Source organism: Hymenobacter aquaticus (assembly GCF_004765605.1).
Taxonomy (GTDB): Bacteria; Bacteroidota; Bacteroidia; order Cytophagales; family Hymenobacteraceae; genus Hymenobacter; species Hymenobacter aquaticus.
In genome coordinates this window covers 456890-572232 of the sequence record NZ_SRLC01000003.1, presented here as the reverse complement: position 1 = coordinate 572232, position 115343 = coordinate 456890, and the positions used below count along the sequence as shown (strand labels likewise).

Here is a 115343-nt window from a genome sequence, read left to right as displayed (position 1 = left end):
AAAAGCTGGGCTGCTTCCATTGGCCTGCACCCGCTAACCTCGGTCGATTACGAATCGAACACCGCGGCGCCGATTGTCAATGACCCCAACAGCACCCAGATCGTGCAGCAGAAAGGGGAGGGGGAAATTTCGGAGGCCTACATGACCCACGCCTTCCGTCTAAGCAAGGGCTTGTCTGTGGGGGTGTCGGCTGCCTACGTGTTTGGCACTACCGACGAATCGGTGGGCTCTACGGTGGTGCCCGCCGGCGTTACCAGCACCGCCGACATCACCAAGTCGACCCTCAACGACCAGGTGCACTACTCCGACTTCTCGTTCCGGGGCGGCGTGCACTACCGCGGCAAGGCCAGCGACAAACTGAACTACAACATCGGCGGCGTCTACAGCTTCAAAACCAGCCTGAGCGGCACCCGCACCACCACGCTGAACCGCTCGGACGTGAACGGGCTGGTGCTGGAGCAGATAACGCTGGCCAAAGACCAGAAAGGCGCCGCCAACCTGCCGGCCCTGGCCCAGATCGGCGTCAGCTTCGATAACAACAAGAACTGGAGCGCCAGCCTCGACGTGGCCCAGCAGCAGTGGTCGAAATACAAAGGCTTTAGCGGCATCGGCGCCACCATTCCGCTCGACAACACCCTGCGCCTGGGCCTGGGCGGCGAGTACACGCCCGACGCTACGTCGGTGGACAACTACTTCAAACGCATCAGTTACCGGGCGGGCCTGAGCGTGGCCCAGATGCCCTACCGCCCCGATGGCAAGGCCCTCTACGACCGGGCCGTCAGCTGGGGTTTTGCTTTCCCCATGCCCTCGGCCACCCCGCTCGATGCTACCGTGGTCAGCCTGGCCTTCACCTACGGGCAGCGCGGCAACACCGACGCCAGCACGCTGGTGGAAGGCGGCACCTCCCGCCAGATCAGCAACGTGAAGGAAAGCTACCTGCGCGCCCAGCTGGGCGTGACGCTGAACAACCGTTGGTTTATCAAACGCCGGATTGAGTAAGGCCCATTTCGCTATGCCTGCACAACGCGTGAGTTGGTTGCTTTGGGGCACCCTGCTAATAGCCGGCAGCAGTTGGAGCTGCCAGGAAAAGGAGGCGGAGGTGACCAAGAAGAAGGTGGTCTACACCGGCCCGGCCGCCGAAACCACCAACGTCCTGACCCTGCTCAGCGACTCGGCCAAGCTCCAGATCCGGCTGACGGCCCCCGTGGAGCAAACCTTCGAAACCGGGGACCAGATTTACCCCAAAGGCGTGAAGGTGAGCTTCTACGGCGAAGGTGGCCGCACGGTCATCAACACCCTGCAGGGCAACTACGCCAAGTACGACAAGGCCAAGAACCTGTATGTGGTGCGCGGCGACGTGCGCGTGGCCAACCAGATTAAGCAGCAGAAGATGAACACCGAAGAGCTGTTTTACGACCGGCTCAAGGCCATCATCTACACCAAGCCGGCCACCTTCGTGCGGGTCGAAACTCAGACTGAAATCCTGACCGGCAACGGCCTGACGGCCAACCAGGACTTTTCGCGCTACAGCATCCTGAAGCCCACCGGCGTGTTTACCATCAACCCGGAAACTCCGGCCCAATAACCCAACCTGCTATGCGCATCGACCAGTCTATGGGGCGCACGATTCTCTTTTCGCTGGGTGTCGTCACGTTTGTTATCGGCGTGTACCAGACCCTGGTGGAAAACAACCCCAAGGTGCCGGCCGAAAGCCTGCAGCGCAACTACTGGCTGTTCATGCTTTCGCTGGGCTGCATCATGTATTACCGCTACCTCAAGCAGCGGGAAAAGGAAGCCCGCTTCCTGGCCGACCCCAAAAACGCGCCCCGGCCCCTGCCCAAAACGCCGGCCAAACTTGGCAAACCCCAGCCGCGCAAGAAGCCCCGAAAGTAGCTTTAACCCTGAAACTTGTCCGCCCGAAGTACCCTTCGGGCGGTCTTGCTTTCGGTTAGCTTTGAATGTCCGGCGGATTCTGGTTATTTTGCGACTCTTTCTACTCTTTTACCGCGCTTTTTTTCAAGTAAATGGCATTAATTAACACGATCCGAGAAAAATCGAGCTGGGCTGTTGGCATCGTTGCCATCGGTTTGCTGCTCTTTATCGTCGGGGGAGACCTGATAGGCGGTAAAAACCGTCTGTTTAACCGTAATGAGAATTCGGTAGGCGAAATAGCCGGCGAAAAAGTAGACTACGAGCAATTCCAGGCCGCCCTGGAGCAGGCCAAGCAAAACTTTATTCAGCAGCAGGGCCGCCAGCCCGACGAAGCCACGATGGGCTACCTGCGCGACCAGGCCTGGAACCAGACGATTTACCGCATTGCCTTCTCGAAGGAGTTCGAAAAGCTCGGCCTCACCGTTTCGGATGACGAGCTGACTGACATGGTGCAGGGCAAAAACATTCACCCCAGCATCCGCCAGGCTTTCACCGACCAGCAGACCGGCCAGTTCGACCGCGCCAAGGTGATTGAGTACCTGCGCAACCTCGACAAGCTGCCCCCCCAGGCCCAGGACGCCTGGCGCAACTTCGAAGCCAACCTGCCCGCTGAGCGCATGGGCAACAAGTACAACAACCTGCTCAAGCTTTCGACCTACGTCACGACGGCCGAAGCCAAGCAGTACAACGAAACCCAGAACACCCGCGCCAGCATCCGCTACCTGTTCGTGCCCTACTTCTCGATTTCGGATTCGGCCGTGAAAGTGACCGACGACCAGCTGCAAGCCTACCTCGACAAGAACAAGGCCCGCTACAAAGTAGAAGACGGCCGCAGCATCGAGTACGTGACCATTCCGGTAACGGCTTCGGTGGAAGACAGCGCCCAGGTGCGCAAGTCGGTGGATGAGCTGGCTGCCCAGTTCCGCACCGCTCCCAACGACTCGCTGTTTGCCAAGCTGAACACCGACCCCGAGCACCCCTACAGCTCGGCCTACGTGTCGCCGGCCGACATGCCCGAGAAACTGCGTCAGCAGCTGCCCCTCACGGTTGGCCAGGTATATGGCCCCTACGCCGAAAACGGCGTGTACTCCATCTTCAAGGTAACGGGCCAGAAGGCTGGTGCCCAGGCCGCCGCCCGCGCCAGCCACATCCTGATCAAGGCCGACGGTGCTACGCCCGAAGCCAAAGCCGCTGCCCTGGCCAAAGCCAAGGACATTCTGGCCAAAATCAAAGGTGGTGCTGACTTCGCCGCTATGGCCCGTCAGTTCGGCACCGACGGTACCACCGCTACCGGCGGCGACCTGGGCTGGTTCACGCAGGGCCGCATGGTGCCCGAGTTTGAGAAGGCCGTATTCGGCGCTACCTCGGCCGGCCTGCTGCCCAACCCCGTTGAAACCTCGTTCGGCTACCACATCATCAAGGTAACCGCTCCCAAGACTTCCCAGACCTACCAGATTGCCGCCGTGCAGAAAGGCATCGTGCCTTCCGACGCCACGCGTGAAGCCGCCTACGCCCGCGCCCAGGAGCTGAAAGGCAAAGCCACCGACCTGGCTTCGTTCCGCAGCGCCGTAGCCGCCGACAAAACCCTGCAGAAGCAGGAGGCCAAAGGCCTAGGCAGCAGCGACCGGGCCGTGAACAACCTGCAGAACGCTCGTGAGCTGGTACGCTGGGCCTACGGCGCCGGCCAGGGCGGGAAGAAAACCGAAATCGGCGACGTGTCGGAAGTATACGAGTTGGGCGACCAGTACGTAATTGCCGTGCTGACCGAGGAGCGTGCCAAAGGCACCGCCACGGTAGCCAGCCTGAAGCCCGAGCTGACGGCCGCCGTGCGCAACGAGGAGAAAGCCAAGCAGATCATGGCTAAGCTGAGCGGCAAGAAAGGCACGCTGGAGCAGATTGCCGCCGCTTACGGCCCCAACGCCCAGGTGAAAACGGCCGATGGGGTAGTACTGGGCACCGGCGTTATCCAGGGCCTGGGCGGCGAGCCGCTGGCCGTGGGTAAAGCCTACAGCGTGAAGCCCGGCCAGCAGTCGGCTCCCTTCCAGGGCGAGCAGGGCGTGCTGATCGTGGAGCCCGTGAAGGTGGAAACGCCCACCGCCCCGGCCGACCTGAAGATGATCCGTCAGCAGCTGACGGCGCAGCGCACGGCCCGTGCCGACGGTGCCATCTACGAAGCCGTGAAGGCCAACGCCAACATCAAAGACGAGCGCACGAAGTTCTTCTAAGCCGCTCGCCAAGCAGAAGCACGAAAAAGGGCTGTATCTTCGGGTACGGCCCTTTTTGTTTGCCCGCCCCGTAAGCAACTTATCTGCTGAGGGTGCTTCTTTCCGGACTACGGCTGTGCCGGACTGTTGGGGAGCTGGTTTTCAAGCCGGAAGGAATGAAAGTCGGCCCCCGCCGGTTTACCTTCTCAGATTCTTACTTGCCTGAAATTCACGCCATGCGTCAGTTTTCTTTGCGTCGCTTTACGAAAGTTGGTTCGGCTCTGGTGCTGTGCCTGGGCCTGGGGTTGCACGCGGTGCAGGCCCAGGACAACAGTGGCATTGCCCTGGCCCGCGAATACGCGCGCAAGGGCGAGAATGAGAAGGCCGCCTTTCTGTTTGGGCGGCTGCGCAGCGAAGAGCAGGCGGCCCCCAACGTACTGCCCGAGTACCTCGTGGTGCTCCAAAACCTGAAACGCTACAAGGAGGCCGAAAAGCTGGTGAAAAAGGCTATCCGGCAGCGCCCCGAGGAGCCATCCTACGGCGTGGCCCTGGGCAGCCTCTACACCACCGCCGGCGACGCCCCGGCCGCCGCCAAGCAGTACGAGCGGGTAATCGGCCAGCTCACGGCCGGGCAGGTCGTGCCCGTCGCCACCGAGTTTACGCGCCGCAACCTGCCCGAGTGGGCCGAAAAAACCTACCTGAAAGGCCGCCTGCTTACCAAAGACGACACCGAGTACGCCCCCCAGCTGATTCAGCTCTACACGCAGTCGGGCCAGACGGACAAGGTGATGAGCGAAACCCTGCGCCTGGTGCAAAACGACGAGCAGCAGCTGCCCTTCGTGCGCAACATGCTCCAGAACAGCCTGCGCGAAGACAAGGACTTCGACGCCCTGGAAAAAGAGCTGTTTGCCAACGTGCAGAAGTACCCCGAGCGGGCCGTCTACAGCGAGCTGCTGCTGTGGCTCCAGACCCAGCGCCGCGACTTTACCGGGGCCCTGGTGCAGGCCAAGGCCCTCGACCGGCGCGGCCGCACCGAAGGAGCCCGCGTGATGGAGCTGGCCAGCATTGCCCAGCGCAACAAAGACTACGAAAGCGCCATTGCCGGCTTCGACTACGTGACCCGTGAGTACCGCGGTGGCATGTATTACCGCTTGGCCCGGCAGCGGCTGGTGCAGGCCCGCGAAGAGCAGGTGCGCTCCACCTACCCGGTCGACCCGGCCAAGATTCGGGGCCTGATCGGGGAGTACCAGCAGGTGCTGACGGAGCTGGGCAAGACGCCCGAAACCGCGCCGGTGCTGCGCAGCATGGCGGCCCTGTACGCCTTCCAGCTCGATGAGAAGGACAAGGCTATGGCCATGCTGCAGGAGGTAATCGACCTGCCCCGGGCCAGCCTCGACGTGGTGGACGAAGCCAAAATCAACCTGGCCGACATCTACCTGCTGCGCAGTGAGCCCTGGGAGGCCACGCTGCTGTATTCGCAGGTGGAGAAGTCGCACAAAGACTCGCCGGTGGGCTACGAGGCCAAGCTGCGCAATGCCCGCCTGAGCTACTACGCCGGCGACTTTAAGCTGGCCAAAAGCCACCTGGACATTCTCAAAGAAGCCACCAGCCGCGAAATTGCCAACGACGCCATGCAGCTCAGCCTGCTCATCACCGACAACACGGCTATGGACACCTCCGGCGTGGCCCTGCGCGACTATTCGGCCGTGGAACTGCTCGTGTTCCAAAACAAGCTCGACGCGGCGCTCAAGGGCCTGGATAACCTGCTGCAGAAGTACCCCGGCCACGCCCTCACCGATGATGCTTGGTACCTGAAGGCCCAACTCCAGCGCCGCATGGGCGACTACCCCGCGGCCCTCACCACGCTGGAGAAGATTACGGCCAACCCCAAATACGACGTGCTCAGCGACGACGCGCTGTTCCTGACGGCCAGCATTGCCGAAGAAAACCTTCAGGACCGCGAAAAGGCCAAGACGCTCTACAACCAGCTGCTGGTGAAATACCCGGGCAGCATCTACACTGCCGAGTCCCGCAAGCGCTTCCGCAAGCTGCGCGGCGACGCGGTGAATTAGGGTTTATGGATAAATAGAAGAACGTCATTCCGAGCGAAGCCGAGGAATCTCGCGTGCTGACGTTGTTAGAAACAGAACATTATGCTTCAGCTTCGCTCAGCATGACAATACCATTGCCCGCGAGATGTCTCGCTCTGCTCGACATGACGTTGTTTGCAGAACTGCCTACCGAAAGAAAATAAACATAATTGCCAGGGCCAGCAGGAAGATCAGGTACATCAGCCCGTCGGTCAGGATGTATTGTTTGTACTGCTTGTAAAAGGCAATCAGCTTTTTCATGGCGGCGGGCTCGGGCGAAGGGAAGGCAAAAATACGATTTCAGGCCCGCCCTCACTGGTAACAATCGGGAGGACCGCGGTTTTCTTCTTACTTTTGAAGATAAGGCCCGTTAGGGCCTGCTGCCGAATCATGGAAAAAAGATGGATCCGCAAGCCTGCGCCTGAACCTACCAAGGTCAGTCACCTGGCTGACGCCCTGCGCGTAAACGAGGCCATCATCGCGCTGCTCTGCCAGCGTGGGGTGTGTTCTTACGACGAAGCCTACGAATACTTCCGGCCCAGCCTCGACCATCTCCCTGATCCGTTGCGCATGCGCGACATGGACCGCGCCGTAGAACGCCTGCTGGTGGCCTTGCACGAAGGCCAGAAAGTGCTGGTGTTTGGCGACTACGACGTGGACGGCACCACCTCGGTGGCCGTCGTGTTTTCCTACCTGCGCACCCTGTTCGGCCCCGAGCGGGTCGATTACTACATTCCGGACCGCTATAAGGAAGGCTACGGCATTTCCGACGCCGGCATTGATTTCGCCGTCGCCCAGAACTTCAGCCTCATCATTGCTCTCGACTGCGGCGTGAAGGCCATCGACCGGATTGACTACGCCAACGAGCGGGGCGTCGACTTCATCATCTGCGACCACCACTTGCCCGGCACCGAGCTGCCCAAGGCCGTGGCCGTGCTCGACCCCAAGCGCACCGACTGCGAATACCCGTTTAAGGAGCTGTCGGGCTGCGGGGTGGGCTTCAAGCTAATGCAGGCCCTGTGCCAGCACCTGGGCATGGACCAGGCCCCGCTGTATGAGCTGCTGGATCTGGTGGCCATCAGCATTGCCGCCGATATTGTGCCGATTACCGGCGAAAACCGCATTCTGGCCTACCACGGCCTGCGCCTGCTCAACGACCGGGTGCAGGGGCAGCGGCCCGGCGTGGCGGCCCTGCGCGAGCTGGCCGGCCTGCGCGACGGGGAGCTGACCATCAGCAGCCTCGTGTTTGGCTTCGCGCCCCGCATCAATGCGGCGGGCCGCATGGGCGACGCCAAACGCTCGGTGGCCATGCTGCTGGCCGAAAGCAAGGAAGAGGCGGTGGAGAAAACCGGCGTGGTCGATAAAACCAACATTGAGCGCCGCGGCTTCGATACCAGCATTACCAAGGAAGCGCTGAGCATGATTGAGGACGACGCCTCGCTGCGCAACGCCCGCTCCACGGTGCTATATAAGGAAGACTGGCACAAGGGCGTCATCGGCATCGTGGCCTCGCGCTGCCTCGACAAGTACTACCGCCCCACCATCATCCTGACCCAAAGCAACGGCAAAGCCACCGGCTCGGCCCGCTCCGTGGTCGGCTTCGACGTGCACCAGGCCATCAGCGAGTGCGCCGACCTCCTGGATCAGTACGGCGGGCACATGTACGCGGCGGGCCTCACGCTGCCGGTGGAGAACGTGCCCAAGTTCCGGGAGCGGTTCGAGCAGGTCGTGGCCGGCCGCATCCTGCCCGAGCAGCTGATTCCGCCGGTAGAAATCGACAGCGTGCTAAAGCTGGCCGACATCACCGACAGCTTCTACAAGCTGCTGCACCAGATGGAGCCCTTCGGCCCCGGCAACCCCAACCCAGTGTTCGAGTCGGAGTACGTGTATGCCACCCCGGACTCGGCCCGCATCGTGGGTAACTCCCATCTGAAGCTGACCCTGACCCAGGACGGCCGCCACACCGTGGATGCCATTGGCTTCGGCCTGGCCGAATACCACGAGAAAATCACCGACGGCCACCCGTTTAACGTGTGCTACACGGTGGAAATGAACGAGTACCGCGGGCAGCGTAACCTGCAGCTGCGCGTGAAGGACATTCGCTGGGTAGAGTAGGGGCGGGCCACCACCAAATCAGGCAGTGCGGGGCTCGTCGGGCCGCGTGTGCCACCACGCCCACAGGAGTAGCACTGCCTGCACCGGCAGCCGCGCCCACGCCAGCCACGGTGCCACGCCCAGGTCGGCGCCGTTGGTCTGGGCCATGTACACGTTGGCCGGAAACACGGCCAGCAGCAGCAGGATAAGGCCCCAGGCAGCCGCGCGGCGGGTAGGGCGGGGGAGCAGTAGGCCGCCCAGCCCCACTTCGGCCACCCCACTGAGCAACACCAGCTCCCGGTGCCAGGGCAAATAAGGCGGCATGATGCGCAGGTAGGGCTCGGGCCGGATGAAGTGCAGCACGCCGGCCCCGATAAATACCAGACTCAGGATATAGCGGCTAATTGTTTTCGGGTGGGGCATAGCGGGAGCAAAGGAGGAAAAACTCAACTTACGGATTCGGAGGGCAATTTTGGCTGGCCCCGCGTACTGCGTACCTTCGCTAGACGTTGTTCTTCCGCTATCCGCTACCTTTTCCCACCTCAATGAAACCGTTTTATCTTGCCCTGGGCCTAGGGCTGACTACGGCTATGCCCGCCGTGGCGCAGCAGCCCGCCGACTATCAGATTGCCCTCGACCTGGAGCACACTACCAACGACCAGGTTAAAGTCGTTATCAAGACGCCCCCGGTGAAGGAGGCCCAGGCGACGTACGTCATGCCCTCGGTCGTGCCGGGCTCCTACTCCAAGAAGGATTACGGCCGCTTCGTGCAGAGCTTTGTGGCCCTGGATGCCAAAGGCCAGAAGCTGAAGGTGAAACAGCAGGGCGCCAACGTGTTCATCATCGATAAAGGCCCCAGCCTGGCCCGCATCGAGTACTTGGTAAACGACACCTGGGACGTGAAGCAGGACGACGGCTTCATTTTCCAGCCCGGCGGCACCAACTTCGAGGCCGGCAAAAACTTCGTGCTCAACCACTACGGGCTCTACGGCTACCTCGAAGGCTACAAGATGCAGCCCTACCAGGTGACGGTGGCCAAGCCCGCCGACCTGTACGGGGCCAGCTCCCTGGCGGCTCGGCGCACCACGCCCACCCAGGACGTGTTTACGGCCGCCAGCTACGTGGAGCTTTCCGACTCGCCCATCCTCTACAGCCGCCCCGATACGGCCAGCTTCAGCACCGGCGGGGCCCGTATTGCCGTATCGGTGGTGTCGGAAACGGGGGCGGTGAAGGCCGCGCAGGTGCGCGAGATTATGCGGCCTATGGCCGAGGCCCTGACGAAATATTTCGGCCAGATGCCCGTGCCGACCTACCACTTCCTGATGTACTTCCCGAGCTTCAACTCGCCGCTGGCCAGCAAAAACGGCGGCTACGGGGCCATGGAGCACTCGTATTCGTCGGTGTATTTCCTGCCCGAAGTGCCCCAGGAAGACCGGCTGCGCAGCATGGTGCAGGAAGTGGCTTCCCACGAGTTTCTGCACATGCTGGCCCCGCTGAACATTCACAGCCGGGAAATCGGGGAGTTCGACTTCCGCAACCCCAAGATGTCGCAGCATTTGTGGCTCTACGAGGGCGTCACGGAGTACATTGCCCAGCTGGTGCAGATGCGGGGCGGCCTGAGCACGCCCACCGAGTTTCGGGAGCGGATGAAAGGCAAAATCGACAAGGCGGCCAAGCACCCCTCGGTGTCGTTCACCGAAATGAGCCGCAAGATTCTGGAAGCGCCCTACAAGGACATGTACGACAACGTGTATGACAAGGGCGCCCTGCTCGGCTTCCTGCTCGACATCCGCATTCAGGAGCTGAGCCAGGGCAAACAAACCCTGCGCGACGTGCTGCTGGCCTTGCGGGCCAAATACGGCCCCACCCGCTCGTTTGAGGATGCCGCGCTGATTCCGGAGGTCGTGGCCCTGACCAACCCCGCCATCCAGCAGTTTTTCGACCAGTATGTTATCGGCAGCCAGCCCTTGCCCTACGCCGAGTACTTCGACAAAATCGGGTGGCGCTACCAGGCTACCGGCCGCGGCACGGTCAAGTCGTTCGGGCGGGTCGGCTTCCGCTACGACACCGGCAAAAACCAGTTCCTGGTGGCTAATGCCAAGCCCGACCAGAATGCTTTCGGCGTGCAGGACGGCGACGTAGTAGTAGCCGTGAACGGGACGCCCGTCACGATGGCCAACGCCGAGCAGCTGCTACGCCCCCTAGTCGAGCCCAGCACCGCCGAGGCCGTGCGCCTGCAGTTTCAGTCGGGCACGGCGGCCGCGCAGGAGCGGGCAGCCACGCCCCGGGAGTTCGAGGTAGAAGTAAAGAATGCCGTGGAGGAAGTAGCCGCCCCCACGCCGGCCCAGCTGCAGCTGCGCAACCAGGTACTCAAGCCCCTGGGCTAAGCCTGGCCCCCGCTGGTACGGGAGGCCCGTTTCGGGCTTCCCGGCTTCTGCTTTCTAACGCCTACCTTTGCCCTGATGATTCTGCGCGCTGAACACCTCGTCAAAACCTATAAGTCCCGGACCGTTGTCAACGACATGTCGCTGTCGGTGGAGCAGGGGGAAATCGTGGGCCTGCTGGGGCCGAATGGAGCCGGCAAAACCACCTGCTTCTACATGACGGTGGGCATGGTGAAGCCCAACAGCGGCCGGATTTTCCTCGACGACGAGGAAATCACCAAGCTGCCTATCTACCAGCGGGCCCGGCGCGGCGTGGGGTATCTGGCCCAGGAAGCTTCCGTGTTCCGCGACCTGTCGGTGGAGGAAAACATCCTCTCGGTGCTGGAAATGACGGACATGCCTAAGCAGGCCCAGCGCGACAAGGTAGAGGAGCTGCTCGACGAGTTCAGTTTGAACCACGTGCGCAAAAACCTGGGCCGGGTGCTCAGCGGCGGCGAGCGGCGGCGCACCGAAATTGCCCGGGCCCTGGCCGTGAGCCCCAAATTCGTGCTGCTCGACGAGCCCTTCGCCGGCGTCGACCCCATTGCCACCGAAGAAATTCAGGGCATCGTGGCCAAGCTCAAAAACAAGAACATCGGCATCCTCATCACCGACCACGACGTCAACTCCACGCTGAGCATCGTTGATAGGGCCTACCTGCTCTTCGAGGGCAAGCTGCTGAAAGCCGGCACCGCCGAGGAGCTGGCCGCCGACGAAACCGTGCGCCGTGTGTACCTGGGCAAGAACTTCGAGCTGAAGCGCAACGTGTAGCCCTGGCGCGGCCCCGGCTGACCACCCCGGGCCGGGGCTGGCGGCTGCGTGCGCCGCATTTGCGTATACGTTCCCACCTACCCAATGTGAGCTTCGTTTGCAGGCCCCGCCGACCCTGAAAAACGGCTCCTGAACCACCGGCAAAGAACCCCGAATGATTGACTCTATTCTGACGTGGACCGTGCAGCGGCGGCTGGCCAGTATCGACCATTTTCGGCAGAACCCGCATGAGGTTCAGGGTCGGGTGCTGCGGCAGCTGCTGCTGCGGGCCCGGGCCACGGAATGGGGGCGGCGCTACGGCTTTGCCGAGGCGCCGAGTGCCGCGGAGTTTGCCCAGCGGGTGCCCGTGAGCAGCTACGAAGACCTGTATCCGCACCTCGAGCGGGTGCTGCGCGGCGAGCCGGACGTGCTTTGGCCGGGCCCGGTGCAGTGGTTTGCCAAGTCGAGCGGCACGACTAACGCCCGCAGCAAGTACATTCCCGTCACCCGCGAGTCGCTGCAGGAGTGCCACTACCGCGCCGGCCGCGACATGACGGCCCTGGCCACCGTGCTCTACCCCGAAAACCGCGTGCTGGCCGGCAAAACCCTGTCGTTGGGGGGCACGCACGCACCCAACCCGTTCCGGCCCGCCGAGGAAGATTCCCGGGTCGGCGACGTGTCGGCGGTTATCATGCAGAACCTGCCTTCCTGGGCCGAGTTTCTGCGTACGCCGCCCCTGGAGCTGGCCCTGCTCGACGAGTGGGAGGAAAAGATTGAGCGCATTGCCCGCCACGTGCTCAGCGTCAACGTGTCGGTGCTGGCCGGCGTGCCCACCTGGATGATTATGCTGCTGCGCCGCGTGACGGAGCTGGCCGGGGCCGACAATATCACCGAAGTCTGGCCCAACCTGGGGCTGTTTCTGCACGGGGCCGTGGCCTTCGGGCCCTACCGGGAGGTGTTTCGCCAGCTGATTCCCGGCGGGCAGATGCGCTACCTGGAAATCTACAACGCCTCCGAAGGCTACATTGCCTTGCAGGACGAGCCCGACTCGGAAGACCTGCTGCTGCTGCTCGACCACGGCATTTACTACGAGTTCATCCCCCTGGAGCAGCTCGACGACGACAACCCACCCACCCTCACCCTGGACCAAGTAACGCTGGGCCAGACCTACGCGCTGGTCCTCAGCACCAATGCCGGCCTGTGGCGCTACAAGATTGGGGATACGGTGCGCTTTACCAGCCTGGCGCCCTACCGCATCCGCATTACGGGCCGCACCAAGCACTTTCTGAATGCTTTCGGCGAAGAAGTCGTCATCGAAAACGCCGATGCCGCCATTGCCGCCGCCTGCCAGGCCACCGGCGCCACCGTGCGCGACTACACGGCCGCCCCCATCTACTTCGACGCCTCCGACACCTCCCGGGGCGGCCACCAGTGGCTGATTGAGTTCAGTGGCCCGCCCCGGCAGCCCACGGAGTTCACCGCCATCCTCGACCAAACCCTGCGCCAGCTCAACTCCGACTACGATGCCAAGCGCCACCGCGACCTGGCCTTGCAGCCCCCGCTGCTTACGGTGGCCAGCCCGGGCACCTTCACGCGCTGGCTCGCCAGCAAGGGCAAGATGGGTGGTCAGCACAAAGTACCACGCCTGAGCAATTCCCGCGAGCTGCTGGAGGAAATCCTGCGGCAGCTGTAGCCGTAGCGGGGACAGAAGCTGAAGGCTCCGTATAATGCTAGTCAGCAAGTGTAGGGTAAAAAACAATAAGCTTCTTAAAACACAAATCAGCCGCGCGCTTCGGGTCGGGTGCTTCGGATGATTTGAGGAGTATTCGGTATTGCTTATCAAGTAGTTATGCTAATTCCAATAAATTTTTAGCCGGCAGGAATATTTTTGTCCGAAATGGTGTCGTTTTAATCCATTAAATTATATATTGTCGGATTATTAACGTTCACGACCACACCCGTGCCCGCTATTTCGACCTCCTCTTCCCGCCCCTACGTTTCCCGCCGGAAGCGTAGCCGTTCCTCGGAGCCATCTTCGCTAAGTACCAAAGCAACCTTGGGCTTGCTCAGCCTGCTGGTGTTTGCTCTGCTTGCGAGTCTGGCCATTATTGCCGGAACCTTACTGCACGACGAACCCACCGAATCGGCCCAAACGGCCAGCGCCTCCTTTAGCGGTTCCGAGCTGAACCGCTAAAGGAGGCGCTGACGCTCTGTGGCAAACCGGTTACTCGTCCAACACGCCCCCAACCAATCGACCTAAAACGCTACCACTTTCCTTCGACGCATTGCCGCCCGTGGGCGCCAGCGCCTGAATCAGCTTCTTCACCGGCATCGACTGCAGCCACACCCGCCCGGTGCCTTGCAGCGTCGCCAGCAACAGCCCCTCGCCGCCAAAAATCATTGATTTTAGGCCGCCGGCGCGGGCAATGCTGAAATTGATGCTGGGCTCAAAGGCTACCACGCAGCCCGTGTCCACGCGCAGCAGCTCGTTGTTGAGCTGCTTCTCGATGATGGTGCCGCCGGCGTGAATGAAGGCCTTGCCGTCGCCGGTGAGCTTTTCCAGGATGAAGCCTTCCCCGCCGAAAAAGCCCGCGCCGAGCTTCTGGTTAAAGTGAATCCCGATTTTGGTGCCCCGGGCCGCCGCCAAAAAGCCGTCTTTCTGCACGATCAGGCCCTGGGGCATAGTGCGCAGGTCGACGGGAATGATGGTGCCGGGATAGGGGGCGGAAAAGGCTACGCGGCTTTTGCCGTAGGCCCCGCGGTGGGTAAAGTGGGTCATAAACAGCGACTCGCCGGTAATCAGGCGGGTGCCGGCCGAGAACAGCTTGCCCAGAATGCCCTGGTCGGGCTCCGAGCCGTCGCCCATCTTGGTTTCGAAGGCTATGGCTTCTTCCATGTACACCATGGCGCCGGCTTCGGCAATGACGGTTTCGTTGGGGTCCAGCTCGATTTCCAGAACCTGTATGTCGGAACCGAGGATGCGGTAGTCTACGTCGTGGGACTGCATAGGGAAAGGGTTAAGTCGGATAACGGATTCAAGTATAGCGAACTGCCGATAATCAGCAGGCGCCACCGGAAAATAAAAAGGCCCTTCCCCGGAGAGAAGAGCCTTGTTTTAGGCATTTTGGGGTTGTTCAGGCGGTTTAGTCCTTGCTCAGCTCACCCCGGATTTCGTTTTCCGTATCGGCTTCCGGCTCGTTTTTCGCGCCTTTCTTCTTGGCCTCGGTGCTGGTGCGGCGCATGAAGTCCTCATCCGATTCTTCGGGCTCGGGGGCCTCGCCCTCCAGCGGGAAGTCCTCCTCGTCGTCCTCGGCTTTCTCGCCAAACTGCCCGTCGCGGTTCACCAGCTTTTTGTCGCGCACGTGCTGGTTGAGGAAGTTGTTGATTTCCTCAATCGAGTAGTTGGAGGTGATTTCGCCCAGCGGGTTCACCTTGATTTCGAAGCCTTCGAGGTCTTTATGCACGCGGGCTTTTTTCTCGGGGTCGTTTTTCTTGGTCTTACTGACGGGTTTCTTAGCCATGATGTCGCAGCGTCGATAGGTGGGGTACTTTTTCGCCAGCGCCCTTTCCAAATACGAAGGCCGCTCCGTACCAGATAGTACGAAGCGGCCTCGCTGCCGGATGCACGAATTTCAGAAACGCGCCCCTACGCGTTGGTATTAGCCGCCAGGCGCTCTACGGCCACCGTGATGCGCTGCGCCGTTTCCTGGGCTCCGATGATGCTCATAATGGCCATCAGGTCGGGGCCGGCGGCTACGCCGGTGACTACCGTGCGCAGGGCCTGCAGTACCTGCCCGATTTTGACGCCCTGGCGCTCCAGCACCATCGTCAGCAGGGTCTTGATGCCTTCGGGCGTGGTGTCGCCGTGGGCGGGCAGCTCTTGGGCAAACGCCAGCAGGGCGGCGGCCGTAGCCGCGTTCCACTTCTTGCTGATTACCTGCTCGTCGTACGTTTCGGGAGCAATAAAGAAGTATTGCGCCTCGCGCCAGAAGTCCTGCGGGAACGTGACGCGCTCCTTCATAGCGCCGACGATCTGCACGGCCTTTTCCTCCGAGCACTCGATGTCGTGCTCTTTGAGAGCCGTGAGCAGGAACTGGGCTAGCTCGGCGTCGGGCTTGGCGCGCAGGTAGTGCTCGTTGTACCAGCGCACCTTGTTCTGGTCGAAGCGGGCCGGCGACTTGCTCACGCGCTCAATGCTGAAGGCCTCAATCAGCTCGGGCATGGAGAAAATCTCCTGCTGGGTGCCGGGGTTCCAGCCCAGGAAGGCCAGGAAGTTGATGAATGCGTCGGGCAGGTAGCCACTTTCGCGGTAGCCGCTGCTGACGGTGGGCTGGCCGGTTTCGGCGTCGGTGCCGTGCCATTCCAGCGGGAATACCGGGAAGCCGAGCCGGTCGCCGTCGCGCTTGCTGAGCTTGCCGGTGCCGTCGGGCTTGAGCAGCAGGGGCAGGTGGGCAAACTGGGGCATGGTGCTTTCCCAGCCAAAGTAGCGGTAGAGCAGCACGTGCAGCGGCGCCGAGGGCAGCCACTCTTCGCCCCGGATAACGTGGGTGATTTCCATCAGATGGTCATCCACGATGTTGGCCAGGTGGTAGGTCGGCATGCCGTCCGACTTCATCAGCACCTTGTCGTCGATGCTGCTGGAGTGCACTACTACCCAGCCCCGGATCATGTCGTTGAAGCGGACTTCCTCCTTGCGCGGCACCTTGAGGCGAATCACGTAGGGCGCGCCGCTGTCGAGCAGCTGCTTCACCTCGTCTTCGGGCAGGGTCAGGGAGTTGCGCATCTGGGTGCGCGTGATGCTGTTGTACTGCGGGTTGGGCACCTTGGCGGCCGTCAGGCGGGCGCGCATGGCGTCCAGCTCCTCGGGCGTATCGAAAGCGTAGTAGGCGTGGCCGCTGTTGATGAGCTGCATGGCATACTCCATGTACATGGGCTTTCGCTCGCTCTGCCGGTAGGGCGCGTGCGGGCCGGGCGTTTCGCTCCAGGGGCTTTCGTCGAGCTCGATACCGCACCACTTCAACGACTCGGCAATGTACTGCTCGGCGCCGGGCACGAAGCGGTTCTGGTCGGTGTCTTCGATGCGCAGCAGCATTTTGCCGCCCATCTTGCGCGCAAACAAATAGTTATACAGCGCCGTGCGCACGCCGCCAATGTGTAACGGTCCCGTAGGGCTGGGTGCAAAACGCACCCGGACTTCTCTCTCCATAAAAACAGAAATTCGCGTCGAATCTTAGTAGAAACGCGCCGCGAAGGTACAAATATCAAGCGGTGAAGTTATGAAATGGTGAAATGGGGAGTTTTTCGTTCCGATTGCGCCGAGCCGCGCCCACCGAACCACAGCTCACCATTTCACCATTTCACTATTTCACCGCTAGTCCCGGTTTCGGTAGGTGAGATAGAGCACGAGGCCCAGCAGCGTGATGCCGCCGCGGATAAGCCAGGCGACGGTGGTGCCCCACTGGTCAATCCAGGTCAGGAGCATGGACTTCATGCCCAGCGAGGGCAGAATCAACGACAGCAGGCCGAGCAGGAGCAAGCCGAGTCCGAGTTCTTTCATAAGGTGATTTAGCGACTTAGTGAGTTAGTGAGTTGGCTTGTCAAGTTGCGCAAACGGCACGAAATACTCACTAAATCACTAAGTCACTAAATCACCACCTCACTATTTCACGGCCACGCACGAAATTTCTACCTGCACGTCTTTGGGCAGGCGGCTTACTTCCACTGTTTCGCGGGCCGGGGCGTAGTCGGCCTCGAAGTAGCTGCCGTAGATTTCGTTGATCAGGCCGAAGTTGCCGAGGTCTTTGACGAAGATGCTGCACTTCACCACGTCGCGCAGGGTGCAGCCGGCGGCGGCCAGCACGGCTTGCATGTTGCGCATCACCTGGTGGGTTTCGGCGGCCACGTCGCCGTTGCCGACTAGCTGGCCCGAGGTGGCGTCGAGGGCAATCTGGCCCGACACGTAGACGGTGTTGCCGGCCTGAATAGCCTGGCTGTAAGGGCCGATGGGAGCGGGGGCGTCGGGCGAGTAAATGATGGTGTTGGCCATGACAAGGGAGTGCAGGTGGAAGGTCTATCTTTAAGCCAAAAGTAAGCGGAAAAATATGCACCTGTTTATCGTCGACGGCGACTACCTGGCAGCGGAGTTTCGGCGCAAGTTCGGCCCGGCCCACACCTACGATTTCTGCCCCGCTGCGGCCCCCGACCTGCTCACCCGCCTCGGCGCGGCCGATGCGGCCTTCGATCTGCGCGCCTGGCCCGAGCTGCATTACGAGCAGCCCCGGCAGCCGCTGTTTTACCACACTAGCTGCCGCACCCTGGCCGAGATTTTTCGGGGCGAAGCGCCGCCGTTTGGGCCGGTATTCGGGTTTTGCGCGCTGCCTACCCTGCTCGATAAGCCGGTGCTGGAAGTAAGCCTGTACCGGCCCGAAGACGCCCCGGAGCTGGCCCCGCTGACGGCGGCGCTGGGCACCAGGCACTGCTTGGTGCAGGACCGCGTAGGGCTGCTCACGCCGCGAGTTGTCTGCATGGCTATCAACGAGGCCTGCCACGCCCTGCAGGAAAGCGCCGCCGACCTGCCGGATATTGAGCAGGCCATAAAGTCAGCGCACGGCTTTGAAACTGGCCCGTTTGCGTGGGCTAATGCCATTGGCGCCGGGCGGGTGTACGAGGTGCTGGAGGCGCTGTACCAGGATACCCACGAGGCCCGCTACAAAGTAGCGCCGCTGCTCAAAAGCCTGGCGCTCCGCAACCAGTCGTTTCCCCTGTAGATTCACCACGCAGCGGGTACAAAAAAACGTCCTGCCGGAGTGCTCCGACAGGACGTTTCAATAAGCTTGCAGGCGAATTATTCCACCGTTACCGACTTGGCCAGGTTACGGGGCTGGTCGACGTTGCAGCCGCGCAGTACGGCAATGTGGTAGGAGAGCAGCTGCAATGGAATCACCGATACCAGCGGCATCAGCACTTCGCTCGTCGCGGGCACCTCAATCACAAACTCGGCCATCGACGGAATGACCGTGTCGCCTTCGGTTACAACGGCAATGATGCGGCCTTTGCGGGCCTTCACCTCCTGAATGTTCGACACCACTTTCTCGTACGAGCTGTCTTTGGTAGCAATTACCACCACCGGCATGTTCTCGTCGATCAGGGCAATGGGGCCGTGCTTCATTTCGGCAGCGGGGTAGCCTTCGGCGTGGATGTAGCTGATTTCTTTCAGCTTCAGCGCGCCTTCCAGCGCCACGGGGAAGTTGTAGCCCCGGCCCAGGTAGAGGAAGTTGGTCGAATCCTTGAAGATTTCGGCAATGGCCTCAATCTCGGTGTTCAGCAGCAGCGCCTTCTCTACTTTCGACGGAATGTTGCTCAGCTCCACCATCAGCTCGCGCAGCTTCGAGTCGGTGAGGGTGCCGCGCTTGTGGCCCACAATCATGGCCAGCAGCGTCAGGACCGTTACCTGGGCCGTGAAGGCCTTGGTCGAAGCCACCCCGATTTCGGGGCCGGCGTGGGTGTAGGCACCCGCGTCGGTAGCGCGGGCAATGCTCGAGCCTACCACGTTGCAGATACCGAAGATGGTAGCGCCCTTGCTCTTGGCCAGCTCAATGGCCGCCAGCGTGTCAGCCGTTTCACCCGACTGCGAAATAGCCAGCACGATGTCGCGCTCGGTGATAATGGGGTTGCGGTAGCGGAACTCCGACGCGTACTCCACTTCCACCGGAATGCGGGCCAGGTCCTCAATGAGGTATTCGGCTACCAGGCCGGCGTGCCACGAGGTGCCGCAGGCCACGATGATGATCCGGTCGGCATTCACAAACTTCCGCTCGTAGGCCCGGATGCCGCCCATGTTCAGGTGGCCGGCTTCCAGCTCCAGACGACCCCGCATGGAGTCGAGGATAGAACGGGGCTGCTCGAAGATTTCCTTGAGCATGAAGTGCTCGTAGCCACCTTTTTCGATGCTGTCCAGCTCGAGCTCCAGCTTCTGGATGTAGGGCGTCTGCTGCACGTCTTCCTTGGTGCGGATGTCGAGCTTTCCATCACGGATAACCGCAATTTCGTAGTCGTTGACGTACACAACCTCGTTGGTGTACTCGATGATGGGCGTCGCGTCGGAGGCCAGGAAGAACTCGTCCTTACCAATGCCGATTACCAGCGGGGAGCCTTTGCGGGCCGCAATCAGCTGGCCCGGGTCGTCCTTGCTCAGCACCACAATGGCGTAGGCGCCTACCACTTCGTGCAGGGCCAGGCGCACGGCTTCTTCCAGCGAGCAGCTGTTCTGCTTCTGAATTTCCTCAATCAGGTTCACGAATACTTCCGTGTCCGTATCGGAATGGAATACGTGGCCTTGCTTCTGCAAGTGCGTTTTCAGGGCCGCGTAGTTCTCGATGATGCCGTTGTGAATAATGGCAATCCGCTCGGAGGTAGAGTAGTGCGGGTGCGCATTCGAGTCGTTTGGCTCGCCGTGGGTAGCCCAGCGGGTATGGCCCATGCCGATGTGGGCGTGGGTGTCCTTTTCGGCAATGAAGTTTTCGAGCTCCTGAACTTTGCCCTTCTTTTTATAAACGTTGAGCGTGCCATTCAGCAGCGCCACGCCAGCCGAGTCGTAGCCGCGGTACTCCAACCGCCGCAGTCCCTTTATGATGATTGGGCAAGCCTCACGGTACCCGATGTAAGCGACAATTCCGCACATAGTGTGTCAGAGAAAGAGATGTTGAGAGAAAAATCACTCCGGCCCGGCCCCTTAACAAAGGCCGTGCCGGAGTGATTCGTGTGACAGTAGCTGGGCGCTAGCGCAACTTAGAAGAGTATACGCGTAGCTTGATGTTCTGGGCGTCGAGTACGCTCCGATTTAACGACAGGCTGAAGGCCCGCCGCAATACCGGGCTGAGCATAAAGGCCGCCGGCTGCTCGCCCAGCTGGTTGGCCAGGTAAGCCTGCAGGTACGTGGTAATAACGACGCTGTAATATTTGTTGGTCGGACTCACTGTATAGAGGCTGACAATGGCCTCATTGCCCTGCCCCAGGGGGTTGCCCAGGTTAGCCTGAATAATGCGCTCCACGGGGGTGGTGTTCACCGTGCGCAGCAGCACCCGGTTTTTGGCGTTCAGCTCGTAGACGAAGGCCTGCACCGGACTGGGAAACAGCAACGAGCCCGACGACTTAACCGGAATCAGCAGCTCGGCGCGGTTGATGGCCAGGGCCGTCTGCCCTTTCAGAGCATCAATGTCGGGAACCACCAATTTGGTAGCCAGCCCGACGCCTTCCTGCATGTAGGCCAGCCCTTCCGGCGTCGTTACCGACTTGGTTGGGTCATTCAGCTGGTCGAAGGGTGCTTTGAAGTCGGTGGAAATCTGGGTGTAGTAGCGGGGCGCGTTGGGGTCGTTTACCCCGTAGGAGTTGGCCAGCCGAATGCCGTACGCCTGGGAGGTGACCACGGTGGCGGGACTTTTGACCCCGGTGAAATAGAAATACAACCGGTTCTCAAATACTCGGTTCATCCCTACCACGGCTCCCGAATAGTTGTCGGAAGGTACCAATGCCAAACCCTTCCAGAGGGTGTTCAGCTTGTCCTGCGAAAAGGAAGCATCCTTTAGAGCCGCAAACAGCTGGTTGGCAAAATCCGAGTTCCGCACGTTGGTTTTCTGCAGCACCAGCCGAATGGTCTGATCGGGCACCGTGATGCTGGTCGTGCTGTCCTCCGCAGTCGGAACCTTGCGCTTGGTAATGGGGTCGGTGATGATTTTCTTCAGCCCGTTCTTCCGCTGCTCCGTTTTGGTCCGGTTCAGCGAGCTGACCAGGTTGCTGGCTATCGGACTGCCCAACGGCACACTGACCCCGGCATTATAGGTTTTCTTCTCATCCAGGCTGGACGCCAGATTGTAGAGGTCGAAGCTGATGGGCTTGGCAGTGCTGCCGTACACTTGGTCGAAGCTCATGACCAGCACCACCGAGTCCAGCTTGGCATCGGTGAACGTACTGGGCAAATCGGCCGTAGCGCCAACGCGCAGGTTGAACAGCGCCTTGGCCGTGGTGGTGCCCAGCACGTTGTCGGTAACGCGGCCGGCCAGGGCCCGCTCGGCGTTCAGGGTTTCCACCGAGTCCTGCAGGATGGTAGAAGCCTGAACGCTGTAGTCGCGGTATTCCGTGCTGATAGGGGAGGTACCGGGTACCTCGACTCCCAGGTCGTTGGCATCTTCGCAGCCGGTGGCGGCCAAGAGCAGGGCAGAGGAGCAAAAAGTAACCGAGGCTATTCGGCAGGCGCTACTAATTAGCCAATTCATTATAAAGCGTGTAGTAAGAGGAAAGCACGTCGTCGCCGGTACCAACTTGGCCGATCTGCCGCTTTTGCGAGTACTCGGAGAACAAGGCGTTCAGGTTGTCGCTGAAATCCTCGTCGGATTTCACCACGGAGTCGGCATATTCCATGCCCACCTTGATGAAGCCGCCGAAGTCCGCCGACTTCAGGGCCGCCAGCATTTCGTCATCAATGTCCAGCATTTTGGCCTTCTCGATGATGTCGCCCTCAAATTTATGGCTAAACTCGTTGTTGTACACCGTGAACACCGATTTGGCGTCCTTGAAGATCGGGTCCTTCTTGTAGGTCGTCTTCAAATACATCGGAATCAGGCCGGTCATCCAGTCGTTGCAGTGCACGATGTCCGGGGCCCAGCCCAGCTTTTTCACCGTTTCGAGCACGCCTTTGCAGAAAAAGATAGCCCGTTCGTCGTTGTCGGCGTGGAACTTATCGTTTTTATCGACCAGCACCGACTTGCGGTGGAAGTAATCTTCATTGTCGATGAAGTATACTTGCAGCTTCGCATTGGGAATGGAAGCTACTTTGATGATCAAGGGCTTTTCTTCTTCTCCCACGGCAATGTTGATGCCCGAGAGACGCACTACCTCATGCAAACGGTTCTTACGCTCGTTGATAATACCGAAACGGGGCACGAAAATGCGGATTTCCATCCCCATCTCCTGCATTCCCTGCGGTAACATGCGCAGAAACTCCGCTACCTTGGTGGTCTGCAAAAACGGGTTGATTTCCGTGGCAGCGTAGAGTATTCTCAACTTGGACATATAGAGTCAGTTGGTGTGATTGGGATAGGGCAACACTTTGGGATGCACAAAATTAAGCATTTTTGAGCGAATTATCAATTAAACGAGCCCGGGCACTCTGCCAACGGGCCTTTTCACCCTATGGAGATACTCCAATCGGCCGCCGCGTTGCAAGCCCAAACGGAAATCTGGCGGCAGAACAAATTGCGCGTCGGTCTGGTGCCCACGATGGGGGCTTTGCACGAAGGCCACCTGCAACTGGTGCGCGCCGCCGCCCGCGAGAATGACGTGGTGGTGGTCAGTGTGTTCGTGAATCCGACGCAGTTCAACAACGCCGAGGACTTCCGCCTCTACCCGCGCGTGCCCGACGCCGACGCGGCCCTGCTGGGCCCGGCCGGCTGCACGGCTTTGTTCATGCCGTCGGTCGAGCAGATGTACCCGCAGCCCACGGTGCTGCGCTTCGACTTTGGCCCGCTCGAGCAGGTGATGGAAGGGGAGCACCGCCCGGGGCACTTCCACGGCGTGGCCACGGTGGTCAGCAAGCTGTTTCATCTGAGCCGGCCGCACCGGGCCTACTTCGGGCAGAAGGACCTGCAGCAGGTAACCATCATCCGGCAGCTGGTGGCCGACTTGTCGTTCGACCTGGAAATCGTGGCCTACCCTACCATCCGGGAGGAAGACGGGCTGGCCATGTCCTCGCGCAACCGCCGCTTGTCGGCCGAGGCCCGGGCCGTGGCCCCACGGCTCTACCAGGCCCTGATGCTGGGCGCGGGCCTGGCGCAGGAGCAGGCCCAAACGCCCGAAGCCGTGCAGCAGGCCGTGGCCGAGTTTCTGGCCGCCGAGCCGGCCATTACGCTGGAGTACTTCACTCTGGCCGACGCCCAGACCCTGCAGCCGCTGGCTGGCTTCTGGCCCAGGGGGCGCACGGTGGCCCTGTGCCTGGCGGCGCACTTGGGGGGCGTGCGCCTGATTGACAACGTGTTGGTCACGCTGCCGGGGTAAGCAGAGCCGGAAAAGCGTAGTTCAGGCGTTCGGCCCGTTTTAGCTACCTTTGCGCCCTGAAAATCACCCCCTGCCATACCCATGCATATCGAAGTTCTCAAGTCTAAAATTCACCGGGCCAAGGTTACGCAGGCCGAGCTCCACTACGTCGGCAGCGTCACCATCGACGAAGACCTGCTGGACGCGGCCAACATGGTGGAAAATGAGAAAGTAACCATCGTCAACGTCAACAACGGGGAGCGGTTCGAAACGTACACGATTCGCGGGGAGCGGGGCTCGGGCATGGTCTGCCTCAACGGTCCGGCTGCCCGGCGCGTCGCCGTGGGCGACATCGTTATTATTTTCTCGTACGCCCTGATTGACTTTGCCGAAGCCCGGGAGCATAAGCCCACGCTCGTGTTTCCGGATCAGCACAATCGGTTGGTGTAAAAGCAGGTGCAGCCGGCGGGGCAACGCTTTGTACGGCCCTGCGGTAGTCCTTCTTTTCGGTATTTGTTGCCCGTACGGTATTTATGAAAACGCTACTCAATATTCTAAAGTACGCCCTGCTGCTGTCGGTATCGGGGCTGCTGATGTGGTATGCCGTGCAGGGACAGGACCTGAGCAGTATTGGCCGGCACGTGCGCGAGGCCAACTACTCCTGGCTGATTATCACCATGATCCTGTCGGCGCTGGGCTATTTCAGCCGGGCGTACCGCTGGAAAATGCAGCTCGACGCCACCAAGCACAAGGCGCCGTTCTGGGACGTGTACCACGCCATGATGGTAGGCTACCTGGCCAACATGGTGCTGCCGCGCATGGGCGAGGTTATCCGCTGCTCGATTCTGCAGCGCACCAGCAAAGTGCCGGTGCAGGTGGCCCTGGGTACCGTCGTGACGGAGCGGGTAATCGACGTGCTGGTGCTGCTGGGCCTGCTGGGCGGCACGCTACTGCTCGACTTCAACACGTTCTGGTCGTTTGTGACGGATAAAGTGCTGGGTGGGCGCTACGACGCGCTGGCCCGCAACCGGACGCCGCTGCTGGTGGCCGGTGGCATTGCGCTGCTGCTGTTGCTGGGCCTGGGCTACGCGCTGTTCCGGAACCTGGAGCGGCTGCGGCAGAACAAGCTGTTCAACAAGGCCGTGGTGTTTGCCAAAGGGCTGCTGGCCGGCGTATTCAGCGTGCTGAAGCTGGAACACAAAGGCTTGTTTCTGTTCCATACCTTCTTTACCTGGCTGGTATATTACCTGATGGACTACCTGGCGTTCCGGTGCTTTCCGGCCACGTATTCCCTGGATATGAAGGCTGGTCTGGCCGTTCTCACCTTCGGGGCCTTCGGCATGGCGGCTCCCGTAGCGGGTGGCATCGGGCCGTTTCACGTCATGGTGCAGGGCATTCTGCTGGCCTACGGTATCAGCAAGGAAGCCGGCATTGCCTACGCCCTGGTGGTGCACGGCTCCCAGACGCTGCTGGTGGTGCTCATGGGCGGCATCAGCTTTATAACGAGTATGGTAAAATCGGGCCGGACGCTACGGCAGGTAGCCGCCGAGCCCGCCCTGGCCGTGACAACCGATGTGGAGTAAAGATAAAATCGTCAGCCCTGCGGCCTTGCAGCCCCTGCTGGCGCAGTGGCGGGAGCAGGGCAAGCGCGTGGTGTTTACCAATGGCTGCTTCGATTTGCTCCACCTGGGCCACGTCGACTACCTGGAAAAGGCCCGTCACCTCGGCGACGTGCTGGTGCTGGGCCTCAACACGGATGCTTCCGTGAGCCGGCTCAAGCCCGGCCGGCCCCTGCAAGACGAAGTGTCACGTGCGCGCATCCTGGCGTCCCTTTTGTTTGTGGATGCCGTAGTGCTGTTCGACGAGCCGACGCCGCTGGAGCTGATTACCATGGTCAAGCCCGACATCCTGGTGAAGGGCGACGACTATGCTGTCAGCGGAATTGTCGGCCACGAATTGGTGTTAGCCAACGGCGGGCAGGTCCTCACCGTACCGCTCGTGCCGGGCTACAGCACCACTCGTATCGTCGAGCGGATTCAGGCCCATCTTCACTCCTAAGCAACTTTACCCATGTACTATAACCCAAGTCCGATTTACTTCCTCGTCATTGCGGCGATGGTCGTAAGCTGGCTGATTCAGTGGCGGCTGCGCAGCAAGTTTTCCAAGTATGCCCAGATCGGGCTGCAGTCGGGGCTGTCAGGACGGCAGATTGCCGAGCTGATGCTGGCCGACCACGGCATTACCGACGTGCGCGTTATTTCCACCGAAGGCCGCCTCACCGACCATTACAACCCCACCGATAAGACGGTGAACCTGAGCGAGGCCGTGTATGAGGAGCGGAGCGCCGCCGCCGCGGCCGTAGCCGCCCACGAGTGCGGCCACGCCGTGCAGCACGCCACGGCCTACAGCATGCTGCAGTTCCGCTCGGCGATGGTGCCCGCCCTGAGTGGCGTGTCCAAGTTCATGCCCTTCATTCTGCTGGCCGGCGTGCTGATGCTGCGTACCTCCCTGATTCCGCTGGGCGTCGGCATTGCCTTGTTTTCCCTGACTACGCTGTTCTCCTTCGTCACGCTGCCCGTCGAGTTCGACGCCAGCCGCCGGGCCCTGGCCTGGATTGACAAGCGCGGCGTCGTGACGCCGCAGGAGCACGCCATGGCCAAAGACGCCCTCTGGTGGGCCGCCATGACTTACGTCGTAGCCGCGCTCAGCTCCCTGGCCACGCTGCTCTACTACGTGAGCATCTTTATGGGGGGCCGCGACCGGCGCTAACCCGCCCGCTGGGTAAGAACCTGAGAGCAGCCGTTCTGGTACTTCCGGAACGGCTGTTTCTTTAGCCGGCGGCAACGGCCGGTTTGCCCAAACCAGACGGCCTCGTTTCAGTTGTATAAGCGGCTAGCCGAATAAAAATGCTGCCCACCTGCTTATTGTCCAACTTCTAAGGGTTAATTTTGGCCCTGTATTCCACAGCCCCCGGCTGCACCTTTCTCTCCCACCCAAGCCTTTTATCCATGGATTTCCAGCTCACCGAAGAACAACTCGCCGTACAGGCCGCCGCCCGTGATTTTGCCCAGAGTGAACTATGGGCCGGCGTTATTGAGCGCGACGAACACCAGAAATTCCCCGCCGAGCAAATCAAGAAGATGGGCGAGTTGGGCTTCCTGGGCATGATGGTGAGCCCCGAGTACGGCGGCGGCGGCATGGATACGGTTTCCTACGTGCTGGCCATGGAAGAAATTTCCAAGGTCGATGCCTCCTGCTCCGTTATTATGTCGGTGAACAACTCGCTGGTATGCTGGGGCCTGGAGAAATACGGCACCGAAGAGCAGAAGCGCAAGTATCTGCCCAAGCTCACCAGCGGCGAAATCATCGGCGCCTTCTGCCTTTCCGAGCCTGAGGCTGGCTCCGACGCCACCATGCAGCGTACCACGGCCGAAGACAAAGGCGACCATTACTTGCTGAACGGCACCAAAAACTGGATTACCAACGGCTCGTCGGCCTCGGTATACCTGGTGGTGGCCCAAACCAACCCCGAGCTGAAGCACCGCGGCATCAACGTGCTGATCGTGGACAAGGACATGCCCGGTTTCGTGGTGGGTCCGAAAGAGAACAAGCTCGGCATCCGCGGCTCCGACACGCACTCCCTGATGTTCACGGACGTGAAAGTGCCCAAGGAAAACCGCATCGGTGAGGACGGCTTCGGCTTCAAGTTCGCCATGCAGGTACTGGCCGGCGGCCGGATCGGCATTGCGGCCCAGGCACTGGGCATTGCTTCCGGCGCGTTCGAGCTGTCGCTGAAATACTCCAAGGAGCGTAAGGCGTTCGGCGTGGAAATCGCCAAGCACCAGGCCATCCAGTTTAAGCTGGCCGACATGGCTACCAACATCGACGCGGCCCGCCTCTTGTGCCTGCAGGCCGCCCACGACAAGGACGCGCACCAGGACTACGCCAAGTCGGGCGCCATGGCCAAGCTCTTCGCTTCGAAAGTTGCTATGGATACCGCCGTTGAGGCCGTGCAGATCCACGGTGGCTACGGTTTTGTGAAAGAATTCCACGTGGAGCGCATGATGCGCGACGCCAAAATCACCCAGATTTACGAGGGAACCTCTGAGATTCAGAAAATTGTAATCTCACGTGAATTGCTGAAGTAAGTTTCGAATTGCCTAAAAGTCAGAATCATTGCATTAAACCCAGCTATAAAATGGCTGGGTTTTTCGTTTTTGTGAATTTTTATATGTTATTTTGCATTGTCTAAATCCAGCCCCTCAACTGGCCGGTTTTGTCCAGGTACCCCAACCACCCCCTAGAATATGGAAGATTACAATAAAGTGATAGAGTCGCTTGGTGTACGATACATTAAAGCGAAGAATCTGGTCCTCCAGCAGCCGTTCACGGTTCGGAATTACTATGACGTCGGCAACAACCTGATCCTGCTTCACAAGGGCCGCATTGCTTTCGGCGACGAGGAGCAAACGGTAGAAGAAGGCGAAATGCTCTTCATCCCCGGGGGCCGCGCTACCAAGGTGAGCTACGGCGAAGCCGCTGGTAAGACGATTACCAACGACGACCTGATCAGCAACAAGGATAAGTTTTTCCACTCCAACGCTGATCTGGACCTGATCGGGGATGCCGAAGAAAGCCACAGCCACGTGAGCTTCGAGGCCAAGGTGTTCGACTCGGTAAACTTCTTCGCCTCGCTCGACGTGCCCGCCTTCCTGATTACCGGCAACTCCAAGCTGGCCAATCTGGTGATTAAGGTGGTGGAAGAGAGCCTGCAGGAGCTGCCCGGCCGGGAGCGTCTCATCACCATCTACACCGAGAACATCGTGGTGGAGATTGTGCGCTACATCCTCAAGAACAAGATGTTCGTGGAGCAGCTGGCCACCAACAGCACCTACTTCAAGGACCCGCGCCTCATCGACCTGTTCAACTACATCAAGGAGAACATCGGCGGCGACTTGTCGAACAAGGTGCTGTCGAGCGTGGCCAACGTGTCGGAAGACTACGTGGGCCAGTACTTCAAGATGCTGACCGGCATCAACCCCCAGGACTACATCGAGTACCAGCGCATGGAGCGCGCCGTATTCCTGCTACGTACTACCAAGAAAAGCATCCGCGACATTGGCAAGGAAGTCGGCTACAAGGACACGGCCTACTTCTGCCGCCGCTTCAAGATGATGTTCGGCATTCCGGCCGGCAAGATGCGCCGCCGCGAATCGGCCATGAACATCTAGGCTCACTTCTGCTCAGCAAAAAGCCCCGCGTCAAGCAATTGACGCGGGGCTTTTTGTTGGTTTTCGGTGGACGCCAGCAGCGCGGCTCAGGCCTATACCTTTACGTCCAGCACGGCGTTGAACGTGCGCACCACTTTCGACATTTCGGCCAGGAACTCCGGCGCCTTCTCAATCTGGTTGCCGATGACAATCACGTCGGCTCCGGCCGACAGCGCCGCGTGCGCCTTTTCGGCGGTGTTGATGCCGCCGCCGACGATTAAGGGCGTTTCGGTGGCCTGGCGCACAGCCCGGATCATGGCGGAGGAAACCGGATACATGGCGCCGCTGCCCCCGTCGAGGTACATCAGGCGCAAACCCAGCTGCTCGCCGGCCATGGCCGTGCAGGCCGCAATGGTGGGCTTGTCGTAGGGCAGGGGAGTAGTGCCGCTCATGTAGCTGGCCGTCGTCTGCCGGCCGGTATCAACCAGCATGTAGCCGGTGGGCAGAATCTGCAGGTTGCTGGCGCGCAGCAGCGGGGCCGCCACCACGTGCTGCCCAATCAGAAAGTCGGGGTTGCGGCCCGAAATCAGGGACAGCAGCAGAATGCCGTCGGCCTGGGTGTCGAGGTGCAGGCTGTGGCTGGGAAAGAGCAGCACTGGCACGGCGCTGCAGCTCTTTATCAAACGAATGAGCGACGCCTGGTGAGAATTCATCACCAGGCTGCCGCCCACAAAGAAATAGTCTACCGGGTGTGCTTCACTCAACTCCAATAAATGCCGGCACCCGGCCTCGTCCAGATGGTCTGGGTCGAGCAGGACGGCCAGTGACTTCTGGCCCCGGGCGCGGCGCTTACTGAGGGTTTCATGCAGACTGGTGAGGCGCATCCGCTTCGTCGTGGTGATACGTAAAGTCGATATCCTTCGTCTCGGGCTCCGTGGTGAAGGAGCCGGGAGAAGTTGCAAGGTCGGGATTTTTGACCACAGGCAAATATTCACCGACTTTTTTCGCCACGTAGGCCATCAACACGGCCGTCACCTGGGCCAGCAGCATCTTGCCGGTATCCGACTGCATAAAGCTCTGGAAGGCTCCGGCCATCAGATTAGCCGCTTCCGACGAGGGTTTGACCGGCTCCTGATACGACTGCACCGGGTAACGGCGGGCACGCGCGCGGGGCAGGGGCGGAAACGGGTCCATGTCCGAGTCGGTGTGGTAGACGTCGGGGGCCAGGTGGGCCCGCTCGTGCGGGGCAGCCGGCGCCCCGCGGTCGGCCTGGTGGGTATGCGCCGAGCCGAAGCCCAGATCATCGGCTACGGCCGTGTCCACGTCGGAGTAGTGTTTACCGGAGTGCCGGAGCTTTTTTTTGGAAGCGGCAATCCGCTCGTGGGTGTCCCACTCGTCGAGGCCTTCGTCGAAAGCCGAGTGCTTCTTGCCGCCCAGCGCCTTTCTGATCAGCCAGATGCCGCCCAGCAGGCCGGCCCCAATCAGCGCGTATTTGCCGGCCGTCTGGGTTTTTTCCTTGATTTCGTCGACGTCGCCTTGCAGGGCGCGCTCGTACTCAAGCTTTTGGCGTTCCAGAAACTCTCTTTCGTTGTCGAACAGGGGATTAGTCAGCTCAGCCATGAGGTAGATTATGCTTGACGCTTGTCAGATTTGTAGATGGTGTTGTTGAGCAGCTTGTCAGCCAGGCCCTGAAACAGCTTTTTGTCGACCCCAATCAGGAAAACAATCAGTAGCAGCAGGTAGAAGCCGGCTACTGCTCCGAAGCCCCAGAATGAGCTGTCGAACGCCTCGTTGAGAGCCAGGCCGGCAAAGATGCTCAGGAAAATCAGGAACATCAGCCCGATCAGGCCCATGGCGACACCATGCACGGTGCCGACAAAAGCCAGCTTGACTTTCTCCTGAACTTCGAGTCGGACAAGGTCGATGCGGGTGTCGAGGTAGCCTTTCAGGTTGCCCACCAAGCTGTCGTTGCGGGGCGTTTTAGAAGCGTCGTCGTCGTAAGCCATACGGCGGGGAGAAGAATAGCGAGAAAAGATGTTAGATAGGTCGGAAGCCGAAAAACGGCTGCTAAGCCATTTTTTTGGTTTGTTCGTTCATACGCAAAACCGTACGTGGTGTCTGGGTTTTGCGTTACTTTTACTATATACTGCCGCGTTTTGAGCCAAAATCATTATCAGCTTCTGGGGGTCTCGGCCACGGCTACGGCCCAGGAAATAAAACTGGCTTACAAGCAGTTGGCCATCCGGTTTCACCCCGATAAGCACGGCGGTAGCACCCAGTTCGAAGACCAGTTCAAAGCCATCAGCGCCGCTTACCGCATCTTGAGCGACCCGGCCCGGCGCGCCGCCTACGACCACCAGCTCCGGGCCGCCGTGCTGCGGGCTGAGGAAGCGCGGCGCCAGCAGCAGTTCCGGGCCCAGGGCCAGCACGTGTACGGCGTGCCCATGCCGCCCGCCGCCCCGCTGCGCACCCGTCGCCCCGCCGGCTCCACCGAGCGGCATTACCAGAAAATGGCGGCGCGCCGCCCCCGCTTTACCCGCCGCGACTACCTACTCACGGCCGGCCTGTTTCTGTTGCTGCTGCTGTTCATCGTATCGGTGAAGGTGACGATGGACCACGTCTCGGCGGTGAGCAACTACGAAAACGGCCTGCGGGCCTACGCCGAGCGGAAATGGAGCACGGCCCACGGCTTTTTCTCGGAAGCCATTGCCTTTAAGCCCTCTTACCGGCAGGCGTTGCGCCGGCGGGCCGAGATTGAGCAGCTGGTGTACCAGAACTATAAGGCCGCCCGCACCGACTACCAGCTGGCCCTGCGGCAGGACAACCCGCCGGCGGAAGCCGCGCTGCTGCTCTACCGCCTGGGCCAGTGCCAGGCCAATCTGGCCCAGAAAACCTCGGCTCAGCAAAGCCTCACCCGCGCCTTGGCTCTCGACTCGACGCTGAGCGGAGCCTGGCTGGCCCGGGGCGAGCTGCGCCTGTTCGATCTGCTCCAGTTTCAGGCGGCCGCCGACGACTTCTCGGTGGGCCTGCGGCAGCGGGCCGCGGCCGGCAAAAAGCCCGTGCTGAAATATGTAACGTACCGGGGGCTGGCCTTCTATAAGCTGCGCGACTTCAGCGCTGCCCGCCAGGACTACCGGGAGGTTTTGCTCCAGGACCCCAAAAACGGGCAGGTGCATTTTCTGCTGGGCCGCCTGGCGCAGCAGGAAGGCAACACGGCCGCCGCCTGCGAGTTTTTCCGGCGGGCCGTGCAGCTGGGCTATTTATACGCGGGCGAGGCCCTGAGCCAAAGCTGCCCGTAGCGCCTACGGGCGCTGACTAAGCCTAAGGGTGCATTACCTCATGAATCTGCATGCGCACCCGGTAGACTGCACCGAGCATTACTCGCATTTCATGATGCAGCACAATCTGAGCCGGGCTGTCATCGGCCCGCTCCGGGCAGGTATCGTAATAAAGCTGGATAGGCTGCAACGTCTGAAAGGCGGCATCAAGTACCTGGGATTGTTGGGGTAATTGCATAGGTCGGGGGAATAGAAAGTAGAAGTCGGGCTCAATAATCTGGCCAAAAGCCGCATGCTGAGCGCTATCAGCCAACGCCTGTTAAACCGGTAATAGCAGGATTTACTGAGCAGCTTATGGCAACCACGCAAGGCTGTTAGGTATATACAAGTACGCTTATATATTTCCTTTCCGCGCTTTTTGGCTGGTAATTCAATTACCGGACAGTTGATTTTAAACCGACAATCTTGGTAAGGAAGGGAATGGTGACGACCACGTCAGTAAATAAAGAGACGGCAAGCTGCCCGCCAACCATTCTCATTCGTTGCAGGCCGTAAAATCGGGCAACTGACTGCCCTGATCTGCTTGGGCGTGCCCCTGAAACAAAAAACGCCTCTAGTGTAATACTAGAGGCGTTTTCGTGGTAATGGTTGGAATCGAACCAACGACACCAGCATTTTCAGTGCTGTGCTCTACCAACTGAGCTACATTACCAGCTCTTGGCCCCCGCAGGCCGTTGTTGCCGTTGGGGAGCACAAAAGTAGTAAAGCAAAACGAACCTGCAAGACTTCGTGAAAAAAATCTTTCTGTTAAAAAAGCCGTAATTTGTTATGCATAACGAGTATATTTCGGACCTAACCCCAAACCTACCCTTTCCCGTGCATTTTTCTATCCAAAACATCCTCTTCTTGCTCGTCGCGGTGGCAGGCTTCGGCTTGTTTGCGTGGCAGGTCCGCAAGGTCCGGGCAAATATTCTGGTCGGGCGCGACCGGGACATGTCGGGCAACGTCAGTGAGCGGCTCAACAAAACCCTGCTGGTGGCCTTCGGTCAGCAGAAGATGTTCAAGCGGATTACCCCGGCCCTGTTACACCTGATTGTGTACGTGGGTTTCATCGTCATCAACGTCGAGGTTATCGAGATTATGATTGACGGCCTGTTTGGCACCCACCGCGCCCTGAGCTTTCTGGGGCCGCTGTATAGCCTGCTGGTGGGGACCAACGAAGTGCTCGGCGCGCTGGTAATTGTTGCCGTGGCGGCCTTCTGGTGGCGGCGCAACGTGGGCGGCGTACGCCGCTTCACGGGCCCGGAGCTGCGGATGTGGCCCAAGCTGGACGCCAACATCATTCTCTACGTCGAAGTGATTCTGATGGTCGCCCTGTTCACGATGAACGCCGCCGACCTGAAGCTGCACCAGCTGGAAGGAGCGGAGCTGCCCGGCGCCTTCCCCATCAGCTCTTTGCTGACGGGCCTGCTGCCCAGCAGCGTGGGCGCGCTGGAAGTGCTGGAGCGCGTGGGCTGGTGGGCGCACATCGTGGGCATTCTCTGCTTTCTGAACTACCTGCCCAGCAGCAAGCACTTCCACATCATCATGGCGTTTCCGAACGTGTATTACTCGCGCCTGGTACCGCAGGGGCAGTTTTCCAACGTCGACAGCATCACCCACGAGGTGAAGGCCATGATGGACCCCAGCTACCAGGTGCCCGCCCCGGCCACCAACCCCGACGGCTCGGCGATGGCGCCCACGCCTTTCGGGGCTAAGGACGTGGACGACCTGGCCTGGACCAACCTGCTGAACGCCTATTCCTGCACCGAGTGCGGCCGTTGCACCTCGGTATGCCCCGCCAACCTGACGGGCAAGCTGCTTTCGCCCCGCAAAATCATCATGGACACCCGCGACCGGGTGGAGGAGAAGTATAACTCGCCGCTGATTTTTCAGCCCAACCTCTACGGTACCGAAGCCAAACACGCCGGGCAGGAAGTGCTCGACAAGGAAACCCACACGCTGCTTCGCGGCTATGTAACGCCCGAGGAGCTCTGGGCCTGCACTACCTGCAATGCCTGCGTAGAAGCCTGTCCCGTGAACATCAACCCGCTGGAAAGCATCATCGAAATGCGCCGCTTCCTGGTGCTGGAAGAGTCGGCCGCGCCGAACTCCCTGAACGTGATGTTCTCCAACATCGAAAACAACGGCGCGCCCTGGGCCTTCTCGCCTTCCGACCGTTTCAACTGGGCCGACGACCTGTTCGTGACCGAAAAAGCATAAAGTGAGTTGTCGGTTGCTGGTTGTCAGTTGTCAGGAAATGGGCAATGACAACCGGCCGCTGACGGCTTTCCTGACAACTAACAACTGACAACTGTCAACTACATATCATGGCTGAGCAACTTGCCAAGCGTCCCGTCACCGTTCCCCTCATGGCCAACCTGGCCGCCGCTGGCGAAGAGCCGGAAATCCTGTTCTGGGTGGGCTGCGCCGGGGCTTTCGACGACCGTTACAAGCGCGTAACCCGGGCTTTCGTGCAGATCCTGGAGCACGTAGGCGTGAAATATGCCGTGCTGGGCATGGAAGAAACCTGCACCGGCGACCCGGCCAAGCGCGCCGGCAACGAGTTCCTGTTTCAGATGCAGGCCATGCAGAACATTACGACCTTCGAAGGCTACGGCATCAAGAAGATTGTAACGGCTTGCCCGCACTGCTTCAACACGATTAAGAACGAGTACCCGGCTTTGGGCGGCAACTACGAGGTAATTCACCACAGCACCTTCCTGCAGCAGCTCATCAACGAGGGCCGCGTGGGCGTGTCGGGCGGCGGCGAGTTCAAGGGGCAGCGCATCACCTTCCACGACTCCTGCTACCTGGGCCGGGCCAACAACATCTACGAGGCCCCGCGCGACGTGCTGGCCGCCCTGGATGCCGACCTGGTGGAAATGAAGCGCAGCAAAGCCAACGGCCTGTGCTGCGGCGCAGGCGGCGCCCAGATGTGGAAAGAGCCCGAGCCCGGCAAAAAGGACATCAACGTGGAGCGCACCGAGGAGGCGCTGGCGGCGCTGGATGGCAACGCCGCCGCCCTGGCTAACCTCAACGGGGTGGAAAGCGGCAACGCCGGCGCCACGCCAGCCCCGCGCAACGGGCAGCAGCGCAGCATCATTGCCGTGTCGTGCCCCTTCTGCATGACCATGATGAGCGACGGGGTCAAGAACAAGGAGCGCGAAAACAGCGTGCAGGTGTTCGATTTGGCCGAGCTCATTGCTACGGCCGAAGGTCTGAACGCCTAGTGAAAGGTAAGGCGCTGAAAATAAGAGCGTCCAGGTTCTTTTTATAAGCGAATAAAGCTGCCCCGGCGGAACTTCCGACCGGGGCAGTTTATGTTTGTGCTGGTAGGTTGGCGTACTATTGCGGCCCCCGCTTCAGCTGGTGGGGTGGCCGGGTACCACCCCGCCGTTCTTCTTTTCTGGCTTCTTGTCTTTCCTATGTTTGTTCCCTTCTCTGAGCTGCCGGCTTCGGCCCGCATCTGGATTTATCAGGCCAGCCGCCCTTTCACGGCTGCCGAGCTGGCCCGGCTGGAGCCCGAGTTGCAGCGCTTCGCCGCCGAGTGGACCAGCCACGGCCGCAACCTGGAGGCTTCGGCTGCTATTCTGCACCACCAATTCCTAGTTATTGGACTAAACGAGGCCGTTGCCGACGCCAGCGGCTGCTCCATCGATGCCTCGGTGCGCTTCGTGCGCTTGGTCGAGGAGCAGGTGGGGGTGCAGCTGCTGGAAAAGTCGCAGCTGGCTTTTCTGGTTGAGGGGCAGGTGCGGCTGATTGACCTGCGCGAGCTGCGGCAGGCCATTGCTGCTGGGCAACTTACCGCCGAAACTCCCTATTTCGACAACACGGTGGCCGAAAATGGCCGGCTCCATCAGGCGTGGCCGGCGCCGGCCGCAACGACGTGGCTGGCAAAATATTTTTAGGCCGGCAAAATGTTTTTTTGCCCCTGAGCGGATTACTGGGTAAACTTAGTATTATTGCTAGGCTCAAATTGGCATGTTGCAGAGCCATCCACCTTTCCATTCCACCTTCAGACATCCATGAGGAAATTACTGTTTGTGTGCGCCGCAGCGGGTTCGGCCGCAATGCTGAGCAGTTGTGCTACGACGGGTAGCATCAGCAAAGCCGATAAGCGTTTTGCCCGCGGTGAATACGAAACTGCAATTGAGCTGTACAAAGCGGACGTAGCCAAAGGCAAGAACGTTGCTATGGCCAACTTCCGCTTGGCGGAGTCGTACCGCCTCTCGAACCGTATCGAGCAGGCCGAGGGCTACTACAAAGCGGCGTTGGATGGGGGTGTGAAAAATCCGGATGCAGCCTTTTATTACGGGCTGGCCCTGAAAGCCAACGGCAAGTTCGATGAGGCGGCTACCCAGTTTGATGCTTACACCCAGAACGGTACCAACCGCACGCTGGCGGCCCGGGCCGAAATGGAAGCCAAAAACTCCCGCCTCGGCACCCAGATTGTGGCTATGCAAACCAACAACGAGGTGATGCCCCTGGATCAGTTGAACACGCCCTCGGCCGAGTTCAGCGCCACCATGATGCCGACTACCAAGGAGCTGGTGTTTGCCTCGGGCCGGGAAGGGAAGAAGTACGCCGGCAACGGGGAGGGCTTCAACGACCTGTTCGCCATCAAATTTGACGACGAGGCCAAGATGACCGGCGGCACGGTGCGCAAGCTCGAGCCGGCCTTCAATACCGAAGACATGCACGAGGCCAGCGCCACCTACTCGCCCGATGGCAAGATGGTCGTGTTTGCCCGCTCCAACAACGGCTCGAAGAAGGGCTACCTCAGCGTCGATTTGTGGGCCTCGTTCTTCAAGAACGGCGTGTGGGAAGAGCCCAAGCTGATTAACATCAACGACCGGACCGCCGACGACTTCTCGCCGGTATTCTCGCCCGACGGGCAGACGCTGTATTTCGCTTCGGGCCGCAAAGGTGGCTCGGGCGGCAACGACCTGTATAAGGCCACCCTGGGCGCTAATGGCCGCTTCACGCCGGCCGAAAACCTGGGTCCGGAAATCAACACGCCCGGTAACGAAAACTTCCCGGCCGTAGCCCCCGACGGCACGCTGTACTTCTCCTCCGACGGGCATCCCGGCCTGGGCAAGCTCGACATCTTCATGGTGAAAAAGGGCAAGGTGGAAAACCTGGGTGCCCCGATCAATAGCAACAGCGACGACTTCGCGCCCTTCTTCACGGGCAAGGACATGGGCGTGTTTGCCTCCAACCGCTCGGGCGGCAAGGGCAGCGACGACCTCTACATGTTCCGCAAAAAGCCGCTGAAGCTCGTCACCTTCTACGCCGACGGCACCCTGGTCGAGCGCAACGACAAAACCGGCGAGACGCAGCCCGTTGCCAACGAAACCGTGGCCCTGTTCGACAGCAAAGGCCAGAAGCTGCAAGAGGTGACGTCGGGAGCTGATGGCAAGTTCACCATCAAGCTCGACTCGGCCGCGGCCAGCTACTCGGTTATTGCCGACCGCGCCGGCTACTTCACGGCCCGCAACGGCGTGAGCACCGTGGGCCGCAAGCCCAGCCAGGAGGAACTGCCCAACGAGATGAACGACATCAAGGTGCCCGTTACCCTGACCCTGACCAAAATCGTGAAGAACAAGGCCATCGTGGTCGACAACATCTTTTACGACTACGACAAGTGGGATATCCGGACCGATGCCGCCACCGAGCTGGATAAGCTGGTGCAGACGCTGAACGACAACCCCAAAATCACGATTGAGCTGAGCTCGCACACCGACTCGCGCGGTAAGGATGCCTACAACCAGACCCTATCGCAGAAACGCGCGCAGTCGGCTGTGGACTATATCATCTCGAAAGGCATCGACAAGAGCCGTATTACGGCCAAAGGCTACGGCGAAGCCAAGCCGGTTATTAAGGATGCCAAGACTGAGGAGGATTACCAGCGTAACCGCCGCACCGAGTTCAAGGTGACCAAGATTTCGGAATAACGTATTCGATTTCTGATTCTAAAAAGGCCCCGCACAGCAATGTGCGGGGCCTTTTTGCTGAGTTATGATTGGTAGAATATCGTTTAGCGGCTGCGAAAAAGTTGCGGCAACAAACCGACGGCGGCTGAAGTTCCGGAACTGGCACAATCCTTGGATTTATAGGTGACACGGAGGCGGATGGGCCGCTTTTCCGCTAGCTCTTGTTGCCATGAAAAAGGCGCTACTTCTCTGCTTCGGCCTGCTCGTGTTGCTGGCCGCCGACCTCAAGGCCGCTCCGGCCAACGTGAACTTTGCCTCGGAGCGCGGCATTCCGTTTCAGCTCGTATTTGATGGCCGCGCCCTGACCCGAGGCGGGGCCCGCGAAGTGCACATCGACCGGCTGGTGCCCGGCTACCACTGGGCCGAATTTTTGATTCCGACTCCCTACGGCCGTCCCATCAACTACCGCACCCGCGTATTCCTGGACCCCGGCCTGGAAACGAGCTACGTGCTGATAACGCGGCAGGGCTACCCACCGGTGCTGCGCAAAGTAGCGGCCGTACCGCTGCGCGGCCCCCGGGGTGGGCATTACGGCGGCGGCGGCTACGACCCGCGCTACGATGACCGCGGCGGCCGCAACGACGGATACTACGACGACTCCTATGGCAGCAATGGCCCGGGAAACTACAACAACGGTGGTAACGGCGGCTATAACAATGGCGGCAATGGTGGCTATAACAACGGCGACTACAACAACTACCCGCCCAATGGTGGCCAGTACCCCGGCGGGGCCGTGAGCAGCTACCGGCAGATGCGCGCCCAGGATGTGGATGCGTTGGTCAACAGCGTGCGGAGCAAAAGCTTCGACAGCAGCCGGCTGAGCGTGGCCAAGCAGGCCCTGGAGCAATCCGTCATTCAGGCCGACGACCTGACGCGCCTGCTCGGCACCCTGGATTTTGAGAACTCCAAAGTGGAGCTGGCCAAATTTGCTTACCCGCACGTGGCCGATCAGCAGAACTTCTACCGCGTGTACGACTCGTTTCAGTTTGAGTCCAGCATTCGGGAAGTACAGGAGGCCGCCAAGCGCTGAGCTTCTGTAGTTCAAAAAAAAAGGCTCCCGCAGTAGTGCGGGAGCCTTTTTTTTTGGTGCGAGGCTGATTAGCGCAGACGGTCCATGGAGCGCACGAGCTGCTCGTCGCGGCGGATGAAGCGGTTGGCCAGCAGGTTCAGCAGCAGGGCTACGGTGGGCAGGTAGAAACCCGCTTCGTAGGTGCCGGGCATTTTGATGTTGAGCATTTTTTCGCCGACGCCCGAGTAGTAGAAGCAGGCGCCCAGCGTGGCGGCAATCAGCAGCAGGTTGAGCATGCCCAGCTTGAGCTGCAGAAACCGGTTGCGGTACTGGAAGATTTCGAACAGGGCTACCACGGCCGACAGCAAAGCCAGGGCCGCAATGGCGTAGGTGCTGGTCGGAACCGACATGCCCGCGTCGGCGTGGGCATAGGTCAGCTTGGTGGCGGTGAGCACCAGCTCCTGGCCGCTGGCGGGGTCGAGTTTGCTCCAGATGGGCAGGAACACCACGCTGATCATGGCCAGGGCCAGCAGGAAGAGAAACACGCTTTGAATTCTTTGTATCATCTTTGTAGTTATGAAACTCTGGCCCGTGCCTACCTCTGCGACGGGCTGGCAAAAGTAGCCAACAACGACCGGAATAACCGCATTCAAGAAAATGCCAACTGCTTATATCGTGGACGCCGTCCGCACCCCGATTGCCAAATTTGCCGGTGCCCTCAGCAGCGTACGTCCCGACGACCTGGCCGCGCACGTGCTGCGCGAGCTGTTACGCCGTAATCCATCCGTGGATAAGGCGGCTGTAGAAGACGTAATAATGGGTGCCGCCAACCAGGCCGGCGAAGACAACCGCAACGTGGCCCGCATGGCGGGCCTGCTGGCGGGCCTGCCCATCACCGTACCCGGTGTGACCGTGAACCGCCTCTGCGCCTCGGGTTTGCAGAGCATCATGGATGCCTCGCGGGCCATTATGAGCGGCGAGGGGGATATTTACCTGGCCGGCGGCTCGGAAAGCATGACCCGGGCGCCGTTCGTGATGGCCAAGTCGGAAACGGCTTTCGGGCGCGAGCTGACGGCCCACGACACCACGCTGGGCTGGCGCTTCATCAACCAGAAGCTCTCCAAGATGCACCACCCCTATGCTATGGGTGAGACGGCCGAAATCGTGGCCCGCAAGTATGGCATCACGCGGCAGGAGCAGGATGAGTTTGCCTTCAACTCGCAGCGCAAGTACCAGCGCGCCCTGGAGAAGGGTCGTTTCCGCCGCGAAATCGTGCCGGTATTCGTGCCCAACCCCAAGGGCGACACGGCTCTGTTCGACACCGATGAGCCCCCGCGTTTGTCGTCGATGGAGAAGCTGGCCAGCATCCGGCCCGCCTTTCAGCCCGTGGACGGCACCGTAACGGCCGGCAACTCGGCCGGTATCAACGACGGGGCGGCGGCCGTGCTGGTGGTGAGTGAAGAAGCCCTGAAGCGCTACAACCTCAAGCCCATGGCCCGGGTGGTGTGCTCGGCCGTGGCCGGCGTCGATCCGTCGGTGATGGGCGTGGGGCCCGTGCCCGCCACCAAGAAGGTGCTGCAGCGCGCCGGCCTGACCATCAACGACCTGGATTTGATTGAGCTCAACGAAGCCTTTGCCGCCCAGAGCATTGCCTGTGTGCGCGACCTGGAGCTGGACATGGACAAGGTGAACGTAAACGGCGGCTCCATTGCCATCGGCCACCCGCTGGGGGCCAGCGGGGCCCGCATTACGGCTACGCTGCTGCACGAGATGCAGCGCCGCGAAGGAGCCCGCTACGGCCTCGTGACCATGTGCGTGGGCGTGGGGCAGGGAGCGGCTACTATTTTCGAGAAACTCTAACCGCCAACCCCGCAAGCTGATGGCCGAAACCCTGCTCCGCCCGACGCTTGCTGTGCCGCTGGCCGGGGTGCGCCTGCGGCCCTGGCACCTGCACGATGCCCCGGTGCTGGCCGAAACCGCCAACGACCGGGGCATCTGGCAAAACCTGCGGGACGTGTTTCCCCACCCGTATCAGCTGCAGGATGCCTACTGGTATATCGGGATGGTGTCGGACCCGGACTCCCGGGACGTGCATCTGGCCATTGAGGTGGAAGGGGAAGCGGCCGGGGCCATCAGCGTGCTGTTCAAGGACGACATCAACCGGTGCAGCGCCGAAATCGGGTATTGGCTGGGGCGGCGGCACTGGGGGCGGGGCATCGTGACGGAAGCCGTGAAGGTGCTAACCGCCTACACGTTCGCGCATTTCGATATCAGCCGGCTGTACGCCGAAATCTTTGCCCGCAATGCCGGCTCGGCCCGCGTGCTGACCAAAGCTGGCTACCAGCTGGAAGCCCGCCTGCAGAAAAGCATCGTCAAAGAAGGCGTGGTGCAGGACGCGCTGCTATTCGCTGCGCTTAAATCGTAGTTGTTTGATTGTTGGGAGGTGATTGTTGAGGCTATTGGGTACGGCAACATCAGCCGGCTTACATGCTTCAACAATCGGCATCTGACAACAAACAATCAACTCCCAACAATCAACAACCAAACCCTTGCGCTACTTTCTTCATCTGGCTTACGAAGGCACCCAGTACCACGGCTGGCAGGTGCAGCCCAACATGGTGACGGTGCAGCTGGAGCTGGAGCGCCGCTTGTCGCAGGTGCTGCGCCAGCCCATTCACATTCTGGGCAGTGGCCGCACCGATACCGGCGTGCACGCCAGCCACCAGGTCGCCCACTTCGACGCCGATATTCCCCAGACGCTGGATGAAGCCACGGTGGTGTACCGCCTCAACCGGGCCCTGCCCAAGGATATTGCCGCCCGCCTGCTGCACCCCGTGCCCGAGCGGGCCCACGCCCGCTTCGACGCCGAGGCCCGCACCTACGAGTACCACGTGCGCCTGATTCCGGACCCGTTCAGCGTGAACCACAGCCTGTACCTGGACCGGGCCCCCGACGTGGCGGCCATGAACGAGGCGGCGGCGTCCATGATTGGCTCGTTTGACTTCACCAGCTTTTCCAAAGTGAAGGGCGGCGAAAACCACTACGTGTGCGTGTGCTACGAGGCCGGCTGGCACCCCACGCCGGGCGGGCTGGTGTTCCGCATTCGGGCCAACCGCTTCGTGCGCGGCATGGTGCGGCTGGTGGTGGGCACGCTGCTGCTGGTGGGCCGCGGCAAAATCACGCCCGCCGAGTTCAAGGCCATTCTGCTGGCCCAGAGCCGGGTGGATGCCGGCGGCGCGGCCCCGGCCCAGGGCCTGTTTCTGAGCCGGGTGGAATACCCGCCCGAGCTGGTGCCCGAGGCCGCCGGGCCGGTCGGAATGCCGTATTTTATGCTGCGGTAAGCCCGCTGCCTGCCCGCCACGCCCCGCAACTTTCCGGTAGCCGGCCGGGTTTAGTGCAGTTCGCCGCTTCCTTTCTCCAAACCCGCCCCTCGTGGAACAAGCTACTACCGCCACCAAAACCGGCAACATCTTCGACTGGCAGGTGCTGCGCCGGCTGATGACGTACGTACGGCCCTACCAGCGCGTCTTCTACTTCCTGATCTTCCTGACCGTGGCCACGGCCGCCCTGGGCACCCTGCGCCCCTTCCTGATTCAGCGCATGGTCGACGTCAGCATCGAGCAGGGCGACATGCTGGGGTTGAACAAGATGTTCGGGCTGCTGCTGATTCTGCTGGTGGTCCACGCCCTGGTCAGCTACCTGCAAACCTACTTCGGGGGCTGGCTGGGCCAATATATCGTGCGCGACATCCGCGTGGACCTCTACAAGCACATTCTGGATCTGCGGCTGAAGTTCTTCGACCGGACGCCCATCGGCGTGCTCGTTACCCGCAATATTTCCGACGTCGAAACCCTGTCCGACGTGTTCAGCGAGGGGCTGGCGGCCATGATTGGCGACATCCTGCAGCTGCTCTTCATCATGGGCTTCATGTTCTGGATTGACTGGCGCCTAACGCTGGTCAGCCTCTCCGTTATTCCGCCGCTGCTCTACAGCACCTACGTGTTCAAGGAGAAGGTCAAAACCTCGTTTCAGGAAGTGCGCACGGCCGTGGCCAACCTCAACTCCTTCGTGCAGGAACACCTGACGGGCATGAACGTGGTCCAGATTTTCAACAACGAGGAGCGCGAATACCGCAAGTTCAAGGCCATCAACCAGGAGCATACCCGGGCCAACATCCGCTCGGTGCTCTACTACAGCATCTACTTCCCGGTGGCCGAGGTGCTGGCCGCCGTGGGCGTGGGCCTGCTGGTGTGGTACGCCGCCCAGGGCCAGATTGAGGGCACGATTTCCAAGGGTGCCCTCATTGCCTTTATCATGTACAACGCCCTGTTTTTCCGGCCCATCCGCCAGATTGCCGACCGGTTCAATACTTTGCAGCTGGGCCTGGTGAGCACCGAGCGGCTGCTCAAGCTGCTCGACAGCAAGGAGCTCATTGCCGACAACGGCAGCTACGCCCCGGCCAACCTGCGCGGCGACGTAGCCTTCGACAAGGTCTGGTTTGCCTACAACGACGAGGAATGGGTGCTGCGCGACGTGAGCTTCGAGGTGAAAGCCGGGCAGACCATTGCCTTCGTGGGCGCCACCGGCGCGGGCAAAACCAGCATTATCAACCTGCTCAGCCGCTTCTACGAAATCAACAAGGGCACGATTTCCGTCGATGGCCACGACCTGCGTGAGTACGACCTGAAGGAGCTGCGCCGCCACATCGGGGTGGTATTGCAGGACGTGTTTCTCTTCGCCGGCACCATTCAGGACAACATTACCCTGGGCAACAAAGACATTACCGAAGAGCAGATCTGGCAGGCCGCCGACCTGGTGGGCGCCCGGCGCTTTATCGAGCGGCTGCCCGGCGGCCTGCACTACCCGGTGATGGAGCGGGGCGCCACGCTTTCCGTGGGCCAGCGCCAGTTGATTTCCTTCGTGCGGGCTATGGTCTACCAGCCCCGCATCATCATCCTGGACGAAGCCACTTCCTCCGTCGACTCCGAAACCGAGGAGCTGATTCAGCAGGCTATTGAGCGGCTGATGCAGGGCCGCACTTCTCTGGTCATTGCCCACCGCCTGAGCACCATCCAGAAAGCCGACCGCATCATCGTGCTCGACCGGGGCGAAATCAAGGAAGCCGGTACCCACGAGGAGCTCTTGCGCCACGGGGGCTTCTACCAGCAGCTCTACCAGATGCAGTACAAAGACGCCCTGAACACTCCCGCCGAATAACCTTTTCCCATGACCCGCTGGCTTTTCCTGCTCATCTTCCTGTTCACCGTTGGCGCTGCCATCCTCTACGCCTACGTCGGCGGCTTCAAAACCCCGACGGTTACCATCGTCACCACTCCGGCTCCCGTTTTTCTGGCGGGTCAGGCATTCTACGGCTCGGCCAACGATGAGAAGTTCGGCCCGCTGTTTCGCAGCGTAAAAGAAGCCAAGGACCAGGGCCAGTTGCGCGGGGAGTTGGCCAACATCTACTACAACGACCCCGAAAAAGCCCGCGACACGGTGCGCGCCTTCGTCGGCCTGGTCGTGGCCGATACCGTGTCGCAGCAGCTGCCGCCGGGCTACCAGTACCGCACCTTCGCGGCCGGGCAGCGCGTGGTGCGGGCCCGCACCACGGCCAGCTACCTGGTAGCTCCCAACAAGCTCTACCCAGCCATTACCGACGCGGCTAACCAGCAAAAGCTCAAGCTGCGCCACATCTACCTGGAGAAATTTCCCGAACAGGGCGAGTCGGAAGTGCTGGCCGTGGTAGAATAAGAAACCGGCATTTGGTCACAAAAAAGCCTTTCCCGCGCGGGAAAGGCTTTTTTGTGACCAAACGCCGGCTACTCTAGCGTCCCAGATACAGCGAGGCCCCGAGCATGAGCGTGCCCAACGTGAAATCAGCGCCGAACCCCGAGGATTTGCCGCTTCGGTTAAAGCGTTGCCCGCTGGTTTGCGTGTCGCGCACTTCGTCCTTCGTGGCAAAATACCCCAGGTTGCCCAGGCTTAGCTCCAGCCCCAGCTTGTCGGTCGGGAAGAACACGAAGCCCGGTGTCAGGGTAGCGCTGTAACTCCGGCTCTTTTCGTCGTAGGTCGCCGTGTTGTCAGTTGTGCTGCTCGACTCGCCTTTCGCGCGGCTGTACAGGGCGGTGAGCTGCCCAAAAAAGCCGGCTTTTTCGCCAAGCATCTGGTAGTAGCGCACGAAAGGCCCCACCTGGTAGCCGTTGCGCTTCTGGTCGTAGGTATAAGGCGTGGCGCCGTAGGGGTCGGTATTGGTTTGCTTGGAATGGTTAAAGCCAGTTTGCAGACCTACGGCCCAGTTGTCGGCCAGGAAGTAGCCGATCTTGGGCGCGATGTTGAACTGGAACTGCCGCTGCTCAAACGATTTCTGAACATCCGGCGTGTATTTGGTGCTGGAGAAGCCGAGGCTACCACCCAGCAAAAGTTTTCCGGCAGTGGTTTGGGCATGAGCCGTGAGGGCGCTACCGCACAGTAGGGCGGCAACACAAATAAACTGTTTCATAAAGGGAGGAAATAGGGAAGGAAGATAAGGTCGTCGGATAGTCCCGCCTGTCTAGAATCAGCGGGCTATTGCCTAGTGGCTGGATAAACGGGCCTGGATAGAATATCGTGTATAGTGCATAAAAAAAGCTGCGGACCGGCCGGCCCGCAGCTTTTTGAGAGGAATCTTGCTATCCGCTACCCGGGTACCAGACCGCCCGGAGCAGAGCGCAGGAAATACCGCTGAAAACAAAAAAAGACCTTTTCCGGGCCGGAAAAGGTCTTTGTAGTACTGGTCGGGGTGGCAGGATTCGAACCTACGGCCTCGTCGTCCCGAACGACGCGCGCTACCGGGCTGCGCTACACCCCGAAGTCCGGGCCGCGTAAAGCCCGGGCTGCATTAAAAATTACTGCCGAAAAAAGCCTCCAGACCGAAGTCTGGAGGCTTTTCGAACAGTAAACTGTTCCGTCGGAGTGGCAGGATTCGAACCTACGACCTCCAGCACCCCATGCTGGCGCGATACCAGGCTACGCTACACCCCGAGGAATCGTACCGCAAAGGTAGAAGAGAAATTGAGTGGCGCGCAAGTATTGGCTTATATTTTTGTAGTTGGAGCCCCGGTTTTTTTTAGAACGCTGATTATAAGCGCATTTATTTTCCGAATTTTCTTTCGGCTGCGTGCGCTGCCGGCTGCCAGTGCCGGGGTGCCCAATCAGGCACAGCATTTGCCAAGAGGCGGCAGCCCCGGGAAGTGGAGGCGTCCAACCCGGGAAATTTACCAGCTAAAACTTGCAATTGCGCCTTGAAGATGAGTAATATAGACCACGGGTGGCAGCCCGCGGGCGCCGAAAGCGCCGCGGATTATTTACCTTTACAGGCATAATAGAAATGTCGACAACTACGTTTGGGGTGGGTATGAAAACGGTTGTAGTAACCCTCGGCTTGGGAATAGGAATAACGCTGCTGGGCCTGGGCTCGGCGCAGGCCCAGACGAAGCCGGCCGCCGGCAAACCGGCAGCGCCGGTCAAAGCGGCCACGGCGAAGCCCGCCGCGGCCAGCGTGGCGGCGGTAAAGCCTTCGGAAGACAAGCCCGCGCCACCGGAGCTGATTACCAGCAAAATGGAAACGGTAGAGCCTTCCACCGATGCCATCAAGGTGCGGGTGGATACCAACCCGCTGACCAAGCGCCTGATTGTGCGCACCAACTCCTCGGGACCAACCCGGGTGGAAATCAACGATGCCAACGGCCGCCCAGTTATCACCCGCGACCTGATGGCGGGCGACGAGCCCACTACGCTGGACGTCAGTCGGCTGCCGGCGGGCTCCTACATCGTGCAGTGCACCTCGGGCTCGCGCAGTGGCGTGCGCCGCGTGATGATTGGCCAGTAATTACCACTGTCTTATCCGAAAAGCCCCGGCGAACCAGCTTCGCCGGGGCTTTTCTTTTGGCGGCTGAGCTTATCTTGTTCCCGATTATGAGCAAGGCTAATCTTTCGTACTGGGAGCACCAGAGCTTTCTGCAGGGCTTCGACGTGGCGGTGGTCGGGGCGGGCATCGTGGGGCTGACGGCGGCCATCTACACCCGGCAGCGCCAGCCTGCGGCCCGCATCGTGGTGCTGGAGCGCGACGTGCTGCCCAACGGCGCCAGCACCAAGAATGCCGGCTTTGCCTGCTTCGGGAGCATTTCGGAGCTGCTGGAGCAGCAACGAAAAGGCGGGCCAGCCGCGTTGCTGGACGTGGTGCGGGCCCGCTGGGAAGGGCTTACCATGCTGCGCCAGCTGCTCGGCGACGACGCGCTGCACTACCAGCCCGTGGGCGGCTACGAGCTGTTCCGGGCCGAGGATGCCGAGCTGGCGGCTACGTGCCGGGCGCACATGGGCTATTTCAACGAGCTGCTGGCTCCGGTTATCGGCGCCGCCGACGTATTCAGGGATGCCAGCTCGGCATTGCCCCGCACGGGCTTGGCCGGCGTGGAAACGATGCTGGAAAACCGGGCCGAAGGAGCCCTGCACACCGGCCGCATGATGCAGGCCCTGCTGCGAAAAGCCTGGCAGGAAAATATCGTCGTGCTGCACGGCTGCCCCGTGACGCAGCTGGACCCCGGAGCGGAGCAGGTGCGCCTGCACACGGCGCTGGGGCCACTGGATGCCGGGCGGGTGCTGTTGGCCACCAACGCTTTCAGCCGCCAGTTTTTTCCCGAGCTCGACGTGACGCCCGGCCGGGGCCAGGTGCTCGTAACGGAACCCATTCCCGGCCTTGACCTGCCGGGTACCTTTCACTACGACAAAGGCTACTACTATTTCCGGCAGGTCGATAACCGCCTGCTGCTGGGTGGGGGCCGCAACCTCGACTTCGCGGCGGAAGCAACCACCGAGCCCGGCCTGACGGCCGTGGTACAGCAGCGGCTGGAGCAGCTGCTGACTGAGGTAATCCTGCCCGGGCGCACCCCGCGCATCGACTACCGCTGGAGCGGGACCATGGCTTTCGGCACCGAGCTGGCCCCGATTATCCGGCCGCTGGCCCCGGGTGTTTTCGGGGCGCTGCGCTGCAACGGCATGGGCGTAGCCATGGGGGCAGGCGTCGGGCAGCGGGCGGCGGAAATGCTAAGTACCTGACGCCGGAGTAAGCAAGTACAAACGGGGCGCGGGCACTTTCAGTAGCTTTGCCACGATATATCCTCTCTTCCAAGAATGGCGAACATCTTCACGAACTGGTCAACGCTGCCCCGCTGGTTTTGGCCGGTGCTGATTGGGTTGCACCTGCTGCTGCACGCGCCTTTTTTCAGCATGCCGCCCATTGGGCCGCATACCTGGCGGCAGTGCAACACGATGGCCGTGGCCCGCAGCTTCTACGAGGAGGATATGAACATTCTGCGCCCCCGCGTAGACCGCCGTGGGAACTCCAGCGGCGTGACGGGCATGCAGTTTCCGAGCTACGAGTGGACGGTGGCGCTGGCCTTCAAGGCGCTGGGGTTTCACGAAACGATTCCGCGGGTTATTACCTGGCTGATTTCTGTGGCCGGCCTGTTTTTCTGCTACCGCCTGATTCGCTCCATCACGGGCTCGGTGTGGATGGGGGCCGTGGCCGCCTGGGGGCTGACGTGGAGCCCGGAAATCTATTATCACAGCATCAACGCCCTGCCCGACGTGTTGGCCTCCAGTGCCGCGCTGGGCGGCTTGTGGCTGTTTCTGCGGTGGCGCGAGCAGCGGCGGCCCCGGCAGTTCTGGCTGAGCCTGCTGCTGACCATGCTGGCGGGGCTTACCAAGCTCCAGTTTCTGCTCATTGGCTTTCCTATTGCGGTGCTGCTGCTCCAGGATATGCGGCAGGGACGCGTACAGTGGCGGCGCGACTCGGTGCCGCTGGCCTTTTTCGCCCTGGCGGCGGTGGGCGTGCCGCTGGCCTGGTATGCGTATGCCCGCAACCTGATTGAGGCCTCGGGCCTGCGCGACTTTGTGATTGAAGTGCGGCCGGCGGAAAGCGTTGCCAAGGGCTGGGCCATTCTGAGTCACAACCTGATATCCGACTGGCCGGAGCTGCTGCTGGGTTACGGCGCGACGGGGCTGCTGCTCCTGGGCATTGTGGCGGCGTGGCGGCGGCCGGTAAGCCGGCATCCGTGGTTCTGGCCCGTGGCGGTGTGGTCGGTGGGGCTGGCTGTGTACTACGTGCTGGAGCTGCACCAGATGGAAGGCCACACCTACTACATGCTGCCGCTGCTGCCGGTGCTGCTGCTGCTGGCGGCGGTGGGCAGCCAGTGGCTGCGGAGCAATCCGCGCTGGCACTGGCTGCTGGGGTTGCTGCTGGTGGCGCAGCCGGTCTGGGCGTGCCTGCGGGTTGTGCCGCGCTGGGCCAAAGGCCCCAAGGACGTGCCCCAGGAGCTCTATTACCCCGCTACCCGCACCGCGCTGGAAAACGCCGTGCCCAACGACGCGCTGTGCCTCGTTGGCCCCGACGAATCGGGCTGCAAGTACTTCTACTTCCTGCACAAGAAGGGCTTTGGCCTTGACGTGGCCGAGCAGCTCGATTACCCCACGCCCGAAGGCCAGCCGTACGTGGCAACCTGCATTGCCCGCGGGGCCCGCTACCTCTACCTCAGCGACAGTACCCTGCTCACCCAGCCCCGCCTGGCTCCCTACGTAGGCCGGCGTGTGGCCCGCGTCGGGACTATCCAGGTGCTGGAGCTGCGCCTGCCGCCCGCCGCACCGTAGGGTACTGATGGTCGTTCAAAAGCAAAAGCGGCTTCCCGGATAAGGAAGCCGCTTTTCGTTGGTGGCCGCGTGAAACTTAAGCCGCGTCCTCGTTCTGGAGCTGCCGCTCGTAGAGGGCCCGGTACAGGCCGTTGTCGTCTTCCATCAGGGCCTCGTGGGTGCCGTGCTGCACAATCACGCCGTCGTCGAGCACCAGGATTTCATCGGCCAGCTTCACCGACGACACCCGGTGGGAGATAATCAGGCTGGTGCGGTTGTGCATGATGCGCTGCAGGCTGTTCAGGATGGCGTTTTCGGTGTTGGTGTCCACGGCCGACAGCGAGTCGTCGAGAATCAGGATTTTGGGCTCCTTCACCAGGGCGCGGGCAATGCTGACGCGCTGCTTCTGTCCGCCCGAGAGGGTGATGCCCCGCTCGCCGAGCTTGGTGTCGAAGCCCTCGGGGAAGCGGATGATGTTGTCGTACACGTTGGCGTCCTTGGCCGCCTGCTGCATCCGCTCCTCGCTCGGGTTGTCGAGGCCGAAGTTGATGTTGTTGCGGATGCTGTCCGAAAACAGGAACACGTCCTGGGGTACGTAGCCGATTTGCTCGCGCAGGGAGTTGAGCGAAAAGTCGCGCACGTCCACGCTGTCCACGCTGATCTGGCCTTCCGTCACGTCGTAGAGGCGGCAGAGCAGGGCGGCAATAGTGCTCTTGCCCGAGCCGGTGTTGCCGATAACGGCCAGCGTCTGGCCCGGATGAATGCGGAACGAAACGTCGCGCAGGGCCTGAATGCCGGTGTCGGGGTAGGTGAACGAGACGTTGTCAAACACGATGTCGCCCTGAATTTCCTGCCGGATGTTCTGGCGCGAAACGATGTCCGTCTGCTGGTGCATGAACTCGTTGATCCGGGCCTGGGAGGCCTCGGCGCGCTGCACCAGGGAGGAAGTCCAGCCCAGCGCCGTAACGGGCCAGGTGAGCAGGTTCACATAAATCAGGAACTCGGCGATGCTGCCGGTGGTGATGGTACCCCGAATAACTTCCTGCCCGCCGACCCACACCGTGACGATGGTGCTGATGCCGATGAGGAACAGAATCAGGGGGAAAAACAGGGAGTTGACGAAGTTCAGGCTCAGCGACTTTTCCTTGTAATTATCCGAAGCCGCGGTGAACTGCTGGTGAGAGTCATCCTCGCGCACGAAGGACTTGAGCACCCGAATGCCGGAAAACGACTCCTGCACGAAGGTCGTCATGGCCGCCAACGAGCGTTGGATTTCGTCGGACTTACGCTCAATCAGGTTGTTGACGTAGTAGATGCTCACCGACAGAATGGGCAGCGGAATGAGCGTATAGAGGGTCAGCTTCACGTTCACCATCAGCATGAGCGGAATGATGAGCAGAAACAGGATGACCAGCTGCATAAAGTACATCAACGCCGGCCCGATGTACATGCGCACCCGGCCCACGTCCTCCGAAATGCGCGACATCAAATCCCCCGTATTGTGGCGGCGGTAAAAGCTCAGGGGCAGGGACTGGTAGTGCTGGAAGATTTCGTTTTTCTGGTCGTTTTCCACCAGGCGGCTCATCACGATAAGCGTCTGGCGCATGAAAAACAGGAAGATGCCGCGCAGCAAAGCCATCAGTACGATAAGCAGGCCGTAAAGCAGCACGTTGCGCCCGAACAATTCGTAGACCCCGCTCTGCGCTTTGGTGCCGGCGTAGAGGTGGTACAAATCGATGCCCTCGCCCACCAAATCGAAGGCGTAGCGCACGATTTGGGCCGGGAAAATGGCCAGCAAAGTCGACAGCGCCACGAACAAAACGCCGCCCAGAAAATGCCATTTGTAGCGGTACAGGTACTTATTGGTAGCGGATAATGCGCGCACGGAAACGGGAGTTAGGGCAGGTTAAGAAGCCGTGACCATTCCGGCAAATCCGGAAGGGTAGGGTGCCCGGCTAGGAAAAATTGGGTACTTTTGCACCCGAATTGAACAGACTACGCGCCCGTTCGTTCAAAGATACAACACCCGACCCCACCCAACTTCCCACCCTTTTTTCAGTTTACTCAAATGGTTGAAATCCAAACGCTGGCCGATACGTCGGTCTTCGGTCAGATTGCCGAGCATCAGCACGAGCAGGTTGTGTTCTGCCACGACCACGAAACCGGTTTGCGGGCCATCATCGGCATCCACAACACGGTGCTGGGCCCCGCCCTGGGCGGCACCCGCATGTGGCACTACGCCTCCGACATGGAAGCCCTGAACGACGTGCTCCGCCTCTCGCGCGGCATGACCTACAAAGCGGCCATTTCGGGTCTGAACCTGGGTGGGGGCAAAGCCGTCATCATCGGCGACGCCAAAACGCAAAAGACCGAAGCCCTGCTGCGCAAGTTCGGCCGCTTCGTGAAAAACCTGAACGGGAAGTATATCACCGCCGAAGATGTGAACATGACCACCAAGGACATGGAGTACATCCGGATGGAAACCAAGCACGTAGCCGGCCTGCCCGAAAGCATGGGCGGCAGCGGCGACCCGTCGCCGGTAACGGCCTACGGCACCTACATGGGCATGAAGGCCGCCGCCAAAAAGGCGTTCGGCTCGGAAAGCCTGACCGGCAAGCGCATTGCCGTGCAGGGCGTGGGCCACGTGGGCACCTACCTGCTGGAGTACCTGCAGAAGGAAGGCGCCAGGCTGGTGCTGACCGACTACTACGAAGACCGTGCCCTGGAAGCCGCTGCCCGCTTCGGGGCCGTTGCCGTGGGCCTGGAGGAAATCTACGACCAGGACGTGGACATCTATTCGCCCTGCGCCCTGGGCGCTACCATCAACGACGACACCATCGACCGGCTCAAGTGCCGCGTTATTGCCGGCTGCGCCAACAACCAGCTCAAGAACGAGGACGTGCACGGCCCCGAGCTCGTGCAGCGCGGCATCATCTACGCCCCCGACTTTTTGATCAATGCCGGTGGCCTGATTAACGTATATTCGGAAGTGGTAGGCAGCAGCCGGCAGGCCGCCCTCACCCAGACCGAGAAAATCTTCGACTTCACCACGCAAGTGCTTGAGAAAGCCGAGCAGGAGGGAAGTCACCCCCAGAAAGCTGCCATCCGGCAGGCCGAGGAGCGCATTGCCTCCCTCGGTAAAGTCAAATCCACTTATTAAGCGGTGACTTAGTGATTTAGTGACTTAGTGAGTTTGATGTTCAATAGAGCAAGCCGCGCAAACAGAACGACAACTCGCTAAATCACTAAATCACTAAATCACCAAATCCAAAAAAGATGCTCAATCGCCGCACGCTCCGCATTAAGGTTATGCAGGCCCTGTACGCTTACCATCAGGCTGTCGGGTCCGATTTTATGCTGGCTAATGACCGTATTGCGGATGCCTTTGCTCCCGACCTGAACGCCCCCGAGGCCCAGGACCGCAAGCTGCTGAAAGGGCAGCAGAAAATGGCTGAGGCTATTTTCCGGGAGTGGCACAAGGGCGGCTCGGCGGCCGAAGTCGAGAAAATCGACGACAAGGAAGTAAACGATGCCGTAACCGACGCCATCAGCTTCTACCAGAAAGCCAAGGCCAAGGACGGCACCTTCTACGCCGGCCAGATGGTGCACGGCGCCGAAAGCATCCACACCCAGTATCTGCACCTGCTGAATTTGCCGGATGCCTTGCTGCGCGTGATTGAGGAAGAAAAGCAGCGCGAAGCCCGCCGCTTCACGCCCTCCAAGGAAACCCCGCTCGACACGACCCGCTTCGAGGAAAACCAGGTGATTCAGAAGCTCGTCGGCAACAAGCAGCTGCTCGACCTGACCATCCGGCGCAACGCCCAGTGGGCCGGCGAAGACGACATGGAAGCCCTGCGCAAAGCCTGGCGCAACGAAATCAAGCCCGACGCTGAGTTTCAGAGCTACCTGGCGGCCCCGGCCGGCAACTACGCCGAAGACCAGGAGCTGCTGAAGTATCTGTACAAGACGTTCGTCTTTAAGGGCGAGTCGCTGCCGGCCTACCTCGACGAGGACGACCAGAACTGGGAGGAAAACCGCTCGGTGGTGAAAAACCTGGTGGTCAAGACCCTGAAGATGCTCGACGAAGCCGCCGATGAGAATCTGGAGCTGATGTCTTTGTCGGCCAACTGGGTCGACGACAAGGAATTTGCCGAGACGCTCTACAAGCAGACCCTGGCCGACGACGAGCGGTACGAAAAGCTCATTGCCGAGTCGGTGCAGAACTGGGACGTGGAGCGCGTAGCCCTCACCGACAAGATTCTGCTGAAAATGGCGCTCTGCGAAATGCACCTTTTCCGCGGTATTCCGGTGAAAGTCACCATCAACGAGTATATCGAAATCAGCAAAATGTACAGCACGCCCAAGAGCAAGCAGTTTGTGAACGGTATTCTCGATAAATTGGCCCAGGACTTGACCGCCAGCGGTGCCATCCGCAAGTCGGGCCGCGGGTTGCTGGACAACCAGTAAGCTGCCCCAGGCAACCTGAACCGCGCCCAGTGCGTTGTTGAGTACACATTTTCCATCCATTCTCCCACCTCGCCACTCCTTTCTAGCTATGGGTAGCAAAACCACTACCGGTATTCTGTGCTTCGCGGGCGGTGCCCTCACCGGGGCCGCTGTTGGACTTCTGTTTGCTCCGGAAAAGGGGCGCGAAACCCGTAGCTGGCTCAGCTACCAGCTCGAAAAGTACCGCGAAGTACTGGCCGACCTCACCGAAAGCCTCGTCACCAGCCGCACCGAAGCCGGACCCACGTCCAGCGCCAAGTCGGAAGGCCAGCGCGTGATTCAGGACGCCAAGAGCAAGGCCGAACAGCTGCTCGGCGACGTCGACCAGCTGATCAACCAGATCAACTCGCGCAAAGCCGTTTAACGCCATTCGCCGATGATTCCTGGATGTGCTGATGTGCTGAAGACCTTTTCATCTTCAGCACATCAGCACATTTTTATTATTGCCCTTTCTTCGGGTGTTACCTTTGCCCCCGGAATAGCTGCATGCAGCCTAAGTGTGGTGCCCGTAAGTCGGCAGGCGCTTCACGTTCAGACCAGTAACCTAGTACCTCTCCTAAATAGATAGTAGCAGAATGCACACCATCACCCTCATCCCCGGCGACGGCATCGGGCCCGAAATCACGAAGGCAGTTCAGGACATTTTCGCGGCCGCTGGCGCCCCCATTCAGTGGGAAGAGCAGAACGCCGGGCAGACGACCTTCGACCAGTCGGGCGAGCTGATTCCGCAGTCGTTGCTCGACTCGCTGGAGAAAAACCGCGTGGCCCTGAAAGGCCCCATCACGACGCCCGTGGGCAAGGGTTTCCGCAGCATCAACATCACGCTGCGCCAGAAGTACGACCTCTACCAGAACGTGCGCCCGGCCAAAACCACCGAGGGCATCGACTCGCGCTACTCGGGCGTGAACCTGGTGCTGTTCCGCGAAAACACCGAGGGCCTGTACTCGGGCCTGGAAGTGTACGACGAGCGCCTGGGCATCTCCGACTCGTTTAACCGCATCACGGTGGAAGGCTCGCGCAAGATCTGCCGCGCCGCCTTTGCCTACGCCGCCAAGCACGGCCGCAAAAAGGTGACCCTGGCCCACAAGGCCAACATCCTGAAAATGGCCGGCAAGCTCATGCTCGACGCCTGCAAGGAAGCCGCCACCGAGTTTCCGCAAATCGTGTTCGAAGACAAGATCATCGACAACATGTGCATGCAGCTCGTGAATAAGCCCGAGCAGTTCGACGTGGTGGTGACCACCAACCTGTTTGGCGACATTCTCTCCGACCTCTGCGCCGGCCTCGTGGGCGGCCTGGGCGTGGTGTCGGGTGCTAACATCGGCGACAACATGGCCATCTTCGAAGCCGTGCACGGCTCGGCCCCCGACATTGCCGGCCAGGGCAAAGCCAACCCCACCGCCCTGCTGCGCTCGGGCCTGATGATGCTGCACCACCTGGGCGAGCATGAACTGGCCGACCGTATTGAAAAGGCGCTGGACGAGACGCTCAAGCACCGCGAAGAGTGCACCGGCGACCTGGGCGGCAAAGCCAGCACCAGCCAGTTTGCCCAGTCGATTATCGGCCGCCTGGCGTAATTTCCAAAACACTAGTTCCCCTCCTTTTTTCAAGGAGGGGTGCCCGCAGGGCGGGGTGGTTAGCTAGAACTAGAAAGTTAGAGCTAGTTGTTTGTTCAACGGAACAACGATTGAACCACCCCGGCCTGCGGCCACCCCTCCTTGAAGGAAGGAGGGGAACTAGCTTTTAGATATTCTGGCTCTTCGTCTTAACTTTACTTTCCCGACGGCTCCCAATGGCCGCGTTCTTCCTTACTATGAAACGTACTCTGTTTTCTGCTTTTCTGCTTTCCAGCGCCCTGATGTTCGGTGCCTGCAACAACGACAAGACGGCCGAAGTAGGCACGGAAGGCATGAATGCCGCCGCTACGGCCGCTAACGATGCTGCCGCCAACCCCACCGTCGACAACCCTAACGTGGCGGCCGAAACCGAAGCACCCAACCCCAACGCTCCGGTGATGACCTTCACCGAGTCGGAGTTCAACTTCGGCGACATCAAGCCCGGCGAGGTGGTAAAGCACACGTTCGAGTTTACCAACACCGGCAAGTCGCCGCTGCTGATTGAAAACGCCACGGCGTCGTGCGGCTGCACTACCCCCAACTGGACCAAAGACCCCATCGCGCCCGGCTCGAAAGGCACCATCGAAGTGCAGTTCAACAGCCAGGGCAAGTCGGGTTTGCAGAACAAGGAGGTAGCCGTGCGGGCCAACACCCAGCCCAGCATCACCCAGATTGCCATTCGCGCCAACATCCTGCCCGAATCGACCAACGGCCCGGTAAAGCAATAACCGGCCGCGTTTATTTCTCCTTTTGCTTCTGTCATCCTGAGCCAAGCGCAGGACCTTGCCACGTTCGAACGACTCGTTCAACTTTTATAAGGTTCTGCGCAAGCTCAGGATGACAGCCGTTTTTTAGGCTGGCATTTCCTACTGCCCCAACCGTCATGCTGATAACGCTTCTCTTACAAGCCCAAACCGGCGAAGGCCTCACCTCGCTGCTGTTTCCGGTGCTAATTGCCGTCGTAGTTTACTTTTTCATGATCCGGCCCCAGCAGCGCCGCTCCTCCGAAGCCAAGAAGTTTCGGGAGTCGCTGACGAAAGGCGCGGCCGTGGTGACCATCGGCGGCCTGCACGGCAAGGTGCTGGAAGTCCACGAAGAATCGGTTATCATTGAAGTGGACAAGGGTGTGCGCCTCAAGTTTGACCGCACGGCCATTGCCCGTGAAGTAGCCCCCAAGAATGCGCCGGCGGCCCCGGCAACGCCGGCGGCTTCCGACAACGCCTAACCCCGTACTGCCGTGCCCATTACCCGCGCTATTCGCCTGGCCCGCTGGTTTACCAGCCCGTTTTTCGGGCAGGAGCGGAGCTACTGGCGCGCGGTAACGGCCTGCTTTCTGGCGGCGTCCACGTTCTGGCTGCTCAATGCCCTGAACAAGACCTACACTACGCGCATCACCTACCCGCTGCTGTGGGCCTACGATGAGCAGCGCTACATTCCGGTAAAGCCCCTGCCCACGGAAGTAGCCGTAAACGTGACGGGGCGGGGCTGGAAGCTGCTGCGCAAGAACCTGCTGCTCGACGTGAAGCCCGCCGAAGTGCGCCTGCGCCGCCTGCCGGCCACGCGCTTCGTCACGGGCCAGTCGCTCAGGCCGGCGCTGCAGGCGGCTATGGAAGGGCTGCAGTTCAACTACGTGCTGGCCGATACGCTCTGGGTGGAGTTCGATAGGCTCGTGACGCGCCGCCTGCCGCTCACGCTGAGTCCCAGCGCCGACGGCTCGGCCTTGCCCTACGCGGCCAAGTTCACGCCCGAAAGCGTAGCGTTTCACGGGCCGGCGCGCATGGTCAACAGCCTGGCCAGCCCGTATCCGGTGCACTTGCCCCAGGCCCCGGCCGGCAGCAGCGAGGGGGCCATCATCGTCCCGATTGGTGGGCCGGAGCTGGTGCAGACCCAGGTGCAGCAGGTAAAGGTGCGCCTGCAGCCCCGGCCCCTGCTGACGCTGCCGCTGCGGGTGGTGCCCGAGCTGCGCGACTTCCCCGAAGGCCAGCAATTCATTCTGCGCCCCGCTACCGTGCAGGTGCAGGTGCAGTGCTTCCCCGAAGATTCGGCCCGCCTCGACCGGAGCCAGGTGCACGTGCTGCTGCACTACGGCCAGTTTCACTCCCCCGATTCCAGCCTGCAACCCGTGTTGTCGCAGGCCCCTGCCCAAGCCCGCGGCGTACGAATCCTGACGCCCTCGGTGCGCGTTTCACAGCGGAGAAGCGGCGAATGAGTGAAGTGGTGAATGAGTGAAGTATCAGAACGACAACTTCACTCATTCACCACCTCACTCATTCACCGTTTCACCACTTCACTCATTCACAGATGTTGCGAATTGGAATAACCGGCGGGATTGGTTCGGGGAAAAGCGTAGTGTGCCGGCTGTTTGCGGTGCTGGGCGTGCCCATCTACGATGCCGACTCCCGGGCCAAGTGGGTTATGGCCCACGACCCGGTGCTGCGCCAGGAGTTGCAGGCCGCTTTTGGGGTCGATACGTTTGATGCCCAGGGGCAGCTCAACCGCGCTTACTTAGCGCAGGTAGCCTTCAATAACCCCGAGCAGCTGGCCCGGCTCAACGGCCTGGTGCACCCGCGCGTGGGCCACGATTTCGAGCAGTGGGCCCAGGCTCAGCAGGCGGCCGGCGCGCCCTACATCCTGAAAGAAGCGGCGCTACTCTACGAATCGGGCTCTTACAAGCAGCTCGACAAGATTATCACCGTATTCGCGCCCCAGGCCGTGCGCCAGGCCCGGGTGCTGCGCCGCGACCCGCACCGCACCCCCGACGACGTCCTGGCCATCATCGGCAAGCAGATGAGCGAGGAGGAAAAGCTCAGCCGCGCCAACCACGTGCTGCGCAACGACGACGAACACCTGCTCATTCCGCAGGTGCTGAAGCTGGACCAGGAGTTTCGACAAGGCTAAAAAACCTGTGTCATTGCGCGCTTGCGAAGCAATCCGTCCTGCGCGCAGTACGACCTGACCTTTACCCAGAAAGCCCTTTCCCGCACGAGCAGGAAGGGGCTTTTCACGTTAGAAGGCTGAGCACATTGCAGAGGACGGATTGACGCCACTTGAGGCGCGGAATGGCTTACGCCTCGCAATGACGCCACCTCACCACCTCACTATTTAATCACCGGGCAGCGCTCGAAGGGGCGGGTTTCGTCGAAAAGCTTGCGGTAGGTGACATGGGTTTTGTGGATGCGGGCCCCGATGGAGCGGATAACGGCCAGCATGCGGGGGTTGAAGTCGCCAATCCAGTTCATTTCGCAGTCGGTGTAGCCGGCCCGCATGAACTCCTGCCGGGCGTGTACCATCAGGGCCGACTCTACCTTTTTGCCCTGCCAGGCCGGCACCACTCCGAAGATGACGCCGAACATCTTTTTGTCGGGCCGCTGGTCGTATTTGCGCTTTTGCCAGAGGAAGCGCAGCTTGTCCCAGAGGTTGAAGCGGGTGCCGATGTGCTTGAAAATCTGGTTGAGCTCGGGCAGGCTCACGAAGAAGGCAATGGGCTCGTCGTGGTGGTAGGCAAACCAGAGCAGCCGCTCATCAGCCACGGGCTTCATTTCCTTGACTAAGCCACGGGCCTTTTCCAGCGACATGCCGACGACGCCGCTGTGGTTGGCCCAGGCCAGGTTGTAGACGTGCTGGAAGTCGCGGGCCAGCTTTTCGGCATTGCTCTTATCGGCGTGGCGGAAGCTGAACTCGGGTTGGGCCGCGTACTGGTCGGCGGCGCGCTGGAAGGCCTCGTGCAGGGGCGCCGCTACTTCCCGGTAGCAGGTGTACTGCTTGAAGTAGACCTGGAAGCCGTAGTTTTCGAACAGCTGCTGGTAGTAGGGCGGGTGGTAGAACATGCCGTAGTTGGGCTCGGTGAAGCCCGCCACGAGCAAGCCCCAGTACCGGTCCCGCTCCCCGAAGTTGATGGGGCCGTCCATGGCCTGCATGCCGCGCTGAGCTAGCCAGGCCTTGCCCGCCTCAAACAGCGTGTTGGCGGCAGCTTGGTCGTTGATGCACTCGAAAAAGCCCAGGCCGCCGGTGGGCAGCGTGGGGTCGGTGTGGGCCGTTTTCTGGTTGACGAAGGCCGCCACGCGCCCGATGACCTGGCCGCCGTTGTCGGTCAGAATCCAGCGAATGGCTTCGCCGTGCTGGAAGTTGGTGTTCTTCCTGGGGTCGAAAACGGCTTCGATTTCGTGGTCGAGGGGCGCAATGTAGTTGGGCTGGTCCTGGTAGATGCGGCGTGGCAGGTCCAGAAACTGCCGGATTCGATGGGCGTCGGTTACTTCGAGTAAGGGCATTGGCAGCAAAAAGCAAAGGCGGAAAACGGGCCGCGACGAGGAAGCTACGGCCGGCGAAACACCGACAGAATCTTGACCCCATTAACCCGGATGCAGTACACTTCCGGGCCGTAGCTGGCGGGGTAGGAACCCGGATGCCAGCGGTAAGTTGTCAGAAAGTAGCGCGCCCGGGCCCCGGTGGTCAGCACGAGGCGGGCCCGCTCGGCCGGGGGCAAAAGTAAGTGGTTGTTGTGAAGCACGAGCGAGGCGCGGGCGTCGGTGCCCACCAGCACCCGGGCGCTAGGGTCGTGGGCCAGAATCCACTCCAGCCCCCGCCTTCCCGACAAGCCCCAGTAGTCGCGCTCAAACAGCCGCTCGGCCACCGGCCCGGGCAGAAAGCTGAAGTACACGTTCTGGTAGGGATGGTCGCGCCCGATACGGTAGGTTGAATGCAGCAGGCCGCCCACGACCAGCAGCTGCACCGCTACCCGAAGCCAGCGGGCCGCGCCCGAGCCAACCCGGTCGGCTCCGCTGGCGGCCACGCCGCGCAGGGCCAGCAGCAGAAAGGCCGGGTAAATAAAATACAGGTGCCGCCAGCCATCATACAGCACCGAGTGCAGCCCGATAATGGCCGCCAGCGGGGCAAAAAACCAGACGGCAACGAGCAGATCCTGACGGCCAGTGCGGGTGCGCAGCCAGGCGCCGGGGCGGCGGGCCGCCGTCAGCCCCAACGACCCCACGCCGCCCAGAAACAGCAGGGTGTAGGGTACCGGCGTGGTGATGAGCAGCCAGACCGGGGCGTAGTGCCAGGGCAGGTCGCGCACCGAAATCTGCTGGCCCCAGTACTGCACCAGCATATCGGAACGGTAGCGGCTGAAGCTCTGGAAAGCGGCCAGGAAGTGGCCCACCGGGTTTTCCCACAGGTAGGGCCAGCCCGCCACCACTACCGCCGCCGTAACGGGCACGTACAGCAGCACGGCCCGGAGCAGAGACTGGCGAATTGCCGGGCGGTACACCATTTCCAGGGCGGCAAAAAACACGGTAAACGCCACCAGCAGCACGCCCATCGTGCGCACGTCCAGGGCCGCGCCGGTCAGCAGGGCGTGGGTTAGCGCCCGGCCCGGGGAAGGGCGGCGGAGCAGCCGGCTGAGCGTGTAGATGGCTCCGGTGAAAAAGGCCAGGAACACGAGGTCCTTGTAGTTGTAGAAGGCCTCGGCGAAAAAGCGCGGCGAGAGCAGCAGCAGCGCCGCGCCCAGCAAGCCCGGCACCCAACTGCCGAACCGTAGCCGGGCCAGCCGGTAAAACGCGTACAGGCCTGCGGTAACGGTGAAAAACGTGACCAGGTGGCGCAGAAAGTACACCGCGCGCGGGTCGTCGGCACCCACCAGCTTTTCCAGCACCACCAGCGGCATCTGGAAAATCACGCCGTGGTCTACGTCCTCGTTCTGGCTCATATCGGGAATGGCGGCAAAGCTTTCCTGGCGCCGGGCCAGCGCCGGCGCCAGGCGCAGCGCCACGTATTTCACGCTGATGATACCGTTGAGCCGGTCGAGCTGCTCATCCCACGATACGCCATAGTCGCGGTGCAGCGCAAGGCCCAGCAGCGTTACCACGGCAAAAAAGGCCAGAACCAGGGGCCGGCGCAGCGAATCGGGCAAAAGGGGCAAAGGCCGCGGCAAAGGGCAGAGACGTTGGGGAACAGGAAGGATATGCGGCCGGCAAGGTACTACCTGCGGCCCGGATGCGGCATACTTTGCGCCGGCGCTATTCCGGGGCCCGGTTTAAATCACAACCTTTGGCTTCTGGCTTATACTCCTTGCTCCGTGCTGCGTTCTGTGCCCCGTTTTATCTGGCTTGTAATGGTAGTGCTGGCCGTGCTCAAGCTGGCCTTGCTGCTACGCCTGAACCCGGGGCTGGAGTGGAACTACGACGAGCGTCGCAACGGCCGCATTGCCGACAACTACCTGGCCGGCCGCGGCTACGTCAGCCTCGACCCCGAGCGGCAGGTGCTGCGCCCCGACTCGTTTCACGCCAGCTTCCCGGTGTTTGTCTACGTCGGCTGGCAAAAGGCCGGGCTGCCCAAGCACTACTTCACCCTGCTGGTATTTGCCTTGAGCGTGGCCGCCTATTGCCTGGGTATACTGTACGTGCAGCGCACCCTGAGCTACTTCGGGGTAGCTCCGCCCGTCGCCTGGGCCGGGGCGTTAGGCTGGGCCGTCACACCCTCGGTGGTCTACTACATCGGGGCCTACATGTGGTACGAAAACCTGACGCTGCCCCTGCTGATTCTGGTGGTCTACAAGCTGCTGCGGCACCTCGGCGGCCGGCCCCTGCGCTGGCCCGATGCGCTGCTGCTGGCCGGCAGCGTCACGCTTTCCTGTTTGTTGCGGGGGTATCTGCTGGCCGTGTATGGCCTGCTGTTTGCCGTTTGGCTGCTGCTGGCCGTGCGCCAAACCCGGTCCCAGCTGGCCGCTGCCTGGCGCGCGGCCCTGCTGACTCTGGCGCTGCTGGGGTTGGCCCACGCGCCCATTCTGCTGAAAAATCACCGGCTGTTCGGGGCCTGGACGCTAAGCAACCAGGCTGGCTTCGAGCTGCTGCAAGGCCACAACCCCGTGACCCGGGGCCGCTTCATGTTCGATTGGGATGAGCGCACCGGCCCGTTCGACCAGTTCGTTCGAGCCCACATTCCCGGCCTCGACTCGCTGAACCAGTACCAGGAAAGCAAGGCCCGGGCGGCGCTGGCCCAGCACTGGGTGCGCGCTAACCCGGCGGCCGAGCTTTGGCTGTGGGGGCGAAAAACAGCCCTGTTCTTCGCGCCCGAAAACTTCATTGCCGACGCGCCCCGCACCGGCTACCATCCCGTCACGGCGGCCGTGCACCTGGCTTTTCTGGCCGCTCTGTTGCTGACCGTTAGCCGCTACCGGGGCCTGCGGTTCCGGCGCGCCGATGTGCTACTGCTCACGCCGCTGCTGGCCGTGTGGCTGCTCAGTCTGGTATTTTTCGTCGGGTTCCGCTGGCGCTACTTCGCCGAGCCGGCCCTGCTGCTGTTCCCGCTTATCGTCTGGCAGCGCCTTCGCCGCCGGCCGGGGCCAGCAGCGTGAGGTTTCGGCAATTGGTAACACGCTCCCGGCGCGCAGCAGAACAGCAAGATGGGGTAAAACCAAAAAAGCCACTCGGCCTGGCGGCGAAGTGGCTTTTTTTGGTGGGAGATACTGGGTTCGAACCAGTGACCCTCTGCTTGTAAGGCAGATGCTCTGAACCAGCTGAGCTAATCTCCCGGGGTCCCGTTTGGGAATGCAAATATGGTGGGCTGTTTTCGATTACGCAACCATTTGCCCAAAAAAACGCGGTAAAAAATATTTTGCCGGATGGCGAAATTGCGCAACTGTTTTACAATCAGAATTTTCAATCCGGGTTGCAACGTGCGGCCGGCAAGCGAAAAAAACGCCGGCTGCGTGGTTGGGCGGCGGCCGGCGGGTGGGCTCAACCTAATCAGCCGGTTGCCGTTAAGGTTTTTGGTTTGTTCTCTCACCCTTTCTTCCTTCATCCATGAACGATACCCAACTCCTGCAGAACTACTCCGATCAGGAAAAAGCCGCATACCTGAGTGTTATTGCCAGCCTGGCCTCGGCCGACCGCGAAGCCTCGGCGGCGGAAGTGGAATTTCTGCAGCAGCTGTCCCACACGGCCGGTCTTTCCGGTGGGGCTACCCAGCAGGTGTTGGCGGCCGCCAAGGATGCCACCAACGAAAGCATCAAGCAGAACCTCGACACGCTGCGCGGCAGCGACCTGCGCTTCTCCCTCATCACCGACCTGATCAGCTTTGCCCGGGCCGATGGTGCCTACTCCAATACAGAAGAGGAGATGGTCAACAAAATGGCCGCTTACCTCGGCGTCAATCAGCAGCAAACCAAGGCGCTGGAAAGCGTAGTCGACCAGGCGGCCTCGGTGCCGCACGACGCGAATGACCCCGGCAAGCAAGGTTTCCTGAGCGGCATTACCGATAAGCTGGGCAGCGTGGGCATTCCGAAAGGCGCCCTGATGGCCGGCCTGCTCGGCGTAGTGGCCCCGATGGTTATTTCCGGCGTCATGAACCGCGGCGGCCAGTCGTCGGGCATGGGCGGCATGGGTGGCGGCCTGGGCAGCGTGCTGGGCGGCAGCGGCACGATGGGCGGTTTGCTCGGCGGCGCGGCTGGCAACGTCATGGGCAGCGGCTCGATGGGCGGTTTGCTGGGCGGCTTGCTCGGCGGCGGCTTACTGAGCGGCGTGCTGGGCGGCGGCGGCGGCGGCGGCTCCTACGGCAACGTTCCGCAGCAAGGTTCGCACGTGGGCAGTGGCGGCCTGGGCTCCCTCACCTCCATTCTGGGCGGCCTGGGTGGCGTACCCGGCTCGGCCCCCCGCAGCGCGGGTGGTGGCGGACTGGGCGGCCTGCTCGGCGGCGGCATGGGTTCTTTGCTGGGCGGCCTGTTCGGGCGCTAAGACGACCTCACACTAGCATACAAAAAGCCCCGACAGGTTGCTGTCGGGGTTTTTTGCGTAGTTGCCTGTGGCGTGGTGAACAGCTACAACACGTGCTGCTCGGAGGATTGCAGGCCGCGCAGCCGGTCGGCGTTGGGCAGCTGCACGATGGTCGTGCCGGTGCTGGCAAACGAGCCGCCGTGCTTTTCGACCAGCTCTACGAGGCGGTAGTTCAGCTCTTCCTTCACGTTCAGGTACTCTTCGTAATTGGTGGTTTCCACGAAGTACTGCACCGTGACTTCCTTGGCCGCCGGCGTGAGGGCCGAAAACTTGATCTGCACGTCGTTGCTGGTCAGCGGGTACTCCTGAATGACGCGCTGGGCCTCCTGCACGATGCCGCGCAGCTGCTCACTGTTGGTGGCGTGGCTCAGGGCCAGGGTGAAGGTGACGCGCCGGGCCGTGCGCAGGGAAAGGTTATCCAGCGGCTTGTCAATCATCGACTTGTTGGGCACCGTCACGTAGCTTTTCTCGGCCGTACGCAGGCGGGTGCTCCGGAAACCGACTTTCTCCACGGTGCCCGTCACGCCGCCTACTTCCACCAAATCACCCACGGCGAAGGGCCGGTCGAGGAAGATGGTGAACGAGGCAATCAGGTTTTCCAGGCTTTCCTTGGCGGCAAAAGCTACGGCCAGACCACCAATGCCGAGGCCCCCAATCAGGGCCGTGACGTTGACGCCGAACACACGGCCCAGCATCACCAGAAAGGCAAACGTGAGCACCAGCACTTTCAGCAAGTCCTTGGCGAAGGGAATCAGCTGGTCGTTCAGGCGCGACACGCTCGTCTCGGCCCGGCGGCGGAATACCAGCTCCAGAAAGTCGACCAGGCGCAGGGCAATCCAGGCCAAGCCGAAGATGATGCCCATCTGGTAGAGCCGGAACAGCGCCACCTGGGGCCAGGGGTCATTGCGCGTCAGCTCGGAGCTGCGCACCGGGTAATCGAGCACCTGAAACGCCAGATACACCGTGACCAGAAACACCACGATGGAAACGGGCTGAATCAGCAGGGCCTGAAACTGCAGCTCGCTTACGCCCTCGGTGCGCTGCCGGATAAAGCGGAACACCAGCTTGGACAACAGCCGGGACAGCAGCGTCTTGAATGCGTAGCCAAACAGCAGAATGCCCAGACACGTCAGATACGCGCCCAGGTTGTTGCCCAGAAAACGGATGTTCAGAATTTCGTGCAGGGTCATAAAGGCAATGTGCGGAATGTGGGCAGATGGGCAAAATGTGAAAAAAGGATAGATATCGTCAGAGCGGACACATTTCACTCATTCTTCCACATTTCACCATATTTCAATTACACCAGCTGCCGCAGCGCCATTTCAAACGACTTCTGGGCCACGCCCGTGGTGCTGCCCCCTTGCTGACGGGTGCGCTCCAGGGCCCGGCGAATGATGCGGGAAGTGTCGCCGAAGATGGCTTGGTCGGTGATTTCGGCGTTGGTTTCCATCAGGTAGGCAAACACCCGGGCCATGCCGCAGTTGGCAATGAAGTCGGGAATGATGCTCACGTGCTGGTCGGCATACTCGCCGGTGGGGCCGAAGAAGATTTCGGGGTCGGCGAAGGGCACGTTGGCGCCGCAGCTCACTACTTCCAGCCCGTGCTGAATCATCTGCTCGATCTGCTCGCGCGTGACGAGGCGGGAGGCGGCGGCCGGAATAAAGATTTCGGCGCCCGAGGTCCACACCTGCCGGTCGATTTCCTCGAACGACAGCAGGTTGTCGGCTGTCAGGGCGTTGCCTTTACGGTCGAGAAACAGCTGGCGGATTTCGGCCAGAGTGAAGCCTTCGGGCTTGAGCAGGCCGCCGGCCCGGTCGATGATGCCGGTGATGAGGGCACCCTGCGACGCCAGGTAGTAAGCGGCGGCGGCCCCCACGTTGCCCCAGCCCTGAATGATGGCGCGCTTGCCGGCCACGCTGCGGCCGCCCCACAGCTCGTAGTAGTGGCGCACGGCCTCGGCCACGCCGTAGCCGGTGATGAGGTCGGCAATGGTGTACTTGCGGCTCAACTCGGGCGTAAAGGCCGCGTCTTCGATTACTTTAATCACGCCCTGGCGCAGCTGGCCCAGCTTCTGAATCTTCTGGGGCTCGGTGGCGCGGTAATGCCCGTTCACGATACCTTCCTGCGGGTGCCACAGGCCGTAGTCCTCGGTAATCGGGATTACGTCGTGAATCTCGTCCACGTTCAGGTCGCCGCCGGTGCCGTAGTAGTTTTTGAGCAGCGGAATAACGGCCCGGTACCAGCGCTCCAGTACGCCACGCTTGCGCGGGTCCTGGGGGTCGAAGTTGATGCCCGACTTGGCCCCGCCAATGGCCGGCCCCGACACGGTAAACTTCACTTCCATCGTTTTGGCCAGGCTTTCTACTTCGCGCTTATCCAGGCCTTTGCGCATGCGGGTGCCGCCGCCGGCCGCGCCGCCGCGCAGGGAGTTAATCACAACCCAGCCTTCGGCTTCGGTTTCGGAGTCCTTCCATTCAAAGACGATTTCGGGGCGCTTGTTCTCGAATTTGGCCAGCAGGTCTTTCATCAGCAGCAAAAAAAATAGTGAGGTGGGTGGGAAATAATGCCCAAAGGTAAGCAGCCCTTAGCAAGCCGGTTGGGTCTTTGAGCTCCGTTAATAAAAAAGCATTTGTGCTAATAGAATTACCGGTTTAATCAAATTTTCTCCGCAAAATCCTCCGGAAACGGAACTCTTGAAGCTAGGAATATCGTATTAAGCATATTCCTGCCCGACCCACCCGCAGGACCACCGTTGTAACTTCCTTATGAAACCATTGCTCTCGCGCGTAGAATCCAAGAAAGTAGATAAGGCTGCTGCCATGCTGAAAGTACTGGCTCACCCCAAGCGCCTTGCCATCGTCGACCTGCTCGGCAAAGAGGATAAGATGACCGTAACGGAAATCTACCGTTCGCTCGATTTGCCTCAAGCCATTGCCTCTCAGCACCTGATTACGCTGAAGGACCGCGGTATTCTGTCTTCGTTCAAAGTAGGAACCAAGATTTACTACTCGCTCTCGATTCCCAAACTGCTCGACGTAATTGATTCGCTCGAAGACTGCTGCGATACGCTGTAGTGCTTGAACCGTTTTTTCCGCCGAAAAAATGAAAAAGGACCGCCCAACGACGGTCCTTTTTTCGTGGGTAAGAGTTTAAGGTGCTAATTTTTAATGTGCTGATGTGCTGATGTGCTGATGTGCTGATGTGCTGATGTGCTGATGTGCTGATGTGCTGATGTGCTGATGTGGGGAAATGTGAGAAATGAGAAGCGTGTGTCATTGCGAAGCCAAAGGCTGAAGCAATCCGTCCTCTGAAACGTGCCGCGCCTTCTAATGTGAAAAGCCCCTTGCTACTCGGGTAGCAAGGGGCTTTCTGGTAAAAGAGCGGTTGTCACCAGCAGGGAATGGATTGCGTCACGCTGCTCGCAAGGACGCAGTGGGCCTGAGCTAGGCGTGGGTTGTCTGGTTTTCCAGGTCGAACAGGTCGGTGAGGACGTCGATGAGCTGGTCGGCTTCGCCGCGCTTGCAGGCGGCTTTGAGCTGCAACACGGGCTGCTTCAGGATCTTTTGCATCAGGGAGCGGGTCACCTCGTCCATGCGCTTGGCTTCCTCTGGGCTCATCTTCTTCTGGAAACGGTCCATTTCCTCCTGCCGAATCTGCTCCAGAGCATTCTTCAGCTTCTGAATCGTCGGCGACACCATCATTTCCTTGGTCCAGTCGGAGAGGCCGGCAATGCTTTCGGTAATAATGGCCCGCACGTGGGGCACGGCGGCCAGGCGCTGCTCCAGCGCGGCCGAGGCCTTGCTCTGAATCGTGTCGATGTTGTAGACCAGCACGCCCGGCACGTTTTCCACGTCGGCCTCGATGCTGCGGGGCACCGAGAGGTCCACGAAAAACTTGTAGCTCAGCACGTCCAGGCGCTCCACCATTTCGCGGGTAAAGAAGGGGGCGTCGCGCGAAATCGAGGAAATCACGACGTCGGCGTCCTTCATGCCCTGCACCAGGTTCTCAAAGTCGAGAATCGGCAGGCTGCACTCGGCGGCCAGCACTTCGGCTTTGGCGCGGGTCCGGTTGCAGAGGGTCACATCGGTGAAGGCCTTGCTGTCGGCGAAGTGGCGGCATACGTCGGCCCCGATCTCGCCCAGCCCGACGACCAGCACCCGGGGGTTGGCAATGTCGGCGGTCAGCTCTTCCACCAGCTCCAGGGTGGCGTAGGAGGTAGAAGCGGCGCCGTCGCGGAAGCTGGTTTCCTGCTGGACGCGCTTGTTGGTAAAGAAAATTGTGTGGAGCAGGCGGTGCAGAAACGGCCCGGCCGCATCCTCGTCGGCCGACCACTGGTAAGCCTGCTTCACCTGGTTGCTGATTTGCAGGTCGCCGACCACCTGGGCATCGAGGCCCATAGCCACTTCGAACAGGTGCTGCACCGACTCCTGGTAGGTGTCGAGCACGTCGAAGTAGGGGAAGTAGGTGGCTACGTCGCTGAGACCTTTCAGCTGCCCCAGCGCCTCAATAACGGCGGGGCTCTGGTCGCGGTCGGCGGAGTAGTAGATTTCCGTGCGGTTGCAGGTACTGAGCACGAGCAGGTCGCTGAGGCCCAGATCGTGGTGGAGGGTATGCAGGAAGCGGCGGCAGGCGGCCTCGTCCAACGAAATCAGCTCCCGAATTTCGAGCGGCGCTTTCTTAAACGATAGGCTAACAGCCTTGAATGGATGGAGCATAGCTAGGGCTACGGCGTATTGTAGAAGGCAAAATTACGGCGTAATTCGATAGTCTGAAACAGTTGCGAACCCCGTGAGGTTCGGCTGAAAGCAAAGGAAGCCGCGAAACCGGCCTGACGGGCTCAGAACGGCATGTTCGTGTACCCCGAGTTGACAAAAATCATTTCGTTGAGAATGAATATTTAGCGGCTAACTCGGGTAACGCTCGGCTTGGGTTGCCTGCGGCGGTGGGGATAGGCCGCGAAAAGCGCTGCCTCGGGTTGCCAACCCCGGCCGCGTTCCGCCGTTAGGACCGCACACGCGCCGGTCCGGCCGGCGCTGCTTACCTTCGCTTAGGAGCGTGGCTCCACCTGTATGCTTCATGGCTTTTTTCTCCTTCTTCCGGCAAGTGCTACCCATCTACGACCAAAAGTCCCGCATCAAGCTGGGCATCCTGGCGGGCGCCATCCTGATTGCGGCGGCCACGGTGGTCTATACCAACGTGCTGGTTAAGCGCCTGTCGGAGCGGGAGCAGAAGCAGATTGACCTCTACGCCAAGGCCCAGCGCTTCATCATCAACTCGGAGGTCGACTCGAATACCAACTTCGTGTTCGAGGAAATCATCAACGCCAACACCACGATTCCCATCATTTTCACCGATGGGGAGGCTAACATTCTGGGCACCCGCAACGTGGACATTCCGAAGGGAATTTCGGAGCAGGCGGCCCTGGCGTTTCTGCACCGCGAAATTGCCGTTATGAAGCTGCAGCACCCGCCCATCGTGGTGGAGCTGGGGGCGGGGCTGCGCAACTACATCTACTACAAAGATTCGCAGCTGCTCACCCAGCTGCGCACTTACCCGCTGGTGCAGCTGGCCGTCATTGCCTGCCTGGGCGTCATGGCCTACTTCTCGTTTAGCTACTCGCGCCGGGCCGAGCAAAACCGCGTGTGGGTGGGCCTGGCCAAGGAAACGGCTCACCAGCTGGGCACCCCGCTAAGCAGCCTGATGGCCTGGCACACCTACCTGAAAGACTCGGAAAAGTGGCAGAACGAGCCCATCGTGGACGAGCTGGGCAAGGACGTGCGCCGCCTGGAAATCATCACCGAGCGGTTCAGCAACATTGGCTCGGTGCCGGTGCTCAAGGACGAAAACATCCTACAGGCCACCAAAAACGCCATTGCCTACCTGCAAAGCCGGGTGTCGAAGAAGGTGGTGTTCGAAATAAAAACCGACCTGCCCACCGACACGCCCGCCCAAATCAACGTGCCGCTGTTCGACTGGGTCATCGAGAACATCTGCAAGAATGCCGTGGACGCCATGGACGGCAAAGGCCACATCACCCTGCACCTGCGGCGGGCCGCGAAAGGCAAGCAGCTCATTGCCCTCGATATTACCGATACGGGCAAAGGCATTCCGAAAAGCAAGATTGAAACGGTGTTTCTGCCCGGCTTCACCACCAAAAAACGAGGTTGGGGCCTGGGCCTGGCGCTGGCCAAGCGCATCATCGAGAACTACCACCAGGGCAAGCTTTTCGTGCGCTGGTCGGAGGTGGGCAAAGGCACCACGTTCCGGGTCGTGCTGAACGGCTAAGGTTACGGGCCTACTGCGCGGCTCCCGCTGCTACTTTGCGCGGCGGGGCGGGGTTGCCGGGGTTAGTAATTTCCACGTAACTGTTGCCCGTCACCGGCTTGCCGTTGTGCGTCCCGGTCACCTTGCACATGCCTTCCCAGTAGTGCAGGTTGATGGCCTTGAACAGGCGCAGACTCAGTTCCTGGTTAGGAATTACCGGCTCAATCAGCAGGTCGTAGCCCTGGCTGGGAATGCGCAGCCGCCACTTGATGGGGTAACGCTGCTTGGAGCGGGGACTCAGCCAGTACTCCAGCGGCTCCAGCTGAAAGTCGGTGGCGGCCAGGTGCGTGTTCTGGTTGTTGGCCGAGTGGTGCGAACCGCCGCTCAGGCCTTCCCCGGTCAGGTTATTGCGCAGCTGGTAGGTCATGATTTCCTCCCGGGGTTCGTCGAGCTGAATGCTGAGCCAGTCCCAGCCTGAATCCTTGGCCATCACCGAGTTGCAGTTCCACTGCCGGTCGTACCACAGCTCGCCTTCTACCTGCCGCTGCTTGCCCTCTATTTCGATAGTACCGGCCGTGGCCAAGCGTGTGTAGCTGTAGTAGCCAGCCCTAGCTGTGGGCCCATACTGCTCGTAGCCGGTGCCGCCGTGCAGCAGCACCGGCTTAGCGGGCGTCGTAATCAGGTTGATGGCCTGCCCGGCGTGGGCAGCCATGCGGGCCTGCAAGTGGTAGCTGCCTTCCTGCCCGGTCAGCGTCCAGCGCTCGGCTTTCTTCTGCTCCGAGAGGTTCAGGGGCAGCGTGGCCGGGAGCAGCTGCGGCAGGCTCGTCAGGTTATAGTCGTAGCGGAACTGCTTCTGCTGCGGGTCGGTCAGGGCGAAGTTCACCATCTGCCAGTCCTTTTTCCCGGTGGGGTTGAAGTGGAAGAACACGTACTCCACGCCAAACACCTCTCCGGTGGCCTTGTCCTTCAGGTGCCCGGTGAAGTACCACCACTCCAGCGAATTGCGCAGGTGAGGTGCTTCTTCCTGGGGTAACACTGCCTGCGCCTGAAACACGTCGTGCTTGTTGGTCGGCTTCAGGGCGCAGGCGGTGGTGAGGACGAGGAGGAGAGTGGAGAGCAGCAGGTTCTTCATACCCCAGGAAAAGGATTTTCTGGGGTGAAAGGTTTAATGTTAAAATATATATGATATTTTCTATTTTACAACGGATATGTATCCATTTTCATTTATTTTGAATTTTTTTATTGAGGAATATCTTTCATACTTTTTTGTCTTGGGGTTTATTTTATATTTGTTGGTTTCTCTCTTTATTTCATATTTACTATTTATAGAGCTTGAGAAATCTAAATTATCACCATGGTTTCCCCTTATAATGAAAGAGGAAATTAATTTCCCATTGCTGTTTAATAGTGTCATTACTATTTCGTTTATGTCATTTGAATTATTGCCACTTATAAACAACCTGCTATAAGTTATAGCATATATATTATTTTTGTAATAAGATCGGTTTAAATAATGATATTCGTATGGTTTTGAGTAGGGCCATTGTGTCTTTTCTGTAACAATAATATTCCAATCTTCTTTTGATAAAGGCATATTGAGTTGAGCAGGGTAAGGGGTTGTTTTTACAAAATTTCGTTGAATTTCAACCTTAGGGAGATTTGATGCCTTTTTTAGCAATGTCAAACCACTATCACTGAAGTCGATAGTTTTAAACATAAGAAAAATCAAAATTAAGTATTTCATTGGTTCCGCCTTACTGTTGTGACTGAATAATGGTAGGAATCATACTGGCCTGTCAAGCTGCCATTTGTTCCTACTTGTAATGTGTTAGAGGTAGATATCCCTTTTTCTTTATGACTTGTTCTTGGATCAAAGAAGTTATAGACTGTAGATGTAGTTATTCCCTTCTTTACAGTCTCTGTCTTACCTGATACTACAATGAAATGATCAGTCATATTGTCGTTGTTTGGTGAACCATCATGGTAATCGACGCCAACCATAATTGGATTTCCTTTTTCTATAGAGTCCTCAATCAAGTTTAGCCCATTTGCTGCATTTTCATTTGGTTGACCTGCTCTGCCTTTGCTTCCTTGATTGACAATCAATATTTCTGATGTTCTTCCTGCAGTTTGTACTCCTTCATTTTCCAACATTCTAGCTGATGCTTCATAGCAATTTATATTTTCGTCTATTTGTGATACCCAATTTGAATCATCTATTACTTTGTACGTTATCGAAGTTACTTCGTTTTGAGTATAATTCAATGTAATTCCTTGGCCAAGATCTTGATTGTAAGTAGATCCCACATTACTGTATTTGCTTCCCTCAATATCCCTGCTTTTATCTTGACTATCCTGCCAGATAATGGCTCCTGTTTCGTTGTTTTTGTACCAATCCTTTCCATCTAAATCAATATTGGATATAGGGTTGTTTCCCCCATAATGATAAGGCGATAGATAGATGCTATTCTCAGCCAAAGGATCCACCGCATGCCAGCGCCCTAACTGAGCGTCATACATCCGAGCACCGTAGTCTTGCCAGTTAAGACCTAGCTCTAGCTGTTTTTCCTTGCCATTATACTGAAATTTATTCTCTAAAACACCACTATTCCGCTCAATACCAGCCAGATTCAAGCCCCAAGGGTCATAGTGGTTCTCCTGAACCAGCAGAGCAGGGTTATACTTTACTTCGATATCGTCGAAGAATACGTCCACGTCGCTGTCGTTGCCGACGTAGGCTTGCACGTAGCCATCAGCTGGGGTGACGAGGCTGAGGTGGAGCGGTTCGTAGTTATTGCGGGCGGCGTTGGAGAGCTGCTGGGTGTGGCTGTCGACGAGGACGGAATCCTGATTGAAGGCCAGCAGGCGCACGTAGCCTTTCGGGACGCGGCCATTTTGCTGCAGTAAGGGGAGTAGCGAGAGGCTTAGGCCCAGAAAGGGCATGGGCTTGAGCTTGTGGGATGATTCGACGCTACCAGGAGCATTAGTTGACTGGCTTTGGAGCAAGGTAGTCACGAAGCTGAGTAAGGAGAACGTGTAATTAATATTGCTCACTTCCTGCTGGTACATGCCTGGGGCCGTTATTTGCACGGTGTCGCCTTTCTGCACGCGGAGCATCTTGGCTGGGCCTAGGGGCTGGCCCAGCGCGGCGTTGAGCCGGGCGACGTGCGTGCCGGTGCGGGCGGGCAAGCCCAGGTAAAACCGATTCTTCGCAATACTTACCGAGTCGAATTGTTGCTCTTCGCGGCGGGCTACGGTAGGGGGAGTTGGTTCCATGGTAGCCACGTACGTGGCCGCGTCGCCGGGGCGGAAAGCTACGCGCAGGTTGCCCAGATGGTCTTTCAGGCTGTATTCACGGGTGTAGCGCACTTGGGGCTGTCCACTGGCATCCAGATTAGCGAAGCGCAGCACCCGGCCTTCCGCATGAGGGAAAAAGCGCAACGAATCCTGCTCGTACTGGAAGCTGCCGGCGTAGTCGGTCTGCTGCACGGGCTTAGCCGTCTGGTAGACCAGCTTGCTCACTTTCTGGCCGGTAGCCGAGTAGCGAAACACGATGGAGTCGTTGCCGAAGGCGATGCGCTGGGGCAGATTTAGATGATTGTAGGCAATGCTGGTGATGCCTTTGTTGTGGTCGGCGGTCAGGTTGCCGTTGGCATCGTAGGTATACTCATCCTCAGCGGTAGCCGGCCCATCCTGGAAGTCGCCGGCCAGGGAGGGCGCCCCGGCAGTCTTGGGACGATTTTCGGTGATGACATCAGTAACCGAAGTCAGCTGATTACCCTGGTAGGTGTACGTGAGCTGGTCGATGGTACTGTACTGCTTGGGCGTCGTGCGGGTAGCGGCGGCCAGCAGGCCCCGCCGGTGCATCGTGAGGATGTTGCCGTTGTCGTCGTAGCTCACGTAGTGCAGGCCGTAGTTTTGCTTTTCGGCCGTCCAGGCGCCGGTGGCAGCACGGGCCACGAAGTCGCCTTGCAGCAGACGGTTGCTGCTGTCGTAGATGTAGCCGTAGGCGCGGGTGATGGTATCGGCCTTGCTGCGCCACTTTTGCCCCATGATGTTGCCATTATACTGCCGGTAGTCGCGCGTGAAGCCGTGCTCGTAGGAAAGCTCCATGCCCCACAGGTCGTTCGGGTCGGGGTGGGCTACGTCGTTCAGGTGCGTTAGCCAGCCCCGGATGTTGTAGCGGTAGTCCAGGCGTTGCTGGCCCAGGCCCAGTTGCTTTTGCTGGAGTTGGCCCAGCTCGTTGTAGCGTAACGACGCCAGCACAGTAGGTTTGCTTTCCCCCGAAACCTGCTGCGCATCCGTCAGCAAGCGGCCGGCGTGGTCGTAGGTGAACGTTTCGGCAATGGTTACGGGTACGGGCAACGTCTTCGGGTCGGAGTGTACGGCGTAGCTCTTCAGTACTTTGCCAGTAAAATCCAGCTGCATCGTACTGACGTCTTCGCCGCCCCGGGCATTGGTGCTGCGCAGCTGAATAGGCCGGGCGTAAGCATCGTAAAAGGTCGTGGTGGTCAGCCAGGCTCCAGGCTCGGATTCGGGCACACCCAGTACCCGCACCCGGGTGCGGGTGACCTGGCCCGTCACCCGGCTGTCGGGCTCAGGAGCCTGGCCGCGGGCAAACTGGCTGTCGTACTGCACATCGTAGGCGGCATCCGGCGTATTGGCCGGGTCATTGTCAAAATTGTAGTCGTCGTAGTACGTCACAGTCAGCACTTGGGGCTCGGTGAACAGGCTGGTCGGAACCAGCTGCGGGTACGCTTCCGAAACCGTGTAGTGGTGCGGGGCCGTAGCTGCTGCCGTTCGGGATTCGTACTGGCGTGGTCTGCGATTGGCCTCCCCCTGCAGAAAGTCGCGGCTGCCAGGGCGCTTGCACAGGCCCGTCAGGACCGGCCGGCCCTGGGCATCATATTTGGTGAAAGACCACTGCTGGCGGGTGCGCTGGGCGGCATCCTGGCTCAGAATAACCCGGTCCAGCTCATCGTAGACCATCCGCGTTTCGCCCTGAGTTCCCGGCACCTGTTTGGCAATGACGCGGCCCCGCTCATCGTAGCGGTAGCGAAACAACAGCTGTTCAACTGCCGGGGTCATTTTCCACTGCTGATTCCCCTGCTGAGCACGGAGCAGGGCTTCTGCTTTGGGTGGTATCACAATCCGTAGATGATTCAGCTCATCAAAGAGGTAGTAGGTATCCAGCCACCGGGTCGATTTGCCGGGAATGGTGCTTTCCACCCGCTTCAGCACTACCTGGCCCTTGTTATCCTGAAATTGAAAAATGCGGGCGTGGTTTTCATCCCGTGTTTCCTTAACCCACAACTCGCCAGGCTTATATAGCCGTGGACGGTGGATATTTACCCCATCGAAATAAGGAATTACTGGAATGGTAGTCACGACATCCGGGTGGCCTCCTCTATAGTCATACACCTGTTCCGAGCCGGTCGAAGGATACTCTCGTAGCACCACTACATGGTCCGTTGCCATTTGCCAGGCCTCGCCCGGCGCGGCCTGGGCCACGGTTCGGTTCAGGGGTGAGGCTTCGAAGGCCGTTTCGGTGTAGGGCACGCCAGTGCGGGCCAGGCCAGCCGTAGGCGCACCGGGTCCGGCGGGGGCATCGTGGTAAAATTCGTATTGTTCCCGCAGGGCATTGGGGTGGTAGTCGCCCGGCGCCCCGGTGCCGTTGGCGGCGGTGTAGGGCAAATAGGTTTTGGGCTGGCGACCAACGGCATCGTAGACCAGCGGCTGCACAATATCGCGCCGCCGGGGCGACTCCTGCCGCAGTACGGTTTGGACGGGGCGCCCCAGCCCATCCAGGTAATCTGTTTTGACCTGAGCGGAATCAACGGTGGTGCGGGCCAATTGTTCGGGGCTCGTGATGGCGGCGCGGGCGCTGTAAGTGCGCACGTAGTTGAGCAGCAAGGAGTCGGCAGACCCGGCAAATACGGGTGGAGCCAGGGAGGAAGTAAGGGCGCAGCCCGTGTCACCATTTACGGGCAGATTCTCTGCCAACAGATTATACGGCAGTACTTCTACATACTGGGGCCGGGTGTACAGGGGTACGTTTCGACCCCAGATAGTAACCCAATCATTCCAAACCCGAAGTCGGTACAGGCCGGCATCGGAGGTTGTGATGGGGGACAGGGTAAGAGTCGTGTCCTGGCCCTTGGGCACATTAACCCAGGCACCGCCGATCTGCCGCTGCCACTGGTAGTGGTTGCGCAACCCGGGCATGCTGCGGTGCAATACTTTTATGTTGCCATTCAGGCACCGGATGGTATCGGCTGGCGGCGTGAGCTGAGACTCATATTCAAACTGCTGCAGCCAGGGTAAGCCAGCGTCCCGGAAGTTGGCTTCGATGGAGCCAAACGTTAGGTAGTTATACTGCGCCAAAACAAAGCCGGGAATAGCATCTGCATTCGCCCAGGATGGCAGCGAGGTCAGCTCATTATGACTCAGGGCTAGCACGTGCAGGCGAGGAGCCGCAGTGAAAGTAGCCGGTAGCGCCCCGCTAAACTTATTATAGCTGATGTCTAGCTGAGCAAGGTTTGGGCAAGTTCCCAGGCCGGCCGGAACTGGGCCGCTGAGTTGGTTGTGGTCAAGAAAGCAGTACGTGAGGTTGCTTAGGTAGCGTAGCGAATCGGGCAACGGGCCCGTCAGTGCATTCTGTCGCAGATCCAGCGTGACCAAGGAGCCGATGCGACCTAGTGCGGCGGGGACTTCGCGGGTCAACCGGTTATTGGCCAGCAGCAGCTGGTACAAGGGCAGATTGCCTACTTCCGTCAGAATAGCGCCACTGATCCGGTTGGAACTGAGATTGAGAAACCTCAGATTGGTGCATTGCCCTATGCTGGCTGGAATCTGGCCTCGTAGCTGACAGTAACTTAGATCCAGTGTAACGAGTTGGGCGTGCCCGAAGCCATCCGGAATCGGGCCGCCCAGCTCCGGGTTGCCGCTCAGATTCAGATGCTGCAAGCCAATTAAGAGCTGAATGCTGGACGGCAGCTCGCCGCCCAGGTTGTTGGCGGGCAGCTGTAGGCCAGTGATGTCATAGTTGTTGGTTTGCACGCCGTACCACGACCCAGCATCGGCAATGGAGCCACCGGATAGCCAACGGTCCTGCCTGGTCCAGCCAGGACCTTTAGTGGCGTAATACAACTGCTCCAACACCCGGAGCTCAGTGGAATCCGGGACGAGGCCTTCGTAGACTTGCGCCTGAACCGGGCGGCCGTAGAAAACGAACAGAAGGCCAAACAACACAAAGACGGCGGAAAAAGAGGGCACACGCATACAAGCCATAGAGTTAGATGGAAGCGATAAAATCAGAATTGAGGAAGCCGCAGCGCTACGGGCGGGCGTAGTGATATTCCTGCTGCGTGATAATATTTCCGCCTTCGTCGCGGGTGCGTAGCAGGCGGCCCAGCGCATCGTATTCGTAGCGCGTGGTGCGGCCCGCAGCATCCGTTTGCGAGGTAAGCCCTATCAGCGGCTCGTGGGTGTAAGTAGTGAGTTGGGCCCCGGTCGGATGCAGCCGCAGCTCATCGAGCCGGAGCGGCTGGGTTGTCTGCAATCTTACTTCGTTCTGCGTGGCCTTGGCCTGCAGGGTATACACGAATTGTTGCAGCCCACTCTGATCGGTAGTGCCCACTGCTTGCCCGGCGGTGGCGGGCAATAAGCTGCCATTTACATAAACGCTGGGCTTGCTGGTGGCCCAGAAGGAGAGTCGATAGTCGCCAGCGGGTAGCGAATCGCGGCTGACGGGGCTGGCGAGCGTGTAGCACCAGCTGCCAGTATGGCCCCCCAGCATTACTGCGGTCGGCGCGAAGCGCCACCGGCCGGCGCTGCCGGGCTCAAAGCTGGTATAGGCGAGCTGTCGATACTCGGCATTGGCCGCTCTGGCGATGGGTAAGGTGGCCGAGTGGCCCCACAGGAAGCTTTGCGGCCCAGCGTACGGCTGGCGGGCCTGCAGAATGTTACCGAGTCCGTCGTAGCGCTCGTAGGCCATGGTGGGGCGGTAGCGCCAATCCTGCAGAAATCCTCCCCCGCTAGCGGAGGAAGTAAAGTCGGCTGCCGGAATGGGAGACGAAACCTGCAGGGTCAGATCCAGGCTGGGTTTGCCCATTTCGTAGTGCGTGAGCTGCCCAGCCGTAAGGTAGCTGTTGTTGCCTCTTTTGCTCCATTGTTGCTGCTCGATCAGCTCCGTCATGCGGTGCTCACGAGCCAGCCGCTGAATGCCAAGGGCCACGGGGGTTGTGGCATTAGCCGTGTCGTAGTCTAAGGCATACCGGTTGCGGGTGGTAAGCGTGTCGTAGCCGCCCGAGAAGGTTTGGATGCGGGTGAGCTGAGCGTGAGCAGGATTATCGTATTTATAGAAGGTTTTCACTAGCCGATACTGGGTGGTGTCGGAGGGGGAGTAAAAATATTCGTCCCGCTGGCTTTGGTACGTCCACGTTGATAGGTATTTAAAAGACTGCAGAATGAATTCCGACGGAATCACCACTGGAAAGCCATTATCCGGCCTGTAAAAAAACTCCGGGCGCTTCACGATGATATTCAACCCTATAGCGTGCGTTTCATTGGGCTGTGTGGGGAGGGTGTAATTGCTGCAATCTTCGCATGTACCCCCAATGGGCGGAGTATAGTGGTGGATGTAGTGATTGACAATCCGGTGAACCGGCTGGTACGTGTAGGTTGTCTCGTTGCGGCGGTACTGCGTGACCTGTAGCGGGTGGCCCCGCTGCCAGTCGAAGCTGGTGGCCGGAGTGAAGGGGTAGCCATGCCCGTACGGCGCCTCGTCTTCTTTCCAGGAAAACGTGTGGTGCGTCATGCCATGTTCGCCCAATTTGTCTTGGAATACCTGCACGGAGGTGTAGGCTACGTTTCCCCCCTGGATATTGCTTAAGGGCTCTATGCTACCCGATGACTGCGCTACATAGCGGCACTCGGCTTCCACGGACAATTGGCTTTGATTCGAGTACCGGTTTTCTATTGTTATGTAGGAATAGGAGGGAATGTACTGCACCCGGCCACTGGATAAGGTCGAATCGTTCAACGGACTGTAGGAGTAGCGCTGTCGGAGCGGCTCGGCACCCGTCTTATCGGCAAAGCTTCGGATTTCCTTGATGCGCAGCCCGCCCGCCAACCGGTTGCTGGCCGGCATACTGCGCGTAATAGCTTCCGTCCAGAAAAGCTTGAAAAAGTCATTCGGGCAATAGCCAATGGTGGTAGCTTTCATGGTGTACTCACCCGGCATCAGCTCCAGAGGCTCCGTAAAAGGTTTGCTCGGGTCGGTAGACGCGCCAAAAATTTTGAGGTAGTTGTTGGGCCCGTGCAGTTCTAACCGAAACTGCGGCGTCGTCTGAGGCACACTAAACCCACAGCCGGTTCGGTAATACGCCTTCATGGAGTAGGGCCGAACGGTAGCCGGAATGGTGAAATCCACCGACTGGTTCTTGGTGCCATCCGGCAACGGCGTAGAATCATCATCCTTGCCGGCATAGAAGCTGACGGGCTGCACCAGCGAGTCGCGCACTACGGTGCTGGCGGCATGCAGATAGGTGTTGGGCTCAAACTCATACTCCGTCCAACCGCCGGTGGGGTACTGCAACGACCGGATAATCCCGGTTTGCATCATCACTGGGTCTGGTTCCCGGGTGCCGCCCGTGTAAAAGCCATTACTAGGCTCGGCCGGCAGCAACATTCCCTGATTGTTGTTGAAGTAGCCCCAATGATCCTGCGCGTGGCTGATTCGATCTGGAAAAGGCAAGTCTTCCCGGTACTTGATGACGTAGCTGGGCTTGCCGCTTTCCGTCACGCTCACCAGCTTCAGCCGGTATCGTTCCGAATGCCTGGGCGGGGGAACGGGGAGCGGGTCACAATCCGACGTAGCATCAGGCAGGTTGAAGTAGCCAAAGCCTAAATCGAAGGTGCGCGTGCGGCTGCCCGTGTGCACCCGAATTTGCTTGAGGGCTTTGGTCCGGGGCAAATCGACGCGGGAGCAGCTGCTGTACAGGAATTCGACAAAGTCGCCGCGGCTCGACCGGACACTACTGAGCCGCAAGCCGGCTACCCGGGTAATATTTTCCGTGTAGGTCGCCTCCTTATCGGCGCAGCCCGCATTGCTGTCGTTGCCCGATTTCTGGTAGCGCGTGTAGCTGCCCAGGCTATTGTAGCTGTAGGTCAGCGTGTCGTAGCTGAGCGTAATGGTTTCGTGGTTAGGCGTTTCGACCTGCGACAGGTAGAATACGCGTGCCTGGGGCGCATAATCGTCCTGCGGGGAGGAGTGCCCGCCGTGCCGGATAACGTAGGTGGTTGCTATTTCCTGGCTCTGGAAGGAAAAGCGGTTGCCCTTTTCGTCCACGATGGTATAGCCGTTGCCGCGTTCAATAGCCAGGGGCTCGTAGGGCACCGGGTGTGCCTTGCCGTCCTGCGTGTGAAAAAATTTGCCGCTCCGCCCGCACATACTGTAGTAATACAAGTCGGGCTGGGTGTCAAAGCTCGAGGTGTATACAAAAGAAGGAGTGCCCGCCGGAGAGGTGCCCGTAGCGCGCATGCAAAACAGGTAGTCGTTGGTAGTGTATTTCGGTTCCAGGGGCCGGTCCTGGGGAATCCGCCAGGCACCGTTCGTGTAACCGGTCGGGATAAAGTCGTCTTTGCCCAAAATCGTCGAGGAAACACTGCCCCCGGCTTGTAGAGCCCACCCCAGCCCCACTGAGCTGGCTATTTCCGCCACGCGCACCCCGCCGGCGTGGTAGCTTAGGTTAATCGGTAGGGTGAGGCCCCGCAGTTGAACCTCGTAGATTGGAATAGTGATACTAGGCACGCCCGAGTACAGGCTGACCGGAGTTTCCGCAAACTTGCCCAGCGCGGCCGCTTCGGGCGGGGGAGGAGTTCCGCCGCTTAGCCGCTCGGTGAGTTGAGCCGCCGCCGGATAATGCAGCAACAGGAGCAGCACCGCGACTAGCGCCAGCCACTGCCCGCGAAATAAATAGCGTGTCAGGTAGAAACGTGGGTTCATAATGGATGAGGTAAAGCCATGCGAAGACAGCCTATAGCTTTTGCCATAGGGGAATCGTGCAAATAGGTAGTGGTAAGGGAGGGCAGACGCGACCAGAAATAAGTCGCTTGGCTCGGCTGGCCAGGCAGAGCGGTATATGATGAAACTTCACCGCCGCTGCTTATTTGGAGAAGCAACAGGAGAAGTAAGAAAAGCAATGGAAAAGGTCCTGTTGAGAAGACCTCTTCGGATACAACCTCTATAAGCCTATGAGCAATACTTGCATGGGGCAGCGGGTATAAGCATATTTGTTATAAGTAGATGGTACAATACTATTCAATAAATGAATAGTATCCAAATTTTGCATTCTTTTTTTGAATAAATTTCAATGGAGTGGATTCCTGCCAAACTGCGCGCGATTCGACAGGAATTCCACCTGACCCAGCTGGAGATGGCCCAGGCCAGTGGCTTATCTCAGCGCGACATCAGCCAGCTGGAAAACGGCCGCAAGGAAGGTATACCCAAAGAGTATATTCAATTTCTGCATAGTCGCGGCGTCGACCTGAACTGGCTGTTCACTGACCCTGCCCAGGAGGCCGCCGAACCAACTGCGGTGGCTGGGGGCCCGCGGCAATATTCCGTCGCTGCCCACCAGTATCTGGCCGTAGTCCAGGAAGACCAGGTGGTGGGCTATGGCAAAAAAGCGGCGGTGGGGGCGGCTACTGTGGTGCGGGAAGCGGCCGACAGCGGCGCCCCGACACTCAGCATGGTGGGTGGGGAGGCGCTGCTTCAGTACCCGAAGCGGCACCGGGAGCCGGCGTTTCTGCGCGGTTTGCCTACCTGGGCGCTGGGCTTGCCGGAAGTGCAGCAGGGCGTGTGCCGGGCTTTTCAGGTGGCCGGGGCCGATATGCTGCCCACGTTCGCACCCCTCGATTGGGTTATTGCCCGCCTCGACAACCCGGCTGACCCCATTGAGAATGGCGGGGCCTACGTAGTCGTGACCAAGGAAAGCGTGCAGCTGCAACGGGTGTTTGAGAGCCCCGGGCAGCCCGACCGGGTGCTGCTGCGGCCCGAGGCGGCCGGGGCGGCCGCTACCTCGCTGCTGCTAACCGACGTGGTGGAGCGGTGGAGCGTGCGGGGCCACTTGCGCTTTACCCTGCCGTCGGCTGCCGCGGCCCCCGACCCCAAGGTAGCCACCCTAGAAGCCCACCTCCAGGACCTGCTCGACCGGGTGCAGCGCCTGGAGCAGGGGCAGTAAGCCGGCGGCCGGGGCGTGGCTGCGGCGGCGGGTAAATCGTACGTAAACAGTATGCTCTACTTCCACGCTACCCTGCTGCGCTACGGCTTTGTCCAGCAGCGCCCCGGCTTCTACAAGCGCCCGACCAGCGAAGCTCTCGGGGGCACTATGTTCTGCACCACGGGCGAGGATGGGCGGCCCCGCAAAATGCTGCTCTGGCAGCGGGGCCGCATCCTGGTGCAGGGCGACGTGGTGACGCTCGATGCTCTGGAGCAGGTGCTGCGGCGGGTGCTGGGCAGTGCCGCCTGATCGGTCGGTGGGTTTCCCGTAAGCAAAAAGCCCTGACACCTATGCAGGCATCAGGGCTGAAGCAATGGGTTAGGTGCTGACTATCGTTTGCGGCCTCCGTAGTAAAAAACACCCGAGCGCGCCGATGAGGCGCCTATGCCGGAACTGGTCTTGATATCAACGCGCAGACTGTCGCCGGCCTGCAGGATGTCCAGCGAGGATTGCATAGAGCCAATGCCACTGTAATACCAGTAGGCCGGCACCGAACTAGTTGGTGACCGCTGCCAGATAGCTCTGCTGCCGAGTACCCAGTTGCGGCCAAACAGGGACAGGCCTTCCGAAGTGGCAACTGCCTCCATGGTCACGTCGGGAAGGGGCGTCCGGATAATGCTGTTGGTGGCAGATGAGTACCGGTACTCGTAAACATTGGTAAAATGATAGGTGCCGCTGAAGCGTTGGGCGAGAATCCGGACGGTATCGGCCTGCGCCAGCGTCAGGGTCTTGCTGATACTAACCGAGCCGTTGGCGCTGGTAGTCCGTAGCGTGACGGTATACGTGCCCGGCTTGCGGAACGTATGACTTGGGTTGGCGACCGTGGCGGTAGAAGCATCTCCAAAATCCCAGGCGTATGTCGCAGCGTTTGGCGTGGTGCTGGTAAACGTAATGGGAGTGAAGTGCTGAGCGGCGCCGCTATACGTAAAATCGGCCGTGGCCGGCTCGGGCGTAGCTTCATCCGACGACTGGCAGCCGGCCAGCCCAAGTATGCATCCAAGACCAGCAATAAGGAAGGCTTTCATAAGGTTAACCGGCAAAGGGATAGAAAGATACGTAAGCGGTTTCAAGAACGTCATTTATAAGCAGAAATACAAGCGTTGGTTGGTGTTGCACGCGGTATTGCCGGCTCGCACCCCCAGCAGCAGGCCGGAGCCGTTCTGGGGCTGCCAGTGCCGGTCGTCACGTAGCGTTTCGGCCACGGTTCCGGATTTTGGAGACTTGAAAGGCCCGGCCAGCCGGTTGGATGGCAGCTAAAGTCGTTAAAAATGCGGGTGGAACAACTTTAGATCCGGTGCCAAGCCCGCCGATGTACCAGCCCCGCCGCAATATTCTTTATCTTTTGGGCCTCAAACACCCTGCTCTCTCACAACCCATAAATGAGTTCTTTCTCTAATCTGTTTCGCCGCAAGGATATCGGCGCTATTCTGCAAAACCCGCCGGCCGACGTGGAAGGCCACAGCCACGGCGGCCTGGAGCGCAACCTCTCGGTGCGCGACCTGACGGCCCTGGGCATTGCCGCCGTTATCGGGGCGGGCATCTTCAGCACCATCGGCAATGCCTCGCACGACGGCGGCCCGGCCGTGTCGCTGCTGTTTGTGTTCACCGCCATTGCCTGCGCGTTTTCGGCGTTGTGCTACGCCCAGTTTGCCGCCACCATTCCCATTAGCGGCTCGGCCTACACCTACGCCTACGCTTCCTTTGGCGAGCTGACGGCCTGGATTATCGGCTGGGCCCTCATCATGGAATACGCCGTGGGCAACATCGTGGTGGCCATTTCCTGGTCCGACTACTTTACCGGGCTCATGGATGGCATCGGGGTGCACATCCCGAGTTACCTGACCATGGGCACCCAGAGCGCCTACAAGGGCTACCACGAAGTGCTGGACCTGATGATGGCCGGCCAGCCCCTGGCCGACGTGGCCCCGGCCACGATGGAAGCCTACAAAACCTGGAACTCGGCCCCGGTGCTGTTTGGCGACTTCCGCCTGGTCTGCGACCTGCCCGCCTTCCTGATTACGGTTCTGATTACGGCCGTGGTCTACGTGGGCATCAAGGAGTCGAAAACGGCTTCCAACCTGCTGGTGCTGCTCAAGCTGATTGTGGTGGCCGTCGTTATTGCCGTGGGCGTGTTCTACGTGCAGCCGGCCAACTGGAGCCCGTTCGCCCCCAATGGCGTGGCCGGCGTGCTCAAGGGAGTCTCGGCCGTGTTCTTCGCCTACATCGGCTTCGACGCCATTTCAACGACGGCCGAGGAGTGCAAAAACCCCCAGCGCGACCTGCCCCGGGCCATGATTTACGCCCTGATTATCTGCACCGTGCTCTACGTGATTATCACCTTGGTGCTGACCGGCATGGTGAGCTATAAGGAGTTGGGCGTGGGCGACCCGCTGGCCTTCGTGTTCCAGAAAGTAGGCCTGCCCCAGTTGGCCGGCGTGGTGGCCGTGAGTGCCATTTTTGCCATGGCCTCGGTGCTGCTCGTGTTCCAGATCGGGCAGCCCCGCATCTGGATGTCGATGAGCCGCGACGGGCTGCTGCCCCCCATCTTTGGCCGGGTGCACCCTAAGTTCCACACGCCTTCGTTCAGCACCATCGTCACGGGCTTCTTCGTGGGCGTGCCGGCTTTGCTGCTCAACATGGACCTGGTTATCGACCTGACCAGCATCGGGACGCTGTTCGCCTTTGCCCTGGTCTGCGGCGGCATCCTGATTCTGGACCCGCACGGCACTTCCGAAGCCCGCTTCAAGGTGCCCTACATCAACGGCCAGTTTCTGCTGCCGCTTATCATGCTCATCGGTATCGGGCTGCTGTTTGCCTACAACGGCGCTGCCGTAGCCGAAATGGGCCGTATCGTGGGCGGGGCCGAAGGCTTCGAGGGGTTCCAGCACTACATCCCGATGCTGGTGTTCTTCGGCTTCTGCATTTATCTGACCATTGCCTCGGTGCGCCGCAGCCTCTCGCTGCTGCCCACCCTGGGTCTGCTCACCAACCTCTACCTGATGACCCAGCTGGGTATCAACAACTGGCTGCTGTTCTTCGGCTGGCTGATTATCGGCCTAGCCCTGTACTTCAACTACGGCTACAGGCACAGCAAGCTGAACGCCGGCGCGACGGCCAATCAGCCGCCGGTGGTGCGGTAAGCCAGTCAGCGAAATAAATACGCGCGGGCTTTGTCCGGTGGAGCGTTAACCAGCAACTTTGGTTGACCAGCTCCCTGGCCAGAGCCCGCGCGGCCGTTACGGCCTCTGCCCTTTCTATCATGGAAACGACTCCGGTTACCGCCTCCGCTGCCTTGCTTGCCCGCCTGCTGGCCTCCCGGGAGGAGCTGCTGGATCTGGGGTTGCGCAACCCCTTGCTCAACTTCCGGCCCTCGCCGGCCCGGGGCGTGGGCGTGGTGCAGGAAGAGTCGGCGGCGGTGTACGAGGTGCTGGTGCGCCAGGGCAAAACCATGTATTTCCAGGGGCTGCCCGACGCCAGCACCGTCAAAACGGCGCACTCCATCCAGTACATGGCCGGCTATACCGAGCTGGAAGCCGCCGCGCAGGGGCTGACCGACGAGGAAAAGACCGAGCACCGGGAAGTTTTCCGCCAGGCGCTGGCCGCCGCGGCCGCCGCTCCCCCGCTGGTGCCGCTGCCGCCCGACTTGCCCGCAGCCGAGCGCCAGCGCCTGCTGACCGACAACAAGCTGCAAACCGCTGAGCTGCAAGGCAAGCTCGAAGTCCGGCTACTCAATACGTATTACGCGGCCCGCACCAGCCTGGAAGAGCAAGGTGTCAATATCCTGTATCTGGCCCTGGGGCAACTCACCTGGTTTGAGGCCGACAGTAGCCCGGAGCCGCGCCAGGCCCCGCTGCTGCTGGTGCCCGTGCTGCTGGAACGCAGCACCGCCGCCGAGCGGTTTAAGCTGCGTCATACCGGGGCCGAAATCGAAGGCAACCTGAGCTTGCAGGCCAAGCTGCGGGCCAGCTTCGGCCTGCCGCTGCCGCTGCCCGAAGCGGAAGAGGAACTGCGCCCCGCCGAGTACTTTGCCGCCGTGGCCCGGGCCGTAGCGGGCCAGCCGCGCTGGCAGGTGCAGCCCGACAGCATTGCCCTGGGGTTCTTTTCCTTCGGCAAGTTTCTGCTCTACCGCGACCTGGACCCGGCCACCTGGCCCGCCGGGGCCGACTTGCTGGCACACCCCGCCATTGCCGCCCTGCTCGGCCCCGATACCGGCTTTCAGGATGCCCCGCCCAGCGTGGGCGACACGGCTTTTCTCGACACCGAAAGTGCGGCCCACGCGCTGCACCAGGTGCTGGATGCCGACTCGTCGCAGCTGCTGGCGTTGCTGGCCGTGCAGGAAGGCCGCAACCTCGTCATTCAGGGGCCGCCCGGCACGGGCAAGTCGCAGACCATTGCAAACCTGCTGGCCGAGGCCATTGGGGCGGGTAAAAAAGTGCTGTTCGTGGCCGAGAAAATGGCGGCCCTGGAAGTGGTGCAGCGCCGCCTCGACAACCTGGGGCTGGGTGCCGCCTGCCTGGAGCTGCACAGCCACAAAGCCAACAAGAAAGCCCTGCACGACGAGCTGAAGCACACGCTCAGCCTGGGCCGCCCGGCCGCGCCGCCCGCCGTAGCCGACCAGGTGGCGCAGCTGCCCCGCTACCGCCAAGCCCTCAACGACTACGCCCTGGCCGTAAATGCCCCCATCGGCCATAGCCGCCGCACGGCCCAGCAGGTGGTGGGCGAGCTGCTGCACCTGCGGGAGCAGCGCGGCGCGGTCGAGCTGCCTCGCCTGGCCTTTCCCTCCCTCAGCACCTGGACCGATGCCGACGCCGCCCACGCCGAAGCGCAGGCCACGCGCCTGCAAGCCACGCTGCAGAAAGTCGGCCGGCCGAAAAGCCTGCTTTTCTGGGGCAGTGAGCTGCTGGTGCTGCTGCCCGCCGACCAGGATGCGCTGCCGCACCTGCTGCGCGCCGCCCAGGCCGCCCTGGCCGCGCTGCAGACGGCGGCGGCCACTCTGGCCCGGCACCTGGCCCTGCCCGCCCCAGCTGATCGGGCGGCCGCCGAAGCCCTGCTGCCCACGGCCCGCCATATTCAGCTGGCCCCGCCGCTGACCGGCATTGCCGTCCTGGATTCGGGCTGGGCCCGGGCAGCCAGCCGGGTGGCGGAGCTGCAACAGGCCGGCACCGGCTACCTGGCCCTGCATCAGCAATACGACGCGGTGCTACTGCCCGAAGCTTGGGGCCAACAGCTGCTGGCCGAGCGGGCAGCCCTGCTGAGCTACGGCGACAAATGGTGGAAATTCCTCAATGGCGACTACCGGCAGGCCAGAAAGCGGCTGCAAAGCATCTGGCGCGGCCCGCTGCCCGCGGCGGCCGAGGTGCTGCCCGTGCTGGATGCCATTCACGAAAGCCGCCGCTACGCTCAGGCCATAGCGGCCGCCGCGCCGTGGGCCGCCCCGCTGTTTGGCCCGGCCTGGCAGGCGCTGCGCTCCGACTGGCCCGCGCTACGGAAAGTGGCTGACTACCTGGGTTTAACTCACCAACGTATTGCTCAGCGCCAGCTGCCGGCCGAGGTGCTGCCGTATCTGGCCGTTGCGTCGGGCGCCGATGGTATTGCCGCGCCCCTGGCCACGCTGGAAACGGCCCTGGCCCGGCACCGGGCCGCTACGCAGGCCCTCACGGCGGCCCTGCAGCTCAACGAGGCCCGGCGCTTTGGCCCCGACGGCCGCCTGGAATTTCAGCCATTCCCGGCCCAGGAGCAAACCCTGAGCGCCTGGCTGACCGACGTGCCCGCCCTGCGCCTGACTACTGAGTGGAACAACGTCGCCGCCGCCGTTGCCGCCGAAAACCTGCCCGAGCTGGTGCGGCTGGCCGAAACCTGGGAACCTGCTGCGCAATACCTGGCCGCCGCCGTGCGTCAGACGTGGCTGGAGTATCTGCAGAAGCAGGCGTATGCCCAGCACCCGGCCCTGCGGCAGTTTGAGCGGGCCAGCCACGAGGAAATGGCGGCCCGCTTCCGGGCAGCCGACGAAGACTCGCTCTACCACAACCGGGTGCGGGCTATGCAGCAGCATTTTAATCAGCTGCCCAATGCCCAGGCCAGCGGGCAGATGCTGTTGCTGCGCAATGAGTTTGCCAAGAAAACCCGCCATTTGCCGCTGCGCAAGCTCATGCAGCAGGCCGGCCGCGCCATTCAGGCCATCAAGCCGGTGTTCATGATGTCGCCGCTGTCGGTGGCCAGCTACCTGCCGCCGGGCGCGGTGGAGTTCGACCTGGTGGTGTTCGACGAAGCCTCGCAGGTAAAGCCCGTGGATGCGCTGGGGGCCATTGCCCGCGGCCGGCAGCTGGTGGTCGTCGGCGACTCGAAGCAGCTGCCGCCCACTTCCTTTTTCGACTCGCTCACCGGGGCCGGGGAGGAAGCCGACGAGGAAAACGTCACGGCCGACGTGCCAAGCATTCTGGAGCTGTGCAAGGCCCGGCAAATGCCCGAGCGGATGCTGCGCTGGCACTACCGCAGCCAGCACGAGTCGCTGATTACGCCTTCCAACCACCTGTTCTACGAGGATAAACTGGTCGTCTTCCCCAGCCCCGGCGGGCAGGGGCAGCTGGGCTTGGTCTACCATCACCTGCCGGCTACTTACTACGAGCGGGGCACCACCCGCACCAATCCGCTGGAAGCTGCCGCCGTGGCCCAGGCCGTGCTGCACCACGCCCGCACCACGCCCCGCCTCACGCTGGGGGTGGTGGCCTTCAGCATGGCTCAGCGCCAGGCTATTGAGGATGCCCTGGAAAAGCTGCGCCGCCAGCACCCCGAAACCGAGGACTTCTTTAACCGCCACCCGCACGAGCCGTTCTTCGTGAAAAACCTTGAAAACGTGCAGGGCGACGAGCGGGACGTGATTCTGATCAGCCTCGGCTACGGCCGCACCCGGGAAGGCTCCCTGAGCATGAGCTTCGGGCCCCTGAATGGCGAAGGCGGGGAGCGGCGGCTCAACGTGCTCATTACGCGCGCCAAGCAGCGCTGCGAAGTGTTTACCAACTTCGCGGCCGACGACCTCGACCTGGCCCGCACCAAAGCCAAGGGCGTCGCGGCGCTGAAGACCTTTCTCCACTTTGCCCAGCGCGGCGTACTCAACCAGAACCAGAACACGGGCCGGGCCCTGGAGTCGCCCTTCGAAGAGGCCGTGCACCGCGCCCTCACCGCCCGCGGCTACACCGTGCGCCCCCGGGTCGGCTCCCAGGGCTTCTCCCTCGACCTGGCCGTTGTCGACCCGGACCAGCCGGGCCGCTACCTGCTCGGCATCGAGTGCGACGGGGCCATGTACCACAGCGCCCGCTCGGCCCGCGACCGGGACCGGCTGCGCCAGCAGGTGCTCGAAAACGTGGGCTGGCAGCTGCACCGCATCTGGAGCACTGACTGGTTTCGGGACCCGGCCCGGGAAACCGAGCGGGTGGTACAGGTCATTGAGGCCGCCCGCCGCCCGGCTGCCCGGGAGCAAGAGCCAGCAGCAGCGGTAGCAGCGGCAGAAGACTCCGAGGAGCCGGTGGGAATAACGCGGGAAGCGGCCCCCAGTGGCCCGGTGCCGCTGGCCGAGCCCTACCAGCTGGCCCAGCTCCCAGCCGCCGCCCGGCAGCAGGAAGTACACCAGCACCCGATGGCGCGGCTGGCGGGTTGGGTGGCCCAGGTCGTGGCCGTGGAAAGCCCGGTGCACCTCGACGAGGTGACGCGCCGCATTGCCCTGGCTACCGGGGCCACCCAGGTCGGGGTCCGGATTCGGAAAAGCGTGGCCGATGCCGTGCGGCTGGCCGGCAACCTGCGCCACATCCGGCCCGAGGGCGCCTTCCTGTGGGCCCCGGCCATGACGGCCGCCGCCGTGCCCCTGCGCGACCGAAGCGCCCTGCCGGCCGCGTCGCGCAAGCTGCATTTCGTGGCCCCCGAAGAACTAGCCCAGGCCCTGCTGACTATCGTGCGGCACAGCTTTGCCCTGGAGCGCAGCGCGGTGGTGCTGCCCGCGGCGCGGCTGCTGGGCTTTGCCCGCCCCAGCGAGGAAATGCGGGAGCAGATCGACGCGGCCGTGCAGCAGCTGGTTGACCAGGGGCGGCTGCGGGAATCCAACGGGGTGCTGCAGCCGGCTGGGTAGTTAGGTTTAGTTATTAACAATTATTAATCAGAAAATTATGAATGATATGAATTTTGAAAACGCACCAGATCTACCGGCCGGAGAAACCATTTTCGTTACGTTTCGGCTGGCGGGCTCGGTGCCGACGCGGGCATTTCGGGAGCTGCACCAGCAGCGGCAGGCGGCGCAGGAAGCGGCCCGGCAGCTCCCCGACGTCGCCGCGCAGGAAACTGCCCGTCGCCGCGCCGAGAAGGTGTTTTTCGCCGGTTTCGATGCCCTGCTGGACGCGGCAACGGTGGGGCCGGCGTTCCTGGAAAAAGAAAGAATAGCCGATATAATTGCCGCTGAGCTAATGTTGCTGGAAGAGCAGGGCTTTCGGGTGCTGGCCTTTGCCCTGCTGCCCAACCATGCGCATGCCGTGCTGCACCTGCCGGCGGGCAGCGGCGCTTCCTTCTATAAATCCTTGCAGCTGCTGCACCAGCGCACCGCCGCCCAGTGCCGCCGCGTGCTGCGCGGGCAGCTCCCTGCCGAGGCCGACTTCTGGCAAACCGGCAGCTACGACTACGCCGTACATGACTCCGGCGAGCTGCTCCGCCTCGTGGCCTACGTGGGCCGCAACGCGGAACGGGCGGGGAAAATCGGCCGGTGGCTGGACTGGCCCTACTGCTACCTTGCGCCCGGCTTTGCGTGACGCTTCGAGCGGCAGCCAATGACCACCTTACCTTCTGCTATGCGCCTTTCCCTGGTCGTTTTCCTGCTGCTGTCCTTGCTGCAAAGTCGAGCTACGGCGCAAACCGCCGACAGCCTCAGCCCCGACCGGCTGCTGTTCTACACCTTCGCCAACGACGCCTTTTTTCGCACCGATTACTACTTCACCCAGGGCATGACGCTGAACCTGGTGCTGCCGGTTTTCGGCCGGTCGCCGGTGAACAAGGTGCTGCTGCCGGGGCCGGCGGGCAGCGTGCGGCACCACGGCGTGAAGCTGTTTTACGACGGATTCACGCCCCTGCGCATCCAGGACGACACCATCCGGCGCGGCGACCGGCCCTACGCGTCCTACATCTACGCCACGCTCTACCGGGTGGCTACGGCCCGCCACCGCCGCCTGACTTCCGGCCTGAACCTGGGACTTATCGGGCCGGCCGTGGGCGCCAAGGGCTTCCAGACCAAAGTGCACGCGCTGATCGACGCGCCCACCCCCCGCGGCTGGGATTACCAGATTCGCAACGACTTGGTGCTGGGCTACGAAGCCCTGCTGGAGCAGCGCCTGCTGGGCCTGGGCAAAGCCGCGGAGCTGATCGGGCAGGGGCAAGCCTCGGTGGGTACGCTCAACACGTTTGCCGGGGCTGGCCTGCTGCTGCGCCTGGGCAAGATGAACCCCTATTTCCAGAACCTGGGGCTGGCTTCGCGGGCAAACCGGACTGGCTTGCAACGATTTCAGCTGTACGCCACCGGGCAGGCCGAAAGCCGCGTGGTGGGCTACAACGCCACCATGCAGGGCGGCCTGCTGAACCGCCGCAGTCCGTACACGCTGGCCGCCGCCGACCTGAAACGGGTAGTAGCCCAGGGCACGGTCAGCCTGGTAGCGGCCTACGGCGGCCTGAGCTTCCGCACCTCCGCCGTCTGGATTACGCCCGAATTTCGCGGCAGCCGCCACCACAGCTGGGTGCAGTTTGGGCTGGGCGTGGCGTTTTAAAATGGTTGACCTGGCCGGTTGCTGAGGCTTTATTTGGCCCGGTGAATAATGGCCACGCTCACCAGGATAATCACCATGCCCAGCAGGTGCCAGAGGTTAAAGGCTTCGCCATCGAGCACGCCCCAGGCCAGGGCCATGATGGGCACGATGTAGGTGTTGGAAGCCGCAAACAGCGCCGTGGACTGCTGAATGAGCTTGTTGAACAGTACCATAGCCACGGCCGTGCTCATGGTAGCCAGCAGGGCAATGTAGCCGAAAGCCGTCCAGGCCCCGGGCACGGTAGCCAGCTTGTGCAGAAACCCGGTGCCGACCAGCAGATACACCAGCGCCGGGCCGCCGATGTAGAGCAGCAGCAGGCCCGTGACGGCCAGCGGTGGAATACCGTGCAGCCGGTTCTTGATGACGTTGACGCTCACCCCGTAGCCCGCCGTGGCCAGCACGATGTAGAGGCCATACCAGGCGTTGCCCTCCCCGCTGGGCGTGGCCGCGCCGCCGCTGCCGCCCAGCAGCATCAGCACCACCGTGCCCACCAGGCCCAGCACGATGCCCAGCACCCGCAGCGGCGTGAGCTTCTGCCCGAAAAACATGGCGCCGACCAGCAGGGTAAACACGGCCGTCAGGGCATTGAGCACGCCGGCCAGGCCCGAGGCCAGCTTGGTTTCGGCGTAGGCAAACAGGAAAGCCGGAATCAGGGTGCCGACCACGCCGCTGAGCACCAGCCACTTCACGCGGCTGCGCTCCAGCTGGGGCAGGTGCTTCAGGGCAAACGGCAGCAGAATCAGGCTGGCCACCGTGACGCGCGCGGCCCCGAGCTCCATAGCCGAAAACACCACCAGGCCCTTCTTCATCAGAATAAACGACGTGCCCCAGATAGTAGCCAGCGTGAAGAGCAGCACCCAGGCCGAGGCCGGCGTGCGGTGGGGTGGGGGCGAGGCTACCGGAGCAGCCTCGGGAGCAGCCGTAACGGCCGGGGCGGTAGGGGTGGGGGGCATGCGGGGCGGGAAAAGCGGAAAAAGAGCGGAACAGGATAAAAAAGAACGTCATGCTGAGCGAAGTCGAAGCATCTCGCGTGCTGACGTTGGAAGTACCAACCCAACATCAGCGCGCGAGATGCTTCGACTTCGCTCAGCATGACACTCACAGGATAAAAAAACTGCTCTGGCGTTACCCGACCAGCACGGGCTCGGCGGCCGAAATTTCGGCCAGGATAGCGTATATCTCCTCGACCGAGTAGGTGTCGACCAGGCGCATGCGCCACTGCTTGGCGCCTTCCAGGCCGCGGAAATACTGGGCGTAATGGCGGCGCATTTCCAGAATGCCCGACCGTTCACCTTTCCACTCGATGCTTTTCTCGAAGTGCATGCGGCACATGGCCACGCGCTCCTCCACCGTGGGCGGGGCCAGCTTTTCGCCGGTAGCCACGAAGTGCTTGATTTCCCGAAAAATCCAGGGGTAGCCGATGCTGGCGCGCCCAATCATGACGCCGTCCACGCCGTAGCGGTTTTTGTACTCCACCGCTTTTTCGGGCGAGTCGATGTCGCCGTTGCCGAAAATCGGGATTTTGATGCGCGGGTTTTCCTTGATTTTGGCAATCAGGCGCCAGTCGGCGTCACCCTTGTACATCTGCACCCGGGTGCGGCCGTGCACGGTGAGGGCCTCAATGCCAATGTCCTGGAGCCGCTCGGCCACTTCCTCCACGTTCAGCGTGTTTTCGTCCCAGCCCAGTCGGGTTTTCACCGTCACGGGCAGGTGGGTGGCTTTCACCACGGCCGAGGTCATCTGCACCATCTTCGGAATGTCGCGCAGCAGAGCCGCCCCGGCACCCCGGCAGGCTACTTGCTTCACGGGACAGCCGTAGTTGATGTCAATCAAATCGGGGCCGGCCAGGGTGCTGATGCGGGCACACTCGCCCATGGTTTCCACGTCGGAGCCGAAGAGCTGGATGCCGATGGGCCGCTCGTAGTCGAACACGTCGAGCTTCTTGCGGCTTTTGGCCGCGTCCCGGATCAGGCCTTCCGAGGAAATAAACTCGGTGTACATCAAATCGGCCCCATTGGCTTTGCACACGGCCCGGAACGGCGGATCGGAGACGTCCTCCATCGGGGCGAGCAGCAAGGGAAAATCGGGCAGGGCAAGGTCGCGGATGTGTACCACAGAAGAAGGCTATTACAGGAATTTGCGCAAATTTACGACTCTTCCAAGTTTCCGTAACCGCCTGCCCCCTATGAAAGGTTTCGTGTCCAGTCGTTTGCACCCGGTTGCGAACCTGTTGCTGCTGCTGGTGCTCGCGCTGGCCACCTTCTGCGTTGCCGGCTTTCTTACCGCCGTGTTCAGCAATCTGTTCTTCGGGGTGGGGCTGGTCGAGATGAGCAGCGTGGCCCAGAACCCGCAGGGCTACCCCCAGGCCTGGGGCGTACTGATGCTCAGCCAGGGCCTTACGCTGTTTATTATGCTGGCCGGCGCGGCCCTGGGGCTGGTGTGGCTCACCGGCCGCTCCGCCCTGGAGTACTTTATGCCCCGCCGCCCGGTCGCGCTGCTCTGGTTTGTGGCCGCCGCCGCCCTCATCATCCTGAGCCTGCCCTTCATGGCCTACCTGATTGAGTGGAACACCAATGCCCACGTGCCCGATTCGCTGAAGGGCTTTACCTGGCTGCCGCGCTTCGAAAGCTGGGCCCGCGAAAAGGAGGAGGAGCTGAAAGAAATGACGGCCTTCCTGACGCGCTTCAACTCGCCGACTCGCTTTGCCGTGGCCCTGCTGGTGATTGGGGTGGTGCCGGCCATCAGCGAGGAGCTGTTTTTCCGGGGCGTACTCCAGCGCAACCTCATCGACTGGTTTAAGTCGCGCCACGTGGGCGTGTTTCTGGCCGCCGCTATTTTCAGCGCCATTCACATGCAGTTTCTGGGCTTCGTGCCGCGCTTCGTGCTGGGCCTGGTGCTGGGCTACCTTTACGAGTGGAGCGGCAACATCCTGGTGCCGATGGTGGCGCACTTCACCCAGAATGCCTTCCAGCTCCTGCTCCTCTACGTGCAGCAGCGCCAGTGGAACGGCCCCGACTTCAACCCCGACTCCACCGAGAGCATGCCCTGGTACCTGGTGCTGCTCTCGATGCTGTTCACCGGCGCTATCCTCTACTTCCTGCAACAGCGCCAGCAAACGCAGCCCGCAGAAATGCACACGCTCAGCGCCGCCGGCGTGGCCGTGGTAGCCGCCGAAACCGAGCCCACCGAAACCCGTACGCTCGGCAGCAAGGGTCGCGAAGCCGACCCCGAATAGCCCGCTGCCCCGTCTTTTCTCCCGCCCGATTTTCCTGATTTCCGTTGTCAGAGCCCTCACCCTCGCCCGCTACCACTGCCCCCGAAGCTGCTCCCGGCGCCGACGGAAAAAAGCCCATGTCCAACCTGGCCCAGCGCGTCATCTTCGGCGTCATCGGGGCCGTGCTGCTGCTGGGCAGCGTGTGGTACGGCGCCTGGACGTTTGCTATTTTCTTTGCCGCCGTGCAGGCCAAGATGCTGCACGAGTTTTACCGCATGATGCAGAAGGCGGGCTACAAGCCGGCGGCCATCTTGGGTATCAGCATTAGCTTGTTGATTTTCGGGTCGATATGTATTGTAGCCAGTTCATTGCTGTCCCAACGTGGACAGTTCGCAATGTTTGGCGGAGACATATTCGATGCTGCGGGGCTACTTCTGATAGGGTGTATTATTCTCCTGCCCACCATTCTGATTTTACGGGAAATGTACGCCTGGCCCCGCGAGAATCAGAATTTCTCGCCCTTCGCCAACGTCGGAGTTGCCCTTCTGGGCTTGCTCTACGTGAGCCTGCCCATGAGCCTGCTCAACGTGGTGGCCTTTAGCAGTGGCACCGGCTACGACTACCGCCGCATCGTGGCCCTGCTCTTGCTGGTCTGGTGCTCCGATATCGGGGCCTACGCCGCCGGCAAAACCTTCGGCAAGCACAAGCTGGCTCCCAAAATCTCGCCCGGTAAAACCTGGGAAGGGGCCGTCGGCGGCTTCCTGCTCACGCTGGTCATGGGCTGGGCTCTGGGCTTCTGGCTCACCGATTTGTCCCTGGCCTACCGCCTCGTAGCTGCCGGCACCGTGGCCGTCTTCGGCCCCTTGGGCGACCTGGCCGAGTCCATGCTCAAGCGCAGCGTGGGCGTCAAGGACTCGGGCCGCATCATGCCCGGCCACGGCGGCCTGCTCGACCGGTTCGACGCCTTCCTGTTCATCCTGCCCGTGCTGGCGGTGCTGCAGCTGCTCTTCGGCTAACGAACGATGTAGTGCGAACCACAAAGTCGGCGCTACTGCCTATGCCGCATTCCAAAACAGGTTTGGGGGACTCTCCTATTCTATTGTTGCTGGTTAAAATTCAATGATAGTACTCTACAAATCCTATATTTCTTGCCGAAAGTCATTTGTAGAGTACTCCAACCAGCATTCGGCCAGTAAAAACTCGTTTGGGGAGTACGCCGAAGCAAGTTTAGCATGCCGAAAGTCATTTATAGAGTACTCCTAAGGGCCGGCTGCTTGTAAAAACAGGGTTGGAGAGTACTACAACCCCCTTTTCGCCAGTCGGGAAGCGGCCTTGGCCCGCCGCTAATCTGCTGGCGCGGGCCGGCAAAGCTGCACCCCGCCGCGTTTTCCTGCGTATGGCATAATCTACTACCTTTGAGCCCTCAAATCCGGCGTCCGGTTCCGGCTTCCCACCGCTGAGCCCCGCCTTTTTTTTCTTACCCACCCATCACAATTCACTCTTCCCGTATGGCTGCCACCACGGTGTACAAAGAGCCGGCTCCAATCATGGACCGTGAAAATCCCCTGGAATCAATGATGTCGCGCTTCAACATCGCGGCGGAAATCCTGGGGCTCGACGATTCAACGTATAACGTCCTGAAAGCGCCCGACAAGCAGGTTATCGTCAACATCCCGGTGACGATGGACAATGGCAAAGTGCGTGTATTCGAAGGCTACCGCGTGGTGCACAACACCATCCTGGGCCCCTCGAAAGGCGGTATCCGCTACGACATGAACGTGCACATCGACGAAGTAAAGGCCCTGGCGGCCTGGATGACGTGGAAGTGCGCCGTGGTTGACATTCCCTACGGCGGTGCCAAAGGCGGTATCATCTGCGACCCGACGGCCATGAGCCCCGGCGAAATCGAGCGTCTGACCCGCGGCTACACCCTGGCCATGAAGGACGTATTCGGCCCCGACCGCGACATTCCGGCTCCCGACATGGGCACCGGCCCCCGCGAAATGGCCTGGCTGATGGACGAATTCAGCAAAACGGTAGGCGCTACCTCGCCCGCCGTAGTGACCGGTAAGCCCCTGGTAATGGGTGGCTCGCTGGGCCGCACCGAGGCCACCGGCCGCGGCGTAATGGTATCCGCTCTGGCCGCCATGGGCAAGCTGGGCATGAAGCCCGAAGAGTCGTCGGCCGTGGTGCAGGGCTTCGGCAACGTGGGCTCCTGGGCCGCCAAGCTGCTGGCTGAGAAAGGCGTGAAAATCAAGGGCGTATCCGACATCAGCGGCGCCTACTGGAACGACAACGGCATCAACATCGATGAAGCCATTGCCTACAAAAACGTGCACAACGGCCGCCTTGAAGGCTACACCGGCGCTACCCTCATGAACGCCGATGAGCTGCTGCTCGCCGACGTGGACGTGCTGGTGCCCGCCGCCGTGGAAGACGTCATTACCGAGCACAACGCCCACGACATCAAGGCCAAGCTCATCGTGGAAGGCGCCAATGGCCCGACCTCGGCTTCCGCCGACCCCATCATCAACGAGAAAGGCATCATGGTGGTGCCCGACATCCTGGCCAACTCCGGCGGCGTAACGGTTTCCTACTTCGAGTGGGTCCAAAACCGCCTCGGCTACAAGTGGAGCGAAGACATGGTGATTGAGCGCGCCGAGCGCATCATGACCGATGCCTTCGAGAAAGTGTACGCCACCAGCCAGAAGTACAACGTGCCGATGCGCATCGCCGCCTACGTGGTAGCCATCGACAAAGTAGCCCAGACCTACAAGTTCCGCGGCGGCTTCTAAGCGGTGAATGAGTGAATGAGTGAATGAGCGAAGTTTTATGTTCGATTTGCGCAAGTGGCGCGAGTCCGCGCAAATCGAACATAAAACTCACTCATTCACTCATTCGCTATTTCACTGTTCCGCGGCTATATTTGCTTTCGGATAGCCCGGGCCGGGAGGCTCGGGCTATCTTTGTGTAGTTTGACACGTAATGGTTTAGCTGGGAATATTATTTTGCCAGCTTCTGTTTCCGATAATAGCGTCTGAACCAGCGAAATTTCTCTCCCGACTCAGCGCTAATCTGCGATTTATGAAGATTCACAAAGAAGGACGACGCATACTTTTCTTCACGTTGCTGGCTTTGCTGGCCCTCAACCTGCTGTTGTTCCAGTTCAACGCCCGCGCCGTCACCTTCAACCGGATTTTTGCCGGCGCCTCCGTCATTGCCTTCCTGCTGCTGCTCCAGTTTTTCCGCAGCCCCTTCCGCAACCTGCTCACCCACGAAGACCTGCTCATCGCCCCCGCCGATGGCAAAGTGGTGGTCATCGAGGACGTGCACGAGCCGGAGTACTTCGACGACATGCGCAAGCAGATCAGCATCTTCATGTCGCCGATTAACGTGCATATCACCCGCAACCCGATTTCGGGCATCGTGCGCTACTTCAAGTACCACCCCGGCAACTACCTGGTGGCCTGGCACCCGAAGAGCAGCACCAAAAACGAGCGGACGACGGTCGTGGTGCAGTCGGAAGCCGGGCCGATGGTATTGTTCCGCCAGATTGCCGGCGCTATGGCCCGCCGCATCGTGTGGTACGTGAACGAGGGCGACGAAGTAAGCCAGGGCGAGGAGTTCGGCTTCATCAAGTTCGGCTCCCGCGTCGATTTGTTCGTGCCCCTCGACACGGAGGTGAAGGTGCAGATCGGGGAAAAGGTGAAAGGCGGCCAGACCGTTATTGCCCAGCTCAAAAGCACCCAGCCCGGCTTGTTCGGTAGCTAATTTCCTTTCCTCTTTTTGAATACAAAAAGGCCCGTAGTATTGTGCTGCGGGCCTTTTTTAGTAGCGCGAACTTTGTAGTTCGCGTGCCTGAACAACTCGACTGGCGCGGGGCACGCGAACTACAAAGTTCGCGCTACGGCCCTTGCTAAAACCAGCCGGCGGCCAGTTGCATGAGCTGCTCCAGCGCCGCCTGGTCGTCGTGGTCGAAGTCGTTGAGCTGGTCACTGTCCACGTCGAGCACGGCCACTACCTGGCCGTCTTTCAGAATGGGCACTACGATTTCCGACTTCGACTCGGAGCTGCAGGCAATGTGACCGGGAAACTGCTCCACGTCGGGCACGAGCAGGGTTTGGGCCTGGGCCCAACTGCCGCCGCACACCCCCTTGCCCTTGCGGATGCGGGTGCAGGCAATGGGCCCCTGGAATGGACCCAGCACCAGCTCGTCGTTTTTGACCAGGTAGAAGCCCACCCAGAAAAAGCCGAACGCCTGGCGCAGGGCGGCGGCCGTATTGGCCAGATTGGCCACTAAATCGGGCTCCCCGGTGGTCAAAGCTTCAATCTGGGGCAGGAGCTGGCGGTATTTTTCGGCTTTGGTAAGCGTGGTATCGAGGATGAGTTCTTCAGCCATGAGCGGTGAAATGGTGATTTAGTGATTTAGTGACTTCGTGAGTAGCGGTGAGATGGTGAAATAGTGAAATGGTGCGTTTTGTTCCGCTGGCGCAGAACCGCGCAGCTCGGATAACAACTCACTAACTCACTAAATCACCATCTCACTGCCTGTACACAAACACGTCGTCTTCGCCCAGGGTGAACTGCTCGTGCAGGCCGGAGAGGCCGTGTCTGGGGGCGGCAATACCGCCGCCCAAGTTCTGGCGGCTGCGCAGAATCCGCATTTCATCCCAGAGCCCGTCGCGCAGCAGGGAGCTGAGTACCGTGGGCCCGCCCTCCACCAGCACCGACTGCACGTTGCGCTGGTAGAGGTTGCTGAAGAGCTGCGGAAACAGGTCGTCGGCCTCGGAAAGCGTGATGTAGCCCAGGTTGTCCTTGGTGGCCCGCTCCCGGTAGGTATACACCAGCGTGGGCTGCTGGCCATCGAACAAGTGGTGGGTGGGCGGCAAGCTCAGGTTTTTGTCGATAACGACCCGAATCGGGTTCTGGCCGGGCCATTCGCGGGCGTTGAGGCGGGGATTGTCGTGCAGAGCGGTGCGGGTGCCGACCAGAATGGCCTGCTCCTCGGTGCGCCACTGGTGTACGGCGGCCTGGGCTAGCGGCCCGCTGATGCGCACGGGCTGAAAGTAGGGGCCGGCCAGGTAGCCGTCGGCCGTTTCGGCCCACTTGAGCACCACGTAGGGCCGCTTTTTTTCCTGGAAGGTGAAAAACCGACGGTTCAGCCAGCGGCCTTCGGCTTCGAGCACGCCGGTTTCGACGTGGATGCCAGCGGCCCGCAGCTTTTCCAGGCCCCGGCCGGCCACCAGCGGGTTGGGGTCTAGGTTGCAGACCACCACTTCCTTGACGCCCTTGGCAATGAGCAAATCGGCGCAGGGCGGGGTTTTGCCGAAGTGGGAGCAGGGTTCCAGCGTAACGTACACCCGGCTGTGGGCCAGCAGGCGCTGGTCGGCCACCGCGGCCAGGGCGTTGACTTCGGCGTGGGGGCCGCCGTACTGCCGGTGCCAGCCTTCCCCGATAACGCGGCCCTCGTGCGTGACCACGCAGCCGACCAGCGGATTAGGGCGGGCGTAGCCGGTACCCAGGCGGGCCAGGTCCAGCGCGCGGCGCATCATTAAAGTGTCAAAGTCGGTCATGGTGGGTTAGAGCGTAGCTTTGCAGGTGCCGAAGGTACGCACTGCGGTGGTTTGTCGATCAGTGCTCCGTAGCGCGAACTTTGGCTACGCCGACCTTCGGTTGTGGTTCGTGCCCCTTCACGATTCGCGTTCAGCCACGCGGGCTGCAAAGTTCGCGCTACCTCTCTATTATGCCCACGATTCGCCAACTCACCACCGGCCTGGCCGCCGCGCTAACTCCTCTGTATCCGGCCCCGGAAGCCGACAGCATTGCGGGCCTGGTGGTCGACCATCTGCTGCACCTTTCGCCCTTGCAGCGCCGGATGCGGGCCGCCGAGGAAGTGCCCGCCGAAGTACTGGCGCTGGTGCCGCCGCTGCAGGCCCGGCTGCTGCGCCACGAGCCGGTGCAGTACGTGCTGGGCGTGGCCTACTTTGCCGGCCTGGAGCTGGAAGTCACGCCCGCCACGCTTATTCCAAGGCCCGAAACCGAGGAGCTGGTGGCGCTGATTATTCAGGAGCAGCAGGGGCAGCCCGACCTGACCATCGTCGACATCGGCACCGGCAGCGGCTGTATTCCTATTGCTTTAGCGCAAGCCCTGCGGCCCCGGCGCACGGTGGGCGTGGATATTTCGGCCGCCGCCCTGGCAGTGGCCCGCCGCAATGCCGCCCGCTACCAGAGCCCGGTGGAGTTTGTGCTGGCTGATATTCTAACCCAGGAGCCCGCCGAAATTACGGACGGCTCGGTGACGGTGCTGGTGAGCAACCCACCCTACGTGCTGGAAAACGAGCGGCCCCTGATGCGGCGCAACGTGCTGGACTTCGAGCCCGCCACGGCTCTGTTCGTGCCCGACCACGACCCGCTGCTGTTTTACCGCCGCATTGGGGCGCTGGGCCAGCGCTGGCTGCGGCCGGGTGGGGGCCTCTACTTCGAAATCAACGAGCAGTACGCGGCCGAACTGGTGACCTTGCTGCGAGGGCAGGGCTACGCTACGGTTGAGCCCCAGCAGGACATTTTTGGCAAAGACCGGATGGTGCGGGCCACCAAAAACCGGTAAAGTTCTCACTACCAAACCGCGTGCAAGAGGCTGGCGGCTAAACTTCTCGGCTTCTTAACGGACAAACCTTCGAAAAGCCCTACCTTTGCGGGCTCAAAAACTGCTGACCCGATTCCAATCTTCTCCTCCCGTGACGGATGCCCCCGCCTACTTTGCGCACCCTACCGCCGTCCTCGACGAAGGCTGCCGCATTGGAGCCGGGTGCCGCATCTGGCACTTTGCCCACCTGATGCCCGGCTGCGAGCTGGGCGAGGCGTGCAGCATCGGCCAAAACGTAATGGTAGCTGATGGCGTGAAGCTGGGCCGCAACGTGAAGGTGCAGAACAACGTGAGCCTTTACACCGGCGTCGAGTGCGCCGACGACGTGTTTTTGGGTCCCTCGGTGGTGTTTACCAACGTGCGCAACCCGCGCAGCGCCGTGGTGCGCCGCGGCCAGTACCAGCTCACGGTGCTGGAAAAAGGCGTCAGCATCGGGGCCAACAGCACCATCGTGTGCGGCGTGCGGCTGGGTGAGTACGCCTTCGTGGGCGCCGGCTCGGTCGTGACTAAGGACGTGAAGCCCTACGCGCTGGTGTATGGCAATCCGGCCCGGCAGCACGGCTGGATGAGCGCCTTTGGGCACCGCCTGCAGTTCGACGCCGCCGGCCACGCCACCTGCCCCGAAAGCGGCGAAGAATATTTGCTTACCAATCATCAGGTTTCCCGTATTAGCATCCGCTAACTCTGAATTTCGCAACGTGTACGAGCAACTCCTCCAGAAACAGACCAAACTGGCCGTCATTGGCCTCGGCTACGTGGGCCTGCCCATCGCCCTCGAATTTGCCCGCAAGCTCAGCGTTATCGGCTTCGATATCAATGCCGCCCGCGTCGACCTGATGCGCAACAACATTGACCCCAGCGGTGAGCTGGAGGCCAAAGACTTCGAAGGCTGCGACATTACGTTCACCGATTCGCTGGACGTGCTGCGGGAAGCCAATTTCTTTATCGTGGCCGTGCCGACGCCCATCGACGAGCACGCCATGCCCGATTTGAAGCCCCTGCTGGGCGCGTCGAGCAGTGTGGGCAAAGTGCTCAAGAAAGGCGACTACGTGGTGTTTGAAAGCACCGTGTACCCCGGCTGCACCGAGGAAGACTGCATTCCGGTGATGGAAAAGCACTCGGGTCTGAGCTTCGCCAACGGCGACTTCAAAGTGGGCTACTCGCCCGAGCGCATCAACCCCGGCGACAAGGAGCACACCCTGGCCCGCATCGTGAAAGTGGTGAGCGGCTGCGACGCCGAGTCGCTGGAAACCATTGCCAAGGTCTACGAGCTGGTCATTACGGCCGGTGTGCACCGGGCCAGCAGCATCAAGGTGGCCGAAGCCGCCAAGATCATCGAAAACACCCAGCGCGACGTCAACATTGCCCTGATGAACGAGCTGTCGATGATTTTTGACCGCATGAGCATCAACACCTACGAAGTGCTGGAAGCGGCCGGCACCAAGTGGAACTTCCTGAAATTCTCGCCCGGTCTGGTGGGCGGCCACTGCATCGGCGTAGACCCCTACTACCTGACCTACAAGGCCAAGGAGCTGGGCTACGACGCCAAAGTCATTTTGAGCGGCCGGACCACCAACGACAACATGGGCGCCTACATCGCCCGCAAGGCGGTGCAGATGATGATTAAGCAGGGCAAGGACGTGGCCAAGAGCCGGGTGCTGGTGATGGGCGCGACCTTTAAGGAAAACGTGGAGGACATCCGCAACTCCAAGGTGGCCGACGTGATTCAGGAGCTCAAGAACTTCTCCGTGAATGTGGACATCGTGGACCCCCACGCCGACTCCGACGAGCTGCACCACGAGTACGGCTTCCGCCTGACCCCCGAAACCGACATCCGCAAGGACTACGACGCGGTAATCGTGGCCGTGAGCCACAAGCCCTACCTGGCCCACGACGAGGCTTACTTCCAGTCGATTACCGCCGAAAACCCCGTGCTGGTCGACATCAAAGGCCTCTACCGCGGCAAGATGAACACTATTCAGTACTGGAGCTTGTAGCGGTGAATGAGTGAGTTGGTGAATGAGTGAAGTAGTTCGTATGCCATCTGGCACCAAGCGGACCGTTCACTTATCGGCCACTTCACTCATTCACCAACTCACTCATTCACCCATTGACTAAAATGGAAAGAACGAAGATCGTCGTGACGGGCGGGGCGGGCTACATTGGCTCCCACGCGGTGGTTGAGCTGTTTGAGGCCGGTTACCAGCCCATTATCATTGATAATTTCAGCAACTCCCGGGAGTCGGTGCTCGACGGCATCAAGGACATCCTGGGCGTGGCCGTGCCCTGCTACAACATCGACTGCGGCGACGAGGCGGCCCTGCGCGGCGTCTTCGACCAAGAGGCGGATATTCGCGGCGTCATTCACTTCGCGGCCTACAAGGCCGTGGGCGAGTCGGTGCAGCAGCCGCTGAAATACTACCAGAACAACGTTGGCTCGCTCATTACCCTACTCAAGGTGATGCCCGACTACGGCGTGAGCAACGTGGTCTTCTCCTCGTCGTGCACCGTGTACGGCATTCCGGACCAGCTGCCCGTGACTGAGCAGACGCCGACCAAGCCGGCTACTTCGCCCTACGGCAATACCAAGAAAATCTGCGAGGATATCCTCAACGACGTGGCTTCGGTGTCGGAGGGTGCTATTCGCACGATTCTGCTGCGCTACTTCAACCCGATTGGGGCCCACGCCTCGGCCCGCATCGGCGAGCTGCCGTTGGGCGTACCCAACAACCTGGTGCCGTTTATTACCCAGACGGCGGCCGGCATTCGGGAGAAGCTGACCATTTACGGCGACACCTACGACACGCCCGACGGTACCAACATCCGCGACTACGTGCACGTGGTGGACCTGGCTAAGGCCCACGTGGTAGCCGTGCAGCGCCTACTCGAGGCCAAGGGTGAAGCCGTGGAAACCTTCAACGTGGGCACCGGCCGCGGCAACAGCGTGCTGGAAGTCGTCCACGCTTTCGAGCGGGCTACGGGCCAGAAGCTGAACTACGTCATCGGGCCGCCCCGGGTGGGTGACGTGCCGGCCATCTACGCCGACGTAACTAAGGCCACGCAGGAGCTGGGCTTCAAAACCACCACCACCCTGGACGAGGCCTTGGCCAGCTCCTGGAAGTGGCAACAGACGCTGTGAGTTAGTGACTTAGTGATTTAGTGAGTTTGCAGTTCAATGGCGTATTCATCTCCTAAATCACTAATGGTCAACTCACTAAATCACTAAATCACTAAATCACCGATCATGAAAATCATCATCACCGGCGGGGCCGGCTTCATTGGGTCGCACGTGGTGCGCCTGTTCGTCACGAAGTATCCCGAGTATCAGATTCTGAACCTGGATGCCTTGACCTACGCCGGCAACCTGGAAAACCTGCGCGACATCGAGAATGAGCCCAACTACCGCTTGGTGAAGGGCGACATTACCGACCAGGCTTTCGTAGACCAGCTTTTCGCCACCGAGGAGCCCGACGCCGTGATTCACCTCGCGGCCGAGTCGCACGTGGACCGCAGCATCACCGACCCGCTGGCGTTTGTGAAAACCAACGTGCTGGGCACGGTGCACCTGCTGAACGCGGCCAAAAACCTGTGGAAAGCCTCGGGCTACGAAGGCAAAACCTTCTACCACGTGAGCACCGACGAGGTGTACGGCTCCCTGGAAATGGGCCCCGAGATGTTCACCGAGGACACGCCCTACGACCCCCGCTCGCCTTATTCGGCTTCGAAAGCAGCGTCCGACCATTTCGTGCGGGCCTGGTACCACACCTACCACATGCCGGTGAAGCTCAGCAACTGCTCGAACAACTACGGCCCCAACCACTTCCCCGAGAAGCTGATTCCGCTGGCTATTCACCGCATTCAGCACGGGCAGCCCGTGCCGGTGTACGGCAAAGGCGAAAACGTGCGCGACTGGCTGTTCGTGAAAGACCACGCCACCGCCATCGACGCCGTTTTCCACAAGGGCGTAGTGGGCGAAACCTACAACATCGGCGGCGTGAACGAGTGGCAGAACATTGAGCTCATCAACCTGCTCTGCGACGTGCTCGACGAGAAAACCGGCCGCGAAAAAGGCACCTCGCGCAAGCTCATCACCTACGTGACGGACCGCGCCGGCCACGACCTGCGTTACGCCATCGACTCGAGCAAAATCATGAACGAGCTGGGCTGGAAGCCGTCGGTAACGTTCGAGCAGGGCCTGGCCCAGACCGTAGACTGGTACCTGGAAAACACCGAGTGGCTGGAGCACGTAACCAGCGGCGCCTACCAGCAATACTACCAGCAGCAGTACAACCGATAATTAATGTGCTGATGTGGAAATGTGCTGATGTGCTAAGGTCAAACCGGCTAAAGCAGCAGTTCATTTCCACATTTCTCACATTGGCACATTAGCACATTAAAAATGTACGAAACCCCTTTTCACGACCAGCCGCTCGACAACCTGACCTTTCTGGTGACGGGCGGGGCGGGCTTTATCGGCTCCAACCTGGTTGAATACCTGCTGAAGTACGGTGCCAAAAAGGTGCGCGTGCTCGACAACTTCTCCAACGGCTTCCGCAAGAACCTGAATCTGTTTGCCGGTAACCCCGCGCTGGAAGTAATCGAAGGTGACATCCGGGACCGGCAAACCTGCATCGACGCCTGCGTGGGTGTCGACGTGGTGCTGCACCAGGCCGCTTTGGGCTCGGTGCCCCGCTCCATCAACGACCCGATTACCTCCAACGACGTGAACGTGGGCGGTTTCGTGAACATGCTCGTGGGCGCCAAGGAAGCCGGGGTGAAGCGCTTCGTGTACGCGGCTTCCTCCTCGACCTACGGTGACCATAAGGCTCTGCCCAAGGTGGAAGACCGGATTGGCAAGCCCCTGTCGCCCTACGCCGTGACCAAATACGCCAACGAGCTGTACGCCGACGTGTTTGGCAAAACCTACGGCATGGAAATCATCGGGCTGCGCTACTTCAACATCTTCGGCCCCCGTCAGGATCCGAACGGCGCTTACGCGGCCGTTATTCCGCTCTTCATCGATGCCGTGTTGCAGGGCAAGCCCCCGCGCATGAACGGCGACGGTGGGCAGACCCGCGACTTTACTTTCGTGGAAAACTGCGTGCAGGCCAACATCAAGGCGGCGCTGGCTCCGAACCCGGAAGCGGTAAACCAGGTGTATAACGTAGCCGTAGCCGACCGTACCTCGCTCAACGACCTGTTCAACATCCTCAAGGACGAAGCCGGCTCCGACATCACGCCCGAGTACGGCCCCGACCGCGCCGGCGACATCCGCGACTCGTTGGCCGACATCAGCAAGGCTAAAAATTTGCTCGGCTACGACCCCCAGATCCGCATCCGGGAAGGCCTGCAGAAAACCCTGGCTTGGTTTAAGGAAAATCAGGCCTTTATTGCTGAGCGCAACTAGCTGTGAACCTCTGTCATGCCGAGCGTAAGCGAAGCATCTCGCGTGCTGATGTTGCATGAGTATTAACTACCATTGCAACGTCAGTACGCGAGATTCCTCGCGGGGCTCGGAATGACGTTCTAGCTCACTAAGTCACTAACTCACTCATTCACAGATGAAAGGAATTATCCTGGCCGGCGGCTCCGGCACCCGCTTGCACCCGCTCACGCTGGCCGTCAGCAAGCAGCTTATGCCGGTGTACGACAAGCCGATGATTTACTATCCGCTTTCGATTCTGATGATGGCGGGCATCCGCGAAATCCTCATTATCACCACGCCCCACGACCAGGAGCAGTTCAAACGCCTCTTGGGCGACGGGCAGCGGCTGGGCTGCAACTTCCAGTACGCGGTGCAGGAAGTGCCCAACGGTCTGGCCCAGGCCTTCGTCATCGGCGCCGACTTCATCGGTGACGACAAAGTGGCCCTGGTGCTCGGCGACAACATCTTCCACGGGGAAGGCCTGGAAGAGCTGCTCAAAAGCAACAACAGCCCCGAGGGCGGCGTGGTATACGCCTACCACGTGCTGGACCCCGAGCGCTACGGCGTGGTGGAGTTCGACGAGAATAAAAAGGCCCTCAGCATCGAGGAAAAGCCCAAGCAGCCCAAGAGCAACTACGCCGTACCGGGCCTGTATTTCTACGACAACGAGGTTATTCAGATTGCCCGGGACCTGAAGCCCAGCCCCCGCGGCGAGTACGAAATTACCGACGTCAACCAGGAATACCTGCGCCGCGGCAAGCTGAAAGTGGGCATTCTGGGCCGCGGCACCGCCTGGCTCGACACCGGCACGTTCGAGTCGCTGATGCAGGCCGGCGAGTTTGTGCGCGTTATCGAGCAGCGCCAGGGCCTGAAGGTGGGTTCCATCGAGGAAATTGCTTACCGTCAGGGCTTTATTACGGCCGACCAGCTGCGCGCCATTGCCGAGCCCCTGCGCAAGAGCGGCTACGGCGACTACCTGATGAGCCTGCCCGAGTCGTTGCTGCTAGAGAAGTAAGCCGACTGATTACCGATACCAAAAAGGCCCGCGCTACCGGTAGCGCGGGCCTTTTTGGTTGGTCGGGCAGTAGGGAAGCCCGGCTAAAACAGGATGCCGGCTGCCAGTCCGGCCAGCACGATGACGTAGGAGGGAAGCTTGTCCCAGAGCAGCACCAGAAAGGTGGCCGCCACCAGCGCCAGGTTGATGGGCGTATCGGGCAAGGGGTGGTACAGCAGAAACGTGGCCGCGCACACCAGCCCGGCCGACACGGCGTTGATGCCCTCCAACGAAGCCTTGACGACGCGGTATTGCTTGAGCTGGTCCCAGAACCGAATCAGGAAGAAGATGAGCAGGGTGCCGGGCATGAAGATGCCCGCTGCCGCTACCACGGCTCCCAGAATCTGGCCGCTGATGCCGCTGCCTTCCTGCCGCATGGCCAACGCCCCAATGTAGGAGGCAAACGAGAAATTCGGCCCCGGCATGGCCTGCACCAGTCCCAGCCCCGACAGAAACTCCTGGGTGGAGAGGTAGTGCTTAAACTCCACGAACTCGGCAAACAGCAGCGGGGCCAGCACCTGCCCACCCCCAAACACCAGGCTGCCGTTGCGGTAGAAGTTCTCGAACAGGCGCACGGGCAGCAGGCGGGTGTAGTGGCCCAGCACGGCCGCGCCCACCAGCACGGCCAGCCACAGCGCGAAGTTGGCCCACTCGATGCGCAAGGGCTCCTTCTTCTCCAGCACCGGCATTTTGCGGTAGCGGAACGTAGTAATGGCCCCGCCCGCCAGCAGCAGCAGCGGCAGCACCGAAGGCAGCTGAAACCGGTACGCCAGCATGGAGGCGGCCACCATCAGGGCCACCGAGGTTTTGGTGTGAATAACCTTCTCGGCAATCTTGTAGGCCGAATACGCCACGAACCCTACCGCAATGGGCTGAATGTACTGCACCAGGTGGGCCACCTGGTCCTTATCGAGGTAGGAGATGGTGAGGCCCGCCAGCGTCATCAGGGTCACGGCGGGCAGCATCCAGATTAGCACCGTGAGGTAGGCCAGGTTGGGGCCGCCCAGCCGGTAGCCAATGGCCGTAATAGTCTGGGTGGAGGTGGGACCGGGCAGAATCTGGCAGAGCGCCGTCAGCTCCAGCAGCTCGGCCGCCGTCAGGTAGCGGCGCTTGTCCACGAGCAGGCGCAGCATCATGGCCAGGTGGGCCTGGGGGCCGCCAAAGGCCGTAAGCCCCAGGGCTGCCACGTCTTTGAGGAAAATAATTCCTCGCACCCGCTTGGTGCGGGCTCCGCGGGTACCCCGGGGCGGCGCGAGCTGAATTTCTTCCGTTTCCAAAGCGAGGAGCGTAGTAGGCCGGCAAGGACGCGCAAAGCCGGGGCAAAAGCAAGTGCGGAGCCTGCCCGGCGGCGTCACTAAGGCGGTGATACCCAACAAAAATAAAGCTGCCGGCTGCTGAGCGGTGGGCCGGAAAACGTCCGAGCCTGCAGCTTCAACAACCGGCAGCTAATTCTTCAACAGACCTTACTTTTTCTTCAGGCCCAGTTCAATCAAACGCTCGTTGAGGAATTCGCCGGCGGTGATGTCGGCTTCCTTCTTCGGGTTGTCGGGCGTTACGCAGCTTTCCAGGGCGGCCAGGCTCATTTCCGAGCGGGGGTGCATGAAGAACGGCACCGAGAAGCGCGAGGAGTTCATCTTTTCGCGGGCTGGGTTCACCACGCGGTGAATGGTGCTTTTCAGCACGCCGTTGGTCAGGCGCTGCAGCATGTCGCCCACGTTCACCACAATCTGGTCGGGCAGGGCCGTAATCGGAATCCACTTGTCGTCGCGGCGCTTCACCTGCAGGCCATCGGCGGAGGCGCCCATGAGCAAGGTAATCAGGTTGATGTCGCCGTGCTCAGCGGCGCGGACGGCATCGGCGGGAACTGCATCCGGGTTTTCGATGGGGAAGTAGTGAATGGGCCGCAGGATGCTGTTGCCGTTGCGTACTTTGTCGTCGAAATAATTTTCGGGCAGTTTCAGGTACAGGGCAATGGCGCGCAGCACGTCTTTGCCAGCCGCTTCCAGCGTCTTATACGTGGTGAGCGTGCTTTCCCGGAAAGTGGCAATTTCCGCGGGCCAGATGTTGTCCGGATACTCGCTCTTGATGGGGTCATTTTCGTCGTCGACCTCCTGGCCCACGTGGAAAAACTCCTTCAGGTCGCCGGTGTTGCGGCCCTTGGCGTGCTCTTTTCCTTTGCTGATATAGCCGCGCTGGCCCGCCAGTTCGGGGTTTTCGTAGCGCTGCTTGGCGTCGTCGGGCAGGGCGAAGAAGGCTTTTACGTCGTTGTAAAGGGCCGCCGTTTGCTCATCGGTGAGGCCATGATTCTTCAGGGCCACGAAACCGATATTCTGGTAAGCTTCGCCGAGCTGTTGTACGAAGCGGGCCTTACGCTCCGGGTCACCGGAACGGAAATCGGCCAAGTCGAGGGAGGGAATTTCTTCCAACAATTTTTCTTCCATAGCGGAAAATCAATATACTTTTGAGCAATCCTTACGTATTGCGCAAGGTACTTAAAAAATCATTCGTCGTCCCGGTGTCGGGGCGCGGCCGGACAAGCGGTCCGGTGGTCCTCTTAACCCTTCCACCATTTCCCTCATGAAAGCATCTGCTTTACTAATGGGCAGCGCGATGCTGCTTGGTCTGGCTGCCTGCGACACGGCTAGACAAACACAAGAGTCGGGCTCCCAGTCTACGGCCGAACGCGTGCCCTCGGCTAACACGGCTTCCATGGAGAAAAACGGCATCCGCGTGACGCCTTTCACGGACTCGCCCCGTAACCCCGAAGCCCAGCTGCAGCTTAAGTCGCCGGTGACGGGCTCGACGGTGCCCAGCGGTAACGTGTCGTTCGACTACGACATCACCAACTTCCAGCTCACCAAGATGACGGGCGGGATGCACTCGGAGGAAATGGCAAACTCGGAAAAGGGTCAGCACATCCATAATATCGTTGACAATGAGCCGTATACCGCTCATTACACCACGGAATTTACGAAACCTATTGCCGACGGACAACACGTAGTGCTGTCGTTTTTGTCGCGCTCCTACCACGAAAGCCTCAAGCACCGCGGCGCGTATGACCTGCGCGTCATTACGGTGGGCAACGCCCCAACTACCCCGCTGAACGTCGACCTACAGAGCCCCCACCTGTTCTACAGCCGCCCCAAAGACACGTACTCGGGCAAAGACGCGGCCAAGGTGATGCTGGACTTCTACCTGGTAAACACCACGTTGTCGCCGGAAGGCAACAAAGTGCGGGCTACCATCAACGGCACCGAGTTTATGCTGGATCAGTGGGCTCCGTTTATGATGGAAGGCCTGCCCGCCGGCCAGAACACGGTGAAGCTGGAACTGGTAGATGCCAGCGGCAACCTGATTCCCGGCCCGTTCAACTCGGTAACGCGCAACTTCACGCTGCAGCCCTAAGCGGCCCACGCGTAGTACCACCTTGCAAAAGGCCCGACTGCCATCCGGCGGCCGGGCCTTTGTGCGTGCTACGCGCTGTGCTATACTCGCCGGAACGTGCGAATCCGCCAGTTGACGGCCACCTCGAAGTAGGGGTACAGGTTCCGGGTTTCGCGCCGCAGGTCTTCGATGGTATACCCGGCCCCGACGTAGGGACCCTGCCCTTCGGTGTAGCGGTAAAACGTGCGCAGCTGCTGCAGCCAGATGCTACCCACCACGGTGAAGCCCGCCTGGGAGCGTCGCTCGTAGGCCAGGTCGGGGCCCTGCTGGCGGGTGAGGCTGCGCAGGTAAATCAGGGTGGAGCCCGCGCCGCTGGCCGCGTCGAGCAGGGCCGCGCGGCCGTGGCTGCGCTGCTCCAGAAACCGGTAGCCCAGGCGCAGGCTGCTGGTGCCACGCAGGCCGCTCCAGCTGTGGCGCAGGCTGGCCGCCAGGTCGTGGGTGATGGACGTGTCGAGGGGGCTTTCCTTAAACTGCTGCCAGTTGAGCAGCCCGATGCGGTTTTCGCGCCGAATGTAATCCAGGGAGGCCAGCAGGCGGGGCGTAAACTGGTAACCCACGTGCTGCTGCTGCTCCAGCACCCGGCTGGCGCGGTTTTTCAGCTGCTCACTCAGCCGGTCGCGCACCTGGTAGCTCACCCACAGGTGGTAGGTCGATTTCAAACTGAAGCGGCCCGGAGCCCAGGTAAACGACGGTTCCCAGTGTAGCAGCCGGTCGGTGTAGTTTTCGGCGCTTTGCGAAGCCCGGATAAATACAAACTGCCGATACTCGCCGCCCACCGCCAGGGAAGTGCGAAACGCGCCGGCCCAGCGGCCCACCCACACCAGGCGCAGGCTGTGCTGGGCCTCGTCCCGGTCCTGGTCGTTTTCCTTGCTGGGCGTATCCACGCGCAAAAGCTGCGCCGAGCCCAGCACCGTAAGCGAGTGGCGGGGCAGGGGCAGCCACGTCAGCTCCGACTGCCACAGGGTGGTTTTCTCCGAAATGTCCTTGATCTGCTCCCGCTCGGTCGCCGCGTTCAGGCGGGCGGGGGAGAGGCGGCGGTTGTTTTCCAGGGCGTAGTTGCGGTTTCGCTCCCGGTAGTTGAACAGGAGCACGAACTGCAGCTTTTTGCTGGCTACCCGCACTTCCTGGCGCGTGTCGAGCTCCTGCTGCCGGTAGCCCAGGTTCTGCACCGTGTCGGCTTCGGGACCTAGTGGGCGGTAAGCAAAAGCCCGGCTGGGTAGCGCCAGCAGGTTGTCGGAGCGAAAGGAGGCTTTGTCGCTGAGCTGATACACCCAGCTGAGCTGCCCGGCAATCGTGTCGCTCTGAATGCGCTGCACGTTGCCCGGCACGTAGTCTTCGGCCCGGTTAGAGCGGTAGCCCAGGCGCAGCGAGCCGCTGGAAAAGGCGTCGAACGTGCGGGCGTAGAAACCTTCGGCCAGGGTGCGCTGCCACACCCGCGGGCCCAGCTGCGCCCGGGTCCCAAACAGGCGCACGGCCACCGGGTCTTTGGCCTGCTGCCCGGGGTACACCAGCGTCGTGACTTCCAGCCCGTAAGAGGGGCCCAGGTCGCGGCGGCCGTTGCGCACGTCGTAGGCCGCCCCGCCCAGCAGCACGTAGCGCGCCACCGACAGAGTGTCCAGAGCCGTGGCGGGGCGCAGGCGGTGCTGGTAGCCCAGGCGGGCCTGCCAGGCGCCGGTGCGGGTGGCGTTGGCCCGGCTTTGCTCGTAGTGCACCAGCTGCCCCACCTGCCAGCGGCGGCTCAGCGCTACGGTCTGCAACGCGTAGGCGCCGTAATCTTCCCGCACAAACGGTGGGTGGCCCCGCTCATCGTAGATCCAGTCGCTGAGTAGGCGGTAGTGCACCGTTTGGCGGGGCGTGAGCAGCAGGCGGCCCCGCAGCTCGGTTTGCTGGGAGTAGGTGCTCACGCCCACGCGCCGGGCCCGAAACGAAAGCAGCAACAGCGAATCGGCAGGGACAGAGGTAGTTTCGGGCACCAGCACCTGCGCCGCCGCCGGGTTTGCCACTTCCGACAAGACCAGCAGCAGACAACTCCACAGAGCACAACAGTAGGCGCGACACCAACGCATGAGGACGAAGCAATCGGCCAGCTAGGAGAAAACAACCGATAATGCGTAAGTTAGCTAATCGGTAAGCGCGCTGCAACCACCGAGTCAATCTGGGTTTTAGACAAAAAAAACGCGCCGGAGCTTTCGGAGTGCGTATTTTTGGCTTGCCTTTCGCAGCGCGCCGAAACCTCCTTGCAGCTCAGGACGTCTTGAGAGTCCAGATCTGTCGTAAGAGCCGACCCGGTGCTTCCGGAGGCCTTTGTTTTGCCATATAGCTTATGTTTGTTCGAAAACTTGTTCTCTCCTTTGGATTAATTGTTGGAATGGGTAGCTGGGCGCAGGCGCAGCGGGCCATCTGGGCGGCGAAAGTAGTAGCAGTATCCTCCCAAAAAGCCGAAGGAAAGGAAGCTTTTTCCCCCGAAAAAGTGCTGGGCGAGCCAAACGCGCAGCCGCTGGGGCAAATCAACAACGACGCCTGGATTCCGAAGAAGGAAGGGGCCAACGAGTTTATTGAGGTGCGCTACGGCAAATCC

At 60.7% G+C, this 115343-nt stretch carries 96 protein-coding genes and 4 tRNA genes (2 of these 100 running past the window's edge); 63 read left to right on the top strand and 37 right to left on the bottom strand.

What is annotated here, in order from left to right; translation table 11 throughout:
• The 6 genes from E5K00_RS22235 to recJ form a co-directional block, all read left to right on the top strand.
• On the top strand, positions 1-999 hold the 3' portion of the coding sequence (locus E5K00_RS22235) for an OmpP1/FadL family transporter (protein WP_135465505.1). It extends 351 nt beyond the left edge of the window; 999 of the gene's 1350 nt are visible here — the last part of the coding sequence; its start codon lies off the left edge, out of view; its stop codon occupies positions 997-999.
• 28 nt (positions 1000-1027) lie between these two features.
• The gene (gene lptC / locus E5K00_RS22230; protein WP_245328393.1) at positions 1028-1585 is read left to right on the top strand and encodes an LPS export ABC transporter periplasmic protein LptC; all 558 of its coding nucleotides are present in this window, start codon (positions 1028-1030) and stop codon (positions 1583-1585) included.
• 11 nt (positions 1586-1596) lie between these two features.
• Positions 1597-1893 carry a hypothetical protein gene (locus E5K00_RS22225; protein WP_135465503.1) on the top strand — a complete coding sequence of 99 codons (297 nt, stop codon included), beginning with the start codon at positions 1597-1599 and terminating at the stop codon, positions 1891-1893.
• A 131-nt stretch (positions 1894-2024) separates the two neighbouring features.
• On the top strand, positions 2025-4157 hold the full coding sequence (locus E5K00_RS22220) for a peptidylprolyl isomerase (RefSeq protein WP_135465502.1): 2133 nt from the start codon (positions 2025-2027) through the stop codon (positions 4155-4157).
• Between the two features lie 215 nt (positions 4158-4372).
• Positions 4373-6208, top strand: coding sequence for a tetratricopeptide repeat protein (locus E5K00_RS22215; RefSeq protein WP_135465501.1), 1836 nt, complete (start codon positions 4373-4375; stop codon positions 6206-6208).
• A 408-nt stretch (positions 6209-6616) separates the two neighbouring features.
• Entirely contained in the window at positions 6617-8341 is a 1725-nt protein-coding gene (recJ, locus tag E5K00_RS22210) for a single-stranded-DNA-specific exonuclease RecJ (RefSeq protein ID WP_210114354.1), read from the top strand.
• Between the two features lie 18 nt (positions 8342-8359).
• On the opposite strand, the gene E5K00_RS22205 is transcribed toward recJ, so the two are convergent.
• Entirely contained in the window at positions 8360-8743 is a 384-nt protein-coding gene (locus E5K00_RS22205) for a DoxX family protein (protein WP_135465500.1), read from the bottom strand.
• Positions 8744-8865: 122 nt separating this feature from the next.
• On the opposite strand from E5K00_RS22205, the gene E5K00_RS22200 reads away from it, so the two are divergent.
• The 4 genes from E5K00_RS22200 to E5K00_RS23235 all read left to right on the top strand — a co-directional run bounded on the left by E5K00_RS22200 (position 8866) and on the right by E5K00_RS23235 (position 13687).
• Positions 8866-10707: a M61 family metallopeptidase gene (locus E5K00_RS22200; protein WP_135465499.1), complete on the top strand. Its 1842-nt coding sequence runs from the start codon at positions 8866-8868 to the stop codon at positions 10705-10707.
• Positions 10708-10782: 75 nt separating this feature from the next.
• Complete coding sequence (lptB, locus tag E5K00_RS22195) at positions 10783-11514, top strand: LPS export ABC transporter ATP-binding protein (RefSeq protein ID WP_135465498.1); 732 nt, start codon at positions 10783-10785, stop codon at positions 11512-11514.
• Between the two features lie 154 nt (positions 11515-11668).
• Positions 11669-13186 (top strand): GH3 auxin-responsive promoter family protein, encoded by a 1518-nt coding sequence (locus E5K00_RS22190; protein ID WP_135465497.1) that lies wholly within the window; start codon positions 11669-11671, stop codon positions 13184-13186.
• 369 nt (positions 13187-13555) lie between these two features.
• Complete coding sequence (locus tag E5K00_RS23235; protein ID WP_262710102.1) at positions 13556-13687, top strand: hypothetical protein; 132 nt, start codon at positions 13556-13558, stop codon at positions 13685-13687.
• Between the two features lie 30 nt (positions 13688-13717).
• Here E5K00_RS23235 and E5K00_RS22185 read toward each other — a convergent pair whose 3' ends face one another.
• From E5K00_RS22185 to E5K00_RS22165, 5 genes are all read right to left on the bottom strand, one after another.
• Positions 13718-14500 carry a TIGR00266 family protein gene (locus E5K00_RS22185; RefSeq protein WP_135465496.1) on the bottom strand — a complete coding sequence of 261 codons (783 nt, stop codon included), beginning with the start codon at positions 14498-14500 and terminating at the stop codon, positions 13718-13720.
• A gap of 136 nt (positions 14501-14636) precedes the next feature.
• A complete protein-coding gene (locus E5K00_RS22180; RefSeq protein ID WP_135465495.1) occupies positions 14637-15014 on the bottom strand; it encodes a hypothetical protein in 378 nt (125 codons plus the stop codon).
• Positions 15015-15139: 125 nt separating this feature from the next.
• Positions 15140-16699, bottom strand: coding sequence for a glutamate--tRNA ligase (gene gltX / locus E5K00_RS22175; protein ID WP_135465494.1), 1560 nt, complete (start codon positions 16697-16699; stop codon positions 15140-15142).
• 165 nt (positions 16700-16864) lie between these two features.
• Positions 16865-17050 carry a hypothetical protein gene (locus E5K00_RS22170; RefSeq protein WP_135465493.1) on the bottom strand — a complete coding sequence of 62 codons (186 nt, stop codon included), beginning with the start codon at positions 17048-17050 and terminating at the stop codon, positions 16865-16867.
• Between the two features lie 102 nt (positions 17051-17152).
• Positions 17153-17539: a RidA family protein gene (locus E5K00_RS22165; RefSeq protein ID WP_135465492.1), complete on the bottom strand. Its 387-nt coding sequence runs from the start codon at positions 17537-17539 to the stop codon at positions 17153-17155.
• Positions 17540-17594: 55 nt separating this feature from the next.
• Between E5K00_RS22165 and E5K00_RS22160 the strand changes: the two genes are divergently transcribed.
• Positions 17595-18260, top strand: a complete 666-nt coding sequence (locus tag E5K00_RS22160; RefSeq protein ID WP_135465491.1) for a 3-hydroxyacyl-CoA dehydrogenase family protein — start codon at positions 17595-17597, stop codon at positions 18258-18260.
• Positions 18261-18337: 77 nt separating this feature from the next.
• On the opposite strand, the gene glmS is transcribed toward E5K00_RS22160, so the two are convergent.
• The 3 genes from glmS to E5K00_RS22145 form a co-directional block, all read right to left on the bottom strand.
• Positions 18338-20173: a glutamine--fructose-6-phosphate transaminase (isomerizing) gene (gene glmS, locus E5K00_RS22155; RefSeq protein WP_135465490.1), complete on the bottom strand. Its 1836-nt coding sequence runs from the start codon at positions 20171-20173 to the stop codon at positions 18338-18340.
• A gap of 97 nt (positions 20174-20270) precedes the next feature.
• Entirely contained in the window at positions 20271-21764 is a 1494-nt protein-coding gene (locus E5K00_RS22150) for a DUF4270 family protein (protein WP_135465489.1), read from the bottom strand.
• Entirely contained in the window at positions 21748-22560 is an 813-nt protein-coding gene (locus E5K00_RS22145; protein WP_135465488.1) for a glycogen/starch synthase, read from the bottom strand. Before E5K00_RS22145 ends, E5K00_RS22150 begins: the two co-directional genes overlap by 17 nt.
• 120 nt (positions 22561-22680) lie before the next feature.
• On the opposite strand from E5K00_RS22145, the gene panC reads away from it, so the two are divergent.
• The 7 genes from panC (at position 22681) to E5K00_RS22110 (ending at position 28751) form a co-directional block, all read left to right on the top strand.
• Entirely contained in the window at positions 22681-23541 is an 861-nt protein-coding gene (gene panC, locus E5K00_RS22140; protein ID WP_135465487.1) for a pantoate--beta-alanine ligase, read from the top strand.
• An 81-nt stretch (positions 23542-23622) separates the two neighbouring features.
• Entirely contained in the window at positions 23623-23970 is a 348-nt protein-coding gene (panD, locus tag E5K00_RS22135) for an aspartate 1-decarboxylase (protein ID WP_135465486.1), read from the top strand.
• An 83-nt stretch (positions 23971-24053) separates the two neighbouring features.
• Entirely contained in the window at positions 24054-25103 is a 1050-nt protein-coding gene (locus tag E5K00_RS22130) for a lysylphosphatidylglycerol synthase transmembrane domain-containing protein (RefSeq protein WP_135465485.1), read from the top strand.
• Positions 25093-25578 (top strand): D-glycero-beta-D-manno-heptose 1-phosphate adenylyltransferase, encoded by a 486-nt coding sequence (rfaE2, locus tag E5K00_RS22125; protein ID WP_135465484.1) that lies wholly within the window; start codon positions 25093-25095, stop codon positions 25576-25578. Before E5K00_RS22130 ends, rfaE2 begins: the two co-directional genes overlap by 11 nt.
• Positions 25579-25590: 12 nt before the next feature.
• Positions 25591-26289 carry a zinc metallopeptidase gene (locus tag E5K00_RS22120; RefSeq protein ID WP_135465483.1) on the top strand — a complete coding sequence of 233 codons (699 nt, stop codon included), beginning with the start codon at positions 25591-25593 and terminating at the stop codon, positions 26287-26289.
• Between the two features lie 239 nt (positions 26290-26528).
• Positions 26529-27668 carry an acyl-CoA dehydrogenase gene (locus E5K00_RS22115; protein ID WP_135396495.1) on the top strand — a complete coding sequence of 380 codons (1140 nt, stop codon included), beginning with the start codon at positions 26529-26531 and terminating at the stop codon, positions 27666-27668.
• 159 nt (positions 27669-27827) lie between these two features.
• On the top strand, positions 27828-28751 hold the full coding sequence (locus E5K00_RS22110; RefSeq protein WP_135465482.1) for a helix-turn-helix domain-containing protein: 924 nt from the start codon (positions 27828-27830) through the stop codon (positions 28749-28751).
• A gap of 92 nt (positions 28752-28843) precedes the next feature.
• Here the strand turns inward: E5K00_RS22110 and E5K00_RS22105 are convergent, their stop codons facing one another.
• Genes E5K00_RS22105 through E5K00_RS22095 form a run of 3 tightly spaced genes read right to left on the bottom strand, consistent with a single transcriptional unit; the run spans position 28844 to position 30736 of the window.
• Positions 28844-29614 carry a geranylgeranylglyceryl/heptaprenylglyceryl phosphate synthase gene (locus E5K00_RS22105; protein ID WP_135465481.1) on the bottom strand — a complete coding sequence of 257 codons (771 nt, stop codon included), beginning with the start codon at positions 29612-29614 and terminating at the stop codon, positions 28844-28846.
• Positions 29592-30350: a hypothetical protein gene (locus tag E5K00_RS22100; RefSeq protein WP_135465480.1), complete on the bottom strand. Its 759-nt coding sequence runs from the start codon at positions 30348-30350 to the stop codon at positions 29592-29594. The genes E5K00_RS22105 and E5K00_RS22100 overlap by 23 nt, the downstream gene beginning before the upstream one ends.
• Positions 30351-30358: 8 nt before the next feature.
• Entirely contained in the window at positions 30359-30736 is a 378-nt protein-coding gene (locus tag E5K00_RS22095; protein WP_135465479.1) for a phage holin family protein, read from the bottom strand.
• Between the two features lie 150 nt (positions 30737-30886).
• On the opposite strand from E5K00_RS22095, the gene E5K00_RS22090 reads away from it, so the two are divergent.
• The gene (locus E5K00_RS22090) at positions 30887-32029 is read left to right on the top strand and encodes a J domain-containing protein (protein ID WP_167857001.1); all 1143 of its coding nucleotides are present in this window, start codon (positions 30887-30889) and stop codon (positions 32027-32029) included.
• Between the two features lie 22 nt (positions 32030-32051).
• Here the strand turns inward: E5K00_RS22090 and E5K00_RS22085 are convergent, their stop codons facing one another.
• Positions 32052-32246, bottom strand: coding sequence for a hypothetical protein (locus tag E5K00_RS22085; RefSeq protein WP_135465477.1), 195 nt, complete (start codon positions 32244-32246; stop codon positions 32052-32054).
• 401 nt (positions 32247-32647) lie between these two features.
• A tRNA-Phe gene (locus tag E5K00_RS22080) sits at positions 32648-32720 on the bottom strand.
• 164 nt (positions 32721-32884) lie between these two features.
• Here E5K00_RS22080 and E5K00_RS22075 point away from each other — a divergent pair.
• The 5 genes from E5K00_RS22075 (at position 32885) to E5K00_RS22055 (ending at position 39073) form a co-directional block, all read left to right on the top strand.
• Complete coding sequence (locus E5K00_RS22075) at positions 32885-34270, top strand: 4Fe-4S dicluster domain-containing protein (RefSeq protein WP_245328392.1); 1386 nt, start codon at positions 32885-32887, stop codon at positions 34268-34270.
• Between the two features lie 149 nt (positions 34271-34419).
• Positions 34420-35280, top strand: coding sequence for a (Fe-S)-binding protein (locus E5K00_RS22070; protein WP_135465602.1), 861 nt, complete (start codon positions 34420-34422; stop codon positions 35278-35280).
• A gap of 195 nt (positions 35281-35475) precedes the next feature.
• Positions 35476-35958 (top strand): hypothetical protein, encoded by a 483-nt coding sequence (locus E5K00_RS22065; protein ID WP_135465475.1) that lies wholly within the window; start codon positions 35476-35478, stop codon positions 35956-35958.
• Positions 35959-36075: 117 nt separating this feature from the next.
• Positions 36076-38004 carry an OmpA family protein gene (locus tag E5K00_RS22060; RefSeq protein ID WP_245328391.1) on the top strand — a complete coding sequence of 643 codons (1929 nt, stop codon included), beginning with the start codon at positions 36076-36078 and terminating at the stop codon, positions 38002-38004.
• A gap of 208 nt (positions 38005-38212) precedes the next feature.
• On the top strand, positions 38213-39073 hold the full coding sequence (locus E5K00_RS22055) for a DUF4476 domain-containing protein (protein WP_135465474.1): 861 nt from the start codon (positions 38213-38215) through the stop codon (positions 39071-39073).
• Between the two features lie 68 nt (positions 39074-39141).
• On the opposite strand, the gene E5K00_RS22050 is transcribed toward E5K00_RS22055, so the two are convergent.
• The gene (locus tag E5K00_RS22050) at positions 39142-39618 is read right to left on the bottom strand and encodes a DUF4293 domain-containing protein (protein ID WP_135465473.1); all 477 of its coding nucleotides are present in this window, start codon (positions 39616-39618) and stop codon (positions 39142-39144) included.
• A gap of 91 nt (positions 39619-39709) precedes the next feature.
• On the opposite strand from E5K00_RS22050, the gene E5K00_RS22045 reads away from it, so the two are divergent.
• The 5 genes from E5K00_RS22045 to E5K00_RS22025 all read left to right on the top strand — a co-directional run bounded on the left by E5K00_RS22045 (position 39710) and on the right by E5K00_RS22025 (position 44803).
• Positions 39710-40912: a thiolase family protein gene (locus tag E5K00_RS22045; RefSeq protein ID WP_135465472.1), complete on the top strand. Its 1203-nt coding sequence runs from the start codon at positions 39710-39712 to the stop codon at positions 40910-40912.
• Between the two features lie 19 nt (positions 40913-40931).
• The gene (locus E5K00_RS22040; RefSeq protein WP_135465471.1) at positions 40932-41477 is read left to right on the top strand and encodes a GNAT family N-acetyltransferase; all 546 of its coding nucleotides are present in this window, start codon (positions 40932-40934) and stop codon (positions 41475-41477) included.
• A 124-nt stretch (positions 41478-41601) separates the two neighbouring features.
• Complete coding sequence (gene truA, locus E5K00_RS22035) at positions 41602-42393, top strand: tRNA pseudouridine(38-40) synthase TruA (protein ID WP_135465470.1); 792 nt, start codon at positions 41602-41604, stop codon at positions 42391-42393.
• A gap of 157 nt (positions 42394-42550) precedes the next feature.
• A complete protein-coding gene (locus tag E5K00_RS22030; RefSeq protein WP_135465600.1) occupies positions 42551-44269 on the top strand; it encodes an ABC transporter ATP-binding protein in 1719 nt (572 codons plus the stop codon).
• Between the two features lie 9 nt (positions 44270-44278).
• The gene (locus E5K00_RS22025; RefSeq protein ID WP_135465469.1) at positions 44279-44803 is read left to right on the top strand and encodes a hypothetical protein; all 525 of its coding nucleotides are present in this window, start codon (positions 44279-44281) and stop codon (positions 44801-44803) included.
• A gap of 73 nt (positions 44804-44876) precedes the next feature.
• On the opposite strand, the gene E5K00_RS22020 is transcribed toward E5K00_RS22025, so the two are convergent.
• From E5K00_RS22020 to E5K00_RS22010, 3 genes are all read right to left on the bottom strand, one after another.
• Positions 44877-45551 carry an outer membrane beta-barrel protein gene (locus E5K00_RS22020; protein ID WP_135465468.1) on the bottom strand — a complete coding sequence of 225 codons (675 nt, stop codon included), beginning with the start codon at positions 45549-45551 and terminating at the stop codon, positions 44877-44879.
• A gap of 271 nt (positions 45552-45822) precedes the next feature.
• Positions 45823-45899 (bottom strand) — tRNA-Pro (locus E5K00_RS22015).
• Positions 45900-45998: 99 nt separating this feature from the next.
• Positions 45999-46072 (bottom strand) — tRNA-Pro (locus tag E5K00_RS22010).
• Between the two features lie 373 nt (positions 46073-46445).
• On the opposite strand from E5K00_RS22010, the gene E5K00_RS22005 reads away from it, so the two are divergent.
• From E5K00_RS22005 to E5K00_RS21995, 3 genes are all read left to right on the top strand, one after another.
• Positions 46446-46919, top strand: a complete 474-nt coding sequence (locus E5K00_RS22005; protein WP_135465467.1) for a T9SS type A sorting domain-containing protein — start codon at positions 46446-46448, stop codon at positions 46917-46919.
• Between the two features lie 86 nt (positions 46920-47005).
• Positions 47006-48145, top strand: a complete 1140-nt coding sequence (locus E5K00_RS22000) for an NAD(P)/FAD-dependent oxidoreductase (protein WP_135465466.1) — start codon at positions 47006-47008, stop codon at positions 48143-48145.
• 75 nt (positions 48146-48220) lie between these two features.
• Entirely contained in the window at positions 48221-49735 is a 1515-nt protein-coding gene (locus tag E5K00_RS21995) for an ArnT family glycosyltransferase (RefSeq protein WP_135465465.1), read from the top strand.
• A gap of 76 nt (positions 49736-49811) precedes the next feature.
• Here the strand turns inward: E5K00_RS21995 and E5K00_RS21990 are convergent, their stop codons facing one another.
• Positions 49812-51599 (bottom strand): ABC transporter ATP-binding protein, encoded by a 1788-nt coding sequence (locus E5K00_RS21990; protein ID WP_135465464.1) that lies wholly within the window; start codon positions 51597-51599, stop codon positions 49812-49814.
• Positions 51600-51782: 183 nt separating this feature from the next.
• Between E5K00_RS21990 and E5K00_RS21985 the strand changes: the two genes are divergently transcribed.
• From E5K00_RS21985 to coaE, 8 genes are all read left to right on the top strand, one after another.
• Positions 51783-52874, top strand: a complete 1092-nt coding sequence (locus tag E5K00_RS21985) for a Glu/Leu/Phe/Val dehydrogenase dimerization domain-containing protein (RefSeq protein ID WP_135465463.1) — start codon at positions 51783-51785, stop codon at positions 52872-52874.
• A 116-nt stretch (positions 52875-52990) separates the two neighbouring features.
• Positions 52991-54181, top strand: a complete 1191-nt coding sequence (gene nusB, locus E5K00_RS21980; RefSeq protein WP_135465462.1) for a transcription antitermination factor NusB — start codon at positions 52991-52993, stop codon at positions 54179-54181.
• An 88-nt stretch (positions 54182-54269) separates the two neighbouring features.
• Positions 54270-54584 carry a YtxH domain-containing protein gene (locus E5K00_RS21975; RefSeq protein ID WP_135465461.1) on the top strand — a complete coding sequence of 105 codons (315 nt, stop codon included), beginning with the start codon at positions 54270-54272 and terminating at the stop codon, positions 54582-54584.
• A 211-nt stretch (positions 54585-54795) separates the two neighbouring features.
• Positions 54796-55797, top strand: coding sequence for an isocitrate/isopropylmalate dehydrogenase family protein (locus E5K00_RS21970; RefSeq protein WP_135465460.1), 1002 nt, complete (start codon positions 54796-54798; stop codon positions 55795-55797).
• 236 nt (positions 55798-56033) lie between these two features.
• Positions 56034-56564: a DUF1573 domain-containing protein gene (locus E5K00_RS21965; RefSeq protein ID WP_167857000.1), complete on the top strand. Its 531-nt coding sequence runs from the start codon at positions 56034-56036 to the stop codon at positions 56562-56564.
• A gap of 155 nt (positions 56565-56719) precedes the next feature.
• Positions 56720-57061 (top strand): preprotein translocase subunit YajC, encoded by a 342-nt coding sequence (yajC, locus tag E5K00_RS21960; protein WP_135465458.1) that lies wholly within the window; start codon positions 56720-56722, stop codon positions 57059-57061.
• Between the two features lie 12 nt (positions 57062-57073).
• Positions 57074-58045, top strand: a complete 972-nt coding sequence (locus E5K00_RS21955; RefSeq protein ID WP_135465457.1) for a YbbR-like domain-containing protein — start codon at positions 57074-57076, stop codon at positions 58043-58045.
• Between the two features lie 92 nt (positions 58046-58137).
• Positions 58138-58734, top strand: a complete 597-nt coding sequence (gene coaE / locus E5K00_RS21950) for a dephospho-CoA kinase (RefSeq protein WP_135465456.1) — start codon at positions 58138-58140, stop codon at positions 58732-58734.
• Positions 58735-58934: 200 nt separating this feature from the next.
• On the opposite strand, the gene E5K00_RS21945 is transcribed toward coaE, so the two are convergent.
• Entirely contained in the window at positions 58935-60104 is a 1170-nt protein-coding gene (locus E5K00_RS21945) for a GNAT family N-acetyltransferase (RefSeq protein ID WP_135465455.1), read from the bottom strand.
• 44 nt (positions 60105-60148) lie between these two features.
• The gene (locus E5K00_RS21940; protein ID WP_167856999.1) at positions 60149-61750 is read right to left on the bottom strand and encodes a glycosyltransferase family 39 protein; all 1602 of its coding nucleotides are present in this window, start codon (positions 61748-61750) and stop codon (positions 60149-60151) included.
• A 168-nt stretch (positions 61751-61918) separates the two neighbouring features.
• Here E5K00_RS21940 and E5K00_RS21935 point away from each other — a divergent pair, with 168 nt between their 5' ends.
• Positions 61919-63184, top strand: coding sequence for a hypothetical protein (locus E5K00_RS21935; protein WP_135465453.1), 1266 nt, complete (start codon positions 61919-61921; stop codon positions 63182-63184).
• A 99-nt stretch (positions 63185-63283) separates the two neighbouring features.
• Here the strand turns inward: E5K00_RS21935 and E5K00_RS21930 are convergent.
• Positions 63284-63361, bottom strand: a tRNA-Val gene (locus tag E5K00_RS21930).
• A gap of 271 nt (positions 63362-63632) precedes the next feature.
• Between E5K00_RS21930 and E5K00_RS21925 the strand changes: the two genes are divergently transcribed.
• Positions 63633-64562, top strand: coding sequence for a TerB family tellurite resistance protein (locus E5K00_RS21925; RefSeq protein WP_135465452.1), 930 nt, complete (start codon positions 63633-63635; stop codon positions 64560-64562).
• Positions 64563-64645: 83 nt separating this feature from the next.
• Here the strand turns inward: E5K00_RS21925 and E5K00_RS21920 are convergent, their stop codons facing one another.
• Together E5K00_RS21920 and E5K00_RS21915 are read right to left on the bottom strand one after the other, a co-directional pair.
• Complete coding sequence (locus E5K00_RS21920; RefSeq protein ID WP_135465451.1) at positions 64646-65791, bottom strand: mechanosensitive ion channel family protein; 1146 nt, start codon at positions 65789-65791, stop codon at positions 64646-64648.
• A 107-nt stretch (positions 65792-65898) separates the two neighbouring features.
• Positions 65899-67128: a Glu/Leu/Phe/Val dehydrogenase dimerization domain-containing protein gene (locus E5K00_RS21915; protein WP_135465450.1), complete on the bottom strand. Its 1230-nt coding sequence runs from the start codon at positions 67126-67128 to the stop codon at positions 65899-65901.
• 238 nt (positions 67129-67366) lie between these two features.
• On the opposite strand from E5K00_RS21915, the gene E5K00_RS21910 reads away from it, so the two are divergent.
• On the top strand, positions 67367-67675 hold the full coding sequence (locus E5K00_RS21910; RefSeq protein ID WP_086594744.1) for an ArsR/SmtB family transcription factor: 309 nt from the start codon (positions 67367-67369) through the stop codon (positions 67673-67675).
• Between the two features lie 369 nt (positions 67676-68044).
• Here E5K00_RS21910 and hemA read toward each other — a convergent pair whose 3' ends face one another.
• Positions 68045-69316, bottom strand: coding sequence for a glutamyl-tRNA reductase (hemA, locus tag E5K00_RS21905; RefSeq protein WP_135465449.1), 1272 nt, complete (start codon positions 69314-69316; stop codon positions 68045-68047).
• Between the two features lie 361 nt (positions 69317-69677).
• Between hemA and E5K00_RS21900 the strand changes: the two genes are divergently transcribed.
• Positions 69678-70886: a sensor histidine kinase gene (locus E5K00_RS21900; RefSeq protein WP_135465448.1), complete on the top strand. Its 1209-nt coding sequence runs from the start codon at positions 69678-69680 to the stop codon at positions 70884-70886.
• Positions 70887-70896: 10 nt separating this feature from the next.
• Here the strand turns inward: E5K00_RS21900 and E5K00_RS21895 are convergent, their stop codons facing one another.
• From E5K00_RS21895 to E5K00_RS21880, 4 genes are read right to left on the bottom strand one after another with little or no spacing between them, the layout of a single operon-like run.
• Positions 70897-71997 carry a lipocalin family protein gene (locus tag E5K00_RS21895; protein WP_135465447.1) on the bottom strand — a complete coding sequence of 367 codons (1101 nt, stop codon included), beginning with the start codon at positions 71995-71997 and terminating at the stop codon, positions 70897-70899.
• Between the two features lie 60 nt (positions 71998-72057).
• Positions 72058-72582 carry a hypothetical protein gene (locus tag E5K00_RS21890; protein WP_135465446.1) on the bottom strand — a complete coding sequence of 175 codons (525 nt, stop codon included), beginning with the start codon at positions 72580-72582 and terminating at the stop codon, positions 72058-72060.
• A 23-nt stretch (positions 72583-72605) separates the two neighbouring features.
• Positions 72606-78146, bottom strand: coding sequence for a DUF6443 domain-containing protein (locus tag E5K00_RS23000; protein ID WP_210114353.1), 5541 nt, complete (start codon positions 78144-78146; stop codon positions 72606-72608).
• A 55-nt stretch (positions 78147-78201) separates the two neighbouring features.
• Positions 78202-81873 (bottom strand): RHS repeat protein, encoded by a 3672-nt coding sequence (locus E5K00_RS21880; RefSeq protein WP_135465444.1) that lies wholly within the window; start codon positions 81871-81873, stop codon positions 78202-78204.
• A 367-nt stretch (positions 81874-82240) separates the two neighbouring features.
• Between E5K00_RS21880 and E5K00_RS21875 the strand changes: the two genes are divergently transcribed.
• Complete coding sequence (locus E5K00_RS21875; RefSeq protein ID WP_135465443.1) at positions 82241-83110, top strand: helix-turn-helix domain-containing protein; 870 nt, start codon at positions 82241-82243, stop codon at positions 83108-83110.
• A 51-nt stretch (positions 83111-83161) separates the two neighbouring features.
• Positions 83162-83398 (top strand): hypothetical protein, encoded by a 237-nt coding sequence (locus E5K00_RS21870; protein WP_135465442.1) that lies wholly within the window; start codon positions 83162-83164, stop codon positions 83396-83398.
• 80 nt (positions 83399-83478) lie between these two features.
• Here the strand turns inward: E5K00_RS21870 and E5K00_RS21865 are convergent, their stop codons facing one another.
• Positions 83479-84174, bottom strand: a complete 696-nt coding sequence (locus E5K00_RS21865; RefSeq protein ID WP_167856998.1) for a PKD domain-containing protein — start codon at positions 84172-84174, stop codon at positions 83479-83481.
• Positions 84175-84528: 354 nt separating this feature from the next.
• On the opposite strand from E5K00_RS21865, the gene E5K00_RS21860 reads away from it, so the two are divergent.
• The 4 genes from E5K00_RS21860 to E5K00_RS21845 all read left to right on the top strand — a co-directional run bounded on the left by E5K00_RS21860 (position 84529) and on the right by E5K00_RS21845 (position 92943).
• Positions 84529-86289 carry an amino acid permease gene (locus E5K00_RS21860; protein ID WP_135465440.1) on the top strand — a complete coding sequence of 587 codons (1761 nt, stop codon included), beginning with the start codon at positions 84529-84531 and terminating at the stop codon, positions 86287-86289.
• Positions 86290-86408: 119 nt separating this feature from the next.
• Positions 86409-91268 carry a DUF3320 domain-containing protein gene (locus E5K00_RS21855; protein ID WP_135465439.1) on the top strand — a complete coding sequence of 1620 codons (4860 nt, stop codon included), beginning with the start codon at positions 86409-86411 and terminating at the stop codon, positions 91266-91268.
• 46 nt (positions 91269-91314) lie between these two features.
• Positions 91315-91938: a hypothetical protein gene (locus E5K00_RS21850; RefSeq protein ID WP_135465438.1), complete on the top strand. Its 624-nt coding sequence runs from the start codon at positions 91315-91317 to the stop codon at positions 91936-91938.
• A gap of 39 nt (positions 91939-91977) precedes the next feature.
• Positions 91978-92943, top strand: a complete 966-nt coding sequence (locus E5K00_RS21845; protein ID WP_167856997.1) for a lipid A deacylase LpxR family protein — start codon at positions 91978-91980, stop codon at positions 92941-92943.
• Between the two features lie 29 nt (positions 92944-92972).
• Here the strand turns inward: E5K00_RS21845 and E5K00_RS21840 are convergent, their stop codons facing one another.
• Both E5K00_RS21840 and dusB read right to left on the bottom strand, forming a co-directional pair.
• Complete coding sequence (locus tag E5K00_RS21840; RefSeq protein ID WP_135465436.1) at positions 92973-93935, bottom strand: DMT family transporter; 963 nt, start codon at positions 93933-93935, stop codon at positions 92973-92975.
• A 172-nt stretch (positions 93936-94107) separates the two neighbouring features.
• On the bottom strand, positions 94108-95097 hold the full coding sequence (gene dusB, locus E5K00_RS21835; protein WP_135465435.1) for a tRNA dihydrouridine synthase DusB: 990 nt from the start codon (positions 95095-95097) through the stop codon (positions 94108-94110).
• 94 nt (positions 95098-95191) lie between these two features.
• On the opposite strand from dusB, the gene E5K00_RS21830 reads away from it, so the two are divergent.
• The 4 genes from E5K00_RS21830 (at position 95192) to E5K00_RS21815 (ending at position 99967) form a co-directional block, all read left to right on the top strand.
• Complete coding sequence (locus tag E5K00_RS21830) at positions 95192-96217, top strand: CPBP family intramembrane glutamic endopeptidase (RefSeq protein ID WP_167856996.1); 1026 nt, start codon at positions 95192-95194, stop codon at positions 96215-96217.
• A 44-nt stretch (positions 96218-96261) separates the two neighbouring features.
• A complete protein-coding gene (locus tag E5K00_RS21825; protein ID WP_135465433.1) occupies positions 96262-97212 on the top strand; it encodes a phosphatidate cytidylyltransferase in 951 nt (316 codons plus the stop codon).
• Between the two features lie 492 nt (positions 97213-97704).
• A complete protein-coding gene (locus tag E5K00_RS21820; protein WP_135465432.1) occupies positions 97705-98991 on the top strand; it encodes a Glu/Leu/Phe/Val family dehydrogenase in 1287 nt (428 codons plus the stop codon).
• A 289-nt stretch (positions 98992-99280) separates the two neighbouring features.
• Positions 99281-99967, top strand: coding sequence for a phosphatidylserine decarboxylase family protein (locus tag E5K00_RS21815; RefSeq protein WP_135465431.1), 687 nt, complete (start codon positions 99281-99283; stop codon positions 99965-99967).
• A gap of 145 nt (positions 99968-100112) precedes the next feature.
• Here E5K00_RS21815 and E5K00_RS21810 read toward each other — a convergent pair whose 3' ends face one another.
• Both E5K00_RS21810 and ribD read right to left on the bottom strand, forming a co-directional pair.
• On the bottom strand, positions 100113-100595 hold the full coding sequence (locus tag E5K00_RS21810; RefSeq protein WP_135465430.1) for a GAF domain-containing protein: 483 nt from the start codon (positions 100593-100595) through the stop codon (positions 100113-100115).
• A 142-nt stretch (positions 100596-100737) separates the two neighbouring features.
• Positions 100738-101769, bottom strand: coding sequence for a bifunctional diaminohydroxyphosphoribosylaminopyrimidine deaminase/5-amino-6-(5-phosphoribosylamino)uracil reductase RibD (gene ribD / locus E5K00_RS21805; protein ID WP_135465429.1), 1032 nt, complete (start codon positions 101767-101769; stop codon positions 100738-100740).
• A gap of 170 nt (positions 101770-101939) precedes the next feature.
• Here ribD and prmC point away from each other — a divergent pair, with 170 nt between their 5' ends.
• The 7 genes from prmC to rfbA all read left to right on the top strand — a co-directional run bounded on the left by prmC (position 101940) and on the right by rfbA (position 109282).
• Positions 101940-102803: a peptide chain release factor N(5)-glutamine methyltransferase gene (gene prmC / locus E5K00_RS21800; protein ID WP_135465428.1), complete on the top strand. Its 864-nt coding sequence runs from the start codon at positions 101940-101942 to the stop codon at positions 102801-102803.
• 130 nt (positions 102804-102933) lie between these two features.
• Positions 102934-103524, top strand: coding sequence for an acyltransferase (locus tag E5K00_RS21795; RefSeq protein WP_135465427.1), 591 nt, complete (start codon positions 102934-102936; stop codon positions 103522-103524).
• A gap of 16 nt (positions 103525-103540) precedes the next feature.
• Positions 103541-104839, top strand: a complete 1299-nt coding sequence (locus E5K00_RS21790) for a nucleotide sugar dehydrogenase (RefSeq protein WP_135465426.1) — start codon at positions 103541-103543, stop codon at positions 104837-104839.
• Positions 104840-104961: 122 nt separating this feature from the next.
• Positions 104962-105981, top strand: a complete 1020-nt coding sequence (gene galE, locus E5K00_RS21785; RefSeq protein ID WP_135465425.1) for a UDP-glucose 4-epimerase GalE — start codon at positions 104962-104964, stop codon at positions 105979-105981.
• Positions 105982-106086: 105 nt separating this feature from the next.
• Entirely contained in the window at positions 106087-107139 is a 1053-nt protein-coding gene (rfbB, locus tag E5K00_RS21780; RefSeq protein WP_135465424.1) for a dTDP-glucose 4,6-dehydratase, read from the top strand.
• A 102-nt stretch (positions 107140-107241) separates the two neighbouring features.
• A complete protein-coding gene (locus tag E5K00_RS21775; RefSeq protein WP_135465423.1) occupies positions 107242-108249 on the top strand; it encodes an SDR family oxidoreductase in 1008 nt (335 codons plus the stop codon).
• A gap of 154 nt (positions 108250-108403) precedes the next feature.
• The gene (gene rfbA, locus E5K00_RS21770; RefSeq protein WP_135465422.1) at positions 108404-109282 is read left to right on the top strand and encodes a glucose-1-phosphate thymidylyltransferase RfbA; all 879 of its coding nucleotides are present in this window, start codon (positions 108404-108406) and stop codon (positions 109280-109282) included.
• An 83-nt stretch (positions 109283-109365) separates the two neighbouring features.
• Here rfbA and chrA read toward each other — a convergent pair whose 3' ends face one another.
• Together chrA and E5K00_RS21760 are read right to left on the bottom strand one after the other, a co-directional pair.
• Complete coding sequence (gene chrA, locus E5K00_RS21765; protein WP_135465421.1) at positions 109366-110598, bottom strand: chromate efflux transporter; 1233 nt, start codon at positions 110596-110598, stop codon at positions 109366-109368.
• A 186-nt stretch (positions 110599-110784) separates the two neighbouring features.
• Entirely contained in the window at positions 110785-111762 is a 978-nt protein-coding gene (locus E5K00_RS21760; protein WP_135465420.1) for an isopenicillin N synthase family dioxygenase, read from the bottom strand.
• Between the two features lie 136 nt (positions 111763-111898).
• Here E5K00_RS21760 and E5K00_RS21755 point away from each other — a divergent pair, with 136 nt between their 5' ends.
• On the top strand, positions 111899-112726 hold the full coding sequence (locus E5K00_RS21755; protein WP_135465419.1) for a hypothetical protein: 828 nt from the start codon (positions 111899-111901) through the stop codon (positions 112724-112726).
• An 80-nt stretch (positions 112727-112806) separates the two neighbouring features.
• On the opposite strand, the gene E5K00_RS21750 is transcribed toward E5K00_RS21755, so the two are convergent.
• The gene (locus tag E5K00_RS21750) at positions 112807-114831 is read right to left on the bottom strand and encodes a hypothetical protein (protein ID WP_135465418.1); all 2025 of its coding nucleotides are present in this window, start codon (positions 114829-114831) and stop codon (positions 112807-112809) included.
• 302 nt (positions 114832-115133) lie between these two features.
• Between E5K00_RS21750 and E5K00_RS21745 the strand changes: the two genes are divergently transcribed.
• On the top strand, positions 115134-115343 hold the beginning of the coding sequence (locus E5K00_RS21745) for an OmpA family protein (protein WP_167856995.1). Its footprint extends 1788 nt past the window's final position; the window shows 210 of its 1998 coding nt (coding positions 1-210); its start codon is at positions 115134-115136; its stop codon lies beyond the right edge, outside the window.

Excerpts from the sequence above, each read along its gene's own strand:
- E5K00_RS21915 (WP_135465450.1), bottom strand. The coding sequence starts at position 67,128 with ATGAAAGACCTGCTGGCCAAATTCGAGAACAAGCGCCCCGAAATCGTC.
- E5K00_RS22055 (WP_135465474.1), top strand. The coding sequence starts at position 38,213 with ATGAAAAAGGCGCTACTTCTCTGCTTCGGCCTGCTCGTGTTGCTGGCC.
- E5K00_RS21965 (WP_167857000.1), top strand. The coding sequence starts at position 56,034 with ATGAAACGTACTCTGTTTTCTGCTTTTCTGCTTTCCAGCGCCCTGATG.
- prmC (WP_135465428.1), top strand. The coding sequence starts at position 101,940 with ATGCCCACGATTCGCCAACTCACCACCGGCCTGGCCGCCGCGCTAACT.
- E5K00_RS23000 (WP_210114353.1), bottom strand. The coding sequence starts at position 78,146 with ATGCGTGTGCCCTCTTTTTCCGCCGTCTTTGTGTTGTTTGGCCTTCTG.
- E5K00_RS22160 (WP_135465491.1), top strand. The coding sequence starts at position 17,595 with ATGCACCTGTTTATCGTCGACGGCGACTACCTGGCAGCGGAGTTTCGG.
- E5K00_RS22005 (WP_135465467.1), top strand. The coding sequence starts at position 46,446 with ATGAAAACGGTTGTAGTAACCCTCGGCTTGGGAATAGGAATAACGCTG.
- E5K00_RS21900 (WP_135465448.1), top strand. The coding sequence starts at position 69,678 with ATGGCTTTTTTCTCCTTCTTCCGGCAAGTGCTACCCATCTACGACCAA.
- E5K00_RS21995 (WP_135465465.1), top strand. The coding sequence starts at position 48,221 with ATGGCGAACATCTTCACGAACTGGTCAACGCTGCCCCGCTGGTTTTGG.
- E5K00_RS22040 (WP_135465471.1), top strand. The coding sequence starts at position 40,932 with ATGGCCGAAACCCTGCTCCGCCCGACGCTTGCTGTGCCGCTGGCCGGG.
- nusB (WP_135465462.1), top strand. The coding sequence starts at position 52,991 with ATGCTCAATCGCCGCACGCTCCGCATTAAGGTTATGCAGGCCCTGTAC.
- E5K00_RS22000 (WP_135465466.1), top strand. The coding sequence starts at position 47,006 with ATGAGCAAGGCTAATCTTTCGTACTGGGAGCACCAGAGCTTTCTGCAG.
- E5K00_RS22215 (WP_135465501.1), top strand. The coding sequence starts at position 4,373 with ATGCGTCAGTTTTCTTTGCGTCGCTTTACGAAAGTTGGTTCGGCTCTG.
- rfbB (WP_135465424.1), top strand. The coding sequence starts at position 106,087 with ATGAAAATCATCATCACCGGCGGGGCCGGCTTCATTGGGTCGCACGTG.
- E5K00_RS21895 (WP_135465447.1), bottom strand. The coding sequence starts at position 71,997 with ATGAAGAACCTGCTGCTCTCCACTCTCCTCCTCGTCCTCACCACCGCC.
- E5K00_RS22145 (WP_135465488.1), bottom strand. The coding sequence starts at position 22,560 with ATGTCCAAGTTGAGAATACTCTACGCTGCCACGGAAATCAACCCGTTT.
- E5K00_RS22205 (WP_135465500.1), bottom strand. The coding sequence starts at position 8,743 with ATGCCCCACCCGAAAACAATTAGCCGCTATATCCTGAGTCTGGTATTT.
- panC (WP_135465487.1), top strand. The coding sequence starts at position 22,681 with ATGGAGATACTCCAATCGGCCGCCGCGTTGCAAGCCCAAACGGAAATC.
- E5K00_RS22085 (WP_135465477.1), bottom strand. The coding sequence starts at position 32,246 with ATGCAATTACCCCAACAATCCCAGGTACTTGATGCCGCCTTTCAGACG.
- E5K00_RS22030 (WP_135465600.1), top strand. The coding sequence starts at position 42,551 with ATGACGTACGTACGGCCCTACCAGCGCGTCTTCTACTTCCTGATCTTC.
- E5K00_RS22065 (WP_135465475.1), top strand. The coding sequence starts at position 35,476 with ATGTTTGTTCCCTTCTCTGAGCTGCCGGCTTCGGCCCGCATCTGGATT.
- E5K00_RS21750 (WP_135465418.1), bottom strand. The coding sequence starts at position 114,831 with ATGCGTTGGTGTCGCGCCTACTGTTGTGCTCTGTGGAGTTGTCTGCTG.
- coaE (WP_135465456.1), top strand. The coding sequence starts at position 58,138 with ATGTTGCGAATTGGAATAACCGGCGGGATTGGTTCGGGGAAAAGCGTA.
- E5K00_RS22050 (WP_135465473.1), bottom strand. The coding sequence starts at position 39,618 with ATGATACAAAGAATTCAAAGCGTGTTTCTCTTCCTGCTGGCCCTGGCC.
- E5K00_RS21920 (WP_135465451.1), bottom strand. The coding sequence starts at position 65,791 with ATGACCCTGCACGAAATTCTGAACATCCGTTTTCTGGGCAACAACCTG.
- E5K00_RS22120 (WP_135465483.1), top strand. The coding sequence starts at position 25,591 with ATGTACTATAACCCAAGTCCGATTTACTTCCTCGTCATTGCGGCGATG.
- E5K00_RS21775 (WP_135465423.1), top strand. The coding sequence starts at position 107,242 with ATGTACGAAACCCCTTTTCACGACCAGCCGCTCGACAACCTGACCTTT.
- panD (WP_135465486.1), top strand. The coding sequence starts at position 23,623 with ATGCATATCGAAGTTCTCAAGTCTAAAATTCACCGGGCCAAGGTTACG.
- E5K00_RS21910 (WP_086594744.1), top strand. The coding sequence starts at position 67,367 with ATGAAACCATTGCTCTCGCGCGTAGAATCCAAGAAAGTAGATAAGGCT.
- gltX (WP_135465494.1), bottom strand. The coding sequence starts at position 16,699 with ATGGAGAGAGAAGTCCGGGTGCGTTTTGCACCCAGCCCTACGGGACCG.
- glmS (WP_135465490.1), bottom strand. The coding sequence starts at position 20,173 with ATGTGCGGAATTGTCGCTTACATCGGGTACCGTGAGGCTTGCCCAATC.
- E5K00_RS21855 (WP_135465439.1), top strand. The coding sequence starts at position 86,409 with ATGGAAACGACTCCGGTTACCGCCTCCGCTGCCTTGCTTGCCCGCCTG.
- E5K00_RS22180 (WP_135465495.1), bottom strand. The coding sequence starts at position 15,014 with ATGGCTAAGAAACCCGTCAGTAAGACCAAGAAAAACGACCCCGAGAAA.
- E5K00_RS21845 (WP_167856997.1), top strand. The coding sequence starts at position 91,978 with ATGCGCCTTTCCCTGGTCGTTTTCCTGCTGCTGTCCTTGCTGCAAAGT.
- E5K00_RS22200 (WP_135465499.1), top strand. The coding sequence starts at position 8,866 with ATGAAACCGTTTTATCTTGCCCTGGGCCTAGGGCTGACTACGGCTATG.
- E5K00_RS22110 (WP_135465482.1), top strand. The coding sequence starts at position 27,828 with ATGGAAGATTACAATAAAGTGATAGAGTCGCTTGGTGTACGATACATT.
- E5K00_RS22100 (WP_135465480.1), bottom strand. The coding sequence starts at position 30,350 with ATGGCTGAGCTGACTAATCCCCTGTTCGACAACGAAAGAGAGTTTCTG.
- E5K00_RS22130 (WP_135465485.1), top strand. The coding sequence starts at position 24,054 with ATGAAAACGCTACTCAATATTCTAAAGTACGCCCTGCTGCTGTCGGTA.
- rfbA (WP_135465422.1), top strand. The coding sequence starts at position 108,404 with ATGAAAGGAATTATCCTGGCCGGCGGCTCCGGCACCCGCTTGCACCCG.
- E5K00_RS21840 (WP_135465436.1), bottom strand. The coding sequence starts at position 93,935 with ATGCCCCCCACCCCTACCGCCCCGGCCGTTACGGCTGCTCCCGAGGCT.
- hemA (WP_135465449.1), bottom strand. The coding sequence starts at position 69,316 with ATGCTCCATCCATTCAAGGCTGTTAGCCTATCGTTTAAGAAAGCGCCG.
- E5K00_RS21945 (WP_135465455.1), bottom strand. The coding sequence starts at position 60,104 with ATGCCCTTACTCGAAGTAACCGACGCCCATCGAATCCGGCAGTTTCTG.
- E5K00_RS22165 (WP_135465492.1), bottom strand. The coding sequence starts at position 17,539 with ATGGCCAACACCATCATTTACTCGCCCGACGCCCCCGCTCCCATCGGC.
- E5K00_RS21760 (WP_135465420.1), bottom strand. The coding sequence starts at position 111,762 with ATGGAAGAAAAATTGTTGGAAGAAATTCCCTCCCTCGACTTGGCCGAT.
- E5K00_RS22105 (WP_135465481.1), bottom strand. The coding sequence starts at position 29,614 with ATGCGCCTCACCAGTCTGCATGAAACCCTCAGTAAGCGCCGCGCCCGG.
- E5K00_RS21755 (WP_135465419.1), top strand. The coding sequence starts at position 111,899 with ATGAAAGCATCTGCTTTACTAATGGGCAGCGCGATGCTGCTTGGTCTG.
- E5K00_RS22070 (WP_135465602.1), top strand. The coding sequence starts at position 34,420 with ATGGCCAACCTGGCCGCCGCTGGCGAAGAGCCGGAAATCCTGTTCTGG.
- E5K00_RS22185 (WP_135465496.1), bottom strand. The coding sequence starts at position 14,500 with ATGCAGTCCCACGACGTAGACTACCGCATCCTCGGTTCCGACATACAG.
- E5K00_RS21850 (WP_135465438.1), top strand. The coding sequence starts at position 91,315 with ATGAATTTTGAAAACGCACCAGATCTACCGGCCGGAGAAACCATTTTC.
- E5K00_RS22060 (WP_245328391.1), top strand. The coding sequence starts at position 36,076 with ATGAGGAAATTACTGTTTGTGTGCGCCGCAGCGGGTTCGGCCGCAATG.
- galE (WP_135465425.1), top strand. The coding sequence starts at position 104,962 with ATGGAAAGAACGAAGATCGTCGTGACGGGCGGGGCGGGCTACATTGGC.
- E5K00_RS22045 (WP_135465472.1), top strand. The coding sequence starts at position 39,710 with ATGCCAACTGCTTATATCGTGGACGCCGTCCGCACCCCGATTGCCAAA.
- ribD (WP_135465429.1), bottom strand. The coding sequence starts at position 101,769 with ATGACCGACTTTGACACTTTAATGATGCGCCGCGCGCTGGACCTGGCC.
- E5K00_RS21985 (WP_135465463.1), top strand. The coding sequence starts at position 51,783 with ATGGTTGAAATCCAAACGCTGGCCGATACGTCGGTCTTCGGTCAGATT.
- E5K00_RS22190 (WP_135465497.1), top strand. The coding sequence starts at position 11,669 with ATGATTGACTCTATTCTGACGTGGACCGTGCAGCGGCGGCTGGCCAGT.
- E5K00_RS21970 (WP_135465460.1), top strand. The coding sequence starts at position 54,796 with ATGCACACCATCACCCTCATCCCCGGCGACGGCATCGGGCCCGAAATC.
- E5K00_RS21870 (WP_135465442.1), top strand. The coding sequence starts at position 83,162 with ATGCTCTACTTCCACGCTACCCTGCTGCGCTACGGCTTTGTCCAGCAG.
- E5K00_RS21975 (WP_135465461.1), top strand. The coding sequence starts at position 54,270 with ATGGGTAGCAAAACCACTACCGGTATTCTGTGCTTCGCGGGCGGTGCC.
- E5K00_RS21890 (WP_135465446.1), bottom strand. The coding sequence starts at position 72,582 with ATGTTTAAAACTATCGACTTCAGTGATAGTGGTTTGACATTGCTAAAA.
- rfaE2 (WP_135465484.1), top strand. The coding sequence starts at position 25,093 with ATGTGGAGTAAAGATAAAATCGTCAGCCCTGCGGCCTTGCAGCCCCTG.
- E5K00_RS22025 (WP_135465469.1), top strand. The coding sequence starts at position 44,279 with ATGACCCGCTGGCTTTTCCTGCTCATCTTCCTGTTCACCGTTGGCGCT.
- E5K00_RS21875 (WP_135465443.1), top strand. The coding sequence starts at position 82,241 with ATGGAGTGGATTCCTGCCAAACTGCGCGCGATTCGACAGGAATTCCAC.
- E5K00_RS22225 (WP_135465503.1), top strand. The coding sequence starts at position 1,597 with ATGCGCATCGACCAGTCTATGGGGCGCACGATTCTCTTTTCGCTGGGT.
- E5K00_RS21810 (WP_135465430.1), bottom strand. The coding sequence starts at position 100,595 with ATGGCTGAAGAACTCATCCTCGATACCACGCTTACCAAAGCCGAAAAA.
- E5K00_RS21925 (WP_135465452.1), top strand. The coding sequence starts at position 63,633 with ATGAACGATACCCAACTCCTGCAGAACTACTCCGATCAGGAAAAAGCC.
- E5K00_RS22115 (WP_135396495.1), top strand. The coding sequence starts at position 26,529 with ATGGATTTCCAGCTCACCGAAGAACAACTCGCCGTACAGGCCGCCGCC.
- E5K00_RS21820 (WP_135465432.1), top strand. The coding sequence starts at position 97,705 with ATGGCTGCCACCACGGTGTACAAAGAGCCGGCTCCAATCATGGACCGT.
- E5K00_RS22020 (WP_135465468.1), bottom strand. The coding sequence starts at position 45,551 with ATGAAACAGTTTATTTGTGTTGCCGCCCTACTGTGCGGTAGCGCCCTC.
- E5K00_RS21815 (WP_135465431.1), top strand. The coding sequence starts at position 99,281 with ATGAAGATTCACAAAGAAGGACGACGCATACTTTTCTTCACGTTGCTG.
- E5K00_RS22095 (WP_135465479.1), bottom strand. The coding sequence starts at position 30,736 with ATGGCTTACGACGACGACGCTTCTAAAACGCCCCGCAACGACAGCTTG.
- E5K00_RS22220 (WP_135465502.1), top strand. The coding sequence starts at position 2,025 with ATGGCATTAATTAACACGATCCGAGAAAAATCGAGCTGGGCTGTTGGC.
- lptB (WP_135465498.1), top strand. The coding sequence starts at position 10,783 with ATGATTCTGCGCGCTGAACACCTCGTCAAAACCTATAAGTCCCGGACC.
- E5K00_RS22150 (WP_135465489.1), bottom strand. The coding sequence starts at position 21,764 with ATGAATTGGCTAATTAGTAGCGCCTGCCGAATAGCCTCGGTTACTTTT.
- E5K00_RS22170 (WP_135465493.1), bottom strand. The coding sequence starts at position 17,050 with ATGAAAGAACTCGGACTCGGCTTGCTCCTGCTCGGCCTGCTGTCGTTG.
- E5K00_RS21860 (WP_135465440.1), top strand. The coding sequence starts at position 84,529 with ATGAGTTCTTTCTCTAATCTGTTTCGCCGCAAGGATATCGGCGCTATT.
- recJ (WP_210114354.1), top strand. The coding sequence starts at position 6,617 with ATGGAAAAAAGATGGATCCGCAAGCCTGCGCCTGAACCTACCAAGGTC.
- E5K00_RS21880 (WP_135465444.1), bottom strand. The coding sequence starts at position 81,873 with ATGAACCCACGTTTCTACCTGACACGCTATTTATTTCGCGGGCAGTGG.
- yajC (WP_135465458.1), top strand. The coding sequence starts at position 56,720 with ATGCTGATAACGCTTCTCTTACAAGCCCAAACCGGCGAAGGCCTCACC.
- E5K00_RS21865 (WP_167856998.1), bottom strand. The coding sequence starts at position 84,174 with ATGAAAGCCTTCCTTATTGCTGGTCTTGGATGCATACTTGGGCTGGCC.